This window comes from Chitinilyticum piscinae, from assembly GCF_015223195.1.
Lineage (GTDB): Bacteria > Pseudomonadota > Gammaproteobacteria > Burkholderiales > Chitinibacteraceae > Chitinilyticum > Chitinilyticum piscinae.
In genome coordinates this window covers 1-111,127 of sequence record NZ_JADFUA010000003.1, presented here as the reverse complement: position 1 = coordinate 111,127, position 111,127 = coordinate 1, and the positions used below count along the sequence as shown (strand labels likewise).

Genomic DNA, 111,127 nt, shown 5'->3' with positions numbered 1-111,127 from the left:
GATCGGCGTCCTGCAGGCTGCCCGGCAGCGCGTCCTTCATTGTGCCCAGCTTCATGGTGTTTGAGCGCGGCTCCAGCACGGCCAGAATGCGTGCCGAGCCGACCTTGGCGCGCAAGCCGGCCACGGTGGTGGCGATCGCGGTCGGGTGATGCGCGAAATCATCATAAACCGTCACGCCATTGACCGTGCCCTTGATTTCCATGCGGCGCTTCACGTTGCGGAATTCCGCAAGCGCACTGATCGCAACCTCCGGCGTCACGCCGATGTGGCGTGCGGCGGCGATGGCCGCCAGGGCATTCAGTGCATTGTGTTCGCCCAGGAGCGGCCAGACGAGGCGCCCTTGCAGCTGGCCGGCGAGCAATACCTCGAAGCCGTCGTCGAAGCGCTCGCCGATGCTCCAGCCATCTGGCACGCCAAAGTGCTCGACCTCGCTCCAGCAGCCGCGTGCCAGGACGCGCTTGAGGCTCTCCTCGCGACCGTTGACGATCACACGGCCGGATGCGGGAATGGTGCGTACCAGATGGTGGAACTGCGTTTCGATCGCCGGCAGGTCGGCAAAGATGTCGGCGTGATCGAATTCGAGGTTGTTCAGAATGGCGGTACGCGGCCGGTAGTGGACGAACTTGCTGCGCTTGTCGAAAAACGCCGTGTCGTATTCGTCGGCTTCAATCACGAAGAACGGCGAGGTGCTCGCCGCATCCTGCGCAGGCGAGCCGGGCAGTCGCGCGGAAATGCCGAAGTTCTCGGGAATCCCGCCGACCAGAAAACCGGGAGCGAGCCCGGCGTAGTCCAGTATCCACGCCAGCATCGACGAGGTAGTGGTCTTGCCATGCGTACCGGCCACGGCCAGCACCCATTTGTCGCGCAGCAGATTTTCGCCCAGCCATTGCGGGCCGGAAATATAAGGCAGGCCGCGCTCGAGAATGGCCTCCATCAGCGGGTTGCCGCGGGTGATGACGTTGCCGATCACATAGAGATCGGCGCCGAGCTCCAGCTGGCTGGCATCCCAGCCTTCGATCAGTTCGATGCCCAGCGCTTCCAGCTGGGTGGACATTGGCGGGTAGACGCCGGCATCGCAGCCGGTAACAGAATGGCCGGCGGCGCGCGCCAGCGCGGCAATGCCGCCCATGAAGGTGCCGCAGATGCCGAGAATGTGAATGTGCATTGCCTTGTTGTTCCGCAAAGTCCTGAAAATTCAGCGGCGTATGCTGCTCGCATGCGGCGATGTGCCGTGCGGTCGCCAATCCTTACGCCGTATGCGTTATATTACCGGCTTCCGTGTGAAACGACGATTCCTTCCCTTCGCAGGCCAGCCTTAGTCATGAGTAGTACCGCACCGGTCAATCCGGTTGAAATTGCCCGAATTGCGCTGAAGCGTTTGACCGAGCGCGGCCTGCCGCCGACGCCGGAAAACTACGCGCAGTTCTATAACGCCGTGCTGACAATCAAGGCGCCGCAGGACAAGAGCAACGATGAGTTGCAGCTGGCCTGGCAGGTGATCTACCAGCTCGATGAAGTGCTGGAAGGGGCGGGCAACAGTACCGGTGGCTTGCTCAACGCGCTGCATCAGGGCAGTGACAGCATGCTCCTGAGCCTTGGCTCGCTGCAGAACGCGAAGCGCGCCCATGCCGAGCAGCGTGCCACCATCGAGGAAAGTCATACGACGCTGGAAGGCCTGCTCGATGAAGTGATCGCGACCACCCGCAGCATGCACGGCACGGTGAAAAGCTCGCATTCCGACCTGCAAACCATCCGTGACAGTTTGCGCCATATCGAGGAAGACCTTGCCTTTAACCGCAAGGCCCTGGAGCAGGATGCGCTGACCGGCGCATTGAATCGTCAGGGCATGGATCACCTGCTGTCACGCGAAGTGAAGCGTGCACAGCGGCTGGGTGGCCGGCTGGCCGTGGCGATGTTCGATCTCGACGAATTCAAGCAGATCAATGATCGCTTCGGTCATGCGGTGGGCGATCAGGTTTTGGTGCATGTCACCAGCCTCGCCAAGGCCGTGCTGCGCGAGACCGATTCGCTGATCCGCTACGGTGGCGAGGAATTCCTCATCGTACTGGTCGATACGGACGTGAAGGGAGCCCAGTATGTGATCGACCGCCTGCGTATCGTTGCGGCACGAACGCCCTACCATCATGGTTCGCAGCGTATCGAGATCCATTTTTCAGCCGGCATTGCCAGTCTGCGCGGGGATGAGAACGGCCGTGCTCTGGTGCTGCGCGCCGATGAGGCACTGTATCGCGCCAAGCACAGTGGCCGAGGTCGGGTCGAGGTTGCCGACTAGCAATCGGGGTCTTTGCTGCTATGCTTGAAACCGGTTCGAGCCGTCACCACGGCACCATTGAAGCAGGGAGGAAAGCGCATGCAGGCAACAATGCAGCAAGATGGCAGCAAGGCCATCATCAAGCTCAGCGGCAGTTTTACGTTCGAGGTTCACCGCGAATTCAAGCAGGTCACCAATAGTGCACTGGAGCGCAATGACATCACTGCGCTGGAGATCGATCTGGGCGACGTGGATTACATGGATTCCGCAGCGCTGGGGATGCTGTTACTGCTTAACGAGCGCAGCGCCGGGCGCAAGATTTCGCTGGTGAACTGCAAGGGCACTGTGCGCTCCGTGCTCGATATCGCAAACTTCAGCAAGATTTTCGAAATCCACTGAGCTGCGGTCCGGGCAGTAATTAAAAAAGGAGGGGACGCCCCTCCTTTTTTATTCTGCGTGCTCCATGCCCAGCTCCTGGATCTTGCGGGTCAGCGTGTTGCGCCCCCAGCCCAGCAATTCGGCCGCTTCGATCCGCTTGCCCCCCGTGTGCGCCAGTGCCACTTCGATGGCGACACGCTCGAAATCCGGCGTAAGCACGTCCAGCACGCGCTGTTCACCCTTTTGTAGCCGGCTTTGCAGCTCATTGGCCAGATTCTGCCGCCAGTTGCCGCTCGCACCACCCTGAACGCTACCGTGGTCGCCATGGCTGTCGAGCAGTTCCGGAGGGAGATCGGGACTGTCGACGATCTGACCCGGCGCCATAACCGAAATCCAGTGGCAGATGTTTTCCAGTTGCCGCACATTGCCGGGAAAGCCGAACTCGCTCAAGCGGCTCATCGCCGCTTCGGTGAGGCGTTTCGCTTCGACGCCCAGTTCCGTGGCGGACTTGGCCAGAAAATGTCGAGCCAGCAGCGGGATATCCTCGCGCCGCTCGCGCAGGCTGGGCAGGCGCAGGCGGATCACATTCAGGCGGTGAAACAGATCCTCGCGAAACTGGCCATCTTTCACCCGGCCTTCCAGATTCTGGTGCGTGGCGGCGATGACGCGTACATTGGCCTTGATCGGCTGGTGTCCGCCCACCCGGTAAAAATAGCCATCCGACAGCACGCGCAGCAGGCGTGTCTGCAGATCGAAGGGCATGTCACCGATTTCATCGAGAAACAGCGTGCCGCCCTCGGCCTGTTCGAAGCGACCGGTGCGGCGCGCATCGGCGCCGGTAAAAGCACCGCGTTCATGCCCGAACAGTTCGGACTCGAGCAGATCCTTTGGAATGGCTGCGGTGTTCAGCGCGATAAAGGGTTTGCCCGAGCGCGGGCTGTGGCGGTGGAGCGCGCGGGCCACCAGCTCCTTGCCTGCGCCGGATTCGCCGGTGATCAGTACGGTGGCAGCCGACTGGGACAGCCGGCCGATGGCGCGGAATACGTCCTGCATTGCTGGTGCCTGGCCAAGCATTTCAGGGGTCTGCAGCGGCGCTTCCTCAACGCTTTCCTGACGCTCTCCCTCCGCCAGCGCGCGACGAATCAATGCGATCGCCGCATCGACGTCAAAAGGTTTGGGCAGGTACTCGAAGGCGCCCCCCTGAAATGCGGCCACCGCGCTGTCGAGATCCGAATGCGCGGTCATGATGATGACCGGAATCTGCGGCCAGTCACGCTTGAGCTTTTCCAGGACGCTCAGTCCTGATTCGCCCGGCATGCGGATGTCGCACACCACGGCCTGCGGGTGATCGTGCTCCAGCCTGGCCAGTGCCTCAGTGGCCGAGGGAAAGGTGGCGTGGGCGATGTGTTCGCGTGCCAAGGCTTTTTCGAACACCCAGCGGATGGAGCGATCGTCGTCAATGATCCAGACTGTTGCCATGGTATGAGATCTTCTTGGTGTAGCGTAGTTATCGGGGGTATATAGCTAGCTGCTTTTATTTATAAGGTTTGCTGAGCTATACCTTCTTAGTTGTTTGCCTCGTTGCGCCAGGCGTTCAGCGGCAGCAGGATGGTGAAGCAGGTGTAACCCGGCCGGCTGTCGAATTCGATGGTGCCGTGGTGTTGCACGACAAAGGTGTGTGCCAGGTGTAGGCCGATGCCAGTGCCGCCGGGGCGGCCGGACACCAGCGGGTAGAACAGCGTGTCCCGCAGCGCTTCCGGAATGCCGGGGCCGTTGTCGATGATTTCCACCTTGAGCGCCAGCGGAAAACGCTGGCGATTCAGCGTGACCTGGCGGGCGATGCGGGTGCGCAGCACGACTTCGCCGATGCCGCTCATGGCCTGGATGGCATTGCGCACAATATTGAGCACCGACTGGATCAGTTGCTCGCGGTCGGCGATCAGGGTTGGCAGGCTGGTGTCGTAATCGCGGCGAACCGCCAGACCGTTCGGGGTCTCCGCCAGCACCAGGCTGCGCACGCGCTCGAGCACCTCGTGGATGTTCAGCTCCTTGAGCTGCGGTAGACGGTGCGGGGTGAGCAGCCGGTCCAGCAGGCCCTGCAGGCGCTGCACTTCCTCGACGATTACTTGCGTGTATTCCTTGAGCTGCGGGTCGGGCAATTCGTGCGCCAGCAGTTGTGCCGCACCGCGGATGCCGCCGAGCGGGTTCTTGATTTCGTGTGCCAGATTGCGGATCAGTTCGCGGTTGGCCTGTTGCTGGGCCTGCACGCGCTCTTCATTGACGATGCGGCGTTGCTGGTCGATGCGCCGGATTTCCAGCAGCCAGCCGGCTGCCGGCGATTCGATGGGCAGCACATCCAGCGAGATGTACATATCACCATGGGCACTGGGTACCAGCAGCTCGTGCTCGGTGATCGACATGTGTCCTGCCTGCGCAGCGCGTACGGCCTGCACGATGGCGCTGGCCGGTCCAAAGCAAGCCTCGACGGGAAGTTCTAGCGGCTCCCGCAGGGCGAACAGGCTTTCGGCTGACGGATTGTGATACACAATGCGTGCATGCGGATCAAGCGCGAGGATGGCGGTATCGAGAAACTCCAGTCCGGCGAAGGCTGGGTGATGCATGGCAGGACTCCTGATGCTTGTCGTAACAACGACAAGGCTGAACTGACTCCGGCTAGTGCAGGAGCTTAGTCAGGTAGGCAAAAGGCGTGCCAGTGCCAGCAGGCTGATTTGATGGTGTTGCGGCGCGATACTGGTGCCTGGGGCTGGCACAGGAACAGCTCGTGCACCATTGTAGTGCAATTGGGCGATCAAGGAACGCGAGCCAGCTCTTTCTGCAGCGCGGCGATGTTTTTTTCGTGCATCACGATGTTTTCGCGCAGGCGGCCGATCCGTTCGAGGTATTTGCTCGGGTTGGCTTTCTCTTCTGCGCTCTTGGTTGTCTCGGCTTCGCTGAGCGCTTTTTTACTGTTGTTGAGCAGATTCTGCTCGTTCGCCAGCTCGTCCTGCAGAATGCGTTTGCGATTGGAGTCGCGGCTGCGCTGGGTTTCCGAATCTACCTTGGGGAAATTGGCCGGGCTCGGTGGCGAGACCTTGGTGCCACTGCTCCCGCTGCTCTCACTGCGTGGTGAAGGGCTGCTGCGTTTGCTGCTGCCCCCGCCTGTGCCGATCACATTGGGCTCCTGAATCCGGTAAACCTGCGCGGTTTTCGGGTTGGGGCAGTCGCTGCGGCTGCTGGTAATCAGTGTTTCACCATTGGCGCCTTCGCACTTGTACAGGTCGGCCAGTGCAGGTGTGCAGAGCATAAAGGTGGCTGCGGGCAGTAAGAGGCGATAGTTCGGCATGGTGGCGTTAACTTAACACAAGGCGGGCATACGTTCAGCTACTTGCGCGATCACTGTGGCCGAGTGTGCGCTCCGGAGCAATCAGATCGCGGATGCGCTGCTTGAGTTCCTTGGCCTCGGGAAAGCCTGCTTCGATTTTCCGGTCCCAGATCAGGGTGCCGTCGCAATGGATCTGGAAAATGCCACCGGTTCCCGGTTGCAGTGCCACTTCGCCCACGTCGTCGGCAAAGGTGGTGAGCACTTCCTGCGCCAGCCAGGCGGCGCGCAGCAGCCAGTTGCAGCGGGTGCAGTAGTGGATGGTGATGCGGGGCTGGCGGGTGTCACTCATGCTGCGGCTCCTGCTGCAAGGCAATCCCGCCGGCCAGCAGGTCGCGGCGGGTGTGGTGGATGCTGTGATGGTGGATGCCAACCCAGCCCAGTTTGCTGGCAGCATGCGCGTTGATCGCTGAATCATCGATGAACGCGATCTCGCCGGGGTGGATATCCGGCAGGTCGCTGGAAATATGCTGATACATGAGCTGGTATATCGCTGGGTCCGGTTTGATGATTCCTTCCCGGCCGGATACCACGATGTGCCGGAAGCGCTGTAGCAGGGGGTAATGTGCTTCGGCGTAGGGGTAGGTTTCGGCTGACCAGTTGGTCAGGCCATAAAGTGGCGTACCCAGTGCCCCCAGTTCGTCCAGTAGCGCCATCCCTTCGGGGAGCGTGCCGCGCAGGGTTTTCGGCCATTGGCCGTAGAAGGCCTCAATCAGCCTGGTGTACTCGGGAAATTCGGCGATCTTGCTGGCGGTGGCTGCGGCGAGTGAACGTCCTGCATCCTGCTGGATATTCCATGCTGGATTGCATACCTCGCGCAAAAACCATGCGCGTTCCTCGGCGTCGGGAATGAGGTCGCGGTACAGGTAGTCCGGATTCCAGTCGAACAGGACTCCACCGAAGTCGAACACCACGGCACGGATGGGCATGACAGGGGCTCCAGGTTGCAAGAGCGGCAATTCTACCTAAGCGGGGCTTGAAACAGTCAGGCATCCCCAGTGTTTTCGAGCGGCAGGTGCAGCGTGGCGCAAACCGGCCTCTTCAGAATTGGGTCGCAGGCTGTTTCAACGGCCCGTTGAGCAGAGTGAAAAAAACCCCGCCGGAGCGGGGTTTTCCATTCGCATGCTACGCCTGTGATTACAGGGAGTAGTACATGTCGAATTCGACCGGGTGAGTGGTCATGCGAACGCGGTTCACTTCCTGCATCTTCAGGTCGATGTAGGCGTCGATCCATTCGTTGCTGAACACGCCGCCACGAGTCAGGAACTCGCGGTCTGCATCCAGAGCGGCCAGGGCTTCATCCAGCGACGCGCAGACTGCCGGGATCTTGGCATCTTCTTCCGGCGGCAGATCGTACAGGTTCTTGTCGGCCGGATCGCCCGGGTGGATCTTGTTCTGGATGCCATCCAGACCGGCCATCAGCAGGGCAGCGAAACACAGGTACGGATTGGACAGCGGATCCGGGAAGCGGGTTTCGATACGGCGAGCCTTGTCGGAGGCCACGTGCGGGATGCGGATCGAGGCCGAGCGGTTGCGGGCGGAGTAGGCCAGCTTGACCGGAGCTTCGTAGTGCGGAACCAGACGCTTGTAGGAGTTGGTGCCCGGGTTGGTAATGGCGTTCAGTGCCTTGGCGTGCTTGATGATACCGCCGATGTAGTACAGTGCCATTTCGGACAGGCCGGCGTAACCGTTGCCCGCGAACAGGTTCTTGCCGTCCTTCCAGATGGACTGGTGAACGTGCATGCCCGAACCGTTGTCGCCAACGATCGGCTTCGGCATGAAGGTGGCAGTCTTGCCGTACTGGTTGGCCACGTTGTGAACCACGTACTTCAGGATCTGGGTCCAGTCAGCGCGCTTGGTCAGGGTGCTGAACTTGGTACCGATTTCGTTCTGGCCGGCATTGGCTACTTCGTGGTGGAACACTTCAACCGGAACGCCCAGTTCTTCCAGGATCAGCACCATGGTGGCGCGGATGTCTTGGTGGCTGTCAACCGGCGGAACCGGGAAGTAGCCGCCCTTGACGCGCGGACGGTGGCCGAGGTTGCCGCCTTCGAATTCTTCGGAGGTCGCCCAAGCGCCTTCTTCCGAACCGATCTTCAGGAAGCAGCCGGACATGTCAACGCCCCAGCGAACGTTGTCGAAGATGAAGAATTCGGGTTCCGGACCGAAGTAAGCGGTGTCACCAATACCGGAGGCCTTCAGATAGGCTTCAGCGCGCTTGGCGATGGAACGCGGATCGCGGTCATAGCCCTTGCCGGTATCCGGCTCGATCACGTCACACGTGATGATGACGGTCGGCTCGTCGAAGAACGGGTCGATGTTGGCAGTGTCAGCATCCGGCATCAGCAGCATGTCGGAAGCCTGGATACCCTTCCAGCCAGCGATGGAGGAGCCATCGAAAGCGTGGCCGTGGGCGAACCACTCTTCGTCAACCACGTGGGACGGCACGGTGACGTGCTGTTCCTTGCCCATGGTGTCGGTGAAACGCAGGTCAACAAACTTGATGTCGTTTTCCTGAATCAGCTTGAGAACGTCGGCTACGGCCATGTTGATCTCTCCGGTGGGGAAATAAAGGGTGGAAACTGGCAGGTCTGCTTAGGCAGCCCGATACGGGGCAAGTAGTAAGCAGGAAGCGTGCCAGCCCCTAGAATTGGGGTAGGGGCATTGTGCCACAACATTGCCGGTTTCCTGTAGTGCGTTTGTCTGAGTATTTTTGGTGCGGCGCGGTTATTTTGCGCACCAATGTGGTGCGCTTTGTCTTGTGCGTCGGACCGCGGCTACAATTGAATGCACGCGGTCCTTGAATAAGGGGTAGCCGTCCATCGATTCCACCCACCTTCCGGAGAGAAGCCCATGAGCGAGCTCAACCAGATTTTCCAGCGTGCACAAGCCCGGGCGGGCGAGGCGGGTTTGCCGTATTCCGGAGCGGTTACGCCGGCAGAGGCTTTCGCGCTCCTGCAGGGCTTGCCGAATGTGCGCATTGTCGATGTCCGCAGCAGCGCTGAGTGGCAGTGGGTTGGCGTGGTTCCGGGGGCCGAGCTGGTGGCCTGGCGCGAATGGGATCCGCTGCACGGCATGCAGCCCAATCCGCATTTCCTGCAGCAGCTGCAGACGCGGGTTGATCGCGAAAACGTGGTGCTGTTTCTGTGTCGCTCCGGTGCGCGCAGCCATGATGCTGCGGCGCTGGCGGCGCAGCATGGTTATAGCGAGGCCTACAACATTCTCGAAGGCTTCGAGGGTGACAAGGATGGCGCTCAGCATCGCGGGGCACTGAATGGCTGGCAGGCTGCCGGCTTGCCGTGGCAGCAGGGCTGAGTATTGCCGTGTAGTGAGCCATGCGTGTGGGATGTGAGGGGGCGGTGTAAAATCGCCCCTTTTCGCATCCAGCGGAGCCGCCCCATGCGCTATGCCGTGTTTGGCAACCCGATTGCCCATTCCAAATCCCCGCAGATCCATCAGGCTTTTGCCGCGCAGTTCGGGCTGGCTGACTTCAGCTACGAAAAGCTGCTGGCGCCGCTGGATGGGTTTGCTGGCTGCGTGCGTGAGTTCTTTGCCGCGGGAGGTGGTGGCGCCAATGTCACCGTTCCCTTCAAGGAAGAGGCTTTCCGGCTGGCTCATAAGCTGTCCGATCGAGCCCGGGTCGCACAAGCGGTCAACACCCTCAAGTGTTTGGATGACGGGCAGATTCTGGGTGACAACACTGATGGCGCCGGCTTGGTGGCAGATATCCTCCGACACACAAGGATAAATGGGCGGCGGGTGTTGCTGCTGGGGGCTGGTGGGGCCGCAAGAGGGGTCTTGGAGCCACTAAAGCGGCAGCATCCTGCTCAAATTGTTATTGCTAACAGGACGCAGGCAAAAGCAGAGGAACTCAGCCGAATTGTTCAGGCGGTTAAATGTGAATCCGGTGATTCCCGCAGCTTTACCGTTGGTCATTATGGCTTTGATTCTATTCAGGGGGAATTCGATCTGGTGATCAATGCGACCTCGGCAAGCCTGGCGGGTGAGGGATTGCCAATAGGACCGAGTGTTTTTGCCGCCGGAGCGCTGGCCTACGACATGATGTATGGCAAGGATGAGACGCCGTTCCTGCGGCAGGCCGCCGCTGCCGGCGTGACGCAGCGGGTCGACGGGCTGGGTATGCTGGTCGGACAGGCTGCGGAGGCGTTTGCACTGTGGACAGGCCATCACCCGGATGTTGCACCAGTTCTGGCACAGTTGCGTGCTTCGCTCTAGAAGGGTATGTGGTCGTGGGTCTTTTCTCTGCTGCTTTTGAGTTGTATAGGTTGCGGTGTATCGAGGTGTGCGCATGAGTGCTCCGGTCACGGCGCGGCGTAGCGCGGGCTGGTTCCTGCGCAGGGCGCTGCTGGCGCTTAACCTGCTTGTGCTGTGCTGGCTGCTGTGGATTTTCGGGCATGTACTGGCCTGGCGCTGGATCAACCCTGCCGAAACGGCATTTATGGAAGAGCAGCTGGAGCGCTTGCAGGATCAGAATCCGGACGCCGAACTGCGCCATCAGTGGGTGGAATATGACCGGATTTCCCCCAATATCAAGCGGGCGCTGATCGCCAGTGAGGACGCCAAATTCCTTGATCATGACGGCTTTGACTGGGAGGCAATCCAGCTGGCCTGGGAAAAGAACCGCAAGCAGGGGCGAATTGTCGCCGGGGGCTCGACGATCAGCCAGCAACTGGCCAAGAACCTCTTTCTGTCCAGCAAGCGCTCGCCATTGCGCAAGGCCGAGGAGGCCGTGATCACGGTGATGCTGGAGGCGCTGCTCGACAAACAGCGCATTTTCGAGATCTATCTGAATGTGATCGAATGGGGAAACGGGGTTTTCGGGGTTGAGGCCGCTGCACGCCACTACTACAAGACCGGCGCGTCCGGCCTGGGTGTCAGTCAGTCAGCCAGACTGGCGGCGATGGTGCCCAACCCGCGCTATTTCGACAAAAACCGCAACGATCGCAAATTGCTGCGCAAGGCAGCAATTATCCAGCGGCGAATGCCTTACGCAGACATTCCGTGAGTCATGCCGCGAGGTGGTGAAACTGCTAGGATGAGCAGTCAGCAATGGAGCCGGCTCGCCGGGTGCAACAGGATGCGAACAGGGATGGAACTGTCATGGTGAGTGGCCGCTTGACCGAACGCGGCAGCAAAGTGGCGCTGGCCGGCCTGCTGCTGCTGGTCTGGGGAGGGCTGAGCATGCCGCAGCCCGACTGGGGGCTGTATGCCGGGCTCGCCGCGTTCGTACTGGTTTTGCTGCTGCAGTTGCTGGCCCCCTTGTTCGGGCGGGGCGTACTGGCGCTGCTGCGGGTGAGTGCGCTGCTGCTGATGCTGCTTGCGGGGGGGCTGAGTGCCTTTCTGGGCCAGTTCTGGTTGCCGTGGCCTGCGCTGGCCCTGTTGCTGGGCGGGATTCTGTTGCAGCGCTCCTATGAAGCCGTCGCCGCACAGGTGACTGCGTTGACGGCTGATCCGCTGCAGGATGCGACAAGCTTGCGCGAGCAGGGGCGCTATGATGAAGCGCGCGTCCTGCTGGCCGGCCTGTCGCCCGAGCCCGGGGTGGTGGCAGAATTGCTCTTGCTGGCCAAGGGCTATGAAAGCCGCGGTGAACGGGACAAGGCCGAGCAGGTGTATCAGCAACTTGGGCGGCGCAAGACAGGTGTCGTCGCGAAACCCTTGGCGTCGCCGGCCCCCGCTCCGGGCTCCGTGCGAGGGGGGGGGGCAGATGAACCCCGCCAGCTTGGGCGCTACCGGCTGGAAGGTGAGCTGGGCAAGGGTGCCATGGGGCTGGTGTATCGCGGGCTGGATCAGGCGATAGGCCGGCCCGTGGCGATCAAGACGATGGCGCTGGCCGAGGAGTTCGATGACGATCAGCTTGCCGAAGCCCGGGAGCGCTTTTTCCGAGAGGCGGAAACCGCCGGGCGGCTGACGCACCCGAATATCGTGACGGTGTTCGACGTGGGCGAAACGGACGGACTCGCCTATATCGCCATGGAGTTGCTGGCAGGGGCGACGCTGGATGACCATGCCGGCCCGGACCGGCTGCTGCCGTTGGAGGAGACGCTGCAGATTGTGCGCCAGGTAGCGCTGGCGCTGGAATACGCGCACAAGCAACAGGTGGTGCACCGTGACATCAAGCCGGCCAATGTGATGTATGACCCGGCTAGCCGCAAAGTGAAGGTGACCGATTTCGGTATCGCCCGACTGACAGACTCCAGCCGCACCAAGACCGGCGTGGTGCTGGGGACACCGTCATTCATGTCGCCGGAGCAGCTGGCCGGCCAGCGCGTGGACGGCCGCTCTGATCTCTATTCGCTGGGCGTGCTGCTGTATCAGCTGGTGAGCGGCTATCTGCCGTTCAATGGTGGTTCACTGGCCGAGTTGATGTACGCGATTGCGAATCTGTTGCCAACAGACCCACGTCACTATCGCCCGGAGCTGCCGAACCTGCTGGTCGCCATTATCATGAGGGCTTTGCAAAAAGATCCGGCCCAGCGCTTCCAGTCCGGTGCCCAGTTCGCACTGGCGCTGGCCAGGCTGGAAGCTCAGCTCAAAGGGAAAGCCAATGTCCAGTCTCGCCCAGGTGCTTGATATGACCGGCCTGACCGATACCGGTCAGGTGCGCGAGCATAACGAGGACGCGATCGACTTCGATGCCGATGGCGGGCTGATGCTGCTGGCGGATGGCATGGGCGGCTACAACGCGGGGGAGGTTGCCAGCCTGATCGCCATCCAGGTGCTCGGCGAGATGATGCGCGCGCAGATCGCGGCAACCCCGCCACACGTGCACGCCTCGGGCAGCCGCTGGCCAGTCGCGCACGAAATGCTGGCGCTGGCGGTGGACCGGGCCAATACCATGATTTACCAGACCGCGCTGGCGCACCCGCAATGTGCGGGTATGGGAACGACCCTGCTGGCGGCGATTTTCTACGACAACCATGTCACGGTGGCCCATGTCGGTGATTCGCGCTTGTATCGCTATCGCGATGGCGTGCTGACCCAGCTGACCCGGGATCATTCTTTCCTGCAGGAGCGGATCGACGCTGGTCTGCTTACTGCTGCCGAGGCACGCACTGCCCCCCACAAAAACCTGCTGACCCGCGCGGTTGGTATCGCACCGTACGTGGACGTCGAGGTGCAGGAATTCGATGTGCTGCCCGATGACCTGTATCTGGCCTGTTCCGATGGCCTGACCGACATGCTCGACGATGACAGTATTGGGCGTTTGCTGGGGATGCTGGGCGTCGATCTTGATCTGGCTGCAAGAAACCTCATTGATCAGGCCAATGTCATGGGTGGACGCGATAATATTTCGGTTTTGCTGACCCGCGTGAAACGCGATTTTTCAATCGAGAACCCCTGGTGGCAGCGCATGGCCAACTGGTTTGGCTAGGCGTCTTCTGCCGCAGTATCAGGATAGGTAGTAATGGCAAAACTCATACTGAGTCAGGATGGCGCTGTACTCAAGGAATTCAGGCTGCACGGCCTGCGCACGAGCATCGGCCGGCGTGCCGGCAACGACATCGTGATCGACAACCGCTCGGTGTCCGGCCAGCACGCGGTCATCGAGCAGGACAGTAGCGGCTTTGTGCTTAATGATCTCAATAGCACCAACGGCACCATGATCAATGGCATCGCCGTCATGCAGCATCATCTGCGGCACGGCGATGTGGTGCGTTTTGGCAAGGCGGAGTTCATTTTCCAGGTTGACGGCACGGTCTCGACCACGCGCAATACCCGGGTGCATTCGTCGGTCAAGCCCAAGATCGATCCGGCTGCGCTGCAGGCGCGTGAAACCGACCCCGCTGTCGCGGCGATTCTGGCCAATACCGTGCGGGCCAGCCAGCCTTTGCCAGAGGCGCTGCTGGAGGTCATGACTGGCAGCAATGCCGGGCGACAGATGCCACTGGTGAAATCCGCCACGACCCTCGGCAAAGCCGGGGTGCAGGTCGCACTCATCAATCGCACGGTGCGCGGCTTTACCCTGATGCATGTCGAGGGTGAGGAGCGCCCACGGGTAAATGGCCGCGACATGGGCTTGCAATCGCATACACTGCAGGAAGGTGATGTGATTGACCTGCTTGGCGTGCAGATGCGCTTTCGCGCCAAAGCCTAGCCTGCAGGCGGCAACACGGCGGTTTCATCCGCACCAGGGTTAAACAGACTGCGGGCAGCTCGGCTAGCCCGTACAAGGAGTCCGGAATGGAACTGCGGGTACTGGGGTGCAGCGGAGGGATCGGCGGGGCGAACCGCACAACGGCCTATCTGCTGGGCGCGCACGTGCTGGTGGATGCGGGTACCGGGGTCGGTGAACTGAACTTCACCGAGTTGTGTGCGATCGACCATGTCTTTCTGAGCCATGCGCATCTGGACCACGTGGCCTGTTTGCCCATGCTGCTCGATACCGTGCTGACCGCGCGGCAACGACCGGTTACCGTACATGCCTTGCCCGAGACCCTGCACGTACTGCAGCAGCACCTCTTCAATTGGCAGCTCTGGCCGGATTTCAGCGTGATCCCCAGTGAGGCAGAGGGTATATTGCGCTATGCGCCGATTAGTGTGGGCGAATCGGTGGTACTGGATGGGGTATCTGTGACAGCCTTGCCGGCGCTGCACACCATCCCGGCCATTGGCTATCAGCTGGATAGCGGAACCAGCTCTGTAGTCTACAGTGGGGATACAGTGGGGTGTCCGGCGTTCTGGCAGGCGGTGAATGCCATCGGCAATCTTGGCGCCGTGATCATAGAAACGGCGTTTGCCAATCATGAAGCCGAGCTCGCCAGTCTGGCCCGGCATCTGTGCCCGGCTTCGCTGGCTCGCGAACTGTGCAATCTGGAGCACGATGCCGAAGTACTGATCACCCATCTTAAGCCGGCAGACAGCGGACGTACCTTGCGCGAGATCCACGAGCTCGATAGCCGCCATGCCATCCGCCCCCTGCTGCAGGGCGAAACCATCCAATTCTGACGGGCCCCGTCCCGCAACGGAGTAGACCAGCATGACCGAGCGGCTGTCCCCGAACGCCGGAATGAATTTCCTGCGCGATCTGCAGGGCCTGACGACCAGGATTCATTCGACCGCCCGCCTTGATGACATTCTCACCGAACTGGGGCAGGACATCTGTGCCGTATTCAGCGCCGAGCGCGTCACGCTGTATGTGACCAGTTCCGATGGCCGTGAGCTGATCGCCAAGATCAAGACCGGACTGGAAGGGGTGCGCGAACTGCGAGTGCCGGTGAATGACCGCAGCATTGCCGGCTTTGCCGCCAATCACAAGCAACTGCTCAACCTGGCGGATGTCTACGACGAAGCTGCGCTGAAAAAACTCTCGCCCACGCTGCAGTTCCTGCAGGCGGTCGACCAGCGTACGGGGTTTCGTACACGTGAAATGCTGGTCGCGCCGATCGTGCAGGCCGGCGATGGCGTGCTGGTCGGAGTTGTGCAGCTGATCAACAGCAGCACGGGAAGCGCTTTCGAAGGCGAGCGGGTCGAAGGTACGCGCATGCTGGCCGAAACGCTGGCGGTGGCCTTGCGCCAGCGCCAGCAGTCGGCCTTTCCCTTTATTCCCAAGCACCGCTTTGACAAGCTGATCAATGATGGCTTGCTGTCGCCGGCCGCGTTCCAGGTTGCGGTCAAGGAAGCGCAGAAGAAGCAGCGCGATGTCGAGCTGGTGCTGCAGGAAGGCTATGGCATTGCCACCAGCCAGATCGGGCAGGCGCTGGCAGCGTTCTATCAGGTGGCCTACGAGCCTTTTGCCGCCGGCCAGGATAAACCCGCCGAATTGCTGGCCCGGGTCAAGCGCGAGCAGGCGCTGGCGGAGCAATGGCTGCCACTGGATGAACTGGACGGTGTGATCCGCATCGTGACCCCCGATCCGGAAATGCTGCGCTCGACTCTGGTTGCCCAGCAGTGGTTCGCGGGCCGCAAGCTGGATTATGTCGTGACCACCCGCAGCGAGTTCCTGCAGATGCTGGCGGCCTGGTTTGGTGATAACGTCCCGAGCATGCCGCAGCTGGCTCTGGCCGATGATGTCGATTTGCCGGAAGAGCCGTCCGCGGCCGAGTCCGCCGCGTCGGACAACGAAGTCGTGCAGCTGGCCAACCAGATCATTGTCGAGGCCTACCGGTTGGGTGCATCGGACATCCACATCGAGCCCTATCCGGGGCGCGACAAGACCCAAATCCGCTTCAGGCGGGATGGCAATCTGCAGGCGTATCGCGAAATTCCGGCCAGCTATCGCAGCCCGCTGGTGACCCGGCTGAAAATCATGTGCGATCTGGATATCGCCGAGCGGCGCAAGCCGCAGGACGGGAAGATCAAGCTGAAGAAATTCGTGCCCGAGCTGGATATCGAGTTGCGCGTCGCGACCATTCCCACGGCGGGTGGCGTCGAAGATGTCGTCATGCGGATTCTTGCAGCTGGCGAGCCGCTGCCGCTGGAAAAACTGGCCTTGTCGGACAGCAATTTGGTGCAGCTCAAGACGGTAATCAGCAAACCCTATGGTTTGTTCTTTGTTTGTGGGCCGACGGGCTCGGGCAAGACGACCACCCTGCACTCGGTACTCAAGTACCTCAATACCCCCGAGACCAAGATCTGGACAGCGGAAGACCCGGTGGAAATCACCCAGAAGGGCTTGCGGCAGGTGCAGGTGAATGCCAAGGCCGGGCTAACGTTTGCCAGCGTGATGCGCGCGTTTCTGCGTGCGGATCCGGATGTGATCATGGTTGGGGAAATGCGGGATGCCGAAACGGCCGGCACCGGGATCGAGGCCTCGCTCACCGGCCACCTGGTGCTGGCAACCCTGCATACCAACAGTGCCCCGGAGTCGGTCATCAGGCTGCTTGACATGGGGATGGACCCGTTCAATTTTGCCGATGCCTTGCTGGGGATTCTGGCGCAGCGGCTTGCGCGCCGGCTCTGCAAGTGCAAGGAAGCCTACGAAGCCAGCGATGCCGACCTGCTGCAGCTGGCACGTGAGTATGCCGACGAATTGCTCAAGACACCGGCGTGGCGCAGTGATCCCGATGGTTGTCTGCGGAGCCTGCAAGCGGACTGGCGCAAGCGTTATGCCCGCGATGGCAAGATCACGCTCTATCGCCCCAAGGGCTGCCCGGAATGTGCCAATACCGGCTACAAAGGGCGTCTGGGTCTGCATGAGCTGCTGGTCGGCAGTGACCGCGTCAAACAGCTTGTGCAGGAACGTGCCCGGGTGGCCGAGATTCTGGCTGCTGCGCTCGAAGAAGGGATGACGACACTGAAACAGGACGGCATCGAGAAAGTACTGGCTGGTCTGACCGATCTTGCGCAGGTACGTGCAGTCTGCATCAAATAGGAGGCGCAATGGCCAGCAACAGTGTCTTACGCGAACGGCTTGAGCGGCTGAATGCGATTGGGATCGCCTTGTCGGGCGAGACCGATATCAATGCGCTGATGGAACATATCCTGGTGGCGGCCAAATCGCTGGTGCACGCCGATGCCGGTACGCTGTACCGCTTGCAGGATGATCAGCTGCATTTCGAGATCGTCATGACCGATCGCCTCGGTGTGGCGCTGGGAGGTACCACCGGCAAGGCGGTGCCACTGCCGCCGGTACCGCTCTATCACTCGGATGGTACGCCCAACCGCAATAATGTCGTGGCCTGCTCGGTGCTTGAGGGGCGCACCATCAATATTGCCGATGCCTACGAGGCGCAAGGCTATGATTTCTCCGGCACGCGGCGCTTCGATGCGGCCAACAGCTATCGCTCGCAATCGTTTCTTACGGTTCCGCTGAAAAATCACGAACGGGAAATCATTGGTGCCCTGCAGCTGATTAATGCCCTGGATAGTAAAGGCGAAACCCGCGAGTTCGATGCGGAGGATCAGCATCTGGTCGAATCGCTGGCGTCGCAGGCGGCGATTGCACTGACCAACCGTGCACTGATCGAGTCGCTGCAAACCCTGTTCGAATCGTTCATCAAGCTGATTAACCTGGCCATTGATGACAAGTCGCCCTATACCGGTGGACACTGCCAGCGGGTGCCTGCACTGACCATGCTGCTTGCCGATGCGGCGGCGGCTACGACCAGTGGCCCGTTGCGTGATTTTCAGCTGAATGAAACCGAGCGTTACGAATTGCAGATTGCCGGCCTGCTGCATGATTGCGGCAAAGTCACTACCCCGGTTCATGTGGTCGACAAGGCCACCAAGCTGCAGACACTGTATGACCGCATCGGCCTGATCGAAACGCGCTTCGAAGTGCTCAAGCGGGATGCCGAAATCGCCCACCTCAGGGGCGAATTGACGCACGAAGCCCATGTGCAACTGCTGGCCCAATATGCCGATGATCTGGCATTTCTGCGGCGCTGCAATGTGGGCGGTGAATTCATGCGCGATGAGGATCTGGCCAGGCTACATCACATCGCTGGTTATCGCTGGCGTACCCCGCAAGGTGTGGATGAGCCGTTTCTGAGCAATGACGAGTTGCAGAACCTCGCGATCCGCAAGGGCACGCTGACCGATAGCGAGCGACAGATCATCAATCACCACATCGAGGTGACCATCCAGATGCTGGAAAGCCTGCCCTGGCCCAAGCATTTGCGCAATGTGCCCGAATACGCCGGTGGCCATCACGAGCGCATGGATGGCAAGGGCTATCCGCGCGGGCTGACCCGCGAGCAGATGAGCATCCAGGCGCGCATCATGGGGATCGCCGACGTATTCGAAGCGCTGACTGCGCGAGACCGTCCGTACAAGCATGGCATGAAGCTGTCGCAGGCCATGACCATTATGGCCCGCATGGTGGCCGAGCAGCACATTGACCCGGATCTGTTCGAGGTATTCCTATGCGAGAAAGTCTGGCTGCGCTACGCCGAAAGCTACCTCGAGACACAGCAGATTGATGCCGTCGACGAGGAAGCATTGCGCAAGCTGGCCGGACTTGCCTGATTTGATGGGGTATGCGGCCCAAGCTTTTTCTCTGAAATAGTTTTGGGTCTATGGGGTGTTGGGTATTGTGTCAGGTGCCGGTGCTGCCAGCCGGTACGATGTGCACGCGCTCGAAATCGCAGCCCCGTTCGATAACTTTCTGCATGCGCAGCTTGTGCAGCTTGCTGCCATCCCACAGCTCGATCACGCGTCCCTGGCGGAACCAGCCTGGTGGCTGCAGCAATGAGTTGGGTTCCTTCAGTGCCGCCATGGCCGGCAGCAGCAGCACTTCCGTAAAGGCTTCCTGCCCGAGCCGCACGGCTTCAATGGTTCGTGCGGCGGCCGGACTGGGTACCCCGGGAAGCAGGCGGATGCCAATGGTGATCGAATCCGCGCAGATTTCCAGCCAGCGTACCGAACCACAGAGCAGCTGTTCACCCAGTCGCAGGGTCAGCAATTGCTGCAGCTGCAGCCGCTGTCCGCCCAGGGGCCGCTGCAGGCGCACGCCCAGTGCGGTTTCGTCCACCAGCTGCCACTCCTCACGCTCGGCTTCTGCCAGAACAGGTGCCACCAGCTTGCGGGTAGTCTGCCCGAACATCTGGATATCCAGCACATCGCGATTGCCGTAGACCGTCTGCTGCTTGATCGGTGGGGGCGCATAACGACCGCGCGCAATCCAGCGATGCTGATTGGTCAGCCCCGCGCCGGCCAGCTCGAGATGGCTTTGCTGTTCCTTGCGTGGCAGCTTGCGCTCGGCGGGCTGTTCGCACCAGTGCCGGTAGAGGTCACGCAGCAGGGATTCGCAGGCTTCGCCAGACAGGCCGTTGCCCAGTCCCAGCTGAGCCGGGGCTTCGCCCTGGCGCAGCAGCTTGATGCGCTTGCTTAGCGTCTGGGCCAGTGCCAGTGTATCGATGGCGAGAGAGCCTGCGCCCTGGGGCAGATTCGGCCGGCGTTGCGGTGCAGCTGGCTGGTCGAGGTCGATGCGCAAGGGGGCAAACTGATTCAGTCCCGGCGCGTCGCTACCCAGCCGGGTACGTGGCGCCAGCAGTTCCAGTACCGGATACAGCCACTGCTGCTGGCGCTGGCTCAGCTGCTGCGGGTTGCCGGCGCTGAAAAGCAGCGCCTGGATGAACAGGCTTTCCACGTTGCTGACCCCGCTGGTTGCCTGGCAGAGGCTGTCACGTACCCGCTCGGTGGCGTCGCCGAGCTGGCGCGCCCAGCTGTAGTGGGCAAACAGCCGCTGCCAGTAGTGCTCGGGCTGGGCCTGATAGGCCAGTGCATGGGCATGCAATATGCGAACGCCATAATATAGCGTGCGTTCAGCCAGCAAGGCGCGGTACTGCAGGACTCCGGCATCTTCCTCGATCGCGGCCAGCCAGCAGGTGGCATAGCCGTCGCTGGTCAGCTCCCACAGTTGCACCAGCTGCAGCCATTGCTGGTGTTCGACCGGATTCAGCGGCAGCGGTTTGGCCAGCAGGGCGCGCATCCAGTCATCCTGGACCAGATGAATGGTTTCACGGAACTGCTCGAGAATTTTCAGCTTTTCCAGTGCAGCTAGGCTGCTCTGGTTCATCTGCTCCAGTGCCTGGCGCAAGTCGCTGTGTGCCAGCGGTGTGTTGATCAGTGGTAGCAGTTTGAGCCATTCCCGCGCCGCACGTGCGTCGGCAAACGGCGCCGGGCTGCCGGAATCAGGCTGAATGGCGCGGGGAGACAGACTCATGGTTGCAGCTCCGCCAGCCGCTGCCGCAGTGCCGCCAGCGCAACTTCACCGGGATGGTGCACCGCCGTGCGCACCGGGGAAGCCCAGACCGGCGCCGGAAAATGCCGATCGTCGCGCCAGCGCGCAATGATGTGCCAGTGCAAGTGGGGTACGACATTGCCCAGCGCCGCCAGATTGATCTTGTCTGGCTGCAGCGTGTCGCGCACGGCGGACTCCACGGCATAGACCACACGCATCAGGCGCTCGCGGTCACTGAGTGTCAGATCGGTCATTTCGGCAAGATGCGCATTCAGCACCACACGGCAGAAGCCGGGATAGTCCGGCTCGTTCGGCAGAATGACGCGGCAGAACTCATCCTGCCAGAGGAGATCGCCGCCGGCATCAGCGCAGAGAGGGCAGTGGCTGGTCATCTACTGGTTTTCCTGTAAACGGATGCTTTCTATACCCGAGCATAGCGATAAACCCAATAAGGTGAAACCATAGCTGGCCTTATGCCGGCACAGGCGTCACGCAAAACGGGGCGACTGTCGCCGCCCCGTCGGATCACGCTGCTGCGAAATTACAACAGCACGCGCTCGATGCCACCATTGCGGGCGGCGTCGACGTATTGCGGCATCCAGTTTTCTCCGAGGATATGCTTGGCCATTTCCACGACGATGTAATCGGCGGTGGTGCCGGCATCGTCATCGTAGCGCTGCAGCCCCATCAGACAGGCCGGGCAGGAGGTCAGGATCTTCACGTCGTCCTTGCCACCGGAGGCTTCGCGGAGCGCGGCCGCACCTTTCTCCATCTCCTCCTGCTTGCGGAAACGTACTTGCGTGGCGATGTGCGGCTGGGAAACGCCAAACGAGCCCGATTCGCCGCAGCAGCGGTCGTTCAGGTCGACGCGTTGTCCCATGAGCTGGTTGGCGGCATCCACTCCCTTGATGGTCTTCATCGGTGTGTGACAGGGCTCGTGGTACATGTACTGCACGCCCTGTACGCCATTCAATTTCACGCCCTTTTCCAGCAGATACTCATGGATGTCGAGCAGGCGGCAGCCTGGGAAGATATCCTCAAACCGGTATTTCAGCAGCTGATCCATGCAGGTGCCACAGGACACGATCACTGTCTTGATGTCGAGGTAGTTCAGTGTATTGGCCAGGCGGTGGAACTGCACGCGGTTTTCCATGGTGATCTTCTCCGCCTTGTCGTCATAGCCGGAGGACGCCTGCGGGTAGCCGCAGCACAGATAGCCCGGCGGCAGTACCGTGGTGGTGCCGACGTGCCACAGCATGGCCTGGGTTGCGAGACCGACCTGGCTGAACAGGCGCTCCGAGCCGCAACCCGGGAAGTAGAACACGGCCTCGCTGTCCTCGCTGGCGCGTGGATTGCGGATGACCGGAATGATGCTGCTGTCTTCCACATCCAGCAGTGCACGCGCTGTCTTCTTCGGCAGCTTGCCCGGCATTGGTTTGTTGATGAAGTGAATGACCTGCGTCTTCACATTCGGCTTGCCGCCGGTTGTGGCTGGCGGTTGCGTGAGCACCGACTTGGTCAGCCCCAGGCGCTTGCCGATCTGATAGCCCAGACGCTGCGCCTTGTAGGCCCACTCGATGCTGACCTTGCGGATCAGCTTGATGGTGGCTGGGTCTTTGAGGGTCAGGAACCCCATGGCCATGGCGGTGGTCGGGTTGAATTTCTTCTTGCCTTCCTTGCGCAGGAAATTGCGCATTGCCACGGTGACATCGCCAAAGTCGATCTTCACGGGACAGGGGTTCACGCAGCGGTGACATACGGTGCAGTGGTCTGCCACGTCGCCCAGTTCCTCGAAGTGTTTCAGCGAGATACCCCGACGGGTCTGCTCTTCGTACAGGAAGGCTTCGGTCAAGAGACCAGTGGCCAGAATCTTGTTGCGCGGGCTGTAGAGCAGATTCGCGCGTGGCACGTGCGTGGTGCAGACCGGCTTGCACTTGCCGCAGCGCAGACAGTCCTTGACCATATTCGAGATCGAGCCGATGTCGGATTGCTCCAGAATCAGCGATTCGGCGCCCAGCAGGCTGAATGACGGCGTGTAGGCATTGCTGAGGTCCGCGCCAGGCAGCAGCTTGCCCTTGTTGAAGCGGCCGTGCGGGTCGACCTTCTGCTTGTAGGCCTCGAACGGTGCCAGCTCTTCGCGGGTAAGGAATTCGTATTTGGTGATGCCGATGCCGTGCTCGCCGGAAATGACACCATCCAGATCGCGAGCAACCTGCATGATGCGGGCTACGGCATGATGCGCACGCTGCAGCATGTCGTAATCATCGGAGTTCACCGGAATATTGGTGTGCACATTGCCGTCACCGGCATGCATATGCAGTGCCACCCAGGTACGGCCCTTGAGCACTTTCTGGTGAATCGCCAGCACGGCATCCAGGATCGGCTTGTCGGTGCGGCCGGCAAACAGTTGCTCCAGCTCACCCTGTAGCTCGCGCTTCCAGCTCATGCGCAGCACGAAATCACGCATCGCATGAAAGACGCTCTGCGGGGTATCTTCTCCTTGAATATCTTTTTCAAGGACTGCAGATGGATACGCGGCTGTGTATAGCTCGAAAGCGGCGTCCAGGTTGTCGCGGATCCAGCTCCAGTGCTGGCGGGTGCGGCCAATCAGCTGCAGCGCCGTTTCACGGCGGTCGCCGATCAGCTCTTCGTGGCTGATCGGTGCGTCGCCGGCATCGATCGGTAGCCGCCCCTGTGCAAAGAACTCGCTGAGGGTATCCAGCAGCTCCAGCTTGTTGTCGATCGACAGTTCGATATTGATGCGCTCGATTGCATCGGAATAGTCTCCCAGCCGATGCAGCGGGATCACCACGTCTTCATTGACCTTGAAGGCGTTGGTATGGCGGGCAATCGCCGCAGTACGGGCGCGATCCAGCCAGAATTTCTTGCGTGCTTCGGCGGTGACGGCAATAAAGCCCTCGCCGCTGCGGACATTCGCCATGCGCACAATGGCGCTGGCAATTTCGGAAACGGCACGTTCATCATCGCTGACCACATCGGCGATCAGTACCATCTTCGGGCGGCCCTTGGATTTGGCCTTGGTCGCGTAGCCCACAGCCCGCACGTAGCGCCAGTCGAGGTGCTCCAGGCCGGCCAGTTGTACCCCCGCGGCCAGACCGGCGCCGCCGGGCTTGAAGTAGTCGGTGATCTCCACAATGGCCGGGGTAGCCTGGGCTACGGTGCCGAAGAACTCCAGGCACACGGTGCGGGTGTGTGCGGGCAAACGGTGCAGGATGAAGCGTGCACTGGTAATCAGCCCGTCGGTGCCTTCCTTCTGGATGCCAGGCAGCCCGGCAAGGAATTTGTCGGTAACGTCCTTGCCCAGGCCTTCCTTGCGGAACTGCTGACCAGGAATCACCAGTGTTTCTTCATTCAGCACCGTCTTGCCATCGGGCTTGAGGGTGGTGATGCGGAAAGAGGCTTGTGCAGCGTCGTGGATTTTGCCCAGATTGTGATCGAGGCGTTCGATGAATTTCCAGTTACCGTCCGGATCAACCATCTTCCAGCTGACCAGGTTGTCGAGTGCCGTTCCCCACAGTACCGCCTTCTTGCCGCCAGCGTTCATGGCGACATTACCGCCGATGCAGGACGCATCGGCAGATGTCGGGTCAACGGCGAATACCAGCCCGGCGCTTTCGGCGGCTTCCATCACGCGGCGGGTGACAACGCCTGCACCACACTGGATGGTGGCCACGTCGTGATCAACGCCCGGAATGCGGCGCACTTCGACACCGTTGTGACGGTCGAGTTTTTCGGTATTGATGACTGCCGACATCGGCGTCAGCGGCACGGCGCCACCGGTATAGCCGGTACCACCGCCGCGTGGAATCACGGTCAGGCCCAGCTCGATACAGGCCGCGACCAGCGGGGCCATTTCTTCTTCGCTATCCGGGTTCAGCACCACGAAGGGGTATTCGACACGCCAGTCGGTCGCGTCGGTGACATGCGAAACGCGCGCCAGACCATCAAAGCAGATATTGTCGCTGCGCGTGTGGCGTCCCATGCGTTTCATGACCTGCTTGCGCAGGGCGGCGATATCGCGGAATTCGCGCTCGAAGGCATCCACGGCTTCGCGTGTTTTGGCGATCAGGATGCCGACGCGCTCATTATCCATGCGGCGCTTCTCGATTTCAGCCAGACGGTGGTGCATGGCATCGGCGAGCAATTGCAGGCGCTTGGGGTTGTCGAGCAGATCATCCTGCAGGTATGGATTGCGTTTGACGACCCAGATGTCGCCAAGTACTTCGAACAGCATTCGGGCTGAACGGCCGGTTTTGCGCTCCTGGCGCAGCTGGTCGAGTACCTGCCAGGTGGATTCTCCCAGCAAACGGATCACGATTTCGCGATCGGAGAACGAGGTGTAGTTGTAGGGAATCTCGCGCAGTCGGTCGTGGGTGTGCTCAAGAATGACGCTGTTTTCGGTCATGGCAGGCAGTCCGGGTGGCTTGTATTCGGGCAAACCCGGATTTTAATGGATTTTGCACTGGTAAAAGGTGCATTTTTCGTGGGGAAATGTAAGGGCTGCGCCGTGTAGAGCCATGGTCGCTGCGTGGTGGTGCACGGCCCGAACGTGTGGTTGATGGCGTGCGCTTGCGATGACTGTTGTGGGTATGAGTCTGTGGACTCTTACAGGTGCCGCTTGCGGGGCAATACACGGGTATGTATTAGCAGGCGTCGAAGCGCAACTCCATGGTGCTGAGCATGTCATCCAGGTGCGGGCGTAGTAGCGCACTGCGCAGGGCATTGCGTTGCTCGCGCAGGCTGGGCAGTGAATTCATATCCTGTGCGCGTTCATGCAGTTCGATCTGGGTGTCGAGGATGTTGAGTTGCAGATGCTGTACGCCGAGCGTGGTGGCGAGTTGGCGTGATACATCCAGCAGTTCGCGCGCATGTTGCAGGTCGCCGGCTTGCAGATAGCAGCGAGCCAGCAAATGCTGATTGGTTGCTTCGGACCAGGGCTTGAGGTGCAAGCGGTTGATCTTGAGTGCCACGAGTAATGTCATGCGCGCCTTGTCGTGTTCACCCTGCAGGAGCTGAATGTGGCCAAGATGCGTGTAAATCTCGGCCTCGTACTCGACATTGCGGTCAGCGCGGACCAGGGGTAGGGCGTCTTTCAGTACCGCTCGCGCATCCTCAAGGCGATCAAGCTGCACCAGATCGGCAGCGATATTGATCATGATGCCGCTCTGGAGGTGATAATCGTCGGAACTGGCGGCCAGCTCTTCTGCTCGCTGGTGGTAGGCCAGTGCCGTCTGGAACTGCTCGTGGGCAAAAAATAATTGTCCAAGCCCGATGAGGGCGAGAATGCGGTCTTCCGTGCGGATTGCTGCGTCAGGCATGGTCAGGCAGCGTTGCCAGAAGTCGCGTGCTTGAGGGTACTCGCCCAGGGTGTAGTGATTGCGGGCGGTGATGAGTGCCGCTTCGCCTTCGCTGTGGCCAATGTCGCTTCCGAGGGCAATGCGCTGCACTTCTGCCAGCTTCTGGCGGCTGCGATCCGTGTCGCCAAGCAGCCAGTACGCATTGGCCATGCAGCAGAGCGCCTTTGCGCGGGCGCTGGGTAGTGCCAGAGTGGTGGCGAGTTGCTCCGCCTGGGTGGCCTGGTTGAGTGCCTCGACGCAATTGCTGCGTGTCAATTGGCGAGCCTGAGCTAGCTGGTGATTTAGAGCGGCAAGGGTGGACATGCTGTTACGCTGCGTCAGGAAGTGGCGAAGCATAGCATTGCGCAGGCTGAGGGCGAATGCAATTAGTGATGGCTGTCGCGCGTGTAGCGAGCGAGTTTTTCTTCCAGTTCGGCCAGTTTGCCCTGCACATCATCCGAAACCAGTTGTTGGCTGGTTTCCTGATAGCGTTGCAGGAATACGGCGCGCTGTGCGGCGTTGCCGGTTTCGTGGTGCAGTGTGGCAATAAGCCGGAAGACCAGCTGCAGGTGATGGCGGCAATTGCTGTGTTCGACCTGGTCAAGGGTTTCGGACAGCATGGCGAGCGCGGCAGGGTGCTCATTACGCTGGCGCAGCATCTGGGCTTGGGCGATGGCATTGCTGATCTGGCTCCAGCTGCAGATGTGTTGCAAGGAGGCTGCATCGGCGGCATGGCGCTGGGCGCCGACAGGGTCGTCAAGCTGCAGGGCCAGTAGCGTGCGGTAGTAGCAGACTTCCCCGAGGTAGCTGAGATTGTTGGCTGTGCGGCAGAGGGATTCGGCTTGCGTCAGGCAGTCTTCCATCTGCTTGAGTTGTTCGAGTTGATAGTAGTCTGCTGCCAGGTTGAGCAAGGACTTGGCAGTAGTGTGGGGATTTGAGGGGGCGGCAAGGTCGAGGCTTAGCCGGTGATGGCGTAGCGCGGCGGGATAGTCACCGAGCGCATAGTAGATCTGACCAATGCCGACGTGTGCATGCAGGCGTGCTTCGTCGCTGAAAAGCGGGTTGGCATAATCGAGGCAGTCGGTCCAGTAAGCGATGGCTTCAGTGTAGTCGCCGAGGGTGTAATGGAGGCTGCCGGTCTCGGCAAGGAGTTGGCCGTGCTCGGGGTGCAGGTCATGCAATTCGGAGAGGGTGAGTGCCTTCATTAGCCATTCGCCACCTTCATGCGTCGCCCCTTTGTCGAAAAAAAGGCGGGTAATCTGCATCAATGCGTGAACCTGGCCACGCAAGTCGGCGCTAGTTTCAAATGCGCAAAGTGCGAGCTGTGCAGTGCTCAGAGAGCGATCGGGATCGAGATGAGAGAGTGCGATTGAGGTTCCGAGCAGGTCGGACTCAGAGACTTGAAGCGTATTCATGTTGAACGTTCCGAAAGTAGCTCGGACATTCCATGCTCACAAGTAGATGGTGGCCGGTCGCGGAATCGAACCACGGACACGCGGATTTTCAATCCGCTGCTCTACCAACTGAGCTAACCGGCCATAAGGGGAGTTTGGTGGCCGGTCGCGGAATCGAACCACGGACACGCGGATTTTCAATCCGCTGCTCTACCAACTGAGCTAACCGGCCAACAAGAGCTGCGCATTAAATACTATCGGCGCGCCGGCGTCAAGGCTAAAGCGTAAAAAAGATTGGGGTAGCTGGTAGGCCGGGAGTGTGAGTGGGTGAGGGTGTCACAAATATTATATACCTGGTTGCAGTTCAACTTTCTGACGTTCAGGAGTTCAGGGGATACGGCCTTTCGCCCTTGCTTGTCGGGGTCTAGTGCAGTGACGACGTTGTGGCTTGTGAAAAGTTATTTTTCCTCAGATGTTTATGTGATTTATGTGATTTTATTTGCGTGTCTGTGTTGACAGGTTTTCGGTGCTTGACCATAATGCGCATCTCTTTTGGAGGGGTTACCCAAGCGGTCAACGGGTCCGGACTGTAACTCCGGCGGCTCAGCCTTCGCAGGTTCGAATCCTGCCCCCTCCACCAGCTTCCAATGCGGTGTGAAGTTCAAAGTAGTTCGTTGTACTGGCTGTTCTTTTTAAGAAGATAAGCTGGCGCGGCGGGTGTAGCTCAATGGTAGAGCAGAAGCCTTCCAAGCTTACGACGAGGGTTCGATTCCCTTCACCCGCTCCAAAGTTATGTTGCCGTTGTAGCTCAGGGGTAGAGCACTCCCTTGGTAAGGGAGAGGTCGCGGGTTCAATTCCCGCCAACGGCTCCATTCAAGTTCTGTTGTCCAAATATCCCTTCAAGGAATACTTCGATGGCTAAGGAAAAGTTCGAACGGACGAAACCGCATGTAAACGTAGGTACTATCGGCCACGTTGACCACGGCAAGACCACTCTGACCGCTGCAATCACCACCATTCTGTCCAAGAAGTTCGGTGGCGAAGCCAAAGGTTACGACCAAATCGATTCCGCTCCGGAAGAAAAGGCTCGCGGTATTACCATTAACACCGCTCACGTTGAGTACGAGACTGAAAACCGTCACTACGCTCACGTTGACTGCCCGGGTCACGCTGACTACGTAAAGAACATGATTACCGGCGCTGCCCAGATGGATGGCGCGATTCTGGTGTGTTCCGCTGCTGATGGTCCGATGCCGCAAACCCGCGAGCACATTCTGCTGTCCCGTCAGGTTGGCGTTCCGTACATCATCGTGTTCCTGAACAAGGCTGACCTGGTTGATGATGCTGAGCTGCTCGAACTGGTTGAGATGGAAGTTCGCGAACTGCTGAGCAAGTACGACTTCCCGGGCGACGACTGCCCGATCATCACTGGTTCTGCTCGTCTGGCGCTTGAAGGCGATCAGTCTGAGTATGGCGAGCCGGCGATCTTCCGTCTGGCTGAGGCCCTGGACTCCTACATTCCGACTCCGGAGCGTGCTGTTGACGGCACCTTCCTGATGCCGGTTGAAGATGTATTCTCCATCTCCGGTCGTGGTACCGTTGTTACCGGTCGTGTTGAGCGCGGTATCATCAAGGTTGGTGAGGAAATCGAAATCGTTGGTATCCGTGCTACCACCAAGACTACCTGTACTGGCGTGGAAATGTTCCGCAAGCTGCTGGATCAAGGTCAGGCTGGTGATAACATCGGTGCGCTGCTGCGTGGCACCAAGCGTGAGGACGTAGAGCGTGGTCAGGTTCTGGCCAAGCCGGGTTCGATCACCCCGCACACCAAGTTTGCTGGCTCCGTGTACGTGCTGTCCAAGGAAGAGGGTGGTCGTCATACTCCGTTCTTCAATGGCTATCGTCCGCAATTCTACTTCCGTACCACTGACGTAACTGGTGCTGTTGAACTGCCGGCTGGTACTGAAATGGTAATGCCGGGTGATAACGTGGAAGTGACTGTTTCCCTGATCGCTCCGATCGCCATGGAACAAGGTCTGCGTTTCGCGATTCGCGAAGGTGGTCGTACCGTTGGCGCCGGTGTTGTTGCCAAGATCATCGAGTAATTAGATTATTTACACAGAAGGTCGGTGTTGCTATAATATCGGTCTTTCTGCAGGCGAGTAGCTCAATTGGCAGAGCACCGGTCTCCAAAACCGGGGGTTGGGGGTTCGAGACCCTCCTCGCCTGCCACAATTTCAGGGCCGTTCCAGTGGAACGGCTCTATTTTATCGGTGCGCCGAAAAGATTATGGAAAGCGTAGACAAAATCAAGGTTGCGGTAGCTGTGCTCCTGCTGCTTGCTGGGGCTGTGGCTTATCAGTTTGTGCCTGCCGTAAATGGTGCTGCCCGTGTTGGAATGCTTTTGGCTTCCATGCTGGCGGCTTTTGCTGTTTTCTGGGTGACTGCATTGCGTCGTGATTTTGTAGATTACGCGCGTGACGCTTGGAAAGAGGCCAAAAAGGTGGTCTGGCCCAGCAAGAAAGAAACATGGCAGACGACCTTGGTGGTCTTTGCTTTTGTGGGTGTTTTGGCGCTGTTCATGCTGATCGTGGACAAGGGTCTGACTTGGGTTTTTTACGAGCTCATTCTGGGCCGCAAATAATCGCGACTACTTGAGGTTAAGGCATGGCTATGCGCTGGTATGTGGTACATGCGTATTCTGGATTCGAGAAGAGTGTCCAGCGTGCGTTAAAGGAGCGTTTCGAGCGTGAGGGCTTGGCGGATCTGCTTGGGCAGGTTCTGGTTCCTGTTGAAGAAGTAATGGAAGTCAAGAATGGTCGCAAGTCCCTGGCGGAGCGCAAGCTCTTTCCGGGTTATGTCTATGTCGAGATGGAAATGACTGATGAGTCGTGGCACTTGGTAAAGTCCACGCCGAAAGTGACGGGTTTCCTTGGTGGTGTTGGGAATCGCCCGTTGCCGGTTTCTGCAAAAGAGATGGAGGCCGTGCTCCGTCAAGTGCAGGAGGGTGTAGAGAAGCCCAAGCCGAAGATCATGTTCGAGGTGGGTGAGACTCTCCGTGTGACGGAAGGCCCGTTTGCCGACTTCAATGCCACCGTCGAATCGATTGATTATGACAAGAGTCGTCTGAAGGTGTCGGTCTCGATCTTCGGGCGTGCAACACCAGTTGAAGTGGACTTCTCGCAGGTCGAGAAGGTCTGATTTTTGTTGGGCGGTTTTCCGCCTTGTTTGGGGAGTGCCGGATTTGCAGTCGGCACGTTTGACCCGTATTTAGGAGCTTAAAATGGCCAAGAAAATTATCGGCTACATCAAGCTGCAGGTTCCGGCTGGCAAGGCGAATCCGTCGCCCCCGATCGGCCCGGCACTTGGTCAGCGTGGTCTGAATATCATGGAATTCTGCAAGGCGTTTAACGCTGCGACTCAAGGCATCGAGCCGGGTCTGCCGATTCCGGTGGTGATCACTGCATTTGCCGACAAGTCCTTCACCTTCGTGATGAAGTCGCCCCCGGCGACCATTCTGCTGAAGAAGGCTGCGGGCATTACCAAGGGTTCCTCTAAGCCGCATACCGACAAGGTTGGCAAGGTGACCCGTGCTCAGCTGGAAGAAATCGTTAAGACCAAGCAGGCTGATCTGACTGCTGCTGACCTGGACGCTGCCGTGCGCATTATCGCCGGTTCCGCTCGCTCCATGGGTCTCGAAGTGGAGGGCGTGTAAATGGCTAAGGTTTCCAAGCGTCTTGCTGCTTTGAAGGCCACGGTTGATCGCAACAAGCTGTACGCTGTTGACGAAGCAATTGCCATGGTCAAGGGTGCTGCAACTGCCAAGTTCAACGAATCCGTTGATGTGTCGGTTAACCTCGGTGTTGATCCGCGCAAGTCGGACCAGGTTGTGCGTGGTTCCGTCGTTCTGCCGAAGGGTACTGGCAAGTCTGTCCGTGTTGCCGTATTCACCCAAGGTGCCAATGCTGAAGCCGCCAAGGCTGCCGGTGCGGATATCGTTGGTTTCGAAGATCTGGCAGAAAGCGTAAAGGCTGGCAATCTGGACTTCGACGTGGTTATTGCTTCCCCGGATGCGATGCGTATCGTTGGTCAACTGGGTACCATCCTTGGTCCGCGCGGCCTGATGCCGAACCCGAAGGTTGGCACTGTTACCCCGAACGTGGCTGAAGCCGTGAAGAATGCCAAGGCTGGTCAGGTTCAGTATCGTACCGACAAGGCTGGTATCATCCACGCCACCATCGGTCGTGCATCGTTTGATGCTGCTGATCTGAAGACCAACCTGCTCGCGCTGGTTGATGCTCTGCAAAAAGCCAAGCCGGCTGCTGCCAAGGGTGTTTACTTCAAGAAACTCGCCGTATCCAGCACTATGGGTATCGGCGTGCGCGTTGATACCGCTTCGGTTCAACAGCAGTAATTGCTATCGCCGGGGTGAGTGATCATCCCGGCAAATGACTTTGGGCCTGGCTTGCCAGGAATGTCAAAGACCGTAGGTGGCTGGAAACAGCCTTAATGTGGTGTTCCCAAACTCCGGCCTACGCAGACGGTGTGCCCAAGATGACTTTCTGTAATGCCCTGCATTTCTGCGAGTCTCCTGAACATTGGTCGCCGTTTGATCTGGGTGGTGTGACCCTGTCACACTGAACTGAAAACCAATGGAGGTAGACCTTGAGTCTCAATCTGGATGACAAGAAGGCCGTCGTAGCCGAGATCGCAGCAGAAGTTGCGAAAGCTCAGACTATCGTCGTCGCCGAGTACCGGGGAATTGAGGTTGCCAGCATGACTCAACTGCGCAAGCAAGCGCGTGAGTCCGGCGTATACCTGCGCGTTCTGAAGAACACGCTGGCACGCCGTGCGGTGCAGGATACTCCGTTTGCCGAGTTGGCTGACCAAATGGTCGGCCCGCTGGTATACGGTTTCTCCGAAGACGCCGTTGCTGCAGCCAAAGTCCTGCACAACTTTGCCAAGAAAGACGACAAGATCGTCATCAAGGCTGGTTCCTATGATGGCAAGGTGCTGAATGCCGCTGAAGTTGGCGCGCTGGCAAGCATCCCGAGCCGCGAAGAGCTGCTGTCCAAGCTGCTGTTCGTTATGCAGGCACCGGTTTCTGGCATGGCTCGTGCGCTGGGCGCCCTGGCCGAGAAAAAGCAAGCCGAAGCTGCTTAATTTCCCTTTTGCATTGATACAAGATTTCAGGAGTATTTAGAAATGGCTCTGACCAAAGATGACATCCTCGAAGCCGTAGGCGCGATGACCGTTATGGAACTGAACGACCTGGTTAAGGCGTTCGAAGAAAAGTTCGGTGTTTCCGCTGCTGCTGTTGCAGTTGCTGGCCCGGCTGGTGCTGCTGCTGCTGCCGTTGAAGAGCAAACCGAATTCAACGTTATCCTGACCAACGCTGGTGCTAACAAGGTTGGCGTGATCAAGGTTGTTCGCGAACTGACTGGCCTAGGCCTGAAGGAAGCGAAGGATCTGGTTGATGGCGCTCCGAAGGCTGTTAAGGAAGGCGCTACCAAGGCTGATGCCGAAGCTATCGTGAAGAAGCTGATCGAAGCCGGTGCACAGGCTGAGATGAAGTAATCACCCGAGGGTGATTGCTCGAGGCAGGCGGAGGAATCCGCCTGCCCTTTTGCGTTTGTATCCGGAGAACCAATTCCGGAAGCTGTATGTAATGGCCAAACCGGAAACCGCGTGCGTTGAATTCGCCGTTTGCGGTTTGTCCTTTGCGCCCCACTCCATGGAGAGTTTATGAGTATGAACTACTCGTTCACTGAGAAGAAACGCATTCGCAAGAGTTTCGCGAAGCGGGCGAGCGTGCTTGATGTGCCATTCCTGCTGGCCACGCAGATCAATTCCTACACCGAGTTCTTGCAACTGGGTGTACCGATCAGCGATCGCCGTGCCATTGGCCTGCAAGCCGCTTTCAGCTCGATCTTCCCGATCGTCTCGCATAATGAGAATGCTCGTCTTGAGTTTGTTCACTATTCGCTGGGCGAGCCCCCTTTCGATGTGATCGAGTGTCAGCAGCGCGGCATTACCTTTGCCGCCCCGCTGCGCGCGCGCGTCCGTCTCGTGATCATGGATCGCGAAGCGGCCAAGCCGACCGTCAAGGAAGTCAAGGAACAGGACGTCTATTTCGGTGAAATTCCGCTGATGACACGTAATGGTTCTTTCGTCATCAACGGCACCGAGCGTGTGATCGTTTCGCAGTTGCACCGCTCGCCGGGCGTCTTCTTCGAACATGACAAGGGCAAGACCCATTCTTCCGGCAAGCTGCTGTTCTCCGCGCGCATCATTCCGTATCGCGGCTCCTGGCTCGATTTCGAATTCGATCCGAAGGACCTGCTGTTCTTCCGGATTGACCGTCGTCGCAAGATGCCGGTTTCGATCCTGCTCAAGGCGCTGGGTTATACGGCCGAGCAAATGCTGGCTGAGTTCTACGATACTGACACCTTCTACCTGAACGAGGGCGATATTCACTGGGAAATCGTCCCGGAACGCCTGAAGGGTGAAGTTGCTAAGTTCGATATCGTGACCGACGACGGTAAGGTACTGGCCCAGAAGGACAAGCGCATCACCGCCAAGACCATCCGTGACATCAACAACGCCGGCCTGACCCGCGTTGAAGTTCCGGATGAGTATCTGCTCGGGCGCATTCTGGCGACCAACGTCGTGGATGCGGATACCGGTGAAGTCGTTGCCAAGGCCAATGACGAAGTGACCGAAGAACTGCTGGTGAAGTTCGAGCAGGCCGAGATCAAGGAAATTCGTGTTCTGTTCACCAACGACCTTGATCAGGGCGCTTTCCTGTCAATGACGCTGCGTACCGATGACATCGCCGACCAGTGGGCCGCGCGTGTTGCCATCTATCGCATGATGCGTCCGGGCGAACCGCCGACTGAAGAAGCGGTTCAGGCACTGTTCCAGGGCCTGTTCTTCGACGAGGCCCGTTACGATCTGTCCGCTGTTGGCCGTATGAAGTTCAACAGTCGCGCTTATCCGGACAAGCTGGATGAAAAGGCTCCGGGCTGGCTGCGCCGTTTCTACGAGCGTGTGGGTGCTCGTGGTCTGGAAGGCTCCGGCGTCCTGTCAACCGAAGACATCCTGGCAGTAATCGGCATTCTGCTGGAGCTGCGCAATGGTCGCGGCGATGTGGATGATATCGATCACCTGGGTAACCGTCGTGTGCGTTCCGTTGGCGAACTGGCGGAAAACCAGTTCCGTGCCGGTCTGGTGCGTGTTGAGCGCGCAGTGAAGGAGAGGCTGTCGCAGGCTGAATCCGACAACCTGATGCCGCATGATCTGATCAACGCCAAGCCGGTCAGCGCCGCCATCAAGGAATTCTTTGGTTCGTCCCAGTTGTCTCAGTTTATGGACCAGACCAACCCGCTGTCCGAAATCACGCACAAGCGTCGTGTATCAGCGCTGGGTCCGGGCGGTCTGACTCGTGAACGAGCCGGCTTTGAAGTGCGTGATGTGCATCCGACGCACTATGGTCGTGTATGTCCGATCGAAACGCCGGAAGGTCCGAACATCGGTCTGATCAACTCTCTGTCCTGCTACGCTCGCACCAACGAATACGGCTTCCTGGAAACCCCGTACCGTCGCGTAATCGATGGCAAGGTAAGCAACGAAATTGATTACCTGTCGGCGATCGACGAAGGCAAATACGTGATTGCCCAGGCCAACGCCGAAATCGGCGAAGATGGCCTGCTGATCGACGAGCTGGTTACCTGCCGTGAAGCTGGTGAAACCATCGTGGCATCGCGAGACCGTGTTCAGTACATGGACGTTGCGCCGAGCCAGATCGTTTCCGTTGCTGCGTCGCTGATCCCGTTCCTCGAGCATGACGATGCGAACCGTGCACTGATGGGCGCCAACATGCAGCGTCAGGCTGTGCCGTGTCTGCGTGCGGCATCGCCGCTGGTCGGTACCGGTATCGAGCGTACGTGTGCCGTTGACTCGGGCACTGCGGTTACTGCCATGCGTGGTGGTAAGGTCGACTACGTTGATGCAACCCGTATCGTGATCCGTGTGAACGATGAAGAGGCGCTGCCTGGTGAGACTGGTGTCGATATCTATAACCTCGTCAAGTTCACCCGTTCCAACCAGAACACCAATATCAACCAGCGTCCGATCGTTGAGCGCGGTGACCTGATCGCCAAGGGCGACGTGATTGCGGATGGCGCTTCGACCGATCTGGGCGAAATGGCGCTGGGTCAGAACATGACCATCGCCTTCATGCCTTGGAATGGCTACAACTTCGAAGATTCGATTCTGATCTCGGAGAAGGTCATTGCTGACGACCGCTATACCTCGATTCACATCGAAGAACTGTCGGTGATGGCTCGTGACACCAAGCTGGGCGCTGAAGAAATCACCCGCGATATCTCCAACCTGTCCGAGCGCATGCTGGGTCGTCTGGATGAATCCGGCGTGGTGTATATCGGTGCTGAAGTCGAGGCAGGCGATGTGCTGGTCGGCAAGGTGACCCCGAAGGGTGAAACCCAGCTGACCCCGGAAGAGAAGCTGCTGCGCGCCATCTTCGGCGAGAAGGCTTCCGATGTGAAGGATACCTCGCTGCGCGTGCCGTCCGGTATGTCTGGTACCGTGATCGACGTACAGGTCTTCACGCGTGAAGGTGTCGAGCGTGACAAGCGCGCCCAGTCGATCATCGACGAACAGCTGCGCCGTTATCGCCAGGATCTGAACGATCAGCTGCGTATTGTCGAAAACGACATGTTCGAGCGTATCGAGCGTCAGATCGTTGGCAAGACGGCTAATGGCGGTCCGAAGCGCCTCGCGAAGGGTACGGCCATTACCGCTGAATATCTGGCCGATCTGCCGAGCAAGCATGACTGGTTCGACATTCGTCTGTCCGATGAGGAAGGCGCGCGTCAACTGGAGGCGATGAAGGATCTGATCGCCCAGATGAAGGCTGAATTCGAGCAACGCTTCGAAGACAAGAAGCGCAAGCTGACCCAGGGCGATGAACTGCCGCCAGGCGTGATCAAGATGGTCAAGGTCTACGTGGCCGTGAAGCGCCGTCTGCAGCCGGGTGACAAGATGGCCGGTCGTCACGGCAACAAGGGTGTGGTTTCGAAGATCCTTCCGGTTGAAGATCTGCCGTACATGGCAGATGGCACGCCGGTAGACATTGTGCTGAACCCCTTGGGCGTTCCGTCGCGGATGAACATCGGTCAGATTCTGGAAGTGCACTTGGGCTGGGCGGCCAAGGGGATTGGCCAGCGTATCGACCGGATGATGCGCGAGCAGCGCAATCTGGGCGAGGTGCGTGAATACCTGCAGAAGATCTATGCCAGCTCCGGCAAGCGCGAAGACATCTCCAGCCTCAGCGATAACGAAGTCCTGAGCATGGCGCGTGGCCTTCGTTCCGGCATGACATTTGCCAGCCCGGTATTTGATGGCGCGAAGGAAAGCGAAATTCGTGCAATGCTGGATCTGGCTTACCCGGACGAAGATGCTCGCACCCAGTTGCTCAACTTCAACGAAAGCAAGACCCAGATGCAGCTGTTTGACGGTCGTACTGGTGAGGCGTTCGAGCGCAAGGTCACTGTCGGCGTGATGCATTACCTGAAACTGCATCACCTGGTGGATGACAAGATGCACGCCCGTTCCACCGGCCCGTACTCGCTGGTTACCCAGCAGCCGCTGGGTGGTAAGGCGCAGTTCGGTGGCCAGCGTTTCGGTGAAATGGAAGTGTGGGCACTGGAAGCATACGGTGCCGCCTACACTCTGCAGGAAATGCTGACTGTGAAGTCCGATGATGTGAACGGCCGTACCAAGGTGTACGAGAACATCGTCAAGGGTGATCATCGTATTGACGCTGGCATGCCGGAATCCTTCAATGTACTGGTGAAGGAAATCCGCTCGCTGGGTATCGATATCGATCTCGAGCGCAACTGATCCGTGTGAGGTGTGGGAGGGGGCTTAACAGCCCCTTGCGCACCTGACTCTCACCCTCACGGGTGGGGTTATACATAGTAAAGGCAGGGTATCTGCCTGTAGCCAAAGATTATGTTTGGTTCTGGCTGTATACCAGTGTGGGTGTGTAGCCCCTCTCTTTTGGAGAAGAATTGATATGAAAGGCCTTCTCGAACTCTTCAAGCAAGTCGTTCAAGACGAAGAATTCGACGCGATCAAGATCGGGCTGGCGTCGCCCGAAAAGATCCGTACCTGGTCGTTCGGCGAAGTAAAGAAGCCGGAGACCATCAACTACCGTACCTTCAAACCGGAGCGCGACGGCCTGTTCTGCGCGCGCATCTTCGGTCCGATCAAAGATTACGAATGCCTGTGCGGTAAGTACAAGCGCCTGAAACACCGTGGTGTCGTGTGTGAGAAGTGTGGCGTTGAAGTCACGCTGTCCAAAGTGCGTCGCGAGCGCATGGGCCACATCGAACTGGCTTCGCCGGTCGCCCACATCTGGTTCCTGAAATCGCTGCCGTCGCGTCTGGGTATGGTCCTGGATATTCCGCTGCGCGATATCGAACGGGTGCTGTATTTCGAAGCCTATATCGTCATCGAGCCGGGCATGACCCCGCTGAACCGCGGCCAGTTGCTGACCGAAGAAGACTACTTCAACAAGGTTGAAGAGTACGGCGACGAATTCGTGGCCATGATGGGCGCAGAAGCCGTGCGCGAGCTGCTGAAGGGCCTGAATATCGATCAGGAAATCGCCACGCTGCGCCAGGAGCTGGAAAGCACCGGCTCCGAAACCAAGATCAAGAAGATCGCCAAGCGCCTGAAAGTGCTGGAGGCGTTCGAGCGTTCCGGCATTAAGCCGGAATGGATGATCATGGAAGTGCTGCCGGTGCTGCCGCCGGAACTGCGTCCGCTGGTGCCGCTGGATGGTGGCCGCTTTGCGACTTCCGATCTGAACGATCTCTATCGTCGCGTGATCAACCGTAACAACCGTCTCAAGCGCCTGCTGGAGCTGCGTGCGCCGGAAATCATCGTGCGCAATGAAAAGCGCATGCTGCAGGAAGCGGTTGATTCGCTGCTGGATAACGGTCGTCGTGGCAAGGCCATGACCGGCGCCAACAAGCGTCCGCTGAAGTCGCTGGCTGACATGATCAAGGGCAAGGGCGGCCGTTTCCGCCAGAACTTGCTGGGCAAGCGCGTCGACTACTCCGGCCGTTCCGTAATTACCGTAGGCCCGACCCTGCGCCTGCATCAGTGCGGCCTGCCGAAACTGATGGCGCTCGAGTTGTTCAAGCCCTTCATTTTCCACCGCCTGGAAGTCATGGGGCTCGCTACCACCATCAAGGCAGCAAAGAAGATGGTCGAGTCGCAAGAGCCGGTGGTATGGGACATCCTGGAAGACGTGATCCGCGAGCATCCGGTGCTGCTGAACCGCGCGCCGACGCTGCACCGTCTGGGTATTCAGGCCTTTGAGCCGACCCTGATCGAGGGCAAGGCCATTCAGCTGCACCCGCTGGTGTGTGCGGCATTCAACGCCGACTTCGACGGTGACCAGATGGCCGTTCACGTGCCGCTGTCGCTGGAAGCGCAAATGGAAGCCCGCACCCTGATGCTGGCCTCCAACAACGTGCTGGCCCCAGCCAACGGCGACCCGATCATCGTGCCGTCGCAGGATATCGTACTGGGTCTGTACTACATGACCCGCGATGCCATCAATGGCAAGGGCGAAGCTGAGCCGGACGCCAAGAAGGCACTGCAGGACTGCAGCCTGGCGTCCTATTTCGCAGACGTGAACGAAGCCCGTCGCGCCTATGAAAACAAGGAAATTTCGCTGCACACCAAGGTGTACGTGCGTCTGAAGCAATGGTCCAAGGACGAAAACGGCGAGTGGCAATTCAAGCTGGTGCGCAAATACACCACCGTTGGTCGCGCTATCCTGTCCGAAATTCTGCCCAAGGGTTTGGACTTCAGTCACGTCGACAAGGCGCTGAAGAAGAAAGAAATCGGCAAGCTGATCAATGCTTCGTTCCGCCGTTGCGGCCTGCGCGACACAGTTATCTTCGCTGATCAGCTGATGTACACCGGCTTTGGTTTCTCGACCCGTGGTGGTATTTCCATCTGTGTCGATGACATGTTGGTTCCGGCCGCCAAGATCGAGCTGCAGCATGCCGCCCAGAAGGAAGTGAAGGAAGTTGAAGAGCAGTACAACTCCGGTCTGGTAACGCAGGGCGAGCGCTACAACAAGGTCGTCGATATCTGGGGTAAGGCCGGTGAAGACATTGCCAAGGCGATGATGGACAACCTGAAGACTGTCGATATCACCGATCGTTATGGCAACAAGGTCAAGCAAGAGTCGTTCAATTCCATCTACATGATGGCCGACTCTGGAGCCCGGGGCTCTGCCGCGCAGATCCGTCAGCTGGCGGGTATGCGGGGTCTGATGGCCAAGCCGGATGGCTCGATTATCGAGACGCCGATCAAGGCAAACTTCCGTGAAGGTCTGACCGTTCTCGACTACTTCATCTCGACTCACGGTGCACGTAAGGGTCTGGCCGATACTGCGCTGAAGACCGCCAACTCGGGTTACCTGACACGTCGTCTGGTTGACGTGACGCAGGATCTGGTTGTTATCGAAGATGATTGCGGCACCAAGAATGGTGTGAGCATGAAGGCGGTTCTGCAGGGTGGTGATGTCATCGAAGCGCTGCGCGATCGTATTCTGGGTCGTGTTGCTGTTGCTGATATTGTTGATCCGTCCAGCCAGGAAACGGTGTTCGAAGCAGGCACCCTGCTGGGTGAAGACGAGGTCGAAGAGATCGAGCGTCTGGGTATCGACGAAGTCAAGGTTCGTACCCCGCTGTCCTGCGAAACCCGCTATGGCTTGTGTGCCAAGTGTTATGGTCGTGACCTTGGTCGCGGTCATCTGGTTAACTCCGGCGAGGCGGTTGGTGTCATTGCCGCCCAGTCGATCGGTGAACCGGGTACCCAGCTGACGATGCGTACCTTCCACATCGGTGGTGCGGCATCGCGTGCTGCAGCGGCTAGCCAGGTTGAGGCGAAGTCCAAGGGTGTGGTCGAATTCTCGTCCAACATGCGCTACGTGGCGAATGTGAAGGGCGAATTGGTTGTGATCGCCCGTTCTGCCGAAGTGCTCGTTACTGATGATCATGGTCGTGAGCGTGAGCGTCACAAAGTTCCGTATGGCGCAACCCTGCTGGTCAAGGCCGGTCAGGCCATTGAAGCTGGTGCCGTACTGGGTACATGGGATCCGCACACTCGCCCGATCATTACCGAATATGCCGGTCAGGTTAAGTTCGAAAACGTCGAGGAAGGCATTACCGTCGTCAAGCAGGTTGATGAAGTAACCGGTTTGTCGACGCTGGTGGTTATTGATCCGAAGCGCAAGGCCGGTGCCGCGAAGGGCCTGCGTCCTCTGGTCAAGTTGCTCGATGAATCCGGTAACGAAGTCAAGCTGACAGGTACCGATACTGCAGTCACGATCGGCTTCCAGGTTGGCGCAATCATTACCGTGAAGGATGGTCAGCAAGTCGGTAAGGGTGATGTGCTGGCGCGTATTCCGCAGGAATCCGCGAAGACTCGCGATATTACCGGTGGTCTGCCGCGCGTTGCCGAGTTGTTCGAAGCTCGTTCGCCGAAGGATGCCGGCATGCTGGCCGAGGTGACCGGTACCGTTTCGTTCGGCAAGGACACCAAGGGCAAGCAGCGCCTGATCATCACTGATCTGGACGGTCTGGCCAACGAATACCTGATTCCGAAGGACAAGCACGTGATGGTGCACGACGGTCAGGTGGTAAACCGTGGTGAAACCATTGTGGATGGCCCGATCGATCCGCACGACATCCTGAAGCTGCAAGGTATCGAGGCTCTGAGCCGCTATATCGTGCAGGAAGTGCAGGAAGTGTATCGCTTGCAGGGTGTGAAGATTAACGACAAGCACATCGAGGTGATCGTTCGCCAGATGCTCCGTCGGGTCATCATCACTGACGCAGGTGATTCCGGCTTCATTCCGGGTGAACAGGTCGAGCGCGCCGAAGTGCTGATTGCCAATGACAAGTTGGCCTCGGAAAACAAGGAGTTGGCCAAGTTCGACAATGTGCTGCTGGGTATTACCAAAGCTTCACTGTCGACAGACTCGTTCATTTCTGCCGCGTCCTTCCAGGAAACTACGCGCGTTCTGACTGAAGCTGCGATCATGGGCAAAGTTGATGATCTGCGCGGCCTGAAGGAAAACGTGATTGTGGGTCGGTTGATTCCGGCGGGTACAGGTCTTGCCTATCACAAGAACCGCAAGCGCAGTGCCGAAGCAGCGCTAAATGACCCGATGGCGTTGTTTGCCGAGGCTGTAGCCGAAGTTGCAATGGAAGAACAGGCTCAAGGTGAGTAATTTAGCCTTGTGCATTGACTCGAGATTTGGATTCTCCATATAATTCAAGTCTTTTTTGGCGGCGGCCCTTCGGGGTCGTCGCTTGTTGCATTTTCAGAAATGGAAATGTATGGGCGCGATGGCCTCTATGGGCCACCGTGTTGTTAACCTGGTAGGAAGAAACAATGCCAACTATCAACCAGCTCGTCCGTAAAGGGCGTGTTGCGGAAGTCTCCAAGAGCAAGGTTCCTGCTCTGGCTGCCTGCCCGCAAAAGCGTGGTGTGTGCACCCGTGTGTACACCACAACTCCGAAGAAGCCGAACTCCGCGCTGCGTAAAGTATGTAAGGTTCGTCTGACCAACGGTTTCGAAGTGATTTCGTATATCGGCGGTGAAGGCCACAACCTGCAAGAGCACAGTGTTGTTCTGATTCGCGGTGGTCGTGTTAAGGATTTGCCGGGTGTTCGCTATCACTGCGTGCGCGGTTCCCTTGACCTGGCTGGCGTTAAGGATCGTAAGCAGTCTCGTTCGAAGTACGGTGCGAAGCGTCCGAAGGCTTAAGCCTTTTCCGCAAGGTCGTATCGTGTGGTCGATGGGCACGTCCGTGGCATTGCGATGCACGGTATAGCCATCGAGTAAGTGGCCTGTTTTATGGCGGGCTGTGGGGATGACCCCGACTGAATGTCACATTAAGGAAGTATAAAATGCCAAGACGCAGAGAAGTACCGAAGCGCGAGGTTCTGCCGGATCCGAAATTCGGTTCCACCGAGCTCGCCAAGTTCATGAACGTTGTAATGCTCGACGGCAAGAAGGCTGTTGCTGAGCGTATCGTTTATGGTGCCCTTGCCCAGATCGAAAAGAAGGGTGGCAAGGATGCAATCGAAGTTTTCACTACCGCTATCAATAACGTGAAGCCGATCGTGGAAGTTAAGAGCCGCCGTGTTGGTGGCGCGAACTACCAGGTTCCGGTCGAAGTACGCCCCAGCCGCCGTCTGGCATTGGCGATGCGCTGGGTCCGCGAAGCGGCTCGCAAGCGTGGTGAGAAGTCCATGGATCTGCGTCTGGCTGGTGAGTTGCTTGATGCTGCTGAAGGTCGCGGCGGTGCGATGAAGAAGCGTGACGAAGTGCACCGTATGGCTGAAGCGAACAAGGCGTTTGCTCACTACCGCTTCTAATCGCGATCATTCATTAAGGAATAAGCCGTGGCTCGTAAGACTCCCATTGAGCGTTACCGCAATATTGGTATTTCTGCTCACATTGATGCCGGCAAGACCACAACTACCGAACGTATCCTGTACTACACCGGTGTAAATCACAAGATCGGTGAAGTTCATGATGGCGCAGCCACCATGGACTGGATGGAGCAGGAGCAGGAGCGTGGTATTACCATTACTTCCGCTGCAACCACTACCTTCTGGAAGGGTATGGGCATGCAGTTCCCTGAGCATCGCTTCAATATCATTGACACCCCGGGGCACGTTGACTTCACGATTGAAGTTGAGCGTTCCATGCGTGTTCTTGATGGCGCCTGCATGGTTTACTGTGCAGTCGGTGGTGTTCAGCCGCAGTCCGAGACAGTTTGGCGTCAGGCAAACAAGTACAAGGTTCCGCGTCTGGCCTTCGTGAACAAGATGGACCGTCAGGGCGCCAACTTTTTCCGCGTTGTTGAGCAGATGAAGATCCGCCTGAAGGCGAATCCCGTGCCGGTCGTTGTGCCGATTGGTGCTGAAGACACTTTCGAGGGTGTTGTTGATCTGATCAAGATGAAGGCCATCTACTGGGATGAGGCTTCGCAGGGTATGAAGTTCGAATACCGCGACATCCCGGCCGATCTGGCTGATGTTGCTCAGGAATGGCGCGAAAAGATGGTCGAGACCGCTGCTGAAGCGTCCGAAGACCTGATGAACAAGTATCTGGAAGAGGGTGATCTTTCCGAAGAGGATATCATCACTGCTCTGCGTGCTCGCACCCTGGCGTGCGAAATCCAGCCGATGCTGTGCGGTACTGCGTTCAAGAACAAGGGTGTTCAGCGGATGCTGGATGCAGTGATCGAGTTCCTGCCTTCTCCGATCGATATTCCGCCGGTGAAGGGTACTGATGATCGTGATCAGGATGCAGAGCGTGCAGCTGATGACAATACTCCGTTCTCGGCTCTGGCATTCAAGCTGATGAATGACCCGTATGTTGGTCAGCTGACCTTCTTCCGTGTCTATTCCGGCGTGGTGAAGTCCGGTGATTCGGTGCTGAACTCCGTTAAGGACAAGAAAGAGCGTATCGGACGTATCGTTCAGATGCATGCGAATGATCGTCAGGAAATCGACGAGGTTTGTGCCGGTGATATCGCGGCAGCGATCGGTCTGAAGGATGTCACTACCGGTGAAACCCTGTGTGCCATCGATGCGCCGATTATTCTGGAGCGCATGGAGTTCCCGGATCCGGTAATTCACGTTGCTGTTGAGCCGAAGACCAAGGCCGACCAGGAAAAAATGGGTCTCGCACTGGGTCGTCTGGCCAAGGAAGATCCGTCCTTCCGCGTTCGTACTGACGAAGAGTCCGGTCAAACTATTATTTCCGGTATGGGTGAATTGCACCTGGAAATTATTGTTGACCGTATGAAGCGCGAGTTCGGCGTTGAGGCCAATGTGGGTGCGCCGCAGGTTGCCTATCGTGAAACCATTACTCAGGTTGCGAAGGATGTGCAGGGTAAGCATGCCAAGCAATCCGGTGGTAAGGGTCAGTACGGTGATTGTACGATTACACTCGAGCCGTCCGGTGAGGGTAAGGGTTACATCTTCGTTGACGAAATCAAGGGTGGTGTGATTCCGCGTGAATTCATCCCGTCGGTAGACAAGGGTATTCAGAATACTCTGAAGTCCGGCATTCTGGCTGGCTTCCCGGTGGTTGACGTTACCGTTCGCCTGACGTTCGGTTCGTACCACGATGTGGACTCCTCGCAGATTGCGTTCGAACTGGCTGGTTCGATTGCCTTCAAGGAAGCGATGCGTCGTGCTAATCCGGTGATTCTGGAGCCGATGATGGCTGTGGAAATCGAGACCCCGGAAGAGTACATGGGCGACATCATGGGTGATATCTCTTCCCGTCGCGGTATTCTGCAGGGCATGGATGATAATCCGGCTGGCGGCAAAATGATCAAGGCGGAGGTTCCGCTGTCCGAAATGTTCGGCTATTCGACTACACTGCGTTCGATGTCTCAAGGTCGTGCTACTTACTCCATGGAGTTCAAGCACTACTCCGAGGCTCCGCGCAATGTCGCTGAAGCCATCATGAGCAAGAAGTAATATTGGTTTGCAGGTGGCCGGCAGAAGCTGGCCCAACTGATCACAAAATTTGAAGGAATTTAGCAATGGCTAAGGAAAAGTTCGAACGGACGAAACCGCATGTAAACGTAGGTACTATCGGCCACGTTGACCACGGCAAGACCACTCTGACCGCTGCAATCACCACCATTCTGTCCAAGAAGTTCGGTGGCGAAGCCAAAGGTTACGACCAAATCGATTCCGCTCCGGAAGAAAAGGCTCGCGGTATTACCATTAACACCGCTCACGTTGAGTACGAGACTGAAAACCGTCACTACGCTCACGTTGACTGCCCGGGTCACGCTGACTACGTAAAGAACATGATTACCGGCGCTGCCCAGATGGATGGCGCGATTCTGGTGTGTTCCGCTGCTGATGGTCCGATGCCGCAAACCCGCGAGCACATTCTGCTGTCCCGTCAGGTTGGCGTTCCGTACATCATCGTATTCCTGAACAAGGCTGACCTGGTTGATGATGCTGAGCTGCTCGAACTGGTTGAGATGGAAGTTCGCGAACTGCTGAGCAAGTACGACTTCCCGGGTGATGACTGCCCGATCATCACTGGTTCTGCTCGTCTGGCGCTTGAAGGCGATCAGTCTGAGTATGGCGAGCCGGCGATCTTCCGTCTGGCTGAGGCCCTGGACTCCTACATTCCGACTCCGGAGCGTGCTGTTGACGGCACCTTCCTGATGCCGGTTGAAGATGTATTCTCCATCTCCGGTCGTGGTACCGTTGTTACCGGTCGTGTTGAGCGCGGTATCATCAAGGTTGGTGAGGAAATCGAAATCGTTGGTATCCGTGCTACCACCAAGACTACCTGCACTGGCGTGGAAATGTTCCGCAAGCTGCTGGATCAAGGTCAGGCTGGTGATAACATCGGTGCGCTGCTGCGTGGCACCAAGCGTGAGGACGTAGAGCGTGGTCAGGTTCTGGCCAAGCCGGGTTCGATCACCCCGCACACCAAGTTTGCTGGCTCCGTGTACGTGCTGTCCAAGGAAGAGGGTGGTCGTCATACTCCGTTCTTCAATGGCTATCGTCCGCAATTCTACTTCCGTACCACTGACGTAACTGGTGCTGTTGAGCTGCCGGCTGGTACTGAAATGGTAATGCCGGGTGACAATGTGGAAGTGACTGTTTCCCTGATCGCTCCGATTGCCATGGAGCAAGGTCTGCGTTTCGCGATTCGCGAAGGTGGCCGTACCGTTGGCGCCGGTGTTGTTGCCAAGATCATCGAGTAAGGGGTCTGGACATGCAAAGCCAGAAAATCCGCATCCGCCTGAAGGCGTTTGATTATCAACTGATTGATCGCTCCGCGCAGGAAATCGTTGAAACCGCCAAGCGCACCGGCGCAGTAGTTAAGGGCCCGGTTCCGCTGCCGACCAAGATCGAGCGTTTTGATGTGCTGCGTTCCCCGCACGTTAACAAAACATCCCGTGACCAGTTTGAAATCCGTACTCATCTGCGCCTGATGGATATTGTTGATCCGACGGACAAGACTGTAGATGCGCTGATGAAGCTGGATCTGCCGGCTGGTGTCGACGTAGAGATCAAGCTGCAGTAATTCGCTTTGCTGCAAGATTCTTCTTGCGGTTCAAGTGTTTGCTGTGCTAGTATTGCGGGCTTATCACTTTGGTGGTAAGCCCGTTTATTTTTTATTGATCATAGCCGGTCAATCGTAACCGGCCCTGTTAAAGGGAATAACTATGAGCTTAGGTCTTGTCGGTCGCAAGGTCGGTATGACCCGCATTTTTGCCGAGGATGGTGCATCCATTCCGGTGACTGTGCTGGACATGTCTGCCAATCGCGTCACGCAAATCAAGTCCGATGAAACTGATGGCTATAACGCTGTTCAGTTGTCTTTCGGTGTTAAGAAGGCTGGCCGTGTAAATAAGGCTGAAGCTGGTCACTTCCGTAAGGCTGGTATTGAGGCTGGTCGTGGTCTGGTCGAGTTTCGTCTTGATGCGGCAAAGCTTGCTGAGCTGAAGGCTGGTGATCAACTCTCCGTCGAGATTTTCTCGGTTGGTCAGATGGTTGATGTGACTGGTACTTCGCAGGGTAAGGGTTTTGCTGGTGCGATCAAGCGCCACAATTTCTCCTCGAACCGTGCCTCTCACGGTAACTCGCGTTCGCATAATGTTCCTGGTTCTATCGGTCAGGCGCAGGATCCGGGTCGCGTATTGCCGGGTAAGCGCATGCCAGGTCATCTGGGTAACGCCAAGCGTACCGTTCAGAATCTGGAAGTCGTTCGTGTCGATGCAGAGCGTCAATTGCTGCTGGTAAAGGGTGCTGTTCCCGGCTCCAAGGGCAATGATGTTGTCGTGCGTCCGAGTGTGAAGGCAGGTGCGTGATGGAACTGAAAGTCATTAATGCAAGTGGCGCCGCTCAAGCTGCGGTTGCTGCGTCCGACGCGCTGTTTGGCCGTGAATTCAATGAGGCGCTGGTTCATCAGGTTGTAACTGCCTACTTCGCCAATGCCCGTAGTGGTAATCGTGCGCAGAAGGATCGTGCTGAAGTTAAGCACACCACCAAGAAGCCTTTCCGTCAGAAAGGTACTGGTCGTGCTCGTGCCGGCATGCCGTCTTCGCCGCTTTGGCGTGGTGGTGGTCGCACCTTCCCGAATAGCCCGGACGAAAACTTCAGCCAGAAGGTAAATCGCAAGATGTACCGCGCTGGTATTGCAACTATCCTTTCGCAGCTCGTGCGCGAAGACCGCCTTGTTGTGGTGGATGGTTTTGCTGTGGATACTCCGAAAACCAAGGCTTTTGCTGAGAAGCTGGCTGCTCTGCAGCTGGATAACGTCCTGATCATTACCAAGGAACTCGACGAAAACCTGTATCTGGCGTCGCGCAACCTGCCGCATGTTCTGGTTCTCGAGCCGTCTCAGGCTGACCCGGTAAGTCTGGTTCGCTTCAAAAAGGTACTGCTGACTCGTGAAGCTCTCGCAGCCTTTGAGGAGATGTTCGCATGACACAATTTACTGAAAATCGTCTGCTGCACGTTCTGCTCGCGCCGGTGGTTTCTGAAAAGAGCACCTTCGTTGCGGACAAGAGCGAGCAAGTCGTATTCCGTGTTGCTAAGGACGCAACCAAGGCAGAAATCAAGGCTGCCGTTGAGTTGCTGTTCAAGGTGAAAGTTGAGGATGTAACCGTTCTGAATGTCAAGGGCAAGACTAAGCGCTTTAGCCGCTTCGTTGGTCGCCGCAAGGACTGGAAGAAGGCTTACGTTAGCTTGGCGAAGGGTCAGGAAATTGACCTGGCTGCTGCGCAATAAGGAGACTAAGTAATGGCATTGGTAAAAGTAAAGCCGACGTCGCCTGGTCGCCGCGCGGTTGTCAAGGTTGTCAATCCGGATCTGCACAAGGGTGCTCCGTATGCTCCGTTGCTGGAGTCGCAGAGCAAGACTGCTGGCCGTAACAATAACGGCCACATCACTACCCGTCACAAGGGTGGTGGTCACAAGCAGCATTATCGCGTGATCGACTTCAAGCGCAACAAGGATGGCATCGTCGCCAAGGTTGAGCGTCTGGAGTACGACCCGAATCGTACTGCTAATATTGCCCTGGTCTGTTATGCAGATGGCGAGCGTCGCTACATTATTGCCCCGAAGGGTCTGAAGGCTGGTGCAAGCATTGTTTCCGGTCCGGATGCTCCGATTAAGGCGGGTAACGCGCTGCCGATCCGCAATATCCCGGTGGGTTCTACTATCCACTGCGTGGAATTGCAACCAGGTAAGGGTGCGCAAATTGCGCGTTCGGCTGGTACCTCGGTTCAGTTGCTGGCTCGCGAGGGGGCTTACGCTCAGTTGCGTCTCCGCTCTGGTGAAATCCGCAAGGTGCATATTGATTGTCGCGCCACGCTGGGTGAAGTTGGTAATGAAGAGCATAGCCTGCGTTCGTATGGTAAGGCTGGTGCCAAGCGCTGGTTGGGTATTCGCCCGACCGTACGCGGCACTGCGATGAACCCTGTTGATCACCCGCATGGTGGTGGTGAGGGTCGTACTGGTGAAGGTCGTGTGCCGGTTAGCCCGTGGGGTCAGCCGACTAAGGGCTTCCGTACCCGTAGCAACAAGCGCACGGACAATATGATCGTGCGTCGCCGTCATGCGAACAAGGGGTAATTGAATATGGCACGTTCTGTTAAGAAGGGTCCATACGTTGATCTGCATCTGCTGAAAAAGGTTGATGCGGCCAAAGCGTCGAATGACAAGCGTCCGATCAAGACCTGGTCTCGTCGTTCTACTGTTCTGCCGGATTTCGTGGGTCTCACGATTGCTGTGCACAATGGTCGTCAACATGTACCTGTATATGTTAATGAAAACATGGTTGGTCATAAGTTGGGTGAGTTTGCGCTGACTCGTACTTTCAAAGGCCATGCCGCCGACAAAAAAGCCAAGCGATAAGGTGAAGAAATGCAAGTATCTGCTGTACTGAGCAACGCTCGCCTCTCTGCCCAAAAGGCTCGCCTGGTTGCTGACCTCGTGCGTGGCAAGCCGGTCGATCAGGCGTTGAACATTCTCGCTTTCAGCCCGAAAAAGGGTGCAGTTCTCATCAAAAAAGTGCTTGAGTCCGCAATTGCGAATGCTGAGCACAACGAGGGTGCCGATATTGACGCTCTCAAGGTGACGACTATTTTCGTGGATAAGGGGCCTTCCCTGAAGCGTTTCTCCGCTCGTGCCAAGGGCCGCGGTAATCGCATCGAGAAGCAGACCTGCCACATCACCCTGACTGTTGGTGATTAAGGAGCGAGTAATGGGTCAGAAAATTCATCCGACGGGTTTTCGTCTTGCCGTTACCAAGAACTGGGCTTCTCGCTGGTACGCCAGCAGCCGCAATTTTGCGGGTATGCTCAGCGAAGATCTGCAAGTTCGTGAATTCCTCAAGCAAAAGCTCGCAAATGCGTCTGTGAGCCGTGTGGTAATCGAGCGTCCTGCCAAGAATGCCAAGATCACAATCTTTACTGCTCGTCCGGGCGTGGTGATTGGCAAGAAGGGTGAGGATATCGAGCTGCTGAAGAAAGAGCTTCAGAATATCCTGAAGGTGCCCGTGCATGTGAACATCGAAGAAGTTCGCAAGCCGGAAATCGATGCGCAGATTATCGCTGACAGCATTGCTTCTCAATTGGAGAAGCGTGTGATGTTCCGTCGTGCGATGAAGCGTGCGATGCAGAATGCCATGCGTCTGGGTGCTCAAGGCATCAAGATCATGTCTTCGGGCCGTCTGAATGGCATCGAAATTGCCCGTACCGAATGGTACCGTGAAGGTCGTGTGCCTCTGCATACACTGCGTGCCGATATCGACTACGCTACTTCGGAAGCCAAGACTACCTACGGCATCATTGGTATCAAGGTTTGGGTCTACAAGGGTGATGTGAAGCCGGGCGAAAAAGCGGCTGCTGAGCCTGTAGAAACCCAGAAGAAACCGCGTAAGGGAGGCCGCAATGCTGCAGCCAACTAGACTGAAATATCGCAAGGTACAGAAGGGTCGCAATACCGGCATCGCTACGCGTGGTAATGCTGTTTCCTTTGGTACTTTTGGCCTTAAGGCTGTGGCGCGTGGTCGTCTGACTGCTCGCCAGATTGAGTCCGCTCGCCGTGCCATCACCCGTTACATCAAGCGTGGTGGTCGTGTATGGATCCGTGTATTCCCGGATAAGCCGATCTCCCGTAAGCCCGCAGAAGTTCGTATGGGTGGGGGGAAGGGTAGCCCGGATTATTACGTGGCTGAAATTCAACCTGGTAAGGTTATCTACGAACTGGATGGTGTTGCCGAGCCGATCGCTCGCGAAGCTTTCCGTCTGGCATCTGCCAAGCTGCCGTTCGCTGTGACCTTCGTTTCTCGTCAAGTGGGGCAATAATGAAAGCTAACGAACTGAACCAAAAGTCCGTGGCCGAGCTGAAGTCCGAGCTGACGGAACTGCTAAAGGCCCAGTTCAGCCTGCGCATGCAGCATGCAACTGGCCAGTTGGCTAAGACCAGTGAAATCAAGCGCGTGCGCAAGGATATCGCCCGCGTACGTACCATTCTCGGGCAAAAGGCTGCATAACCATGAGCGAAGCTAAACTGAAGCGTACGCTGACCGGTCGTGTGGTCAGCAACAAGATGGACAAGACTGTCACTGTTCTCGTCGAGCGTCTGGTTCGCCATCCGCTTTACGGCAAGATGGTACGTCAATCCAAGAAGTACCATGCTCACGATGAAGCCAATGCCTTCGAAGAAGGCGATCTGGTCGAGATCGTAGAGACCCGTCCTTACTCTAAGACCAAGAGCTGGGCGGTAAGCAAACTTATCGAGAAGGCTCGCACTGTATAAGTGTGTCAATTCTGGTAGTTGCGCGGGCATTATACCTCGGGTATAATGCCCGTTTTTCATCCTCGCCTTGCGAAATCTGGGCGAGATTTTCCCAACCGGGATCCAAAACTAGCCGCTGTAACCCGGCTTGCCGGGTAGTCCGGAGTCGGATATTGGCGGATAAAGTTGGAGGTTTATTCTCATGATCCAAATGCAATCCAAGCTGGAGGTTGCTGATAACACCGGTGCGCGTTCTGTAATGTGCATCAAGGTGTTGGGTGGCTCCAAGCGTCGCTACGCTTCTGTAGGCGATATCATCAAGGTCAGCATCAAGGATGCTGCCCCGCGTGGTCGTGTTAAGAAGGGTGACGTGTATAACGCGGTTGTTGTTCGTACTGCCAAGGGTGTTCGTCGTGCTGACGGTTCCCTGGTTAAGTTCGATGGCAATGCGGCTGTACTCCTGAACAACAAGCTTGAGCCGATTGGTACCCGTATTTTCGGGCCGGTGACTCGTGAGCTGCGCACCGAACGCTTCATGAAGATCGTTTCGCTTGCGCCTGAAGTTCTGTAAGGAGTGGCAATGAACAAGATTCGTAAAGGCGACGAAGTTATTGTGCTGACTGGCAAGGATGCTGGTAAGCGCGGTACTGTCCTGCGTGTGCTGCCGGTTGACGAGCGTGTGGTGGTTGAAGGTGTAAATGTGCAGAAGAAGCATGTTAAGCCGAACCCGATGCGTGGCGTACAGGGCGGTATCGTTGAAATCACTGCGCCTCTGCACGTGTCCAATGTTGCGATTTTCAATGCGGCAACGGGCAAGGCTGATCGTGTTGGTTTCAAGGTTCTTGAGGATGGCAAGAAGGTACGTGTCTTCAAGTCCTCTGGCGAAGTAATTGGCGCATAAGGGGATCGTGATGGCTCGTTTGCAAGATTTCTATCAAGAAAAGGTTGTTCCTGAGCTCGTTAAGCAGTTCGGTTACAAATCCATCATGGAAGTGCCGCGTATCGAAAAGATCACCATCAACATGGGTGTTGGTGAGGCGGTTGCTGACAAGAAGGTTATGGAATTCGCTGTTGGTGATCTGGAAAAGATTGCTGGTCAGAAGGTTGTTGTTACTAAGGCCAAGAAGTCCATCGCTGGTTTCAAGATTCGTGACGGTTATCCGGTTGGTTGCAAGGTTACGCTGCGTCGCGATCGTATGTTCGAATTCCTGGATCGTCTGGTGACCGTGGCTCTGCCGCGTGTTCGTGACTTCCGTGGCGTTTCTGCCAAGTCCTTTGATGGTCGTGGCAACTACAACATGGGTGTCCGTGAGCAGATCATCTTCCCGGAAATCGAGTACGACAAGATCGACGCGCTGCGTGGTATGAACATCACCATTACCACCACTGCCAAGACTGACGATGAAGCGCGTGCCCTGCTGGCCGCATTCAAATTCCCGTTCAAGAACTGAGGCGAATCATGGCTAAAGTCGCACTAATCCAACGCGAGGAAAAGCGTGCTGCTGTCGTTGCTAAGTTTGCTGCCAAGCGCCAAGCGCTTTTCGCAATCATCAACGACGCCAAAGCTAGCGATGAAGATCGCTTCCAGGCTCGCCTGAAACTGCAACAACTGCCGCGCAATGCTTCACCGGTCCGTCAGCGTAACCGCTGCCAGTTGACTGGTCGTTCGCGTGGTGTATTCCGTAAATTTGGCCTCGGTCGTGGCAAGCTGCGTGATCTCGCTTTCAAGGGCGAGATTCCTGGGCTGGTCAAGGCAAGCTGGTAATCGGGACAGGAGATAGATTATGGCAATGCATGATCCGATCGCCGATATGCTTACCCGCATCCGCAACGCGCAGCGTGCTGAGAAGACTTCCGTTGTTATGCCCTCTTCCAAGCTGAAGGTGGCAATCGCAGAAGTTCTCAAGGATGAAGGTTATATCGAATCTTTCGCAATTTCCGGCGATGTAAAGCCGGAACTGAACATCGAACTCAAGTACTATGCTGGTCGTCCGGTAATCGAACGCATCGAACGCGTTTCCAAGCCGGGTCTGCGCATCTATAAGGGTGTTGGTGAGATTCCGCAAGTAATGAATGGTCTTGGCGTGGCAATCCTGTCCACATCCAAGGGTGTAATGACCGATCGCAAAGCTCGTGCCAACGGTGTTGGTGGCGAACTGCTGTGCATCGTTGCTTAATGAGGTGTTGAAATGTCTCGTGTAGCAAAGAATCCGGTCGTTATCCCGGCAGGTGTGGAAGTCAAGGTTGAAAATGGCGTTCTGGTTGTCAAGGGTGCCAATGGCTCCCTGTCGCAGGCGGTGGGCTCTGACGTGGCTGTTGCAGTTGAAAATGGCCAGGTAACCTTCACTGCGCGCAGTGGCTCCAAACAAGCTCGTTCCATGTCTGGTACGCTGCGTGCTCTCGCAAGCAACATGGTTACAGGCGTTTCCAAGGGTTTCGAGCGCAAGCTCAACCTGGTTGGCGTAGGTTACCGTGCGCAAGCACAGGGTGACGTACTGAACCTTACCCTTGGTTTCTCGCACCCGGTCGCGCACAAGATGCCGGCTGGTGTGAAAGTTGAGACTCCTTCGCAGACTGAGATCATCCTGAAGGGTGCTGACAAGCAGGCTATCGGCCAAGTTGCCGCTGATATTCGCGCTTATCGTGCCCCTGAGCCTTATAAGGGCAAGGGTGTTCGCTATTCTGACGAAGTGGTTGTTCTGAAAGAAACCAAGAAGAAGTAATCGAGGCTGAATCATGGACAAAAATATCACTCGACTCCGCCGTGCACGTAAAACTCGTGCCAAGATTGCGGAGCTCAAGGTTGTGCGCCTGTCGGTGCATCGCACCAACAGCCATATCTATGCACAGGTTTTTGACGAAACCGGCTGCAAGGTTCTGGCTTCTGCCTCGACTCTGGAAGCAGATGTGCGTGGCCAAATCAAGAATGGTGGCAATGTTGAAGCTGCTGTTCTCGTTGGCAAGCGTATCGCTGAGAAGGCCAAGGCTGCTGGTATCTCTGCTGTTGCATTCGATCGTTCCGGGTTCCAGTATCACGGCCGCGTAAAAGCGCTTGCTGATGCTGCTCGTGAAGCCGGTCTGGCCTTCTAATTTGGTTTGGAGTTGAAAATGGCTAAGAACGAAATGGAAGATCGCCAAGACGGCCTGCGGGAGAAAATGGTCAGCGTTAATCGCGTGACCAAGGTTGTCAAGGGTGGTCGTATCCTCGGCTTCGCTGCGCTGACAGTTGTCGGTGATGGCGATGGCGGTATTGGTATGGGCAAGGGCAAGTCGAAGGAAGTTCCGGTTGCTGTGCAAAAGGCAATGGAAGAAGCCCGTCGCAAGCTCTTCAAGGCTCCGTTGAAGAACGGTACCGTTCCGCACACAGTAATCGGCAAGCATGGTGCAACAACTGTATTCATGCAGCCGGCCCCGGAAGGTACTGGTATTATTGCCGGTGGTCCGATGCGCGCTGTGTTTGAAGTGATGGGTGTTCACAACATCACTGCGAAGTGTCACGGTTCTACTAATCCGTACAACATCGTGCGCGCTACTCTGGATGGCCTGTCCAAGCTACATACAGCTGGTGACATCGCTGCCAAACGCGGCAAGACTGTTGCTGAGATTCTGGGGGTCGCAAATGACTAATGCCAAGACATTCAAGGTTACCCTGGTTAAGAGCCTGATCGGTCGCCTCGAAAGCCACAAGGCTTGTGCACGCGGTCTGGGTCTGAAGAGGCTGAATTCTTCGGCTGATGTTCTTGATACCCCGGCAAACCGCGGTATGGCAAACAAGATCAGCTATCTGCTGAAAGTAGAGGGCTAAATGGAACTCAATAACCTCAAGCCTGGTGTTGGCTCCAAGCACGCCAAGCGTCGTGTTGGTCGCGGTATCGGTTCGGGTCTGGGCAAGACTTGTGGCCGTGGTCACAAGGGGCAGAAGTCCCGTGCTGGTGGCTTCCACAAGGTTGGCTTCGAAGGCGGTCAAATGCCGCTGCAGCGTCGCTTGCCGAAGCGTGGCTTTGTCTCGCTGACCAAAGCTCGCAATGCTGAAGTTACTCTGTCCGAACTGAACAAGCTGCCGATTTCTGAAATCGACGTACTGGCGCTGGTTCAGGCTGGCATCGTTTCTCAGCGTGCGCTAGTTGTTAAGGTGGTTCAGTCTGGCAAGATTGAGCGTGCAGTTACCCTGACTGGCATTCTTGCCACCAAGGGTGCTCGTGCTGCAATTGAAGCTGCCGGCGGCAAGATTGCCGAGTAAGTACTGTTAAGGATAGGGCAGCAACGTGGCTAATCCCGTGCAAGCAGCAACTGGAAAGTTTGCTGATTTAAAGAAGCGTATTTGGTTCCTTATCGGGGCTCTGATTGTTTATCGTATCGCAGCGCATATTCCTGTGCCGGGTATTAACCCTGCTGAGTTGGCGCGAATTTTCGATAGCTCTCAGACTGGCCTGCTGAATATGTTCAACATGTTTAGCGGTGGTGCGCTCGAGCGATTTACCGTGATCGCTATCGGGATTATGCCGTACATTTCTGCGTCGATTATTTTGCAGCTCGCCGCAGAAGTGCTGCCCAATCTGAAGCAGCTGAAGAAAGAGGGTGAGCAAGGTCGGAGAAAAATCACACAATACACCCGCTATGCAACGGTCTTGCTTGCGACATTCCAGAGTCTCGGTGTTGCGTCAATGCTGTTGAAGCAGCCTGGTCTGGTTGTGATTCCTTCTGGCCTGTTCATTTTCCTTGCGGTTGTTACCTTGGTTACCGGCACAATGTTCCTGATGTGGCTTGGGGAGCAGATTACCGAGCGTGGTATTGGTAATGGTATCTCCATCATCATCTGTGCTGGTATTGCGGCTGGCGTACCTAATGCAATCATCAAGACCATGACCCTTGCGGGTCAGGGGCAGCTGCCATATCTGCTTGTCCTTGTTCTGTTTGTTGGCGTTGCATTGCTGACAGCTGGTGTGGTCTTTGTTGAGCGTGGTCAGCGCAAGGTCCCTGTTCACTATGCCAAGCGTCAGGTTGGTAATCGTGTGATGCAGGCGCAGAGTACACATCTGCCCCTCAAGGTAAATATGGCCGGTGTTATTCCGCCGATTTTTGCCTCTTCCATTATTCTGTTCCCGGCTACCGTGCTGTCTTGGACTGGGAATAGTGAAAAACTGAGTTTCCTGAAGTCTGTCGGCGACATGCTTCATCCCGGACAGCCGCTGTATGTATTTCTCTACGCTGCTGCCATCATTTTCTTCTGTTTTTTCTATACGGCTCTGGTCTTCAGTCCCAAAGAGACTGCAGATAATCTGAAGAAAAGCGGAGCAATGATCCCGGGTTACCGTCCTGGTGAGCATACTGCCAAGTACATTGAGAAGCTCATTCTTAAGTTGACCCTGATTGGTGCTATCTACATCACCGTCATTTGTCTTATTCCTGAGTTCTTGATTCTGAAGTGGAATGTACCGTTCTACTTCGGTGGAACATCGCTGCTGATCATGGTGGTGGTGACAATGGACTTCATGGCGCAGATGCAGTCCTATGTACTGTCTCATCAGTACGAGGGCTTGCTGAAGAAAGCAAACTTCAAGGGTAGCTAGGACGCTAACTGAGTCATGGCGAAAGAAGACGTCATTCAGATGCAGGGCGAGGTGTTGGAAACGTTGCCGAATGCAACGTTTCGCATCAAGCTCGAAAACGGACATGTGGTCCTTGGTCATATCTCCGGCAAGATGCGGATGCATTACATCCGCATTCTGCCAGGTGATAAGGTTACAGTGGAGTTGACCCCCTATGACCTGAGCAAGGCCCGCATCGTATTCCGGGCTAAGTAAGTCCGGAATTTCATTTTGATCGAAAAGGAAAGACGATGAGAGTTCAAGCATCGGTCAAGAAGATCTGCCGTAACTGCAAGATCATCCGCCGCAACCGTGTTGTGCGTGTGATTTGTACAGATCCGCGGCACAAGCAACGCCAGGGCTGATTGAGTCAATCTGCTTCTGGTGGTAGAATCCACCTCTTTTTCAACCTGGGGTAAGAAATATGGCCCGTATTGCTGGGGTTAATATTCCTAATCATCAGCATACTGTGATCGGCCTGCAGGCTATTTATGGTATCGGTCGCACTCGCGCTTATGCGGTTTGTGCGGCAGCTACCATTGAGCCTAGCAAAAAGGTTAAGGATCTCAGTGAAGCTGAACTCGATAAACTGCGTGACGAAGTCGGCAAGTACACCGTTGAAGGTGACCTGCGCCGCGAAGTGACCATGAGCATCAAGCGTCTTATGGACCTTGGTTGCTACCGTGGTTTCCGTCACCGCAAAGGTCTGCCGGTTCGCGGTCAACGCACTCGCACCAATGCACGTACTCGCAAGGGTCCGCGCAAGGCGATTGCCGGCAAGAAGTAATTAAGGACTGAATAATGGCTAAAGCAAACACAGTACGTGTACGTAAGAAAGTCAAGAAGAGTGTGTCCGAAGGCATCGTGCATGTGCACGCTTCCTTCAACAACACAATCATTACCATCACCGATCGCCAAGGGAATGCTTTGTCTTGGGCTACCTCGGGTGGTGCTGGTTTTAAGGGCTCTCGTAAAAGTACACCTTTTGCCGCTCAGGTAGCTGCAGAAGCCGCTGGTAAAGTTGCCCAAGAATACGGTGTTAAGAACCTCGAAGTTCGCATCAAGGGTCCGGGTCCGGGTCGTGATTCCGCTGTGCGCGCACTGAACGCACTCGGCTTCAAGATCACCAGCATCTCGGATGTGACGCCCATTCCGCACAACGGCTGCCGTCCGCCGAAGAAGCGTCGTATCTAATCCCGGAGTAAGTTATGGCACGTTATATTGGACCCAAGTGCAAACTCGCACGTCGCGAAGGTACTGATCTTTTCCTGAAGAGTGCTCGCCGTTCTCTGGACAGCAAGTGCAAGCTGGAACAAGCCCCAGGCCAGCATGGCGCAAAGACTCCGCGTCTGTCTGACTTCGGTGTGCACCTGCGTGAAAAGCAGAAGATCCGTCGCATTTATGGCGTACTGGAACGTCAGTTCCGTCGCTACTTCGAAGAAGCTGCTCGTCGCAAGGGCTCCACAGGTGAAAACCTGCTGAAGCTGCTCGAGTCGCGTCTGGACAATGTTGTCTACCGCATGGGTTTTGGCTCTACTCGCGCCGAATCCCGTCAGCTCGTATCCCACAAGGCCATTACTGTTAATGGCCAAGTTGTGAACATTCCGTCTTACTCGGTTAAGGCTGGTGATGTTGTTGCCGTTCGTGAAAAGGCCAAGAAGCAGGCTCGCGTAGCCGAAGCTCTGTCGCTGGCTGAAGGTATCGGCTTCCCTGGCTGGGTACAGGTTGACAGCAAAAAAATGGAAGGTGTGTTCAAGAGCGCACCGGAGCGTTCCGATCTGTCCAGCGATATCAATGAATCGCTGGTGGTGGAATACTATTCCAAGTAATAACCTGACCCCGGTAAGGCAAGGGATACTGACTTATGCAAACTAACACAAACGAGTTGCTCAAGCCTCGCATCATTGATGTGCAAGCTCAGGGTCCAGCTCACGCGAAAGTCGTGATGGAACCGTTTGAGCGCGGCTATGGCCACACGCTTGGTAATGCTCTGCGCCGGATTCTGCTCTCGTCGATGACGGGCTATGCCCCCACCGAAGTGAAAATCGAAGGTGTGGTGCATGAGTATTCGGCTCTGGATGGTGTTCAGGAAGATGTCGTCGACATTCTGCTGAATCTGAAGGGCGTTGTACTCAAGCTGCATGGTCGGGAATCTGTAACGCTGAACCTCGTCAAGGATGGTGAAGGTGTCGTGACGGCGGCTGATATCCAGTTGCCGCATGATGTCGAAGTCATCAACCCGGAGCACGTCATCGCGCACCTGTCTGCAGGGGGCAAGCTGGCGATGGAAATCAAGGTCGAATCCGGCCGCGGTTACCAGCCTGCTCCGGCACGTCTTGACAAGGAAGAGGGCCGAACCATTGGCAATATCGTGTTGGACGCTTCGTTCAGCCCGATCCGTCGTGTCAGCTATCAAGTTGAAAGTGCACGCGTAGAGCAGCGCACTGATCTTGACAAGCTGGTTATCGATGTGGAAACCAATGGCATCATCGAGCCTGAAGAAGCCGTTCGCCAAGCCGCACGCATGCTGATTGACCAGCTGTCGGTATTTGCTGACCTGGAAGGTACTCCGGTTGAAGAACCGGCGCCGCAAGCTCCGCAGATCGATCCGATCCTGCTGCGTCCGGTAGATGATCTTGAGCTGACAGTGCGCTCCGCGAACTGTCTGAAGGCCGAGAATATCTATTACATTGGCGACCTGATCCAGCGTACTGAAACCGAGCTGCTGAAGGCCCCGAACCTCGGTCGCAAGTCCTTGAATGAAATCAAGGAAGTGCTGGCCTCCAAGGGTCTCAGCCTGGGCATGCGTCTTGAAAATTGGCCTCCGGTCGGCTTGGAAAAGCCCTGATCGTTGGTTAAAGCTAAGGAACTGACAAATGCGTCACCGTCTTTCTAATCGCAAACTGAATCGCACGACGTCGCACCGTCTGGCGATGCTGCGCAACCTGGCTAATGCCCTGTTGCGCCACGAGATGATCAAGACCACTCTGCCGAAGGCCAAAGAACTGCGCCGCGTTGCAGAGCCTCTGATCACTCTGGGTAAGAAGCCGTCGCTGGCTAACCGCCGCCTGGCATTCTCCCGTACCCGTGATCGTGATATCGTGGTCAAGCTGTTCGACGTTCTGGGCCCGCGCTATGCGGCCCGTAACGGTGGCTACCTGCGTATCATGAAGTGCGGCTTCCGCGTTGGTGACAACGCTCCGATGGCCTACGTTGAACTCGTGGATCGTCCGGACGAAGCTGAAGTAGTAGCTGCTGCCGAGTAATCGGTGCCGCTAGAAAAAACGCCTGCAACTGCAGGCGTTTTTTTTGTCTTGTACATGGATGGCGGCATTCAGGTATCGACTGGTACCGATTGGCTGACTCGCACGTGCACGTTGGCTTGGATGTGGTTTTGGCTGCTTCAGGTATCATTTTGCGAACAGCGAAAATCAAGGCTTCTAAACATATACGGCTTGCCGTATATGGTGTGGAATGCCTGTTAAGAATAGTGCGCTTGCCGTTGGGGTGATATTATTCTGCGAGATGTTCTGCTCAGCGAGTAGTGCGCCGGAAGTCTTTCAGCTTGAATCCGAGCAGAAACAAGCTGCCTAGATAGACTATGGCACCTGTGCTCACCAACGCGGTCAGCCCTCCGGCTCGCCACCAGCGACTCATAATGGTGAAGTCCGGCAGAATTTTTTGCAGTAACACGAGCGTTGTGGCCATGCAGATACTGGCCAGTGCCAGTTTCAGCAGAAATGCTCCCCACTTCGCTTGCGGTTGATACAGGTTTTTGACTCTGAGACCGCGATATAGCAGCCATGCGTTCAGGCATTGACCGAGCGCGATGCCGAGTGTAAGTCCCGCGTGTTTGAATGGCAGCAATGTTATGAACAGGATGTTGAGCGCGAGTGTGCTGGCAAGCGCCATGCAGGCAATGCGAACAGGCGTGCGGATATCCTTGCGGGCGTAAAAGCCGGGTGCCAGTATTTTTACCAGAATCATACCCATTAGCCCGATGCTGTATCCGAGCAATGCCTGCTGGGTCATCGCTGCGTCATGCACGGTGAATTTTCCACTCTGAAAGACGGTCAGGATCAGTGGTCCGGCCAGCAGTCCGAGGCCAATGGTTGCGGGTACGCACAGCAGCAGGCATAGGCGCAGCCCCCAGTCGAGCAGGCGTGAGTATTCATCCGGATCGTCATTCGCGACGCTTTTGGAGAGGCTTGGCAGAAGGATTGTGCCTAGAGCCACCCCGAGCACTCCGACTGGGAACTCCATCAGACGGTCTGCGTAGAAGATCCACGAAATACTCCCGGACTCGAGAAATGAGGCCAGATTCGAATTGATGAGGATGCTGATCTGTGCGACCGATACCGCGAAGAGGGCGGGCAGCATGTTCGTCATCACCTGCCGTACACCGCTATCCCGCAAATCGAGCCTGGGGCGTACCAGCATGCCGCAACGTGCAAGCCAGGGTAACTGGAACGCGAGCTGAATCACGCCTCCGATAATGACCGCTGCTGCTAATGCATAAATGGGTTGCTGCAGATGTGGGGCTAGAAAAATGGCGCAAACGATAAAAGACAGGTTGAGTAGTGTGGGTACAAACGCCGGTATCGAGAATTTGTTCCAGGTGTTCAGAATACTGCCGACGAAGGATGCGAGCGAAATGAGCAGAATGTAAGGAAAGATCCAGCGTAGCAGGTCGGTGGCCAAGGCGAATTTCGCAGGGTCATGACTGAATCCAGCAGCGGACAGGTAGATGACTGCGGGGGCTGCGAGTATTCCGATGGCTGTAATGATGACCAGCGCCAGGGTGAGTGCGCCAGCGATCTTTGCGATGAACTCACGCGTGGCTTCTTCACCCTGCCGGGTTTTGTGTTCGGCCAAAATCGGGACAAACGCTTGTGAAAATGCGCCTTCGGCAAAAATGCGGCGCAGTAGGTTGGGTAGCTTGAAGGCTGTGAAAAAAACATCGGTTGCTGTGCCAGCGCCGAATGTATGGGATATGATCATCTCCCTGACCAGCCCCAGTATTCTGGAGATCATGGTCATGGAGCTAACTGCGGCGAGTGATCGGAGCAAATTCATCAGTGCCTCACAAAGTTGGCAGGATGATACGCCAAAGCGCTGTTCTTGGCGCTGGCTGCAGACATTGCTTGCATTTGCCCGAGGGAGCCGCTATCATCGCGGGTTTCCGAGTCTGTGTAGTCGGCCGCATACCGCAGGTCCGGCCGGGACACAAATTTCATATATTCAGGAGTTTTACCATGGCAAACAGCGCCCAAGCTCGCAAGCGTGCGCGTCAGGCTGAAGTAGCCCGCCAGCACAACGCCAGCCAGCGTTCCGCTTTCCGCACCGCGATCAAGAAGGTGCTGAAGGCTATCGAAGCCGGTGACCAGGCTGCCGCCAAGACCGTCTTCCAGGAATCCGTCAGCGTGATTGACCGTATCGCTGACAAGAAGATTTTCCACAAGAACAAGGCTGCTCGTCACAAGAGCCGTCTGTCTGCTGCAATCAAGGCAATGGCTGCCTGATCAGCAACGTTCTCGTGCAAATAAAAGCCCCGCGATGCGGGGCTTTTATTTTTGGCTAATCCGGCAAGCTGCTCAATGGCGAAGTGTCGGCGATCCGAGTCTGAATTTCTGCATGACCGTACGATAGTGACTCTCGTCTAGTACATAGAGCTTCCCGTCAGGCGCTTCGTGCGGAGCAAGGTCAAAACTCAGGCGGGTGAAGCGGCCAATGCCATGCCAGATCGCTGCAGCTATGCGCTCGATAAACCAATCCGGCGACTCGCCGGTATCGATGGCGGCCTCGTGCTGCAAAGACAGTAGCGCAACCAGCTCGCCGCAAAACTGGCGCTGGATAAAGCTGGGGCTCTGCCACTGTAGGCGAATGGCCTCCAGAGCACGCTCGCATTCTGTGGTACTCAGCATCGCGATGCTGAGGCGCAGGCGGTATGTGGTGGGCATGATGCGGTGCCCCTTGGCTGTTGATGGACTGAGACTACCGCAAAAACTTGGAAGATGATAGCTGGAGCATTCGGGTGTGACCGTGCGTCGGATTGTGCTAGATTGGCAAGGACGCGTACAGGAAGGCATTGAGATGACCGCAACGCAAGATCTGAACCATCGTCCTCGCATTCTCATCGTTGATGATTCGCGCATCGTGCGGGCGACGATACGCAAGCACCTGGGTGAGGCCTACGACCTGATCGAGGAGGCGGATGGCGAGGCCGGCTGGCGACGCCTGCAGTCCGATGAGGAGGTGAGTCTGCTCATTTCCGATCTGACCATGCCGGAACTCGATGGCCTGGGCTTGCTGTCGCGAATCCGTGAACAGCCGGAGGCGCGCTACCGGCACCTGCCCATCATCATCATTTCGGGCGAAGAGGACGAAGAAACCCGGCAGCGTTGTGTCGATCGCGGTGCCAATGATTTTGTGAGCAAGTCAGCGGATCGCAGCGAAATGCTGGCGCGGGTGAAGGCCAACCTGGAGTTGGCCATTACCCGCCGCGAACTCGATGCCAGTCGTGCGCTGCAGGAGCAGCAGGCGCTGACCGATCAGACCACCGGTGTAGGCTCTACCAATCTGCTGATGCTGCAACTTGAGCAATCTCTGGCGTTCGCCTTGCGGCATAACGGCGAAGTCACCCTGATCCTGCTGGAGGTCGATCATTTCCAGGGACTGCGCGACAAGATGGGTGAACGCGCCTCCCAGCAGATGCTGGCATTGCTGGCCAAGCTGCTCGAAGCCAAGCTGCGTCGGGAGGATACGCTGGCGTTTCTCGATGGTGCCAAATTTGCGGTCGTTTCGCCGGCGACTACGCTGACCGAAGCGCGTACGCTCGCGGAGCGCTTGCGTCTGGCACTTGCCAATGCCCGCATCAATTTCCGTTCCGAACAACTGCACATCAGCGGCAGTTTTTCGGTTGCCAATTCTTGGCATGATGATGCGCAATCGGCGACCGCTTTGATTGGCGTCGCAACCAGCCGTTTGCATGGCGAGAGCGGCAGTGACCGGGTCATCATGCCGGATGTCACTGCTGTACGTACGGCGACGCCGCTTGTCGCCGAGGCCCTGGTAATGCTGCATAAGGGTATGCATGCAGAGGTCCGGGATCACCTGCCTTCCTTGATGCATACCCTCCTGCCCTTGCTCGAGCTCGCCAATGAGGAAATGCAACTGGGCTGGTCGCTGGAGCGCTTGCGCGGTTAGGCGGCGATTGGCGCCTGCACGAGGCTTGCCGCCGTGCGGCAATCTGTGTGCTGGCGCCGTTCGATAAACAGCGAGCTGCCCTGTTCGCGCTTGGCCATGCTTTTCGCTGAGCTGGCGGCGCTGGCAACCTCCAGATGCGAGTGGAACAATCCACCCTGAATGGTGACCGCGCCCAATGACAGGCTGACCAGTGGGTGCCAGACCTGCTGGTTGTTGCGGTCGTGTGAAATATAGCCGCCGGCGCGCCAGTGTTCTTGCTGTACCACGGCGCGCAGCAGCTGGGCAAAATCATTCAGGCAGGCCTGGCAGCGCTCCTGCCAGTCAGCACTCTGCAATACCAGGACAAAATCGTCACCGCCAATGTGGCCGATGAAGTCGTCTTCCGTCGCTGCAAGTTGTTGCAGCAGTTCGCCGGTCATTCTGAGCAATTCATCGCCGCTGGCATAGCCATAAAGATCGTTGAACGGCTTGAAGTGATCCAGGTCTGCGTAGATGACTACAAAGCTCTGCGCGTCATCCAGCAGGCTCTGGATGTGCTCCTGAATTGGCCGGTTGCCCGGTAGTCCGGTCAGCGGATTGGCATAGCGCGCGGCCGTAATCTGCAGCTCCGTAATGGCGCGCATCAGATCCCGGCCGGTGCCCATTCCCAGGTAACGCCCCTGATCGGTCAGGATAAAACCATCGGCCAGATGCCGGTGTTCGCCCGAGCTGACGATGAGCGAGAGCTCCTGCAGACTGAGGGTGTGCTCGACTTGCAGTGGCGTCGTATCCATCAATGTTGCGCAGGGGCGCTGGCCATGCAGTTCCCGTCCGTATGGACGGGCAAACAGATTCAGCAGGTCCTGGCGCTTGAGTAGTCCGACTGGCCGGCCGCCATCGATTACCGGCAGGCCTTGCAGCTCGTCGTAGCGGGCAAACAATTCCGCCGCTATGGTGTTGCTAACTTCCGGGGTCACCGTCGGTACCTGTACCAGCAAGCTGCCCGCAGTCATGGCCGAGCGGCTGGCCAGGCGCGGCTTGGCCAGATCGTGATAACCCAGTGCGCCGGCAGGCCGGGGCTGGGGTTTGCCCAGCAGGTAACCCTGGCCGAGGCTGATGCCGATACGCCGGACTTCATCCAGTTCATGGCTGGTCTCGATGCCCTCGGCAATCACCTGGGTGCCGGTGTTCAGTGCAATATGCTGGATGGAGCGGACGAACTGGCGTTTCTGGGCATCACTATTGAGGCCCTGAATGAAGTACTTGTCGATCTTGACGAATTCGGGTTTCAGCTCCGACCAGCGCCGCAGCGAGGAAAACCCTTCACCCAGATCATCCAGCGCAATGCGGAAGCCCTGGCTGCGATACTGCCGTACGGCAGTGAGCAGTGCCTCATAGCAGGCGATCGGCTGGGTTTCGGTGAGCTCGATGACCACGCGCTGGGCGGGCAGCCCGTATTCCTGCAGCAGCGCGAGCGTTTCGCCGGGCCGGTAGGACGGCGGAATGAGGCATTGTGGGTTGATGTTGAGGAACAGCTTGCCGGGCAGGCCGGCAGTGGCAAAGGCCCGGATAATGGTGTGCCGGCACGCCCGATCCAGTTCGGGTAGCAGGGCGCAGCGCTCCGCGGCCTGAAAAAGCGCGAGCGGGCTGTGCAGATCGCTGTCGGTCGGGCCGCGGATCAGGCCTTCGTAGCCGAAAATGCGCCCCTCATGCAGTGCGGCGATCGGCTGGAACAGGGCGGACAGGCGTTGCTCGTGCAGGATGGCGAGCAGGGTGCTACGGATGGCGTCGGCGCTGGCAGTGGTGCTCATACCCTCGGAGATGTCACGGAACTGTAAGACCTTACAGTAGCAAATGCCGGTGACAGTCCGATGACATGCCGGGTGCATAGGCATCCCGGCGTGTCACTAGAGGAAAACCCTTAGGCCAGATAGTGGCTGGTGATCGGCATGCGCCAGTCCTTGCCGAAGGCCCGCTGGGTGACCTTGGGGCCGACCGGTGCCTGGCGGCGTTTATATTCGTTGATCTTCAAGAGGCGCACGACCTTCTTCACGTCGGCTTCCGGATAGCCTGCCGCGATAATGTCGGCGATGCTGCGGTTTTCCTCGACATACATGGCGAGGATGGCATCCAGCACTGCATAATCCGGCAGGCTGTCCTGGTCTTTCTGGTCCGGGCGCAGCTCGGCCGACGGCGGGCGGGTGATGATGCGTTCGGGAATCACGCTGGCCTGCTGGTAGGCGCTGGTCTGGTTGCGCCAGTTGGACAGGCGGTACACCAGCGTTTTCGCCACATCCTTCAGCACGGCAAAGCCACCGGCCATATCACCGTACAGCGTGGCGTAGCCGGTGGTCATTTCCGACTTGTTGCCCGTGGTCAGCACGAGCTTGCCGGTCTTGTTCGACAGCGCCATCAGGAGCGTGCCCCGGATGCGGCTTTGCAGGTTTTCCTCGGTCGTGTCCATCTCACGGCCGGCGAATTCATTCGCCAGCCCGGCCATGAATGCTTCATACATCGGCCAGATTTCGATTTCGGAATACTTGCAGCCAAGGCGCGCGATCATCTCGCGCGAATCGTCGACGGAAATATCGGCGGTGTAGCGCGACGGCATCATCACTGCATGCACCTTGTCGGCGCCGAGCGCGTCGCAGGCAATCGCCAGCGTCAGTGCCGAATCGATACCGCCCGACAAGCCCAGCAGCACGCCGGGGAAGCCGTTCTTGCCTATGTAATCCCGCACGCCGAGCACCAGCGCGCGATACACGGCTTCTTCGTCGGCGAGATCGTCCGCGCGGCTGGCCGCCTGCAGGTCGCCAGCCACGTAGTCGAGCAGCAGCTGCTCGCTGGCAAAGCCGGCGGCCTGCGCCACCACCTCGCCGGCCTTGTTCAGCGCGAAGGACTGGCCGTCGAATACCAGTTCGTCCTGGCTGCCGACCAGATTGCAGTAGGCGATGGCCATGCCGGTTTCCTCGACGCGCTCGCGTACCACCTGCTGGCGGGTGGCTTCCTTGGCACGGTGGAAGGGCGAGGCATTCAGCACCAGCAGCAGTTCGGCGCCTTCATCGGCAGCGGCGGCCGCCGGCTCGGTGTCCCAGATGTCCTCGCAGATTGCGACCCCGACCTTCGTGCCGCCCTGCTCGAAGACCAGCGGCGCAAAGCCGGGGGTGAAGTAGCGCACCTCATCGAACACCGCGTCGTTGGGCAGCAGCATTTTTTCATAGCGCCCCAGCACATTGCCGTCGCGAATGACGGTTGCCGCATTGAAGACCTCGTCACCGGCAGCATGCGGATGACCGACGACCAGCGTGATGCCGTCCAGCCGGTCGATGAATTCGCCGAGTTTCTGTTTGCACTCCGCCAGAAAGCTCGGGCGCAGCAGCAGGTCTTCCGGCGGGTAGCCGGTGAGCGCCAGTTCGGGCGTGACGATGATGTCGGCGCCAGCGGCGCGGGCGGCCTCAGCGGCGGCGAAAATCAGCGCGGTATTGCCGGCGAGGTCGCCGACGACGGGGTTGATCTGGGCAAGGGCGAGTTTCATCGGGCTGCTCCATGCAGTTAATGCTGCATAGTGGGTATCGGGCTGTAGGCCATTTTTTTGATGGCATACGGGTGTATATGGGCTTGGGTATTACTCGCGCGACGGCACCAGCACCGTGCGGTTGCCGTTGCTTTCCATCGGGCTCACCAGTCCGGCGGCTTCCATCTGCTCGATCAGTCGCGCGGCACGGTTGTAGCCGATCCGTAGCTGCCGCTGCACGCTGGAGATCGATGCCCGGCGGCTTTTCAGCACGAAGCCCACGGCTTCGTCATACAGCGGGTCGCTTTCATCGCTACCTTCACCACCGCCAGCCGATCCGCCCGCTGCGCTTTCGGCCTCAAAGCCGCCATTGAGGATGCCGTCGACGTAATCCGGTTCACCGAACTGCTTCAGGTATTCGACCACATGATGCACCTCGTCGTCGGCCACAAAGGCGCCGTGTACGCGCTGCGGGTAGCCGGTACCCGGCGGCAGGTAGAGCATGTCGCCCTGACCCAGCAGCGCCTCCGCGCCCATCTGGTCGAGAATCGTGCGGCTGTCCACTTTGCTCGACACCTGAAACGCGATGCGCGTTGGGATATTGGCCTTGATCAGCCCGGTGATCACGTCCACCGACGGCCGCTGGGTGGCGAGGATCAGGTGGATGCCGGCCGCGCGCGCCTTCTGCGCCAAACGGGCGATCAATTCCTCGATCTTCTTGCCGGCCACCATCATCAGGTCGGCAAACTCGTCGACTACCACCACGATGAAGGGCAGGTGCTCCAGCGGCTCCGGATTATCCGGCGTCAGTGTGAATGGGTTGGTGAGCTTCTGGCCCTGCTTTTCCGCGTCCTTGATCTTGGCGTTGTAGCCGGCCAGATTGCGCACGCCGAGATGGCTCATCAGCCGGTAGCGCTTTTCCATCTCCGCCACGCACCAGTTCAGCGCATTGGCCGCCAGTTTCATGTCGGTGACGACCGGCGCCAGCAGGTGCGGGATGTTGTCGTAGATGGACAGCTCCAGCATCTTCGGGTCGATCATGATGAAGCGCACTTCGTCCGGCGTCGCCTTATAGAGCATCGACAGGATCATCGCGTTCACGCCGACCGACTTGCCCGAGCCGGTGGTGCCGGCGACCAAGAGGTGCGGCGCCTTGGCCAGATCGGTGACGATGGGCTTGCCGGTGATGTCCTTGCCGAGCGCCAGGGTGAGTTTGGAGTGCGAGCCGGCGAACACCTCATCGCGCAGGATTTCCGAGAGGCGGATCATCTGCCGGGTCGGGTTCGGCAACTCCAGTCCCATGCAGGTCTTGCCGGGGATGGTTTCCACCACGCGGATCGACACCAGCCCCAGCGCGCGGGCCAAATCCTTCATCAGGTTGACGATCTGGCTGCCGCGCACGCCAGTGGCCGGCTCGATTTCGTAGCGGGTGACGACGGGGCCAGCGATGGCGTCGAGTACGCTGGCTTTCACCTTGAACTCGGCGAGCTTTTCTTCGATGACGATGCCACGCTCGATCAGCTCGTCATCGCTCATGCGCAGCAATTGCTGACTGGCGGCCTGCAGCAGATCCAGCGGCGGCAGGATGCTGTCGTCGTAGTAATGTCGCGGCAGCAGGCTGGTCACCGGAGGGGGGGGGGGCGACACGGCCGGTGTAGCCTGTTCGATCAGGGTGAAGACCGGTGTGTGTTCGGTGGCGGGCTTGTCAAAGGCCGGTGCCTGCGGGGTAGCGATGGCTGGCGGGGGTTGAATGGCGATGGGCTCCGGCTGGGCGATCGGCGTCGCGGCTTTGGGGGGTAGGAGTTCATCAATGGTGGGCCAGGGCGGAAGCAGCTCGGCGTCGTCTGTTGGCGGGGCCGGTTGGTGCACCTGTGGTTGTGACGGGTTCTCGCGAGCTTGTGCCAGTTCCGTTACGCCGGGGGAAGGTGGGTCGAGCGGGAGGTCATCGGGCAGGGCAGGAGGGGCGAGCTCCAGTGTCGCATGCGCCGGTGCGCTGATCAGATCGCCATACAGCGGAGGGGTGATCGGCTCTTGTGGCAGCAGGGCCAGCGGCGCAGGGAGCGGGGTGTCTACGACAGCCGTCTCTGCCTGCGAGGCCATGGCTTTGACCGATGTGATTTCCCGCTTCGGGGGTATCGGGCTGCTAGCTTTAATGGATGCCGCCGCAGACTTGACGGGGGTTGGGGTATTGGGTGTGCCCGGGCGGCGACCGTGGATTGCGTCCAGTCGCTGGCGTACCTCGCTGGGATCAATCAGTGGCAGGGTGGGCTGTGCGGCGGCGGAGGATCTGCTGGCCGGGGCGCTGCCGCGGCGGCTGCGGCTTACCTGTTCCATATTGCGGACGATCTGCTGGTGATCGATCAGCGGCAAGGGGCGACGCGGATGCGCGGGCTGTACTTCTTCCGGCTCGCCGTGCGGAGCGGGGCGTGCCAGTTCTGCCCGGGTAATCAGTGCCGGTTCGGGCTCGTTGCGCACCGCGGGTTGAGGGGGGAGTGGTGCAGGTGCGGGCGCAGCAGGTGCCAGTTGCTTGAGTGGTGGCGCTGTCGTGACGAGTGCTTGGGCCGGGGCGGCTGGCGGCAGGTCTTGAATGTGGCTAACGGGGATTTGGTTCTGCGTGCTGGGTGCGGGCGGCAGCGGGGGCTGGTCGCCGCCGGTGCCAAAGCGGGCCAGCAAGGAGTGGGTGGCGTCTTCGAATAGCAGGCCGACTGTTTCGGCGATCTGCGACCAGCTGCGCAGGCGCCAGAGCGGGATTGCGACAATCAGGGTGCCAAGCAGCAATAGCAGGCCGATGGCGCGAGTTGCCGCGCTGTGGCTGCCGGCGAGCCAGGCGGTCAGCAGTGGTTCGCCGCTGGTGCGCAGCAGGCCTTCACCGATCAGGATGCCGCAAAACAGGATCATTGCACCGCAGGCTGCGCGCCAGTCGTGGAAGCGTGCTTCCTGGTGCGGATAGGCGTGCTCGGCCAGGATGCCGGTCAGCAGCCAGCCACTCCAGCCCAGCCAGTGCTGGAGGCCCAGCCCCATGCAGACAACAAGAACCAGGCTGGCGGTCAGCCAGCCCCAGCGCGGGCGAGGGGGGCGAAGCGGTAATGGGGCGTGAGTCTCGACGGGCATGTGCGGCAGAGGCGCTTAAGCAACCCGACATTATCGCCGGCTCGGGGCTGCCTGCCAATCATCTGCCGCTACAGTAAGCTGGCAACTTGCCAGTGAGCTCACCAAGCGCCTACCATCGAAGAGAGGCTCGAGCAGGGGTTCGGGTCATCAACCTGGAAAAGAAGAGCAGCCATGATCAATTCCTATAACAAACCGATTGGCGTCATTGACGACGACGAGGCGCTCAGGATTGTCAGCAATGCCGTCTTGCGTCTCTGGGATACCGTGGACGAGCTGTCCCGTCTGCGTCCGGCGCATACTCCCGAATACCATGTCACCATTTTTGGCTCGGCGCGCATCCAGGAGGCCACGCCGGCCTATGAAGCCGTCAAGCAGCTGGCCAGCGAACTGGCGGCCATGGGCTGCCGCATCGTCACTGGCGGGGGGCCAGGGCTGATGCAGGCGGCCAATGAAGGAGCCTGCCATGGCGCGCCCGACCATCCGGAGGCGTCGGTGGGTATCCGCATTGATCTCGACTTCGAACAGGAGGTGAATGACTTTGTCGGCCACGTGTTCGAGCACAAAACCTTTTTCTCGCGGCTGCACCACTTCATCATGCGTTCCAATGCATTCATTGTGACACCGGGCGGAATCGGGACGCTGCTTGAGCTGTCGATGGTCTGGCAGCTATTGCAGGTGCGCAAGCTCTACGACACGCCACTGATCCTAGTCGGCGAAATGTGGCGCGAACTGGTCGATTGGGCCGATCTCTATATGGTCAAGAACGGCGCAGGCCTGGCCAGCCCGGTGGATATGCACATCCCGGTGGTGGTTGATACGGTAGAAGACGCGGTGGTGCTGATTCGCGAGCATCACGCCAAGTGGCTGGCAGTGGATCGCGAGCTCAAGCCCCAGCGGACTTCTCCGCCGCGCTGAAGGGCGCATGCAGGCAAAAACAAACCCCGCGCATTGCGGGGTTTGTTTTTGGGCGGCGATGCCATGCTAGTTGTTGATGACCAGCAGGGTGCCGGGCTGCAAGGTTGACTTGCGGCTGACATTGTTCCAGCGCAACAGGTCGGCGGTAGCGACATTGTAGCGTTTGGCAATCGAGCTATAGGTGTCGCCACGTTTGGCGACGTATTTTTGCGTGTCGTTGTCACCCTTGCGTTGCGGGGGGCGAGCCTGCGTGCTGCCGGCAACCTTGAGCGACTGACCGGGCTTGAGCTGGGCGGTTTTCATGCCGTTGAGCTTCTGCAGTTCCTCGACGGTCATGCCGTAACGGCGGGCGACGCTGTATGCCGTGTCCCCCTTGGTAACCCGGTAGGTGCCCGCGCTGCTCTCCGGGCGCTCGCCACGCTGGGCTAACTGGACTTTGCGCGGGGTGTCGTTGATGCCGGTGTCGACAGGTTCAGCCTGGCGATTGGCTGACAGCGCGGCGAGGGTTTGCCGGTCGGAAACATCGAGATGATCGACTTTGGGTACCAGGATCGTTTGCCCGCGGGCTAGTGTGCTCTTCTCGTTGATTTCGTTGATGTCCCGCAGTTCATCCGCGGAAATGCCAAAGCGCGAGGCCAGCGTATCGATATTTTCGCCATTCTGCGTGACGTAGGGTTGCCAGCTCAGCAAGGGCTTGTCGTAGATGCGCAGATTTTCCTGGAAGACGCCCACCTTATCCTGGGGGAGTACCAATACCCGATCATCCTTGTGCGCGATGACCGGGCGGATGAAACCCGGATTCAGCCGCAGTAGCTCGTCGACGGGGATCTGGGCCAGTTCGGCGGCTACCTTGACGTCCATGTGTTTGCCGGGGCGCACGGTGGCGAAGTAGGGCTGGTTGGGAATGCTGCGCAACGCCACGCCATATGCCGCCGGATTGGCGATGATGTTGCGGATGGCCAGCAGTTTCGGAACGTAGTTACGTGTTTCATCCGGCATGCGCAAGTCGGCAAAACCGGTGGCCAGACCGGCGGCAGCGTTGCGGTCTACCGCGCGTTTGACCGCATTTTCCCCCCAGTTGTAGGAGGCCAGTGCCAGTTGCCAGTCACCGAACATGCCGTGCAATGTTTCCAGATAGTCCAGTGCTGCACCGGTAGCAGCAACGACATCGCGGCGGCCGTCATACCACCAGGTGCGCTCCAGCCCATAATGCTTGCCGGTTTCCGGAATGAACTGCCACATGCCGGCGGCACGCGCCGGTGATTCGGCGCGCGGGTTGTAGGCGGATTCGATCATCGGCAGCAGCGCAATCTCCATCGGCATGCCGCGTTTTTCGACCTCATCGACCACGAAGTACAGATAACGGTTGCCGCGATCAACGATCCGGTTCAGGTAGTCGGGACGATCCGCGTAGTAGTTCTCCCATTTCTCGACCAGCGGGTGATCCAGTTCCGGGATCTGGAAGCCCGAACGGATGCGAGCCCAGAGGTCGTCGTAGCGCACGCTGTTATCGCTGCCGCCGAACAGGGCGTCCCGTACTGCGAGCGTGTCCGGCGTGAGCTGGGTTTGCGAATGCAGCTGGTAATCAAGCCGAATGACGCTGCTTTCGGCAAACGCGGCCAGAGGGGCGGCGGCAAGATAGGCGCCGATCAGCGGAGCTAGTAGCCGGATGCGCATGGAGTCGCTCGCAACAGAAACAAAATGTCACAGATGTTAAATAGGGCTGTCAATGGCGTCAATGCTGGAGTCTGCCGGCAATCAGGAAAAGTGGTCTTTCCATTGGCGCAGCGCAGCAAAGAGGGCGGCCGGATCACTGTCCGCGATGCCGCGCTGACGCAGTTGCTGCTGGATGGAGGGGCTTTCCAGGCGCAGAAACGGGTTGGTTGCCAGTTCGTCGGCAAGCCGTGAAGGCAGGCTGGGGCGTGCCTGAGCGCGTTGCGCACTCACCGTGGCGAGGCGAGCAAGGATGAGCGGGTTGTTGGGCTCGGCGTTACGGGCAAAGTGCAGGTTGTTCAGCGTGTATTCGTGCGCGCAATGGATGCGAGTGTTCGGGGGTAGCTGCGCCAAGCGCTGCAGTGACTGATGGAAGGCATCCGGCATGGGGCCGTCCAGCATGCGTCCGCAGCCAGCGCCGAACAGGGTATCGCCACAGAACAGCATCTCGTCACCGTAAAAGCAGAGATGCTCGCGTGTGTGGCCTGGCGTGTGGATGGCGCGCATTTCCAGTCCAAGGCAATCCAGCGCTTCGCCATCATGCAGCGCATGCGTGATGCCGGGGATACCCTGGGGGCCATGGATCGTGAGTGCCGGATAGTGCTGCTGCAACCGGGCTAGTCCGCCGATGTGATCGGCATGGCGGTGGGTAACCAGTACAGCGTTGAGGGTGAGCTGATGTTGGGTGAGCCAGTCCAGCAGCGTTTCGGCATCGCCCGGGTCGACCGCAATCGCCTGGCGGTGCTTATGCAAAACCCAGATATAATTGTCGGTGAAGGCTGGTACTGCACTGACCGTCAGCATGGATGCGTTCCCCGATGAATACAAAGCAGGCATTTGAACAGTTCGCCAGCTGGCTGACTACCCCGCTGGGGCAGTATGTATTGCAGTCGGAGAGCGCGTGGTATGACCAGCGTAGCGTGGATCTGTTTGGCTACCGGGCCGTCCAGCTGCAGTTGCCGGGGCTGGATGCCTTGCGCGCGAACCGCATCAGCTGGCGCTGTGCGGTGGCAGACCGGGGGAGTGTAGCGGTGCACTGTCTTGCGCACGCACTGCCGTTTGCCAGCCAGAGCCTGGATCTGCTGGTGTTGCCGCATGTACTAGATTTTGCCGAGGATCCGCACGGCGTGCTGCGCGAGGCGGATCGGGTGCTGGTTCCGGAGGGGCGACTGCTGCTGACCGGTTTCAATCCGTGGAGTCTCTGGGGCTTGCGCCGCCTGCAGCCAGGTGAGTCCCCGCCCTGGCAGGGGCACTTTCTGCCGTTGCCGCGACTGAAGGACTGGCTGGCGCTGCTGGGGCTGGAGGTGATGCAGGACGATTTCCTGTGTTATCGCCTGCCGGTGCAGCGAGGGCGCTGGCTTGAACGCAGCCGGTTGCTTGATGTGGCGGGGGATCGCTGGTGGCCTGGTGGCGGCGGGGTGTATTGCCTGGATGTGGTGAAACGGGTGCGGGGGATGTGCATCATCGAGCCAGCCTGGCGCCGGATCGGAGCCGCTGGTGTGACGCCGGTTCCGGTTGCAGAGGATCGCGGTGACCTTCTTTAGTTTGGGTATGTTGCTGTACTCTGTGTGAATATTGATTCTTAAGGATATACCCTTTGACTGAAGTTGAGATCTATACCGATGGTGCCTGCAAGGGCAATCCCGGGCCTGGCGGCTGGGGAGCACTGCTGCGCTGCAATGGCCAGGAAAAGGAATTGTTCGGCGGCGAGCCGCAGACGACCAATAACCGCATGGAGTTGCAGGCGGTCATTTCCGCGCTCAATGCGCTGACCCGCCCTTGCCGCATTACACTCTGGACGGACTCCCAGTATGTGAAGAACGGTATCCAGACGTGGATTCATGGCTGGAAGCGTAACGGCTGGAAAACGGCAGACCGCAAGCCGGTAAAGAATGCCGAGCTGTGGCAGGCACTTGATGCGGCTCAGGCGCGCCACGAAATAGACTGGCGCTGGGTCAAGGGGCATGCCGGGCATGAATTCAACGAGCGAGCCGACCAGTTGGCCAATCGGGGTATTCCGGGGTATTCCGCGTCCGCTTAGCAGGCTTGCAAGGACTGGCGCATTTCTTCTTCGATCAACCGGGTGATTTCCTTGCGCGATTGCGGCAGGCCACTACGCGGCGCGAGGAACTCCAGCTCGACAATGGTGCGCGGCTCGTATGCCAGTTGCCAGATGCAGGAAAGCAGGGAAACGTCGTCGATATAGGCTGCAGCCATGCTGCGTAGGCCATGCTGGTTGCGGTACTGCAGCAGGACGGGCTGGATGGCAACCCCGTGATCCAGGGCGGACTGGATTAGTCCGCCGCGGAATGGCTTGAGCTGGCTGCCGTCGCTGGTGGTGCCTTCCGGGAAAAACGCGATGCAGTCACCGCTGCACAGGTGCTGATCAAGGATTTGCTTGGTGTCGCGGGTGGCGCGCTGCCGTCCGCGTTCGATGTACAGTGTGCCTGCCCGTGTAACCAGCGTGCCGATCAGCGGCCAGTTGCGGATTTCCGATTTGGCGACAAAACGTGAGGGCCGGCAGCTATTGATGGCGAAGATGTCCAGCCACGAAATGTGGTTGGCCACAATCAGCTGGCCGCATGTCGCCATTTGCGCAGGCAGTTGGCCGCGCAGGCGTACCTCTATGCCGAGCGTGGCCAGTAGCTGGCGGGACCAGCGTTGCAACAATGCGGCTTGCTCAGCACGTTCTAGTCTGGGGTAGCGGGTGCATGTCAGCCACAGGCCTTTCAGCAGGTGCAACATCAGTGCGCAAAGCCGGCCCAGCGCAATGGTGCCCCGGTGAGGTCGAAGCATGATTCGGGTGGAGAGCAGGGTCGACATGCAGGCAAGTCTACCGGCTTTCACCATGTTGCGCATGACTGGGCTGACGGAGGGGGTCATGAGCGCAAAAAGTGGCGCGCATAGCGCGGATTGAGCCGGCTCATGGGTAGTATCATCAGGAAGTCCGCCGTATTGAAGTCTGGATCCCAGGCAGGTTCACCGCAGACCATGGCTCCGGCACGCAAATAGCCTTTGACCAGTGGCGGAACATCCAGTGACGCGAGATCCTGCCGCCCGGGTAGCAGGCTAAGCGGGTGGCGAGGAAAAACTCGCCACTCTATTGGTGCATGAGCTTTATCCAGCATGTGGTGGCGCAAGGCCGTCGCCAGCTGACCGCCATCCCGTAACGATACACTCACGCAGCCGATGAGGTATTCAAAACGGTTGCGATGCATGTATTCGGCCAGTCCGCTCCACAGCATGGCAATCGTGGCGCCGGAGCGGTAGTCGGGATGTACACAGGATCGACCCAGTTCAACCATCTGGTGACGCAGATGCTGCAGCCGGGTGAGGTCGAATTCCGTTTCACTGTAATACGAGCCGACTTTGCGTGCCTGATGGGGGGGGAGAATGCGGTAAGTGCCGACGACTTCCCCGCTGTGTTCGTCGTGCACCAGCAGGTGCTCGCAATAGCTGTCAAAAAAATCCTGATCAATTCCGGGGTGTCGCGTATTCAGGCGGGCTCCCATCTCATCGGCAAAGACCCGGTATCGCAGTTTCTGGGCCGCAAGAATATCATCAGGGTGTTCGGCAAGCCGGGTCTTGAGTTGATCAAGGTTGCGGGCCGGGCGTGATGCGTGCAGTTCCAGCATGGCAGGTTCTCCTTGTGATGCGGAGACAGTAGCTGGTACGTGTGACGGGCTGATTGCGCTGCGATGAAGCTAATGTTGCAGGGTCAAAGGTTGCAATACGCCAGTGTGAAGGGGATGTCCGCTTCAATTTGCCGCGAGCGTTCGCCGGAGGTGGATGGAACTACAAAGCGGATATTGATTGCGTAGCGATTGGCGGAGAGTTCGGGTACGGCAGGCGTGTCACCGGGCAGCATGATTTTCAGCAGCTGAACGGTTTTGCCCCCGGACATTTGCTGGAAATTGCCTTGCTTGGCAACGAAATGGGAGGTGCGCGCCGAATCGCGCAGCAGCCGCAGGACGATGTCGATGCCGTGCTTGATCGGTAGTAGCGGGCTTAGCCAGCGCTCCAGATCGGCAACGCGGCGTTCCGGTGCTTGTTCTTGCCAGTAGTGGTAGGAGGGGAGGTCGAATTCGCATGCGCCGCCCGGAATGGTAACGCGCTGCTTGATCGCCATCAGCCATTCGTTTTCGCGCAGGTACTGGCCAAACTTGCCGGTCATGTCGAGCAGTTTGGCGTGAGTACTTTCGATATCCTGCAGAACCCGTTCGAGCGCCTCTTCGGAAATCTGCGGGTTGTTCCGCAGGGCGGCAAGTGCTTGTCGCTGGCGATCGAGTTCCTGGATCAGGTCTGACTTAAGATCCGCGCGGCTGGCGACTTCCATGATTTCAAAGATACCCAGCAAGGCGGTATGGTGATCCTGAGCGTGTTCCTTGCCGGCATACAGCTGTGTGCGCTCGTAGAGCTTCTCTAGGCGCAGCAGGGTGCGGATGCGTTCGTTGACAGGGAATTCGTAGCTGATCACGGTGAGGTCACCTTGGGATGATGCGCAATTCTGCAGCAAGGTCAGCGATTTGAAAACCCATGTCAGGCTTTCCCTAGTAATAAATAGCGCTCGTGCAACGTTTCTATGGCTTTTCGCAGCGTATCAACACTCCCTTGGTTGCTGATGATATCGCTGCACAATTGGCGTTTATCCTCTGCCGGCATCTGGCTGGCAATGATGCGCTGGATTTCCTCGGTGGATAGGCCGCTACGGGCTGCTACGCGCTGTATCTGCAGTGCTTCTGGGCAGTCGATCAGCAAGCTTCGCTGTGCAAGTGCGTGAAATGATGGGATCTCCAGCAGCAAGGGTACAACAATGATGGCGTAGGGAAAGGTTTGCTCGGCCAACCAGTCTTGAATTCTGCTCAGGATGAGCGGGTGAAGTATCTGCTCGAGTCGCGCCTTTAGCTGCGGATCGGTGAAAATCTGCTGCCTGGCATAGCTTCTGTTCAGCGCCCGATGCTTGTCGAGCCAATGCTCGCCCAGTTGTTTTGCGATGGATTCGGTGGCCGGGCTTGCTTTGCCTGTCAGTTGGTGGGCGATCTGGTCTGCATCAATAACCGGAGCCCCTTGTTTGGCAAAAAGCTCGGCCGCAGTCGATTTGCCACTGCCGATGCCGCCAGTCATGCCGACGATCAGCATTTCTTATGTCGGGAAGAACAGTTGCTGCACATATTGGCCGCCAAACATGGAAATCGCGCCAGCTATGGCAAGATAAGGGCCAAAAGGAATTGGCTTGCTGAGGCTGCGTCCTCGGCTTAATGCGGTGACGATGCCAATAATCGCGCCAGACAAAGACGATAGCAGCAGAATGCCTGGCAGACTTTGCCATCCCAGCCATGCGCCAAGTGCAGCAAGTAGTTTGAAGTCCCCATAACCCATGCCCTCTTTACCGGTCGCCAGTTTGAACAACCAGTACACGGACCACAGTAGTAAATAGCCGGCTGCAGCACCGACGACAGCGGCGCCTAGGCTGCAGAATGTCCCCTGGAGATTGATCAGAAGGCCACACCACAGCAAGGGCAGGGTCAAGTCGTCCGGCAACAGATAGGTGTCAAGATCAATGAACGTGAGGGCAATCAGGAACCAGCAAAATACCAATGCACCGGCCAGAGGAATCCCGGGGCCGAGTTGCCAGGCCAGTAATCCGGAAATGATGCCCGTCAGCAATTCGACTGCCGGGTAACGCGGACTGATTGGGCTGCGACAGTTGCGGCATTTGCCCCTTAGCATGCACCAGCTGATCACCGGGATATTCTCCAGTGCGCAGATCTGGTGGCCGCACTTGGGGCAGGCTGAGCGGGGGGTGCAGAGATTGTAGCGCTCAGCGGGCGCGCTTTCCTCTGCGGGTTCCTGATCAAGCAGGCTGCATTCATGACGGAAGTTGCGCTCCATCATGATGGGGAGCCGGTGAATGACTACGTTCAGAAAGCTGCCAATGCACAGACCCAGAAGAGCAATCAGCGCCCCGAATGCGACAAGGGGGGGGGGGGCATTATCAACCACCAACGGCGGCACCCATTTTGAAGATTGGCAAGTACATTGCAATAACAAGGCCGCCGATCAGTGTGCCCAATACGACCATGATAATGGGCTCCATCAGGCTGGACATCGCTTCAACTGCGTTATCTACTTCATCTTCATAATAGTCGGCCACTTTGCCTAGCATAGCGTCGAGCGAGCCTGATTCTTCGCCGATCGAAACCATTTGCAGAACCATATTGGGGAAGACATTGCTGTTCTGCATTGCGATGGTCAGGCTGGTGCCTGAGCTGACCTCGGATTGAATCTTCTTTGTGGCGATGCGATAAACGTAGTTGCCCGAGGCGCCCCCGACCGAATCCAGTGACTCAACAAGCGGTACGCCTGCGGCGAACATGGTTGCGCAGGTTCGGGCCCAGCGTGCAATGGTGGCCTGGCGTATGATTTCTCCTACGACTGGTAGTTTCAGTAGCCATCGATCCATGGCAATTTGCATGGTTTCACTGCGTTTCCAGAGTGTCAGGAAGGCATAAATGCCCCCACCAATCCCACCAAAAATCAGGTACCAGTAATTGATAAATGCATCGGAAATATTGATGACGATTTGCGTCGGGCCAGGGAGTTCGGCGCCAAAGCCTTCAAAGAGCTCCTTGAAGGTGGGGATGACGAAAATCATGATTACCGCAGTGATGACGAAGGCGGCGACAATAACTGCGGTTGGGTAGAACATCGCCGATTTAATTTTTTTCTTTACGGCGAGAATTTTTTCTTTGTATGTGGCTAGCCGCGCGAGCAGGGCGTCCAGAATACCAGCCTGCTCGCCTGCCTGGACCAGGTTGCAATACAGGGCATCGAAGTACTTCGGGTGTTTTCTGAAGGCGGTAGTGAGAGAGGAGCCGGTTTCAATATCGGTTTTGATCTCCATCAGCAACTTGGTCACCGAGGGATTGCTGTGGCCTTTGGCGACGATGTCAAAGGCGGTGAGTAATGGTACGCCAGATTTAAGCATGGTGGCCATCTGTCGCGTGAACATGGTGATGTCCTGCTCGCTGATCGAGCGGCCTGTGCTCATGCGTTGCTTCTTGATACGCACGACATTGATGCCCTGGCGGCGCAGCGTGCTGCGTACCAAATTCTCTCCGGCGGCACGCATTTCACCGCGCACGGTTTTTCCTGTGCGGTCTTTGCCTTCCCACTGGAAGGTAAATTCCTTGATCACTGGGGCTTTTCTCGGGGTAGCCATAAATTTTCCTAGCGGTTATGCGTTGGTTTACTCGTTGGTGCAGGCCATGATTTCTTCGAGCGAGGTCATGCCTTGGCGGACTTTCCACAGGCCAGAGGTTCGCAAATCGCGAACTCCTTCGCGACGAGCCTGATCCGCGATATCGATGGCGGTGCCGTTCTTCATGATGATGCGGTTCATTTCATCCGAGATGGGCATGACCTGGTAAATGCCTACGCGGCCTTTATAGCCGGAGCCTTTGCAGATGTCGCAGCCAACAGGGCGGTATGGTGTCCAGCTGCCGTCCAGTTCTTCTTCCTTGAATCCAGCCTGTAACAGTGCTTCGCGTGGAATTTCGACCGGTGCTTTGCAGCTGCAAAGTCGTCTGGCGAGTCGCTGGGCGGTAATCAGGATAACTGAAGAGGCGATATTGAATGGTGCAACACCCATGTTCATAAGGCGGGTGAGGGTGCCTGGTGCGTCATTGGTGTGCAGGGTCGAGAAGACCATATGGCCAGTTTGTGCGGCCTTAATCGCAATGTCTGCTGTTTCCAGATCCCGGATTTCCCCCACCATGATCACGTCTGGATCTTGGCGAAGGAATGCTTTCAGTGCGGAGGAGAAGGTCAGTCCTGCTTTGTCGTTCACGTTGACTTGATTAATGCCCGCCAAATTGATTTCGGCTGGATCTTCTGCAGTCGAGATGTTGATGCCGGGTTCGTTCAGGATGTTCAGGCAAGTATAGAGTGATACCGTTTTGCCGGAACCGGTCGGGCCGGTAACCAGCACCATGCCATATGGGCGATGCACGGCGTCCAGCAGGGCTTGCTTTTGGTCCGGTTCATACCCGAGTGCATCAATCCCGAGGGTGGCGGATGACGGGTCCAGAATCCGCATACAGATTTTTTCGCCATGCAGGGTTGGCAAAGTGGATACCCGGAAGTCAATTGCGCGGTTCTTGCTCAGTACCAGCTTCATCCGGCCATCTTGCGGAATGCGCTTTTCCGAGATGTCGAGCTTGGAAATGACTTTGATGCGCGAGGCGATCTTGTCGCGAATTGCCAGGGGAGGTTGCGCTACTTCGCGCAGAATGCCGTCCTTGCGATAACGGATTCGGTAGAATTTCTCATAGGGCTCGAAGTGAATGTCGGAGGCCCCTTCCTGGATGGCATCCATCAGTACTTTCTGGATGTATTTGACGATGGGGGCGTCATCAACTTCGGCATTGGCTGCTTCTTCCTGTGGCTCGTCACCGCTCGAAATATCAAGCGATGATTCATCAACCATCAGGTCTTTGAGTTTTGCTCCGCTCGCTTCGACCAGTTGGTCCAGCAGTTTGGCCAGCTTGTCGTCTTCGACGACAATCGGTTCGACCTGCAGGCCAGTCTGGAAGCGCACTTCTTCGATTGCCTGCAGATTGGTAATGTCTGATATGCCGATAAAGAGCTTGGCATTGCCGCGCTTGTAGAGCGGAACAATCCGTTGCGCGGTCATGATCTTGTTGTCCAGCACGCCCGGCGGAACGTAGCTCGGATCAAACTGGGAGAGGTCTAGCAGGGGATAGCCAAAAGTCTGGGCGGAAAATTCTGCAACTTCTCCGGCGCTCAGTTTTTTGCTTGAACGCAGCTGTTCGACAAAACTGCTTTTTGCGGTGGTTGCGGCGGATTGCAGCGCGATAGCGTCTGCCTCGTTCAGACGGCCGTGCTGAACCAGTAATCTGGCCAGGCCAGAAAGTGGTGCTGCGCTCATGGGGGTATGCGTCTCCGCGGCAAGAAATTGCTTCAGTTGACTGCGGGCAAAATGCCGGCAAATACAATGCTTCGTTTCAGTCTAGCAGAATGATTACAGCAAGGCATAACCCGCGAGGGGCGTAATGAGTCAACTTTGCAATACTTGTGATTCTCAGCGGCGCAGGATGGCCTCGAGTACAAGACGGCTGCCAATGTAGCCAAGCAATAACAGAACTGTCCCCGTGAGTGTCAGGTTGGCGGCTTTTCTGCCGCGCCAGCCAAGGCGGTGGTGGCCGAATAGCAGGGCGGCCAGTGTGAGCCATGCGGCCAAAGAAAATAACACTTTGTGATTCAGGAGTCCGCCGCTGTGGCTTGACTGGCTGAGGTGGGCGATGCCGCTTCCCAGGGTAATGGTCAGAGTGACAAAGGTGATGGATACAATCAAGAACAGCAAGCGCTCGAGGGTTAGTACTGGAGGCAGGTTTTGCAGTGCACCAAGTCGGTGCGGGTGATGCAGGCGCCGGTCACTGAATTTGATTAACAGGGCAATTCCCGCTGCGTTGATCAGCAATGGCTGTGATAATACCGCCGTGGCAAAGTGAAGCTTGACCAGCCATTCCTGCTGAGGGTTGATCGGGTGCCCGGTAGGTAATAGCAGGCTGAGCGCCAGTGCTGATCCACTGAATGCGCACAGGGGATATTCAATACCCTTGAGTTGCAGAATGGGGCGCAGGGAAAAATAGAGAAGGATCGATAACAATCCGGTCAGGCTTAGTGCCTCGGCTGCGCCGAAGTGCCACGGGTAACTGTAGAAATTTCCCAGCTGATAGAGCGTGTGGCAGGCCATTGCCAGTCCCAGGGTCAAAGTCATGGCCTTGCTGGCGGGCGTTGCGGCAGGGGTGCGCAGGGCTGAGCTATATCGCCAGCATAAAGCGCTGTAGCTGATGAGTGCGATCAGTGCAAACCAAGTCACGGAAGCTGCTTCAAGGTAGAATGGCGGAAGTATGCATAGTAACAGAGCGTTGCCGGGCCGTGTCCTGGTGAAGTGCTCCCGTTTTTGACAGGACTTGCCCATGTTTGAAAATCTCTCCGGACGTCTTTCCGGTGTCGTGAAGAACCTGCGCGGCCATGCCCGGCTGACTGAGGACAATATTCAGGATGCCATGCGGGAGGTGCGCATGGCCTTGCTGGAGGCCGATGTGGCGCTGCCGGTGGTCAAGCAATTCGTGGCGGACGTCAAGCTGCGGGCTCAGGGGCGAGAGGTCGTCGGTAGTCTGACTCCCGGACAGGCCTTTATCGGGGTGGTGCATGAAGAGTTGACCCGTCTCATGGGGCAGCAAAATGATGCGCTCAATCTTGCTGCGCAGCCGCCCGCCATCGTACTGATGGCGGGTCTGCAGGGGGCTGGCAAGACGACGACGTCCGGCAAGCTGGCCAAGTTGCTGAAAGAGTCCCAGAAAAAGCGCGTGCTGCTGGTCTCGACAGACGTCTATCGTCCCGCGGCGATCGAGCAGCTGAAAACACTGGCAGCGCAAATCGAGGTTGAGTGGTTTCCGTCTGATGTTGCGCAAAAGCCGGTGGATATTGCGCTGGCAGCGCTGGATCATGCCAAGCGGCATTTTCATGATGTGCTGATTGTCGATACGGCGGGGCGACTGGCTATTGACGAAGCCATGATGCAGGAAATCCAGGCGCTGCACGCGGCAGTCAAGCCGGTTGAGACACTGTTCGTTGTCGATGCCATGCAGGGGCAGGATGCGGTCAATACCGCCAAGGCATTCAGTGAAGCGCTGCCGCTGACGGGGGTGGTGCTGACCAAGATGGATGGTGATGCCCGTGGTGGTGCGGCGCTTTCTGTGCGTCAGGTTACCGGCAAGCCCATCAAGTTCATCGGTGTTGCGGAAAAGCTCACCGGGTTGGAGCCTTTTTACCCCGACCGTCTGGCAAGCCGCATTCTCGGCATGGGCGATGTGCTATCGCTGATCGAGGATGTGCAGAAGACGGTTGATGAGGCCGAAGCCCTGCGCATGATGAAGAAGGTCAAATCCGGCAAGGGCTTCGACCTGGAGGATTTCAAGGCGCAGATCCAGCAGATGAAAAAGATGGGGGGGATGGGGGCTCTGCTGGATAAACTGCCCGGGCAGCTCAGTGCTGCGGCAACCGGGCAGGTGACCGACAAGGCGGTGGCGCGCATCGAGGGCATCATCAATTCAATGACCCCGCAAGAGCGCCAGAAACCCGAGCTCATCAAGGCATCCCGCAAGCGCCGGATTGCGGCGGGCGCTGGCGTGCCGGTGCAGGAAGTCAATCGTCTGCTGAATCAATTCGAGCAGACGCAGAAAATGATGAAGCAGTTCTCCAAGGGCGGCATGGCCAAGCTGATGCGTGGCATGAAGGGCATGCTGCCGGGGATGTAACCGTTTTCGGATCGGTGGGTGTGCAACAAGGCTTGCCTGCCGGATTGAATTCGCGGATAATCGCGGGTTTCGTGCAAACCTGAATACTGGATTTTCAGCTATGGTCGTTATTCGTCTTGCCCGTGGTGGCGCCAAACACAACCCGTTCTACAACATCGTTGTTGCCGATTCCCGCAACCGTCGTGACGGTCGCTTCATCGAGCGTGTTGGTTTCTACAATCCGGTTGCTCCGGAAGGTACCGAAGGTCTGCGTTTCGCAATGGACCGCGTTAGCTACTGGCAAGGCGTGGGCGCGCAAGTGTCCGACACGGTTGCCAATCTGCTGAAAGGCTACAAGGCTGCCTGAGCCTAGACTGTGCTGAAATCCCAACAGCCCCGACTGAACGCGAGCGCACCGGCACCAGATGATCTGGTGTCGATGGGCTATATCAGCGGGGCTTTTGGCGTGCATGGTTGGGTCAATGTCATGGCCGATACCGAGTACGCAGACAGTCTGTTCGGCTACCAGACCTGGTGGCTGGGGCGTGATGGCCAGTGGCAGGCGTATACCCTCGAGCAGGGACAGTCGCATGCCAAGAAACTGTCGGCCAAGCTGGAAGGTGTGGCTGAGCGTGACGCGGCGCATGCCTTGCGTGGCTGCACCATTGCGGTGCCGCGCAGTGCCATGCCGGAGCTGGATAATGATGAGTTCTACTGGACCGATCTGATCGGCATGCAGGTCGTGAACACCCGGGGCGAAGCGCTGGGTGAAGTGGTCAAGTTGCTGGCAACCGGTGCCAACGACGTACTGGTCGTGCGCGATGGCAAGACCGAGCGCCTGCTGCCTTTTGTTGCGGCGGTGGTGCTGACGGTTGATCAGCCGGCGCACTGCATTACCGTGGACTGGGGCCTTGACTACTGACGGTGGTGTTGCGCAAGTGCAACGCCGGCTGTTCGATGTCGTGACGCTGTTCCCGGAGATGTTCGATGCCGTGACCCGTTTTGGCGTGACCCGCCGAGCCGTTGAACTCGGCATTTTTGATTTGCAGGCGTGGAATCCGCGTGATTTCGCGACCAACAACTACCGCACGGTGGATGATCGTCCGTTCGGTGGAGGCCCGGGTATGCTGATGATTCCCGAGCCGCTGGAAAGTGCGCTGGAAAGCGCCAAGGCCCGCCAAGGTGAGTGTGGGGTAAAGCCGTGGACGGTTTATCTCTCCCCTCAGGGTATGCCGCTGACGCACCGGAAGGTGCTGGATTTGGCGAGTAAACCCGGCCTGGTATTGCTGTGTGGGCGTTATGAAGGCATCGATGAGCGCGTGATTGCACGGCATGTTGATGAAGAAATTTCGATCGGTGATTATGTACTGTCGGGCGGCGAACTGCCCGCGATGGTGCTGATCGATGCGATCAGCCGGCACTGGCCCGGGGTGTTGAACACCGCGGCGAGTGCGGAAGAGGATTCGTTTGCGGACGGGCTGCTGGATTGCCCGCATTACACCCGTCCCGTGGAATACCGCGGCATGGCGGTTCCGGAAGTGCTGCTTTCGGGAAATCATGCCAACATCCGACGCTGGCGGTTAAAGCAGGCGCTGGGGCGCACCTGGTTGCGACGTCCGGACTTGCTGCAACAGCGTCCACTTAGCAAAGAAGAAGCTCGTCTTCTGGCCGAATTCAAGGCGGAGCACGGTGACCAAGCCGGCTCTCCCCAGACCGCGGGGCAGAAGGAACAAGCATCGATTGGAGTAAAGCAATGAATCTGCTGCAACAACTCGAACAAGAAGAAATCGCTCGTCTGGGCAAAACCGTTCCGGAATTCGCACCTGGTGACACCGTTGTCGTCAGCGTGAAGGTAAAGGAAGGCAACCGCGAGCGTCTGCAGGCTTACGAAGGCGTAGTCATCGCCAAGCGTAACCGTGGCCTGAACAGCTCCTTCATCGTCCGCAAGATTTCTTCCGGCACCGGTGTTGAGCGTACCTTCCAGACCTACTCCCCGCTGGTTGCTGCCATCGAAGTGAAGCGCCGTGGTGATGTACGTCGCGCCAAGCTGTACTACCTCCGTGAGCGTTCGGGCAAGTCCGCGCGTATCAAGGAAAAGCTGCCGGCCCGCAAGGCTGCCGTGGCTGCCTAACACGTCGTCTGACTTGTTTGCGAAAACGCGAGCTTCGGCTCGCGTTTTTTATTGCCTGTGGCGGGTGTGCATTTTACGATCCTGCTTTGTCTTTCACTGGTGCTGACATGCAGAATCCCTGGCAACTGGATGAGTTTCAGGTGGTGCTGGCTACACCATTCGGCAAATTGGGTGTGAGCGTCGTGGCGGAGCGGATCCGGGCGCTGGAGTTTCTGCCCGAAGATATTCCCTTGCGCAGCAGTCATGATGCCTTGCTGCGCGAGTTCGCCGCGCAGTTGCGCCATTATTGTGCCGACCCGCGCTTCCAGTTCGATTTACCCTATGCATTGCAGGGTACTGCCCACCAGCTCAAGGTCTGGAAGGCAATCAGCGAGATACCCTCGGGAATGGTAAGTCGTTATGGCAAAATTGCCGAGCAGATTGGGTCATCGCCACGCGCAGTCGGGAATGCCTGCGGGCGTAATCCCTTGCCCTTGCTGATACCCTGTCATCGTGTGGTCGCCGCCGGCAGCGGACTGGGGGGCTTCAATGCCAGTCGCAATGGCGTCGACTGGCTACCGATCAAGCGCTGGTTATTGCGGCATGAAGGGGTTGCGGTACTTGGCTGAATCGTCATCCTCTCTTGGGCTCAGTCAGCGCCAACTGGAGCAGTTCCTTGATGCCGTCTGGTTGGGCGATGGCTTGGCCCAGAATACACTCGCGAGCTATCGCAATGATCTGCAAGTCTGGGCGGGTTGGCTTGCTGCGGAGCGCGACCGCAGTTTGCTGCAGGCAAGCCGCGATGATGTGCAGGCCTTTCTCGCGCGGCAGGCCCGTGATCTGAAAACGGCAACGCTGGCCCGCCGGATCGCCAGCCTGCGACGTTTCTACCGGCATCAATTGCAGTCAGGCCAGCTGGAGCTGGATCCGCTGGCTGAATTACAGGCGCCCAAACGGGTGCGGCCACTGCCGAAAGTGCTGTCCGAAGCAATGGTCAGTGCTTTACTGGATGCCCCCGATCTGAATACGGCGGCAGGGCTGCGGGATCGTGCGATGTTCGAATTGATGTATGCCTGTGGCTTGCGCGTATCGGAATTGGTCGGCTTGTCGCTGGCACAGATCCACCTGCGCGAGCAATTCGTGCAGGTATTGGCAGGCAAGGGAGGCAAGCAGCGGCTGGTGCCGATGGGGGAGCTGGCGGCCGAGGCCGTGCAGCGTTATCTCGACACGGCGCGCGCAGAATTGCTGGCGGGGCGCACGGAGGCGCTGCTGTTTGTCAATCAGCGCGGAGAGCCGCTTACCCGTCAGGGGATGTGGTTCATCATCAAGCAGTATGCGGCGCGGGTCGGGATACCCGCCCAATCATTGAGCCCGCACGTGCTGCGCCATGCCTTTGCCACGCATTTGCTGGAACATGGCGCGGATCTGCGCGCCCTGCAGATGCTGCTGGGGCATGCCGACATCAGTACCACCCAGATTTATACCCATGTTGCACAGGAGCGGCTGAAGAAGCTGCATCGCGAGCACCATCCACGTGGCTAGGCTTGCGTGAATTCGTGTTCATGCTGTTATTATCCAACAATAGGCTTTCCTATTGTGCAAACTGAATGGAGTGGTGTCATGGATGCGGCTGTTGTGAGTAAATATCAGGATTTGATCCTGGGATATGCGACCGAATTCGGCGTGAAGATTCTGGCAGCGATTGCCTTCTGGGTGATTGGTCGCTGGCTGATCGGTCTGGCTATCAGCATGGTGCAAAAGGCGCTGGAAAAGCAGAAGGTTGATCCGACCGTGCTGCGCTATGTCGGCTCGATGCTGGCGGTGACCTTGAATATCCTGCTGGTGATCGGCATTCTCGGCTATTTCGGCGTGCAGACGACGACCTTCGCGGCATTGATAGCGGCGGCCGGCGTGGCCATTGGTATGGCTTGGTCGGGCTTGCTGGCCAATTTTGCGGGTGGTGCATTCATGATCGTGCTGCGGCCCATCAAGGTGGGTGATTTTGTCACCGCCGGTGGTGTGACCGGTACGGTGAAGGAAATCGGCCTGTTTGCGACCACGATCGTGACTGCGGACAATATCGTGACCTTTGTTGGCAACAACAAGATCTTTGGCGACACGATCCAGAACTATTCGCTGAATCCGTTCCGCCGTGTGGATCTCAAGGCACAGCTTGCAGGCAGTGCTGATCATAATGCTGCGCGCGAACTGCTGAAGGCCAAGATCGCCCAGATTCCGAATGTGCTGGCCGAGCCGGCGGTGGATGTGGAAATCCTCGAGTTCAATCTGGTGGGGCCGGTACTGGCGGTGCGCCCTTATTGCAACAACGATCACTACTGGCAGGTGTATTTCGACACCAATCGCGTGATCAAGGAGGCGCTAGGCGAGGCGGGTTTCCCGGCGCCGACGCCTTCGCAGATCGTCACGGTGCAACAGGCCTCCTGAGCAAAACGGGAATGACAAACAAAAAGGGCAGCTTGGCTGCCCTTTTTGTTTGCGTTTAGCAGGGGTATCAGGCTGGAACCATTTCCTTGTCATGGATGTGAAGGCATACCTTGTCATCGTCATCCAGGTCAATGGTGACTTCGCCGCCATTGGCCAGCTTGCCGAACAGCAATTCGTCTGCAAGTGCCTTGCGGATGGTGTCCTGAATCAGGCGGGCCATCGGGCGGGCTCCCATCAGCGGATCGAAGCCTTTCTCGGCCAGCATTTCCTTCAGTCCGGCCGTGAAGTGCGCTTCCACCTTCTTCTCGTGCAGTTGTGCTTCCAGCTGCATCAGGAATTTGTCCACGACCTGCAGGATGATGTCGTGCGACAGCGGGGCAAACGGAATGACAGCATCAAGGCGGTTGCGGAATTCCGGTGTGAACAGGCGTTTGATTTCCTGCATTTCATCGCCGGTCTCCTTTTTCGCGGTGAAGCCAATGACCGGCTTGTTGAGTGCTTCGGCGCCGGCGTTGGTTGTCATTACCAATACCACATTGCGGAAGTCGCTCTTGCGGCCATTGTTGTCGGTGAGCGTGCCGTGATCCATGACCTGCAGCAGGATGTTGAAAATGTCCGGATGGGCTTTTTCGATTTCATCCAGCAGCAGCACCGAGTAGGGGTGCTTGTTGATGGCTTCGGTCAGTAGACCGCCCTGCTCGAAGCCGACATATCCCGGAGGTGCACCGATCAGGCGGCTGACCGCGTGGCGTTCCATGTATTCGGACATGTCGAATCGGATCAGCTCGATGCCCATGGTGTAAGCCAGCTGCCGGGCAACCTCGGTCTTGCCGACACCCGTCGGACCGCTGAACAGAAAGGCACCGATCGGTTTTTGCGGATTGCCCAGGCCGGCGCGCGCCATCTTGATTGCGCTCGCAAGTGCTTCGATAGCCTTGTCCTGACCGAAAACGACATTCTTCAGATCGCGATCAAGGGTTTTCAGGGTGTTCTTGTCATCGCTCGAGACGTTCTTTGGCGGGATGCGGGCGATCTTGGCTACGATTTCCTCGATTTCCAGCTTGCCGATGGTCTTTTTCTGCTTCGAGCGCGGCAGGATTTTCTGGGCGGCACCGGCTTCATCGATGACGTCGATTGCCTTGTCCGGCAGGTGCCGGTCATTGATGAATTTGGCCGAGAGCTCGGCTGCCGAGTTCAGTGCAGCCAGCGTGTATTTCACGCCATGGTGACTCTCGAACTTGTCCTTGAGGCCCTTGAGGATCTCGACGGTCTGCTCGATGGTGGGCTCGACGATATCCACCTTCTGGAAGCGCCTTGATAGGGCGTTGTCCTTTTCGAAGATGCCGCGGAACTCGGTGTAGGTGGTTGCGCCAATGCACTTCAAGGCGCCGTTCGACAGTGCGGGCTTGAGCAGGTTGGAAGCATCCAGAGTCCCGCCCGAAGCCGCCCCAGCGCCGACGAGGGTGTGGATTTCGTCGATGAACAGGATGGCGTTGCGCTCATCGGTCAGCTGCTTGATGACGGCCTTCAGGCGCTGCTCGAAATCTCCCCGGTATTTGGTGCCTGCCAGTAGTGCCCCCATGTCCAGCGCATACACGGTGGCATCGGCCAGAATATCGGGGACATTGCCTTCGACAATGCGGCGCGCCAGCCCTTCGGCAAGAGCGGTCTTGCCCACCCCGGCTTCGCCGACCAGCAGTGGATTGTTCTTGCGGCGGCGGCAGAGGATCTGGATCATGCGCTCCAGTTCGCTTTCGCGGCCGATCAGCGGGTCGATGCGGCCGGCCAGTGCGGCGTTGTTCAGATTCTGGGTGAAGCTTTCCAGTGCGCCGCCGCTACTGCTTTCGCTTTCGCTTTCTTCCTGTTGCTCGTTGCGCTGCGTCTGTTGCGCAGGCGGCGGGGTATTCTGCTTGGCGATGCCGTGCGCGATGAAATTGACGACATCCAGCCGGGTAATACCCTGCTGGTGCAGGAAATACACCGCATGGCTGTCCTTTTCGCCAAAGATGGCGACCAGCACATTGGCACCGGTAACCTCCTTCTTGCCCGAGCTCTGCACATGCAGAATGGCACGCTGGATCACGCGCTGGAAGCCGATGGTCGGCTGGGTTTCGACATCCTCGCTGCCGGAGACGACCGGGGTGTGTTCGCCGACAAATTCGGCAAGCACGCGCTTGAGTTCGTCCATGTGTGCTCCGCAAGCGCGCAGCACTTCGGTGGCAGAGGGGTTTTCCAGCAACGCCAGCAGCAGATGCTCGACAGTGATGTATTCGTGGCGTTTCTGGCGGGCCTCCATGAACGCAAGATGGAGGCTCACTTCAAGTTCCTGGGCAATCATTTTTCCACCTCCATGATGCATTGGAGCGGGTGCTGGTGCTCCCGCGCGTACTCACTGACCTGGGCCACCTTGGTGGCTGCGATATCCTTCGGATACGTTCCGCACTTGCCGCGACCTTCGGTATGAACCTGCAGCATGATGCGGGTGGCGTGCTCCTCCCGGATGTTGAAGAACTTCATCAGGACATCCACCACGAAATCCATCGGGGTGAAGTCATCGTTGAGCAGGACCACACTCCAGAACGGGGGCGGGGCCAGTTTTGCCTTGTGCTCGAGCAGTTCGGCGTGGTGTTGCTGCTGTGTTGTCATTGCTTTGCCGGCGGGTGTGCTTACCTTTCATTTTGGAGCTCACGCGGTGCATTTCAAGCGTGCAACTGAAAACAACATAATTATCGGCATGCTTGAGGTTCTGCTTGACCTGTTTTGTCAAAGTCGCGTAAAACCTTGATTCGAGTTTGCTGTACAAGTTTCATGCAGTACCGGTTTGACCTGTTTGCTGGTCTTGCACACAAACCTCATGGATGGCCCGCCTGTGCCGGGCCGGTTTGACAAGTTTCACGTGGACGACCAATCGAGATGGCTCAAGGTACTGTTAAGTGGTTCAATGATTCCAAAGGCTTCGGTTTCATCACTCCGGACGAAGGTGGCGACGATATTTTTGCTCACTTCTCCGCGATCAACATGCCGGGCTTCAAAACCCTGAAGGAAGGCCAGCGCGTGTCTTTCGAGATCACCACTGGTCCGAAGGGCAAGCAAGCCGCCAACATCCAGGCAGCTTGATCGCCCGGATGTCAGAAAACCCCGCTTCGGCGGGGTTTTTTGTTGTCTAGCGGTGCCGTGGAATCGGGCGCAGCTGTGGTGTGGGGCGCGGCTGCGGGTGTGGCCGAGGAGTAGGGCGCAGCACCGGGTAATAAATGGGCTGCCCGAACCAGTCGGTTGAGCCACTGTCGCTGACTGCATGATCATCCGCATCGTCCCGCAAACGCCGCTGATCGGGAATGCGCTGGACGGATGGCTGTTCAGTTGCGGAGTCGGATGCGTGTGGGGTGAGGGTGGGAAGCGGGACGCTGTTGACGCTGGTGTTGCCCGAGAAGGCTTCCGCCTTGCTGCCGGGTGGGCAGGCCGCGTCGGTGAAAATCAGCGCGCCATCGGCCTTGCGGCATTTGTTGACCTCGGCGCAGGCGTAGCAGCTGAACAGAAGCAGAATGACGGCAATGCCTTGGTGCATGATGGTTCCCCCCTGCAGTTGCTGCAGTGTAATAAACAAAAACCCCGCCGTGGCGGGGTTTTTGTTGGATGAAGGCGCGCAATTACATGCGGGCGATCATGGCCTTGCCGAAGTCCGAGCAGGATACTTCGTTGGCGTCGTCCATCAGGCGGGCGAAGTCATAGGTGACTTGCTTGTCGCCGATGGCTTTTTCCATCGAAGCAATGATCAGATCGGCGGCTTCCTTCCAGCCCATGTGACGCAGCATCATTTCGGCGGACAGGATCAGCGAACCCGGGTTCACCTTGTCCTGGCCTGCGTACTTCGGTGCGGTGCCGTGGGTGGCTTCGAAGCAGGCTACGTTGTCGCTCAAGTTCGCGCCCGGAGCGATGCCGATGCCGCCAACTTGCGCGGCCAGTGCGTCGGAAACGTAGTCGCCGTTCAGGTTCAGGGTAGCGATTACATCGTATTCGGCCGGACGCAGCAGGATCTGCTGCAGGAAGGCGTCAGCGATCACATCCTTGATCACGATGCCGTTCGGCAGTTGCAGCCACGGGCCGCCGTCGATTTCCACGCCACCGAATTCCTTCTTGGCCAGCTCATAGCCCCAAGTGCGGAACATGCCTTCGGTGAACTTCATGATGTTGCCCTTGTGAACCAGGGTAACGCTCTTGCGGTTGTTGTCGATGGCGTACTGGATGGCCTTGCGTACCAGACGCTCGGTGCCTTCCTTGGAAACCGGCTTGATGCCGATGGAGGAGGATTCCGGGAAGCGAATCTTCTTCACGCCCATGGTGCCTTGCAGGAAGTCGATGACTTGCTTGGCGCCATCGGTCTGGGCTTCCCACTCGATACCGGCGTAGATGTCTTCGGTGTTTTCACGGAAGATGACCATGTCGGTCAGGTCCGGGCGCTTCAGCGGCGACGGAACGCCGTTGAAGTAGCGTACCGGACGCAGGCAGACGTACAGATCCAGCTGCTGGCGCAGGGCTACGTTCAGCGAGCGGATGCCGCCACCAACCGGCGTTGCCAGCGGGCCTTTGATGGACACCACGTATTCCTTCAGCGCGTCCAGGGTTTCCTGCGGCAGGTAGGTATCGTTGCCATACAGGCGGGCAGCCTTCTCGCCGCAGTAGATTTCCATCCAGTGGATCTTGCGGGCGCCACCGTAGGCCTTGGCCACGGCTGCATCAACCACGTCGATCATCACCGGAGTGATGTCTACACCGATGCCGTCACCTTCGATAAACGGGATGATCGGGTTATCCGGAGTGGCCAGATTCGGCACAATCTTGGTGCCGCCTTGGGGTACTTTGATCAGGCTCATCGTTCTTTCCTGTTGCTGTCTGCTAGGGTGATCTGAATTCCGCTGCGGCTATTCTTGTGCAATAGTGGCCTGCTCGCGAAAAAACGCACTATTATCGCCGGTTTAGCCCCATCAGGACAAGGGAGACGGCATGGCGCGTCTGATTCTGTTGAACAAACCGTATGGCGTGATCTGCCAGTTCAGCCCCAGCCCGCCGCACCGCTGTCTTGCCGATTTGCTGGCCCAACCCGGCGTCTATCCCGCCGGCCGGCTGGATACCGATTCCGAGGGGCTGTTGCTGCTGACGGATTCTGGGCCACTGCAGGCCAAAATTGCCGACCCGCAGCACAAATTGCCCAAAACCTACTGGGTGCAGGTCGAGGGGGCGCCGAGCGATGCGGATCTGGCGCCCCTTCGGCGTGGTGTCGATCTGGGAGATTTTGTCACCAGGCCGGCCGAGGTGCGCATCATTGCCGAGCCCGCCGGCCTATGGGCGCGCACGCCGCCGGTGCGCTTTCGCGCGGCCATTCCGACCACCTGGCTGGAAATCATCATCCGCGAGGGCAAGAATCGTCAGGTGCGGCGGATGACGGCCAAGGTGGGGTATCCTACCCTGCGCCTTATTCGCTATGCGATAGGTGACTATACCCTTGATGGATTGTCACCGGAGTCCTGGCGTGAGCTGCACGTGGCCGCCCCCGCGGCAATCCGCCAGCGCGGCGATGAGGCGGCCCGTGGGCGGCCGAAACAGCGTGGCCGGCGCGGACCGAACAAGGCCCGCTGAGCGAAGCGCGGCCGGCTGGCAAAAATACCGGCGCCTTTGTGAGGCAGCCAACAAGCATGTCGCACTGGAAGGGCTAGAATTGCGGCAAATGGTGCAGCTCGCGCCACCAGCAAGGATGACCGCAATGAAAAAAGTACTGCTTCCCCTCTCCCTTATCATCGCCATGACGGGCTGTGCCAACGGCCAGCTTACCCAGACCGGGCAGGGTTCCATACTGGGTGCCGTCGGCGGGGCCATTGCCGGTGCGGCGATCGGCGGCATTACCGGCAGCAACCATGTCGGCCGGGATGCCGCAATCGGTGCCGCGGTTGGCGCGATTGGCGGTTACATCTGGTCATCGAACATGGAGAAACAGCGCCAGGAAATGGAGGAGGCAACGCAAGGCACCGGCATCGAGGTCAGCAAGACGCCGGATAACCAGCTGAAGATGGAAGTCCCCAGCGACTTCTCCTTTGATACCGGCAAGTACGCCATCAAGCCCAATATGCGCCCGGTGCTGGACAAGTTTGCCCAGACGCTACAGCAGAATCCGGTGACCAAAATCCGCATCGTGGGCCATACCGACAGTACAGGCAGCGACGCGATCAACAACCCGCTGTCGGTGAATCGTGCCGCTGCGGTGCGTGATTACCTGAGTAGCCGTGGTGTGTCCTACGACCGCATGGCCATTGATGGCCGTGGTTCGCGCGAGCCGGTGGCCGACAATGGCTCGGCGGCGGGGCGTGCGCAGAATCGCCGTGTCGAGATTTTTGTTGCCGAACAGGCGCAGCAGGCACAACCCGTCCAGTAAACCGTCTGGATGCTACTGCCCCATGGCCCGCCTGCTGGCGGGCTTTTTAGTGGGCGAAATGCAGGCTGGCTTCCAGCAGATCGAGAAAGGCGCGGGTTTTCAGTGGCATCAGCCGGCGCTCCGGAAACACCGCCCACGCCGTGACGGCCGGCAGATGCCAGTCGGGCAGCACGCGCACCAGCTCGCCCTGGCGCACAAAGGCTTCGGCATACAGGTGCGCCACTGCGGTGATGCCGAGGGCTTGCGCAGCCAGCCGGGCCAGCATATCGGGTGAGTTGACCCCGAAGCGGGAGGCTGGAGCGATCTCGCGTTTTTCGTTACCGCGTTGCAGCAGCCAGTGGGGCTCATCCCCGCCGCCCGGGGAGAGGCACAGACAGGCATGATTCAGTAGCTCATCGGGGGTATGTGGCTCACCTTCTCTGCTTATATAGGATGGAGCGGCATACAGTTGCGGGGTATAGAGCCAGATACGGCGCGTAACCAGCGAGGTTTCTACCGGCTTGCTGCCCATGCGGATCGCGAGATCGAAACCTTCCCCGATCAGGTCGACCCGGCGCGGCGACAGATCGAGCTGCAGCTGCACCTGCGGATAGCGGCGGCTGTATTCAGCCAGCACCGGCGAGATCAGCTGCGTGGCCAGATCATTGGGCATCGAGATGCGTAAAGTGCCGGCCGGCTCCAGCTGGCGCTGCCGGGCGAGCGCCAGAGCCGCCTCGGTTTCACTGTCGATCTGCCTGGCGTGCTCCAGGACGGCGGCCCCGAGTTCGGTCAGCCGTAGCGAGCGGGTGGTGCGGGTAATAAGGCGTTCGCCCAGTACCTCCTCCATGTGCGACAGCCGCCGCGACAATGTCGATTTCGGCATGTGCAGGCGTTCTGCTGCACGGGTGAAGCTGGCGGCGTCCACGATGCGGGCAAACAGCAGCAGGTCGTTAGGGTCGAGATCGTGCATGGCGAAAGGTGGGGGATTGTTGCTGTAGTGGAACAATCATATCCGTTATGGCGGATTTATCGGTGATTTAGTCGCGAGTACAGTGAGCCCATCGACTGCACGACGCAGCCAACCCGATAAGGAACACCGCTATGAACATCCTCCAAATCAATAGCAGCGCCAAGCGCGCCGGCTCGCAATCCACGACTCTGGCCAATCAGATCACTGCCCGTGTACTGGCGCAGCATCCGGCGGCCAGCCTGACTGTCCGTGATCTGGCCGTCACGCCGCACCCCATGCTCGACGAAGCCGCGCTGACTGCGCTGATGACTCCGGAAGCGGATCGCAGCCCCGAACAGGCTGCCCGCGTTGCACTGGATGATGCGCTGATTGCCGAAATCCAGGCTGCCGACGTGGTGGTGCTGGGCGTGCCGATGTACAACTTCAGCGTGACCGCGCAACTGAAGAACTGGATCGATGCCATTGCCCGGGCACGGGTGACGTTCCAGTACACCGCCAATGGCCCGGAAGGCTTGCTGACCGGCAAGAAGGTCTACGTCGCACTGACCCGTGGTGGTGTACACCGCGATCTGCCCAGTGACAATCAGGTGCCTTATCTGCGTACCGTACTCGGCTTTCTCGGCATGACCGATGTTGAATTCATCTATGCCGAAGGGCTGGCGATGGGCGATGCCGACGGCGTGCTGGCTGCGGCCAATGAGGCGATTGTGGCTGCGGTCGCGTGATGTCCGGGTATGCCCCTGGTACGGACTGAAATAAAGGTCCGCAGGGGTATACGTGGGTGCGTACCTGTGGCTCCGTGTTCCGGCCCGGCTTGCGGTAAAATCGCGCTTTGCCCTGCAAGCATAATTCCATGTGGAAACCCAATACCACTGTCGCGGCCATTGTCGAGCGTGACGGCAAATTCCTGTTCGTCGAAGAGCGTATCCTCGGCGAACTCAAGCTCAACCAGCCTGCTGGCCACGTCGAGAAAAACGAATCGATTGTGGCGGCCTGCGTGCGCGAAACGCTGGAAGAAACCGCCTACGCCTTCACGCCCACGGCGCTGGTGGGCATCTACCAGTGGACCGTTCCCGGCACTGATCTCACCTATCTGCGCTACGCGTTTACCGGCGAGCTGGGCGCCCACCATGCCGAGCGGACGCTGGACGACGGCATCGAGGCCGCCGTGTGGCTCACTCGCGATGAACTGATCGCCCGCAGCGCGCAGCATCGCAGTCCGCTGATTCTCGCCTGCGTTGATGACTATTTGGCGGGAAAGCGCTACCCGCTGGAGCTGCTGCGCGATTTCGACGCCCGCAACGAAGGAGCACTGACATGAGCAAGATCGTGGTGGGGCTTTCGGGCGGTGTTGATTCCTCGGTCACCGCGCACCTGCTGAAAGCACAGGGGCACGAAGTGCATGGCGTATTCATGCAGAACTGGGAAGACGACAACAACGACGAATATTGCTCGATCAAGGAAGACAGCATGGACGCCATCGCGGTGGCCGACCTGCTGGGCATCGACATTGAGCTGGTGAATTTTGCGTCCGAGTACAAGGATCGCGTGTTTGCCTATTTTCTGGCCGAGTACCAGGCCGGACGCACGCCGAACCCGGACATCCTGTGCAATAGCGAAATCAAGTTCAAATGCTTTCTGGACTACGCGATTGCGCTGGGCGGCGCCAAGATGGCGACCGGCCATTATTGCGGCAACCGTGTGCGGCCTGACGGGCGTACCGAGCTGATTCGCGCCAAGGACCAGAGCAAGGATCAGACCTACTTCCTCTATCGCCTGTCCCAGGCGCAGGTCAGCCAGGCGGTGTTCCCGCTCGGCGGCCTACTGAAAAGCGAAGTGCGCACGATTGCCGAGCAGATCCAGCTGCCCAACGCGAAAAAGAAGGACAGCACCGGCATCTGCTTCATCGGCGAGCGGCCGTTCCGCGAATTCCTGAACCGCTACCTGCCGACCAAGCCCGGCCGCATGGTCACGCCGGAAGGGCGCGTGATGGGCGAGCACATGGGGCTGATGTTCTACACGCTGGGCCAGCGTCAGGGGCTGGGCATCGGTGGCGACAAATCGGGCAGCGGCGAGCCGTGGTTCGTGGCGGCCAAGGACATGGCAAGCAATGAATTGATCGTCGTGCAGGGCCATGACCACCCGCTGCTGCTGAAATCAACGCTGGTCGCGCAGGATTGCTCGTGGATTCTCGGTGAAGCGCCGGCCCCGGGCCGTTACACCGCGAAAACCCGCTACCGCCAGCAAGACGCCGCCTGCGAGCTGGTTGATCTGGGCGAGGGGCGCTGCGAGCTGAAGTTCACTGATCCGCAATGGGCGGTGACACCGGGGCAGTCGATGGTGCTCTACGACGGCGAGGCGTGTCTGGGCGGTGGGATTATCCTGTAAAGAGGGGCTGGTATGGCGCTAGGAACAAGCAAGCAGGCTTGGTTCAAGGTTGTTCAACTGGCAGTCACGGCCAGCCGTTCATTGGCCTGGCAAGGCCAGCGCGCACAAAGTGAGGAAGAGCGCCTCTATTGTCTCGAGCAAATTGCTGATCTACAGGATGCCATTCACGTCATCGTCGAGTTACTCCCCGAATGGGAACGTTGTGACGAAAAGGCTTTGCGGGCGACTTTTCTGGAGGCGTATGACCAGCGCTGGGGGCATGTTCCTCCCGGCAGTCTATGCGAAGAGCTTGACCGGCATTCGCCACCAAAATGAGCAATATCTCAACGGTCAGGAATTAACCACTGACTCACATTTAGTTCAAGTCCGGCGCTGTGCAGGATGCTTATGACAACTTTGTTTGATGCTTCCCTTTTTGCTGATCTCTGTGCTCGCGCCGCAGCAGCGCCGCGCCTGCGCGTGCACCACAATCTGCATACGCAGAACGAGGACCCGTGCCATCGGCTGCTGGTCGCGATCGCACCTGGCAGTTATGTGCCGCCACACCGCCATCTGGATGAGAAAAAGGGCGAGCTGCTGGTGGTGCTGCAGGGCGAGCTGGGGGTGTTGCTGTTTGCTGACGATGGTTCGGTGCAACAGGCGCTAACCCTGCGCGCCGGAACGGCCGCTTGCGGCATCGACATTACGCCGGGAAACTGGCACGCGGTGGTGGCGTTGCAGCCTCAGACGGTGTTTCTCGAGTGCAAGGCCGGCCCTTATGTTCCTTTGCTGGCGGAAGAGCGGGCGGTTTGGGCGCCAGGCGAGGGGGAGCAGGGTGTTGCTTCCTATCTGGATGGGCTGGTGCGCCAGTTCGCTTAGACTGCCGTCGTACCACACTGGCGTGTGACTGCGTTTCCTTTCCCGGTGCTGCGGTGCAGAATATTGTCATGTTCTGACACGGCAAGTCATGGAGGGCGTATGAGACACTGGCTGGTGGCGGTGATGCTGGCCTGGCTGGCGATTCCGGCTTGGGCGGCCGAAAAGCTCACGCTCTGTCATGAGGACGTGGACGTGTTTCCCTGGGTATTCGGTGAAAAGGACGGTCTGGATCGCTACGTGATGCAGACCGTGGCCCGGCATCTGCAGCTGGAGGTGACGTATCGCGCACTGCCGTGGAAGCGCTGCCAGTATGAGGTGCGGGAAGGGCTGAGCGATGGCATGTTTTCGGCAGCCTTCAGCGCCGAACGCACGCTGTATGCCGCGTATCCGATGGCCGCGGATGGCCAGCCCGATGCCGCTCTGCGCATGGGGCGGGATCGTTATCTGGTGTTCCGCAAGCTGGGGCATGCCGCCAGCTGGCAGGGCGGGCGCTTTGTCCACGCCGAACGCGCGGGGATCCAGGCCGGTTACAGCATCGGTGCCGAGCTGCGTACGCAGGGGCTGCTGCTGGACGAACGCTCGGCCACCGCTGAAGACGTGCTGCGCAAGCTGGATGCGGGCAGTGTTGATGTTGCGGTGTTGCTGGAGGGGCCGGCGCTGCGTGCCATGCAGCAGTTTCCGCGCTGGTCTTCGCGGCTGGAGGCCTTGCCGGAAAGCTATCGCGAAAATGATATGTTCCTCGCTCTGGGGCGTGGCGTGTGCCAGAAACGCCCCGGACTGTGCCACAAGCTGTGGCAGGAAATCCGCGTGGTGCGGGAAAGCGCCGAATACCGCCAGCTGCAGCGCAAATACGGCCTGTAACCCTATTTGCGCCTGGCGCGCGGGTGTGCCGCGTCGTACACCTTCGCCAGATGCTGGAAATCCAGATGGGTGTAGACCTGCGTGGTGCTGATGCTGGCATGCCCCAGCAGCTCCTGCACCGCCCGCAGATCACCGGAAGATTGCAGGAGGTGGGTGGCGCAGCTGTGGCGCAGCTTGTGCGGATAAAGCGGCTCGGCCAGCCCCAGTACGGTTTGCCAGTGTTTCAGCCGCAACTGGATCGCGCGCGATGTGAGCGCACCGCCCTTGTTGCTGACAAAGACGCTGATCACTCCGCTGTGTGCCAGTTGCGGGCGCAGCAGCAGCCAGCGGCGCAGCGCCTCCACGGCTGCATGGCCGACCGGCACCAGCCGTGTCTTGCTGCCCTTGCCCAGTACGCGGGCTTCGCCTTGCGCCAGATCGAGATCGGCGAGTTTCAGTCCGGCGAGTTCGGACACGCGCAGTCCCGATGAATATGCCAGCTCGAAAATGGCCTTGTCGCGGCAGGCCAGTACCTCATCGTCAGGCAGGGCATCGAGAAAGCCGCTGGCGCTGTCCGTGGTCAGGGTTTCCGGCAGCGGTTTTCTGGCCTTGGGCGGACGCACACCATCCACCGGATTGAGCGGCCAGTGAAAATCGCGGCACATCAGGCGGTAGAACGCCCGCCAGGCCGACAGGATGCGCGCGATGCTGCGCCCGGACAGGCCGCGACTGGCCAGCTGTCTGACCATTCCACGAATAGCCATTGGGGTAATGCTTTGCAGCTCTTGATTCTGGCTGAGCTCCGCCAGATACCCTAGGTCACGCTGGTAGGCGGCCAGCGTGTGCGGGCTGACCATGCGCTCACCCTGCAGGTGGCGGAAGAAATGCTCGAAACCGGTCAGACTGGCTGGCGAGGGGCTGGCCTGCGTTTCATCGGAAGAGGCAGGCAGCCCCGTTGCCGTTGAGGCTGGCGTTGGCTCAGGCATCCGCCGGGGCTTCTTCTTCCAGGACCGGCACATCATCGTGGCGTGCTTCCTCGGCGATGTCCTGGCACACCGCATTGCCGCTGACGCGACGGATGGCGGCAGACACCAGCTCGGACAGGCGCTGCAGATACAGCGTGCCCATATCGGGATAGAAGCGCTGCGGGTCTTCGCTGGCCATGACCAGAATGCCGAAGGGCTCACCGGCCGTTTTCAGCGCGAACTGCGCGAACGATTGCAGCGTGCCGGCCTCGTCGGCAAACCAGCCACGAACTTCGTCGGTGGCGTAGGGGCCGCAGTAGGGAGAAACCAGATTCTGCGCCAGCTTGTGCACGGCGTCGCCGACCGGGGCGAATTCGCGCAGATTGCTGTCGACCTCGGGCAGCCACAGCCGCATGGCGACCTGCGGCACGGCAAAGCGCTGCTGCAGGTGAAATTCCAGCGTGCCGATGATTCCCGGCAGATCACGCGCCTGCATCAGGTCGACGCTCAGACGATGCAGCTTGTCGGAGATCTGGTCGTTTTCCTCGCCGAAGGCCAGCAGCTCGTGCAGCTTGCCCTCCAGCGCGCGGTTGCGCTCGCGCAGGGTTTGCAGCTGGCGCTCGGTCAGCGAGACGGCTTGCCCGCCGTGGCTGTGCGCGACGTAGATGTCGGCAATCTCGTGGGCGAAATGATCGAAAAACTCGGGATGCTGGCGCAGCCAGTCGAGCATGTCCTGTTCTTGCATGATGACTCCGTACGGCAATGACAAGGCCAAAGCCAGAGCCTAGCGCAGACACGCGCCGGTTGCAGCGAAAACCGCCGGGCGCCGGCAGGTGTCGCGCTCAGGCGACACACTGATCAGGCCGCGAGCTCGCCGCTGAAGACGGTGACGGCCGGGCCGGTCATGAAGACCGGCTGGCCGCTGCCGGCCCAGGCGATGGTCAGGTCACCGCCGCGGGTATGCACCAGCACGCGTTCATCGAGCAGGCCGCGGCGGATGCCGGCGACTACGGCGGCGCAGGCGCCGGTGCCGCAGGCCAGCGTTTCGCCGGCGCCGCGCTCGAACACGCGCAGGCGGATTTCAATGCGGCTGACGATTTCCATGAAGCCGGCATTCACGCGGGCCGGAAAGCGCGGATGATTTTCGATCAGCGGGCCCTGCTCGGCCACCGGCGCCGTGACGACCGAATCCACCACCTGCACGGCATGCGGATTACCCATCGAGACCACTGAAATGTCCACGACCCGTTCGCCGACGATCAGCGGATCGATCAGTGCCTCGTTCGGCGCCTCGAAGGGAATTTCTTCCGGGGCGAAACGCGGTACGCCCATGTTCACGGTGACATTGCCATCGGCTTCCAGCTTCGGGTAGATGATGCCCTTGGCGGTTTCGACCGTGATCTCGTCCTTGTCGGTCAGTCCCTGGTCGCGCACGAAGCGCGCAAAGCAGCGCGCGCCGTTGCCGCATTGCTCGACTTCGTCGCCATCGCAGTTGAAGATGCGGTAGCGGAAATCAACACCAGCCTGCGTGCTCTGTTCAACCAGCAGCAGCTGATCGAAGCCGATGCCGAAATGCCGGTCGCCCCATTGCTGGATGAGTTCCGGGCTGAGCGTCACGCTCTGGCGCACGCCGTCGATGACCATGAAGTCATTACCCAGGCCGTGCATCTTGGAAAAACGCAGTGTCATGGCAGAAATCCGCAAATCGATGATGTGCGGATTAGACCGCAGCCCCGGCAGCCCGTACAGCAATCTTTTCTGATCGGCCTTTAGGCGCGGTGATGCGGTGTGCGGCGCACGCGCGAGCGGGCCAGTGAAAAATCGGGGTCGGCTTCGGCAAACTCCACCCGGCCGGCACGGCCCAGCAGCGCCATGCGCCAGCTGCCCAGCCAGTCGCTGCGGAAGAACCCCTGCGAGTTGCCCATCCATTCGCCAACGGCCTGAAACGCCGGCTCCCAGCGGCTGCCGGTGCACAGCCACAGCTCATCATCCAGGCTGTCGATCGACGCGCAGTGGAACGTGCCATTCACCCAGCTGCGCAGGCCATCGCTTTGCCTTAGTGTTTCCCACTCGGCAGCCAGAACCCCGAGCGCCTGCGCGCTCAACACTTCACCCAGCCCGGCGGCTGCCTGCAACTGCGCAGGTTCGCACATGCCCAGCGCAAACATGCCCTCGGGAAACACCGATTCGATCTGCGGCACGCGGATCAGCGTGAAGGGTTTGCCCTGCCGCCACCAGGCCACACGGCGCAGCATCAGTTCTTCGCCGCTGGAGTTGCCGATCCACACGGTCAGCGCGTCGGGCAGGCTGGCGAGCAGCGCGCGTTCTTCGGCGAGCTTGTCGGCAAAGCGGTAGGGGAAAAACGGGTTTACTTCGCTCCAGAATGCCGCGCGCTGGACGCCGTCGCTATCCACGTCGGCCAGCGGACCCACGGGCAGGTCGTCGCGAGCCACCAGAACGGTCGCATCCGGCAATGCCGCGCGCAGGCAACCGGCTGCGCAATCGCCAAGAATCAGGTGCGGGCCCTTATTCACTGCACAAGCGTCCGTAGTCGACCATCAGGCAGCGATCCATGATCACCGTCATTCCCGCGTCCTGTGCCCGCTGCGCCGCCGCTTCGTTGATGACGTCGAGCTGCAGCCACAGTGCCGGCGCACCGATGGCCAGTGCATCATCGACGATGGCGTCGACTTCAGCCGGCCGGCGGAACACATTCACCAGATCGACCGGCTCGGGGATGGCCAGCAGATTGGGGTAGCACTTTTCGCCCAGTACTTCGTCCAGCAGGGGATTGACCGGAATGATGGTGAAGCCCCAGCGCTGCATCAGCTTGCTCACGCCATGGCTGGCGCGGCCAGGCTTGTCGGAAATCCCGACCACGGCAATGCGGCGGGTGTGCTCCAGTAGCGTACGGATTTCATCATCACCGGGGTTGGCGAAGCTCATCGGGTCTTCCTGATGGGTATGTGGCTGTAGTTTTTTCTGAATATGGCTTGGAGGTGGATACCTTACTCGGTAATCACCATGACCGCATCCGCTTCCACCAGCGCGCCCTTGGGCAGTGCGGCGGCCTGCACAGCGGCGCGGGCCGGGAAGGGGGCGCTGAAGTACTGGCCCATGATTTCGTTCAGCTTGGCGAAGTTGGCCAGGTCAACGACAAACACGCCCAGCTTCACGATGTCCTTCAGATCACCACCTGCGGCCTGGCACACGGCGCGCAGGTTCTGGAACACGCGATGGGTCTGGGCTTCGAAGCCGTCATCGAGCGCCCCGCTGGCCGGATCCAGCCCGATCTGGCCGGACAGGTAGACGGTATTGCCGACCTTGACGGCTTGCGAATAGGTGCCAACGGCGGCGGGGGCGTTGTCGCTGTGAATGATGGTCTTGCTCATGGCGCAGATGATCCGTAGCAGAAAAGAAAGGCCTTATTAAACCACAGACGTTTGGCACTGCCGCGTTGCGGCATGAATAAATGCAGGTGTCTGCCCTACATCCCGTAATGCGGCAGCAGCTTGCGGATGTCTCCGCGCGCGCCGGCCGCACGCAAGGCGGCGTCCAGCGCCTGCCGGAAACGCAGCCCCGCTGGCGTTTCGGCTTGCCGGCCGAAACCGATGTGGGCCGGATTGCTGGCGAGCTCGGTGACTTCCACCAGCAGCTGCTCATCGCGGAGCTCCGCCGGCAGGCTCTCGCTGCGCAGTTTCTGCAGGGCAAAGCGGATCGCAAGCCGGTCATTGGCATAACAGGCAATGCGCGCACTGGCGAGCTTGCGCAGATTGGCGCTGGTGCTTTGTGCCTCCTCGAGGCGGATCTGGCCGGAGTGGCTGGCCTGTTGCAGCTGGTCACTCAGCAGGAAGCCGCTATTTACGCCGATGACCAGCCCGGTGAAATCATCCGGGAAGCGCTGCCTGGGGCGTGACAGGTACTGGCGGTGGCACAGCAGCACCACGGTTTCGCGAAACAGCGGCTCGGAATACCCCACGATGTAATCACGCCCGCTCAGGCGGTAGGGTGGAAACAGCCCGAAGATCTCGCCGCTTTGCAGCTGTGCCAGCCCGCGTTTCCAGGGCACCGGCTTGAGCTCCAGCTGGTAGCCCGGCAGCTCGGCGGCGAGCTGGCGCAGAAAGTCGACGTAGATCCCTTTGAACTGGCCGTCCTCGAGGTAGGAATACGGCGGGTAATTGGCATCGCCATACAGCGTGATGGTGTCGATGGCCGTGGCGGGCTGCCACGGCAGCAGGGCAAACAGGATCGACAACAGGCACTTGCGCATGGCGTTCTCCGGGCAGGTGCGGCCTGTCCGGCAACGACCCTGCTGTAACCGTGATAGTGCAGGGCAGCCCTGCCGGCAAGTGCGGGGCGCCTAGCGCCGTGGTGCGTCGAAGCGTTCGCCGATGCTGGCGTAATCCATCCCGCCCAGCCGCATCAGCGGATTGAAGGGATCGGGGTGGATGCGCCCGTCCTGCAGGATGCTGTCGGCGGCAAAGGCGTGCACGATTTCGATCAGGCAGTGATCGGCAATGACCTGTCCGGGCTGCCCTGGCGCCTCGATCGGGATGTGCCGCCACAGGCGGCCTTCCAGCGCCAGCACGGCGTCGGCCAGACGTGGCGGTGTCACGCTTTGTGCCGGGGCAAGCGCCAGCCCCAGCAACTCGGCCTCGCTTTCGTGGGGGGCGAAATTGCGTCCGGAGGCCGCGACCTGGGCGACATCGCTGCGGCTGGGCAGATGGATCACGCATTCACCTTGCTCCAGCAGATTGCGGGCGGTGTCCTTGGCCTGTCCGTCGCGGCCCCGGTTGATGCTGATGGCGACCAGCGGCGGGTCATCCGTCACCATGTTGAACCAGGAAAACGGCGCCACATTGACCACGCCGGTGGTGCTGACGGTGCTGACCCAGGCGATCGGGCGCGGCACGACCGCGTCGCTGAGCAGGGTGTATTTCTCGTTCGGCGTCAGCGCCGCCATGGTCCATTCCATAATTGCCACTATCTGAGGTTGCTTGGCTCGCCGGCTTGCGCCGCGAAGCGGGGATTGATTTGTCGTGTGCGCGCCAGCAGGCGGCTAGGGAGGTGCCGGCCTGCGGGTGGCGCGCTTGGCGTTGTACATCGCGTGGTCGGCGCTGGCAAGCAGCAAATCGGCTTGCCGCAGTTCGTCCGGCGAATAGTGCGCGCGACCGATGCTCAGCGACACGCCAAATTCCGACTCCAATGGTTGCACGCGCAGTTTCAGGCGCTGTTCCTGCCGGCTGGCCTCTGCGTCGTCAGCTCCGGTGAGCAGTGCGGCAAATTCATCGCCGCCCAGCCGGAATACAGCACCGGGCAAATCACTCAGTGCTGCCGCGCAGGCCTGCAGCACCTTGTCGCCGGTTTCATGGCCGAGCCGGTCGTTGACCTGCTTGAACTGATTGACGTCGATATACAGCAAGATACCGGTTTCGCCGGCGCGGGCTGCCTGGCTGAAGGCCTCGAACAGGGCCCTGCGGTTGCCCAGCCCCGTCAGCTCGTCCCGGAACGCCCAGTCATGCAGGGTCTGTTCCAGTGTCTGCCGTCGGGCAATTTCTTCATGCAGCGAAGCAATCAGCGCTTCGCGGTCCTGGTTGACTCGCACATACGCTAGCCCGATCAGGAAAAAGGCGACAGCAAAGAGTGGGTCATCCAGCGTATCGGCCAGCTTGCCCAGCGGATGCGAGATGGGTAGTGCGCCGTCCAGCCAGTCCAGAATCCCGGCCAGCAGATACAGCAGCAGCCCGCTGCGATAGGCCAGCCATTGGCTGTGGGCGGTTCTGGCCAGCCAGGCCAGCGAGCAGACCAGCAGACTAAGCAGCAGGCCGTACAGATCGTGTGCGCCGGGTATGCCCGGAATGCGCAGCAGCAGATAGAGCAGCGCAAGCAGCAGCAGCCAGTGCCGGGTGGGCTGGCGGATCAGCCGGTCGATCAGGGACATGCGGCACGCTCCGGAGAAATGGGCCTGGCTGCACATCGGGCAGCCGGGGGCAGTAGCCCTATGAATCTAGTTTCCCCGGTGTCGGCCTGCCAGTTCCCGTTTACGGATTGGCGGGGGCAATCCGCTCGACGCGGTAACCGCGCTGGCGCAGCAGGTTCACCAGCCCGGCCTTGCCGACCAGATGCAGTGCGCCGACGGCCACAAACAGCGATTTGCCATCCTGGTGCCACTGGTCGATTTTCGGCGCCATGCGGCGGTTGCGCTCGTCCAGCAGTTGCTGCATGAACTGCTTTTCGGCACGAGTGTTCACACAGTTGCACCAGCGCTCGTAGCTGGCCAGATCCTGCTCGTTGCCACTGGCCCAGGCGCGGCTGAGGCGCTCCAGCTGGCGGCGGGCGCTGCCGTTGTCCAGCTGGCGCAAGCCTTCAGGCAGCATCTGCAGGGCCTGCTCGCGCGGGATGCCTTCGAAAATGGCGAACTGCTCGCGCGCGGTTTCCAGTGCCAGCAAGGGCTTGCCGCTGTCGCGTGCCTGCTGCAGCCACATCATTTCGCTGCCGTAGGCGGCATCCAGCCCGATGCGCCGGGCATCGAGCACGCTCAGCGTCATCTGCAGCATCGCGGGCGACACCTGAGTGGTCAGCGCCTCCGGCAGGCAGGCGCGTTGCAGCTGGCGGCGGAATTCCGCCTGCAAAGCAGGAGGCAGTTCGTCAAAGCGCAAGCCCCAGCGCGAACGATCCTGCATTTCGTTTTGCACCTCGGCGGCGGTCGGGTCCAGCTCCATCACCAGCACGTCGCTGGCGGCAAAGGCGGCGCGCAGTTGCGGGCCGGGAAAATACCACTGCGGCTTGCCGACATGCAGCGTGCCGTAGAGCCAGGAGCTGCGGCCATCCTTGCTGATTTTCCACAGCAGGCCATGATCGCCGGCCTTGGCTGGCAGCGCCTGCCATTCGGCGGCGCTGACCCGGTCGGCCACCGGGCAGTCGCTGCGGGCGTGCGCCAGCCCCGTGAACAGGAAAAAAAACAAAGCAATGCTGTGCAGAAAGTGGCGCACGTGCTGAACCTGGATGAGTGATGGCAAGGTTGCTCATGATTATGCCACGCTTGGCACAGCGAACCTTGCTCATGAGGAAAGGCGTGCAGGCTGGTTTGCCCCATCCGGGGGATAGTTTCGCCTCAACGTGCGCGTCCCGCGCTCGAAATGCCGGCCGGGAACCGGTACATTGGCCGAACCGCATTCCTGGGCATGCCGTTTCCCGTCATCATGCACATCACCCGCATTCCCGAGCACGAGCTCGAGTTCACCGCCATCCGCGCCCAAGGCGCCGGCGGGCAGAACGTCAACAAAGTCTCCAGCGCCGTGCACCTGCGCTTCGTGATTGCGGCATCCTCGCTGCCGGATTTCATCAAGGAGCGGCTGCTGGCGCTCAAGGACCAGCGCATCAGCAAAGATGGCGTGGTGATCATCAAGGAGCAGACCTCGCGCAGCCAGGAAGCCAACCGGCAGGACGCCATCGCGCGGTTGCTGGTGCTGATCAACAGCGTCGCGCACACGCCGAAAGCGCGCCGCGCCACCAAACCCACGCGCGGCTCGCAAACCCGGCGTCTGGATGGCAAGCAGCTGCGCGGCCGCGTGAAGGCGCTGCGCGGCAAGGTCACCGAATAAGTGCCTGGCGGGCCGATTTGCAACACGGCCTGCCATCCTGCCTGCCCAGGTCGGGCGCCCGGCTTATGATGGGGCTTTGCCCGGCAACGGAACACTCGGCATGCGCACAATGATGGGGTTGATGTGGATGGGGAGCGTGCTGCTGGCCAGTCCTGCCCGGGCCGATCTGATTCCGCCGCAGCAGGTCAAAGCCGAAGCGCGCATGGCGCAGAATCCGACTCTGTATGATCGCAGCGACCAGTACTGCCTGAACAAAAGGGTGGGGGCCGCCTGCCGCATCGACGCGCACCCCGTGCTCGGCGGCGGGCCCGGCCGCTGCGAGCGCTTTATCGACAGGAACACATGGACGATTGATCTGCAGTGCCAGATCGATGACCTTGTCCTGCCAGAGGGGCCGGAAAACGCGCCGTTTTATCCGCCGCATGATTTCTGCAGCAACGGCAAGGTACCGCCGGCGTTCGAATCATATATGGCGTGCCCGCCACAGCGCACGATCCCGGCAGATCGATTCTGTCAGGGCCGCCAGATCGGGCAGGCCTGCACGCTCGAATATCGTGACAGCAAGGGCAAACCGGGCAGTGTCGCCTGGCAGTGCCAGCGCATTCAGGAATTCGACGATTTCTACTTCGCCGGCTGGCATCAGGCTCAGCGCACCGTCATCGTCTGCCGCCCGCCCGGCTCCGCCCCCGTGCGGCAGTGGACCGAGCGCAGCCTGCTGAAGAAGCTGCTGAACTGATGTTGTCGGGTATATGCCTGTAGGCTATTGAATGATTTATCTCTGTGCTTATAGGTTCGTGGGTATTGTTCGGGCTGTTCCGCCGTGTTGCTGACAGCAAACCCCGCCACACTGCTGACCCTGGCCATCGAAGTTGCCGTAGTCAGTGCCTGGCGCTGGGCACAGCCCGTGCCGTTTCGCGCTGTCTCCTGGCCGCACTGGCTGGGCCTGTGCGTGCTGGCCAACCTGCTCACCCACCCGCTGGCCTGGCGGCTGGCGGTGCTGCTGGTGCCGGCAGATTACCGGGCGGGATTCTGGCTGATCGAGCTGGGGGTATGGCTGGTCGAAACGGGGGCTTACTGGACGGTGTGGCGCAGCCGCGTTGGATTGCTGCGCGCCGCAGCTGTATCCCTGCTGGCGAATCTGGTGTCGATGCTGGCGGGTTTTGTGCTGGCCACGTGATTGCCATATTGGAGGGGGGCATCTGTCCTCAGTAGCGGCTGACCGGCCAAAGCGGACATTTCTGCTTTAATCTTGGTATTGTCTAGCTGTCTGGTCTCGGATCATAATTTACCCATCCGCAGTTGGCGACTCTATCTGGCACGTTCGGTTTTGGGTACGCTCTGCATGTCGATCTCCAGGTCAGGCCAATGAATCTCCGTTTGCACGGGCGCGCCCGTACCACCCCGGCTGTTCGTGCCGAAATCCAGGCCGCGCCGGCCGCCATCACCGATGCCGAACTGGCACGCCGCTATGGTGTCAGCAAGCCCACCATTGCCAAATGGCGCCGACGCAGCTCGGTGCACGATGAATCACACACCGCGCATCATCTGCAAACCACACTGACACCCGCCCAAGAGTGCGTCGCCGTCGAACTCCGCAAACTGCTGCGTCTGGCTCTGGATGACTTGCTGGTTGTCGTGCGCGAATTCCTTAATCCCTCGGTCTCGCGAGCCGGCCTTGGCCGTTGCCTGGCCCGCCATGGCGTCAGTCGTCTGCTGGACCTTGAGCCACCGGCATGCCCGGACAAGGGGAAGCCGTTCAAAGCTTATGAACCCGGGTTTGTGCATGTGGATGTGAAGTACCTGCCGCAAATGCCGGATGAAACGGCGCGACGCTATCTGTTTGT

The 111,127-nt window shown here is 58.8% G+C and carries 121 protein-coding genes and 6 tRNA genes (1 of these 127 cut by a window edge); 83 read left to right on the top strand and 44 right to left on the bottom strand.

What is annotated here, in order from left to right:
• Positions 1-1,165 carry the 5' portion of a UDP-N-acetylmuramate:L-alanyl-gamma-D-glutamyl-meso-diaminopimelate ligase gene (mpl, locus tag INR99_RS06510; protein WP_194115512.1) on the bottom strand. It extends 206 nt beyond the left edge of the window, so only the first 1,165 of its 1,371 coding nucleotides appear in the window; its start codon is at positions 1,163-1,165; the stop codon falls past the left edge of the window.
• 156 nt (positions 1,166-1,321) lie between these two features.
• On the opposite strand from mpl, the gene INR99_RS06505 reads away from it, so the two are divergent.
• Entirely contained in the window at positions 1,322-2,293 is a 972-nt protein-coding gene (locus tag INR99_RS06505; RefSeq protein WP_194115511.1) for a GGDEF domain-containing protein, read from the top strand.
• A 78-nt stretch (positions 2,294-2,371) separates the two neighbouring features.
• Positions 2,372-2,671: an STAS domain-containing protein gene (locus tag INR99_RS06500; RefSeq protein ID WP_194115510.1), complete on the top strand. Its 300-nt coding sequence runs from the start codon at positions 2,372-2,374 to the stop codon at positions 2,669-2,671.
• A 48-nt stretch (positions 2,672-2,719) separates the two neighbouring features.
• On the opposite strand, the gene ntrC is transcribed toward INR99_RS06500, so the two are convergent.
• The 6 genes from ntrC to glnA all read right to left on the bottom strand — a co-directional run bounded on the left by ntrC (position 2,720) and on the right by glnA (position 8,576).
• Positions 2,720-4,129, bottom strand: coding sequence for a nitrogen regulation protein NR(I) (gene ntrC, locus INR99_RS06495; RefSeq protein ID WP_194115509.1), 1,410 nt, complete (start codon positions 4,127-4,129; stop codon positions 2,720-2,722).
• An 86-nt stretch (positions 4,130-4,215) separates the two neighbouring features.
• On the bottom strand, positions 4,216-5,271 hold the full coding sequence (glnL, locus tag INR99_RS06490) for a nitrogen regulation protein NR(II) (RefSeq protein ID WP_194115508.1): 1,056 nt from the start codon (positions 5,269-5,271) through the stop codon (positions 4,216-4,218).
• Positions 5,272-5,459: 188 nt separating this feature from the next.
• Entirely contained in the window at positions 5,460-5,993 is a 534-nt protein-coding gene (locus tag INR99_RS06485) for a hypothetical protein (RefSeq protein ID WP_194115507.1), read from the bottom strand.
• Between the two features lie 34 nt (positions 5,994-6,027).
• A complete protein-coding gene (locus INR99_RS06480) occupies positions 6,028-6,321 on the bottom strand; it encodes an Rdx family protein (protein WP_194115506.1) in 294 nt (97 codons plus the stop codon).
• The gene (locus INR99_RS06475; RefSeq protein WP_194115505.1) at positions 6,314-6,958 is read right to left on the bottom strand and encodes an HAD family hydrolase; all 645 of its coding nucleotides are present in this window, start codon (positions 6,956-6,958) and stop codon (positions 6,314-6,316) included. Before INR99_RS06475 ends, INR99_RS06480 begins: the two co-directional genes overlap by 8 nt.
• A gap of 208 nt (positions 6,959-7,166) precedes the next feature.
• A complete protein-coding gene (gene glnA / locus INR99_RS06470) occupies positions 7,167-8,576 on the bottom strand; it encodes a glutamate--ammonia ligase (protein WP_228098125.1) in 1,410 nt (469 codons plus the stop codon).
• Between the two features lie 306 nt (positions 8,577-8,882).
• Here glnA and INR99_RS06465 point away from each other — a divergent pair, with 306 nt between their 5' ends.
• From INR99_RS06465 to INR99_RS06425, 9 genes are all read left to right on the top strand, one after another.
• The gene (locus tag INR99_RS06465) at positions 8,883-9,344 is read left to right on the top strand and encodes a rhodanese-like domain-containing protein (protein WP_194115504.1); all 462 of its coding nucleotides are present in this window, start codon (positions 8,883-8,885) and stop codon (positions 9,342-9,344) included.
• A gap of 84 nt (positions 9,345-9,428) precedes the next feature.
• Complete coding sequence (gene aroE, locus INR99_RS06460) at positions 9,429-10,265, top strand: shikimate dehydrogenase (RefSeq protein WP_194115503.1); 837 nt, start codon at positions 9,429-9,431, stop codon at positions 10,263-10,265.
• Positions 10,266-10,338: 73 nt separating this feature from the next.
• Positions 10,339-11,055 (top strand): monofunctional biosynthetic peptidoglycan transglycosylase, encoded by a 717-nt coding sequence (gene mtgA, locus INR99_RS06455; protein ID WP_194115502.1) that lies wholly within the window; start codon positions 10,339-10,341, stop codon positions 11,053-11,055.
• A gap of 95 nt (positions 11,056-11,150) precedes the next feature.
• Positions 11,151-12,620, top strand: a complete 1,470-nt coding sequence (locus tag INR99_RS06450; RefSeq protein ID WP_194115501.1) for a serine/threonine-protein kinase — start codon at positions 11,151-11,153, stop codon at positions 12,618-12,620.
• Positions 12,595-13,422, top strand: coding sequence for a Stp1/IreP family PP2C-type Ser/Thr phosphatase (locus INR99_RS06445; RefSeq protein ID WP_194115500.1), 828 nt, complete (start codon positions 12,595-12,597; stop codon positions 13,420-13,422). Before INR99_RS06450 ends, INR99_RS06445 begins: the two co-directional genes overlap by 26 nt.
• A 33-nt stretch (positions 13,423-13,455) precedes the next feature.
• Complete coding sequence (locus tag INR99_RS06440) at positions 13,456-14,145, top strand: FHA domain-containing protein (protein WP_194115499.1); 690 nt, start codon at positions 13,456-13,458, stop codon at positions 14,143-14,145.
• 86 nt (positions 14,146-14,231) lie between these two features.
• Positions 14,232-14,996 carry a 3',5'-cyclic-nucleotide phosphodiesterase gene (locus tag INR99_RS06435; RefSeq protein ID WP_194115498.1) on the top strand — a complete coding sequence of 255 codons (765 nt, stop codon included), beginning with the start codon at positions 14,232-14,234 and terminating at the stop codon, positions 14,994-14,996.
• Positions 14,997-15,027: 31 nt separating this feature from the next.
• A complete protein-coding gene (locus INR99_RS06430) occupies positions 15,028-17,361 on the top strand; it encodes a GspE/PulE family protein (RefSeq protein WP_194115497.1) in 2,334 nt (777 codons plus the stop codon).
• A gap of 8 nt (positions 17,362-17,369) precedes the next feature.
• Entirely contained in the window at positions 17,370-18,956 is a 1,587-nt protein-coding gene (locus INR99_RS06425) for an HD family phosphohydrolase (protein ID WP_194115496.1), read from the top strand.
• Positions 18,957-19,026: 70 nt separating this feature from the next.
• On the opposite strand, the gene INR99_RS06420 is transcribed toward INR99_RS06425, so the two are convergent.
• The 7 genes from INR99_RS06420 to INR99_RS06390 form a co-directional block, all read right to left on the bottom strand.
• Positions 19,027-20,655 (bottom strand): cyclic-di-GMP receptor FimW-related protein, encoded by a 1,629-nt coding sequence (locus tag INR99_RS06420; RefSeq protein ID WP_194115495.1) that lies wholly within the window; start codon positions 20,653-20,655, stop codon positions 19,027-19,029.
• Positions 20,652-21,065 carry an HIT family protein gene (locus INR99_RS06415; protein ID WP_194115494.1) on the bottom strand — a complete coding sequence of 138 codons (414 nt, stop codon included), beginning with the start codon at positions 21,063-21,065 and terminating at the stop codon, positions 20,652-20,654. The genes INR99_RS06420 and INR99_RS06415 overlap by 4 nt, the downstream gene beginning before the upstream one ends.
• 149 nt (positions 21,066-21,214) lie before the next feature.
• Positions 21,215-25,099 (bottom strand): DUF3683 domain-containing protein, encoded by a 3,885-nt coding sequence (locus INR99_RS06410; protein WP_194115493.1) that lies wholly within the window; start codon positions 25,097-25,099, stop codon positions 21,215-21,217.
• A gap of 238 nt (positions 25,100-25,337) precedes the next feature.
• Positions 25,338-26,354 carry a tetratricopeptide repeat protein gene (locus tag INR99_RS06405; RefSeq protein ID WP_194115492.1) on the bottom strand — a complete coding sequence of 339 codons (1,017 nt, stop codon included), beginning with the start codon at positions 26,352-26,354 and terminating at the stop codon, positions 25,338-25,340.
• Between the two features lie 62 nt (positions 26,355-26,416).
• The gene (locus INR99_RS06400) at positions 26,417-27,445 is read right to left on the bottom strand and encodes a tetratricopeptide repeat protein (protein WP_194115491.1); all 1,029 of its coding nucleotides are present in this window, start codon (positions 27,443-27,445) and stop codon (positions 26,417-26,419) included.
• Between the two features lie 47 nt (positions 27,446-27,492).
• Positions 27,493-27,568 (bottom strand) — tRNA-Phe (locus INR99_RS06395).
• 12 nt (positions 27,569-27,580) lie between these two features.
• Positions 27,581-27,656 (bottom strand) — tRNA-Phe (locus tag INR99_RS06390).
• Positions 27,657-27,978: 322 nt separating this feature from the next.
• On the opposite strand from INR99_RS06390, the gene INR99_RS06385 reads away from it, so the two are divergent.
• The 46 genes from INR99_RS06385 (at position 27,979) to rplQ (ending at position 60,201) form a co-directional block, all read left to right on the top strand.
• A tRNA-Tyr gene (locus tag INR99_RS06385) sits at positions 27,979-28,064 on the top strand.
• Positions 28,065-28,137: 73 nt separating this feature from the next.
• Positions 28,138-28,211 (top strand) — tRNA-Gly (locus INR99_RS06380).
• Between the two features lie 10 nt (positions 28,212-28,221).
• Positions 28,222-28,296 (top strand) — tRNA-Thr (locus INR99_RS06375).
• A 42-nt stretch (positions 28,297-28,338) separates the two neighbouring features.
• The gene (gene tuf / locus INR99_RS06370; protein ID WP_194115483.1) at positions 28,339-29,529 is read left to right on the top strand and encodes an elongation factor Tu; all 1,191 of its coding nucleotides are present in this window, start codon (positions 28,339-28,341) and stop codon (positions 29,527-29,529) included.
• A gap of 51 nt (positions 29,530-29,580) precedes the next feature.
• Positions 29,581-29,656 (top strand) — tRNA-Trp (locus INR99_RS06365).
• A gap of 57 nt (positions 29,657-29,713) precedes the next feature.
• A complete protein-coding gene (gene secE / locus INR99_RS06360) occupies positions 29,714-30,067 on the top strand; it encodes a preprotein translocase subunit SecE (RefSeq protein ID WP_194115490.1) in 354 nt (117 codons plus the stop codon).
• 23 nt (positions 30,068-30,090) lie between these two features.
• Positions 30,091-30,624 carry a transcription termination/antitermination protein NusG gene (gene nusG, locus INR99_RS06355; RefSeq protein WP_194115489.1) on the top strand — a complete coding sequence of 178 codons (534 nt, stop codon included), beginning with the start codon at positions 30,091-30,093 and terminating at the stop codon, positions 30,622-30,624.
• 82 nt (positions 30,625-30,706) lie between these two features.
• Positions 30,707-31,138 (top strand): 50S ribosomal protein L11, encoded by a 432-nt coding sequence (gene rplK, locus INR99_RS06350; RefSeq protein WP_028456282.1) that lies wholly within the window; start codon positions 30,707-30,709, stop codon positions 31,136-31,138.
• Positions 31,139-31,837, top strand: a complete 699-nt coding sequence (rplA, locus tag INR99_RS06345) for a 50S ribosomal protein L1 (protein ID WP_194115488.1) — start codon at positions 31,139-31,141, stop codon at positions 31,835-31,837.
• Between the two features lie 251 nt (positions 31,838-32,088).
• Positions 32,089-32,586, top strand: coding sequence for a 50S ribosomal protein L10 (gene rplJ / locus INR99_RS06340; protein ID WP_194115487.1), 498 nt, complete (start codon positions 32,089-32,091; stop codon positions 32,584-32,586).
• Positions 32,587-32,628: 42 nt separating this feature from the next.
• Positions 32,629-33,000, top strand: a complete 372-nt coding sequence (rplL, locus tag INR99_RS06335; protein ID WP_194115486.1) for a 50S ribosomal protein L7/L12 — start codon at positions 32,629-32,631, stop codon at positions 32,998-33,000.
• A gap of 174 nt (positions 33,001-33,174) precedes the next feature.
• Entirely contained in the window at positions 33,175-37,347 is a 4,173-nt protein-coding gene (gene rpoB / locus INR99_RS06330; RefSeq protein ID WP_194115800.1) for a DNA-directed RNA polymerase subunit beta, read from the top strand.
• Positions 37,348-37,522: 175 nt separating this feature from the next.
• Positions 37,523-41,767, top strand: a complete 4,245-nt coding sequence (rpoC, locus tag INR99_RS06325; protein WP_194115485.1) for a DNA-directed RNA polymerase subunit beta' — start codon at positions 37,523-37,525, stop codon at positions 41,765-41,767.
• 164 nt (positions 41,768-41,931) lie between these two features.
• Positions 41,932-42,306, top strand: a complete 375-nt coding sequence (gene rpsL, locus INR99_RS06320) for a 30S ribosomal protein S12 (protein ID WP_028453032.1) — start codon at positions 41,932-41,934, stop codon at positions 42,304-42,306.
• 143 nt (positions 42,307-42,449) lie between these two features.
• Positions 42,450-42,920, top strand: a complete 471-nt coding sequence (gene rpsG, locus INR99_RS06315) for a 30S ribosomal protein S7 (RefSeq protein ID WP_028453031.1) — start codon at positions 42,450-42,452, stop codon at positions 42,918-42,920.
• A 27-nt stretch (positions 42,921-42,947) separates the two neighbouring features.
• Entirely contained in the window at positions 42,948-45,044 is a 2,097-nt protein-coding gene (gene fusA / locus INR99_RS06310) for an elongation factor G (RefSeq protein ID WP_194115484.1), read from the top strand.
• Positions 45,045-45,109: 65 nt separating this feature from the next.
• Entirely contained in the window at positions 45,110-46,300 is a 1,191-nt protein-coding gene (tuf, locus tag INR99_RS06305) for an elongation factor Tu (protein WP_194115483.1), read from the top strand.
• A gap of 11 nt (positions 46,301-46,311) precedes the next feature.
• Positions 46,312-46,623: a 30S ribosomal protein S10 gene (gene rpsJ / locus INR99_RS06300; RefSeq protein WP_028452705.1), complete on the top strand. Its 312-nt coding sequence runs from the start codon at positions 46,312-46,314 to the stop codon at positions 46,621-46,623.
• A 142-nt stretch (positions 46,624-46,765) separates the two neighbouring features.
• Positions 46,766-47,410 carry a 50S ribosomal protein L3 gene (gene rplC, locus INR99_RS06295; protein WP_194115482.1) on the top strand — a complete coding sequence of 215 codons (645 nt, stop codon included), beginning with the start codon at positions 46,766-46,768 and terminating at the stop codon, positions 47,408-47,410.
• Positions 47,410-48,030, top strand: coding sequence for a 50S ribosomal protein L4 (gene rplD / locus INR99_RS06290; protein WP_194115481.1), 621 nt, complete (start codon positions 47,410-47,412; stop codon positions 48,028-48,030). The genes rplC and rplD overlap by 1 nt, the downstream gene beginning before the upstream one ends.
• Positions 48,027-48,332 (top strand): 50S ribosomal protein L23, encoded by a 306-nt coding sequence (gene rplW / locus INR99_RS06285; RefSeq protein WP_194115480.1) that lies wholly within the window; start codon positions 48,027-48,029, stop codon positions 48,330-48,332. Before rplD ends, rplW begins: the two co-directional genes overlap by 4 nt.
• 12 nt (positions 48,333-48,344) lie before the next feature.
• Positions 48,345-49,178, top strand: a complete 834-nt coding sequence (rplB, locus tag INR99_RS06280) for a 50S ribosomal protein L2 (RefSeq protein ID WP_194115479.1) — start codon at positions 48,345-48,347, stop codon at positions 49,176-49,178.
• A 6-nt stretch (positions 49,179-49,184) separates the two neighbouring features.
• On the top strand, positions 49,185-49,460 hold the full coding sequence (gene rpsS / locus INR99_RS06275; RefSeq protein ID WP_194115478.1) for a 30S ribosomal protein S19: 276 nt from the start codon (positions 49,185-49,187) through the stop codon (positions 49,458-49,460).
• Between the two features lie 9 nt (positions 49,461-49,469).
• Positions 49,470-49,799 (top strand): 50S ribosomal protein L22, encoded by a 330-nt coding sequence (gene rplV, locus INR99_RS06270; RefSeq protein WP_028454326.1) that lies wholly within the window; start codon positions 49,470-49,472, stop codon positions 49,797-49,799.
• Between the two features lie 10 nt (positions 49,800-49,809).
• On the top strand, positions 49,810-50,514 hold the full coding sequence (rpsC, locus tag INR99_RS06265) for a 30S ribosomal protein S3 (protein ID WP_194115477.1): 705 nt from the start codon (positions 49,810-49,812) through the stop codon (positions 50,512-50,514).
• Positions 50,498-50,914 (top strand): 50S ribosomal protein L16, encoded by a 417-nt coding sequence (gene rplP, locus INR99_RS06260; protein WP_028454324.1) that lies wholly within the window; start codon positions 50,498-50,500, stop codon positions 50,912-50,914. Before rpsC ends, rplP begins: the two co-directional genes overlap by 17 nt.
• On the top strand, positions 50,914-51,102 hold the full coding sequence (gene rpmC, locus INR99_RS06255) for a 50S ribosomal protein L29 (protein ID WP_194115476.1): 189 nt from the start codon (positions 50,914-50,916) through the stop codon (positions 51,100-51,102). The genes rplP and rpmC overlap by 1 nt, the downstream gene beginning before the upstream one ends.
• Positions 51,103-51,104: 2 nt before the next feature.
• Positions 51,105-51,368 carry a 30S ribosomal protein S17 gene (rpsQ, locus tag INR99_RS06250; protein ID WP_194115475.1) on the top strand — a complete coding sequence of 88 codons (264 nt, stop codon included), beginning with the start codon at positions 51,105-51,107 and terminating at the stop codon, positions 51,366-51,368.
• Between the two features lie 181 nt (positions 51,369-51,549).
• Positions 51,550-51,918, top strand: coding sequence for a 50S ribosomal protein L14 (rplN, locus tag INR99_RS06245; RefSeq protein ID WP_028452716.1), 369 nt, complete (start codon positions 51,550-51,552; stop codon positions 51,916-51,918).
• Positions 51,919-51,927: 9 nt separating this feature from the next.
• Positions 51,928-52,248: a 50S ribosomal protein L24 gene (gene rplX / locus INR99_RS06240; protein WP_194115474.1), complete on the top strand. Its 321-nt coding sequence runs from the start codon at positions 51,928-51,930 to the stop codon at positions 52,246-52,248.
• A gap of 10 nt (positions 52,249-52,258) precedes the next feature.
• Positions 52,259-52,798 carry a 50S ribosomal protein L5 gene (gene rplE, locus INR99_RS06235; protein ID WP_194115473.1) on the top strand — a complete coding sequence of 180 codons (540 nt, stop codon included), beginning with the start codon at positions 52,259-52,261 and terminating at the stop codon, positions 52,796-52,798.
• An 8-nt stretch (positions 52,799-52,806) separates the two neighbouring features.
• Entirely contained in the window at positions 52,807-53,112 is a 306-nt protein-coding gene (gene rpsN, locus INR99_RS06230) for a 30S ribosomal protein S14 (protein ID WP_194115472.1), read from the top strand.
• 19 nt (positions 53,113-53,131) lie between these two features.
• A complete protein-coding gene (gene rpsH, locus INR99_RS06225; RefSeq protein ID WP_194115471.1) occupies positions 53,132-53,524 on the top strand; it encodes a 30S ribosomal protein S8 in 393 nt (130 codons plus the stop codon).
• A 12-nt stretch (positions 53,525-53,536) separates the two neighbouring features.
• On the top strand, positions 53,537-54,070 hold the full coding sequence (gene rplF / locus INR99_RS06220) for a 50S ribosomal protein L6 (protein WP_194115470.1): 534 nt from the start codon (positions 53,537-53,539) through the stop codon (positions 54,068-54,070).
• Positions 54,071-54,083: 13 nt separating this feature from the next.
• Positions 54,084-54,437 carry a 50S ribosomal protein L18 gene (gene rplR / locus INR99_RS06215; protein WP_194115469.1) on the top strand — a complete coding sequence of 118 codons (354 nt, stop codon included), beginning with the start codon at positions 54,084-54,086 and terminating at the stop codon, positions 54,435-54,437.
• A gap of 18 nt (positions 54,438-54,455) precedes the next feature.
• On the top strand, positions 54,456-54,974 hold the full coding sequence (gene rpsE / locus INR99_RS06210; protein ID WP_194115468.1) for a 30S ribosomal protein S5: 519 nt from the start codon (positions 54,456-54,458) through the stop codon (positions 54,972-54,974).
• Positions 54,967-55,152: a 50S ribosomal protein L30 gene (rpmD, locus tag INR99_RS06205; protein WP_194115467.1), complete on the top strand. Its 186-nt coding sequence runs from the start codon at positions 54,967-54,969 to the stop codon at positions 55,150-55,152. The genes rpsE and rpmD overlap by 8 nt, the downstream gene beginning before the upstream one ends.
• A complete protein-coding gene (gene rplO, locus INR99_RS06200; RefSeq protein ID WP_194115466.1) occupies positions 55,153-55,587 on the top strand; it encodes a 50S ribosomal protein L15 in 435 nt (144 codons plus the stop codon).
• Between the two features lie 25 nt (positions 55,588-55,612).
• Entirely contained in the window at positions 55,613-56,917 is a 1,305-nt protein-coding gene (secY, locus tag INR99_RS06195; RefSeq protein ID WP_308431455.1) for a preprotein translocase subunit SecY, read from the top strand.
• A gap of 15 nt (positions 56,918-56,932) precedes the next feature.
• A complete protein-coding gene (infA, locus tag INR99_RS06190; RefSeq protein WP_194115465.1) occupies positions 56,933-57,151 on the top strand; it encodes a translation initiation factor IF-1 in 219 nt (72 codons plus the stop codon).
• A 35-nt stretch (positions 57,152-57,186) separates the two neighbouring features.
• Positions 57,187-57,300 (top strand): 50S ribosomal protein L36, encoded by a 114-nt coding sequence (rpmJ, locus tag INR99_RS06185; RefSeq protein WP_018748524.1) that lies wholly within the window; start codon positions 57,187-57,189, stop codon positions 57,298-57,300.
• Positions 57,301-57,359: 59 nt separating this feature from the next.
• Entirely contained in the window at positions 57,360-57,722 is a 363-nt protein-coding gene (gene rpsM, locus INR99_RS06180; protein ID WP_194115464.1) for a 30S ribosomal protein S13, read from the top strand.
• 14 nt (positions 57,723-57,736) lie between these two features.
• Positions 57,737-58,129, top strand: coding sequence for a 30S ribosomal protein S11 (rpsK, locus tag INR99_RS06175; protein ID WP_028452728.1), 393 nt, complete (start codon positions 57,737-57,739; stop codon positions 58,127-58,129).
• A gap of 14 nt (positions 58,130-58,143) precedes the next feature.
• The gene (gene rpsD, locus INR99_RS06170; RefSeq protein ID WP_194115463.1) at positions 58,144-58,764 is read left to right on the top strand and encodes a 30S ribosomal protein S4; all 621 of its coding nucleotides are present in this window, start codon (positions 58,144-58,146) and stop codon (positions 58,762-58,764) included.
• 35 nt (positions 58,765-58,799) lie between these two features.
• Positions 58,800-59,783 (top strand): DNA-directed RNA polymerase subunit alpha, encoded by a 984-nt coding sequence (locus INR99_RS06165; RefSeq protein WP_194115462.1) that lies wholly within the window; start codon positions 58,800-58,802, stop codon positions 59,781-59,783.
• A 28-nt stretch (positions 59,784-59,811) separates the two neighbouring features.
• A complete protein-coding gene (rplQ, locus tag INR99_RS06160; protein ID WP_194115461.1) occupies positions 59,812-60,201 on the top strand; it encodes a 50S ribosomal protein L17 in 390 nt (129 codons plus the stop codon).
• Between the two features lie 268 nt (positions 60,202-60,469).
• Here the strand turns inward: rplQ and murJ are convergent, their stop codons facing one another.
• Positions 60,470-62,011, bottom strand: a complete 1,542-nt coding sequence (murJ, locus tag INR99_RS06155) for a murein biosynthesis integral membrane protein MurJ (protein ID WP_194115460.1) — start codon at positions 62,009-62,011, stop codon at positions 60,470-60,472.
• Positions 62,012-62,190: 179 nt separating this feature from the next.
• Between murJ and rpsT the strand changes: the two genes are divergently transcribed.
• Positions 62,191-62,457 carry a 30S ribosomal protein S20 gene (gene rpsT, locus INR99_RS06150; protein WP_194115459.1) on the top strand — a complete coding sequence of 89 codons (267 nt, stop codon included), beginning with the start codon at positions 62,191-62,193 and terminating at the stop codon, positions 62,455-62,457.
• Between the two features lie 72 nt (positions 62,458-62,529).
• Here rpsT and INR99_RS06145 read toward each other — a convergent pair whose 3' ends face one another.
• Positions 62,530-62,895 (bottom strand): hypothetical protein, encoded by a 366-nt coding sequence (locus INR99_RS06145; RefSeq protein WP_194115458.1) that lies wholly within the window; start codon positions 62,893-62,895, stop codon positions 62,530-62,532.
• Positions 62,896-63,028: 133 nt separating this feature from the next.
• Between INR99_RS06145 and INR99_RS06140 the strand changes: the two genes are divergently transcribed.
• Positions 63,029-64,141 (top strand): response regulator, encoded by a 1,113-nt coding sequence (locus INR99_RS06140; RefSeq protein WP_194115457.1) that lies wholly within the window; start codon positions 63,029-63,031, stop codon positions 64,139-64,141.
• Here INR99_RS06140 and INR99_RS06135 read toward each other — a convergent pair.
• From INR99_RS06135 to INR99_RS06125, 3 genes are all read right to left on the bottom strand, one after another.
• Positions 64,138-65,931 carry a GGDEF domain-containing protein gene (locus tag INR99_RS06135; RefSeq protein ID WP_194115456.1) on the bottom strand — a complete coding sequence of 598 codons (1,794 nt, stop codon included), beginning with the start codon at positions 65,929-65,931 and terminating at the stop codon, positions 64,138-64,140. The genes INR99_RS06140 and INR99_RS06135 overlap by 4 nt on opposite strands.
• A 110-nt stretch (positions 65,932-66,041) precedes the next feature.
• A complete protein-coding gene (locus INR99_RS06130) occupies positions 66,042-67,655 on the bottom strand; it encodes an NAD+ synthase (protein ID WP_194115455.1) in 1,614 nt (537 codons plus the stop codon).
• A gap of 90 nt (positions 67,656-67,745) precedes the next feature.
• A complete protein-coding gene (locus INR99_RS06125; RefSeq protein ID WP_228098124.1) occupies positions 67,746-70,745 on the bottom strand; it encodes a DNA translocase FtsK in 3,000 nt (999 codons plus the stop codon).
• Between the two features lie 171 nt (positions 70,746-70,916).
• Between INR99_RS06125 and INR99_RS06120 the strand changes: the two genes are divergently transcribed.
• A complete protein-coding gene (locus INR99_RS06120) occupies positions 70,917-71,660 on the top strand; it encodes an LOG family protein (protein ID WP_194115454.1) in 744 nt (247 codons plus the stop codon).
• 66 nt (positions 71,661-71,726) lie between these two features.
• On the opposite strand, the gene INR99_RS06115 is transcribed toward INR99_RS06120, so the two are convergent.
• Positions 71,727-73,337 carry a LysM peptidoglycan-binding domain-containing protein gene (locus INR99_RS06115; RefSeq protein ID WP_194115453.1) on the bottom strand — a complete coding sequence of 537 codons (1,611 nt, stop codon included), beginning with the start codon at positions 73,335-73,337 and terminating at the stop codon, positions 71,727-71,729.
• An 81-nt stretch (positions 73,338-73,418) separates the two neighbouring features.
• A complete protein-coding gene (gene gloB / locus INR99_RS06110; RefSeq protein WP_194115452.1) occupies positions 73,419-74,177 on the bottom strand; it encodes a hydroxyacylglutathione hydrolase in 759 nt (252 codons plus the stop codon).
• 14 nt (positions 74,178-74,191) lie between these two features.
• On the opposite strand from gloB, the gene INR99_RS06105 reads away from it, so the two are divergent.
• Together INR99_RS06105 and rnhA are read left to right on the top strand one after the other, a co-directional pair.
• Positions 74,192-74,917 carry a class I SAM-dependent methyltransferase gene (locus INR99_RS06105; RefSeq protein ID WP_228098123.1) on the top strand — a complete coding sequence of 242 codons (726 nt, stop codon included), beginning with the start codon at positions 74,192-74,194 and terminating at the stop codon, positions 74,915-74,917.
• Positions 74,918-74,970: 53 nt separating this feature from the next.
• Positions 74,971-75,414: a ribonuclease HI gene (rnhA, locus tag INR99_RS06100; protein ID WP_194115450.1), complete on the top strand. Its 444-nt coding sequence runs from the start codon at positions 74,971-74,973 to the stop codon at positions 75,412-75,414.
• Here the strand turns inward: rnhA and INR99_RS06095 are convergent.
• From INR99_RS06095 to INR99_RS06060, 8 genes are all read right to left on the bottom strand, one after another.
• Positions 75,411-76,169, bottom strand: coding sequence for a lysophospholipid acyltransferase family protein (locus INR99_RS06095; protein WP_194115449.1), 759 nt, complete (start codon positions 76,167-76,169; stop codon positions 75,411-75,413). The two genes, rnhA and INR99_RS06095, sit on opposite strands and share 4 nt — an antisense overlap.
• 83 nt (positions 76,170-76,252) lie before the next feature.
• Complete coding sequence (locus INR99_RS06090; RefSeq protein ID WP_194115448.1) at positions 76,253-77,008, bottom strand: GNAT family N-acetyltransferase; 756 nt, start codon at positions 77,006-77,008, stop codon at positions 76,253-76,255.
• Between the two features lie 83 nt (positions 77,009-77,091).
• Positions 77,092-77,850, bottom strand: coding sequence for a cell division protein ZapD (zapD, locus tag INR99_RS06085; protein WP_194115447.1), 759 nt, complete (start codon positions 77,848-77,850; stop codon positions 77,092-77,094).
• A gap of 62 nt (positions 77,851-77,912) precedes the next feature.
• On the bottom strand, positions 77,913-78,512 hold the full coding sequence (gene coaE, locus INR99_RS06080) for a dephospho-CoA kinase (RefSeq protein WP_228098121.1): 600 nt from the start codon (positions 78,510-78,512) through the stop codon (positions 77,913-77,915).
• A 3-nt stretch (positions 78,513-78,515) separates the two neighbouring features.
• Positions 78,516-79,268 carry a prepilin peptidase gene (locus INR99_RS06075; protein ID WP_308431453.1) on the bottom strand — a complete coding sequence of 251 codons (753 nt, stop codon included), beginning with the start codon at positions 79,266-79,268 and terminating at the stop codon, positions 78,516-78,518.
• Positions 79,269-79,368: 100 nt separating this feature from the next.
• Positions 79,369-80,595 (bottom strand): type II secretion system F family protein, encoded by a 1,227-nt coding sequence (locus INR99_RS06070; RefSeq protein WP_194115446.1) that lies wholly within the window; start codon positions 80,593-80,595, stop codon positions 79,369-79,371.
• Between the two features lie 27 nt (positions 80,596-80,622).
• Complete coding sequence (pilB, locus tag INR99_RS06065; RefSeq protein ID WP_194115445.1) at positions 80,623-82,323, bottom strand: type IV-A pilus assembly ATPase PilB; 1,701 nt, start codon at positions 82,321-82,323, stop codon at positions 80,623-80,625.
• Between the two features lie 153 nt (positions 82,324-82,476).
• Positions 82,477-83,379: a cytochrome C assembly family protein gene (locus INR99_RS06060; RefSeq protein WP_228098120.1), complete on the bottom strand. Its 903-nt coding sequence runs from the start codon at positions 83,377-83,379 to the stop codon at positions 82,477-82,479.
• Between INR99_RS06060 and ffh the strand changes: the two genes are divergently transcribed.
• The 8 genes from ffh to INR99_RS06020 all read left to right on the top strand — a co-directional run bounded on the left by ffh (position 83,378) and on the right by INR99_RS06020 (position 89,255).
• Positions 83,378-84,721, top strand: a complete 1,344-nt coding sequence (gene ffh / locus INR99_RS06055) for a signal recognition particle protein (protein ID WP_194115443.1) — start codon at positions 83,378-83,380, stop codon at positions 84,719-84,721. The genes INR99_RS06060 and ffh overlap by 2 nt on opposite strands.
• A 100-nt stretch (positions 84,722-84,821) precedes the next feature.
• Entirely contained in the window at positions 84,822-85,067 is a 246-nt protein-coding gene (rpsP, locus tag INR99_RS06050) for a 30S ribosomal protein S16 (RefSeq protein ID WP_194115442.1), read from the top strand.
• Between the two features lie 9 nt (positions 85,068-85,076).
• Entirely contained in the window at positions 85,077-85,622 is a 546-nt protein-coding gene (gene rimM / locus INR99_RS06045; RefSeq protein WP_308431451.1) for a ribosome maturation factor RimM, read from the top strand.
• Positions 85,623-85,650: 28 nt separating this feature from the next.
• Entirely contained in the window at positions 85,651-86,457 is an 807-nt protein-coding gene (trmD, locus tag INR99_RS06040; protein ID WP_265588316.1) for a tRNA (guanosine(37)-N1)-methyltransferase TrmD, read from the top strand.
• Positions 86,454-86,831, top strand: a complete 378-nt coding sequence (rplS, locus tag INR99_RS06035; protein ID WP_194115441.1) for a 50S ribosomal protein L19 — start codon at positions 86,454-86,456, stop codon at positions 86,829-86,831. Before trmD ends, rplS begins: the two co-directional genes overlap by 4 nt.
• Positions 86,832-86,938: 107 nt before the next feature.
• Entirely contained in the window at positions 86,939-87,439 is a 501-nt protein-coding gene (locus INR99_RS06030) for a methylated-DNA--[protein]-cysteine S-methyltransferase (protein ID WP_194115440.1), read from the top strand.
• The gene (gene xerD, locus INR99_RS06025) at positions 87,432-88,352 is read left to right on the top strand and encodes a site-specific tyrosine recombinase XerD (protein ID WP_228098118.1); all 921 of its coding nucleotides are present in this window, start codon (positions 87,432-87,434) and stop codon (positions 88,350-88,352) included. The genes INR99_RS06030 and xerD overlap by 8 nt, the downstream gene beginning before the upstream one ends.
• 78 nt (positions 88,353-88,430) lie before the next feature.
• Positions 88,431-89,255, top strand: coding sequence for a mechanosensitive ion channel family protein (locus INR99_RS06020; RefSeq protein ID WP_194115438.1), 825 nt, complete (start codon positions 88,431-88,433; stop codon positions 89,253-89,255).
• Positions 89,256-89,322: 67 nt separating this feature from the next.
• Here INR99_RS06020 and clpA read toward each other — a convergent pair whose 3' ends face one another.
• Together clpA and clpS are read right to left on the bottom strand one after the other, a co-directional pair.
• A complete protein-coding gene (clpA, locus tag INR99_RS06015; RefSeq protein ID WP_194115437.1) occupies positions 89,323-91,593 on the bottom strand; it encodes an ATP-dependent Clp protease ATP-binding subunit ClpA in 2,271 nt (756 codons plus the stop codon).
• A complete protein-coding gene (gene clpS, locus INR99_RS06010; protein WP_194115436.1) occupies positions 91,590-91,901 on the bottom strand; it encodes an ATP-dependent Clp protease adapter ClpS in 312 nt (103 codons plus the stop codon). Before clpS ends, clpA begins: the two co-directional genes overlap by 4 nt.
• Positions 91,902-92,168: 267 nt before the next feature.
• Here clpS and INR99_RS06005 point away from each other — a divergent pair, with 267 nt between their 5' ends.
• Entirely contained in the window at positions 92,169-92,372 is a 204-nt protein-coding gene (locus INR99_RS06005; RefSeq protein ID WP_028454283.1) for a cold-shock protein, read from the top strand.
• Positions 92,373-92,418: 46 nt separating this feature from the next.
• Here the strand turns inward: INR99_RS06005 and INR99_RS06000 are convergent, their stop codons facing one another.
• Positions 92,419-92,820 (bottom strand): DUF4124 domain-containing protein, encoded by a 402-nt coding sequence (locus tag INR99_RS06000; RefSeq protein ID WP_194115435.1) that lies wholly within the window; start codon positions 92,818-92,820, stop codon positions 92,419-92,421.
• Positions 92,821-92,902: 82 nt separating this feature from the next.
• On the bottom strand, positions 92,903-94,126 hold the full coding sequence (icd, locus tag INR99_RS05995) for an NADP-dependent isocitrate dehydrogenase (protein ID WP_194115434.1): 1,224 nt from the start codon (positions 94,124-94,126) through the stop codon (positions 92,903-92,905).
• A gap of 130 nt (positions 94,127-94,256) precedes the next feature.
• On the opposite strand from icd, the gene INR99_RS05990 reads away from it, so the two are divergent.
• Both INR99_RS05990 and INR99_RS05985 read left to right on the top strand, forming a co-directional pair.
• A complete protein-coding gene (locus tag INR99_RS05990; RefSeq protein ID WP_194115433.1) occupies positions 94,257-94,889 on the top strand; it encodes a pseudouridine synthase in 633 nt (210 codons plus the stop codon).
• Positions 94,890-95,013: 124 nt separating this feature from the next.
• Entirely contained in the window at positions 95,014-95,679 is a 666-nt protein-coding gene (locus tag INR99_RS05985) for a YiaD family glycine zipper/OmpA-like lipoprotein (protein ID WP_194115432.1), read from the top strand.
• Positions 95,680-95,725: 46 nt separating this feature from the next.
• On the opposite strand, the gene INR99_RS05980 is transcribed toward INR99_RS05985, so the two are convergent.
• Positions 95,726-96,628 carry a LysR family transcriptional regulator gene (locus INR99_RS05980; protein ID WP_194115431.1) on the bottom strand — a complete coding sequence of 301 codons (903 nt, stop codon included), beginning with the start codon at positions 96,626-96,628 and terminating at the stop codon, positions 95,726-95,728.
• Between the two features lie 131 nt (positions 96,629-96,759).
• Here INR99_RS05980 and INR99_RS05975 point away from each other — a divergent pair, with 131 nt between their 5' ends.
• The 6 genes from INR99_RS05975 (at position 96,760) to INR99_RS05950 (ending at position 100,735) form a co-directional block, all read left to right on the top strand.
• Entirely contained in the window at positions 96,760-97,353 is a 594-nt protein-coding gene (locus INR99_RS05975; protein ID WP_194115430.1) for an FMN-dependent NADH-azoreductase, read from the top strand.
• Between the two features lie 128 nt (positions 97,354-97,481).
• A complete protein-coding gene (locus tag INR99_RS05970; protein WP_194115429.1) occupies positions 97,482-97,949 on the top strand; it encodes an NUDIX hydrolase in 468 nt (155 codons plus the stop codon).
• Positions 97,946-99,016 carry a tRNA 2-thiouridine(34) synthase MnmA gene (mnmA, locus tag INR99_RS05965; RefSeq protein WP_194115428.1) on the top strand — a complete coding sequence of 357 codons (1,071 nt, stop codon included), beginning with the start codon at positions 97,946-97,948 and terminating at the stop codon, positions 99,014-99,016. The genes INR99_RS05970 and mnmA overlap by 4 nt, the downstream gene beginning before the upstream one ends.
• Positions 99,017-99,028: 12 nt before the next feature.
• Complete coding sequence (locus INR99_RS05960; protein ID WP_194115427.1) at positions 99,029-99,331, top strand: hypothetical protein; 303 nt, start codon at positions 99,029-99,031, stop codon at positions 99,329-99,331.
• Positions 99,332-99,403: 72 nt separating this feature from the next.
• Positions 99,404-99,874, top strand: a complete 471-nt coding sequence (locus INR99_RS05955; RefSeq protein WP_194115426.1) for a WbuC family cupin fold metalloprotein — start codon at positions 99,404-99,406, stop codon at positions 99,872-99,874.
• A 99-nt stretch (positions 99,875-99,973) separates the two neighbouring features.
• A complete protein-coding gene (locus tag INR99_RS05950; RefSeq protein WP_194115425.1) occupies positions 99,974-100,735 on the top strand; it encodes a substrate-binding periplasmic protein in 762 nt (253 codons plus the stop codon).
• A gap of 2 nt (positions 100,736-100,737) precedes the next feature.
• Here INR99_RS05950 and INR99_RS05945 read toward each other — a convergent pair whose 3' ends face one another.
• From INR99_RS05945 to INR99_RS05900, 10 genes are all read right to left on the bottom strand, one after another.
• The gene (locus tag INR99_RS05945; protein ID WP_194115424.1) at positions 100,738-101,700 is read right to left on the bottom strand and encodes a tyrosine recombinase XerC; all 963 of its coding nucleotides are present in this window, start codon (positions 101,698-101,700) and stop codon (positions 100,738-100,740) included.
• On the bottom strand, positions 101,693-102,424 hold the full coding sequence (locus tag INR99_RS05940; protein WP_194115423.1) for a DUF484 family protein: 732 nt from the start codon (positions 102,422-102,424) through the stop codon (positions 101,693-101,695). The genes INR99_RS05945 and INR99_RS05940 overlap by 8 nt, the downstream gene beginning before the upstream one ends.
• A 113-nt stretch (positions 102,425-102,537) precedes the next feature.
• Entirely contained in the window at positions 102,538-103,368 is an 831-nt protein-coding gene (gene dapF / locus INR99_RS05935; RefSeq protein WP_194115422.1) for a diaminopimelate epimerase, read from the bottom strand.
• Between the two features lie 80 nt (positions 103,369-103,448).
• Positions 103,449-104,213 (bottom strand): DUF1835 domain-containing protein, encoded by a 765-nt coding sequence (locus tag INR99_RS05930; protein ID WP_194115421.1) that lies wholly within the window; start codon positions 104,211-104,213, stop codon positions 103,449-103,451.
• Complete coding sequence (locus INR99_RS05925) at positions 104,206-104,625, bottom strand: CoA-binding protein (protein ID WP_194115420.1); 420 nt, start codon at positions 104,623-104,625, stop codon at positions 104,206-104,208. The genes INR99_RS05930 and INR99_RS05925 overlap by 8 nt, the downstream gene beginning before the upstream one ends.
• A 62-nt stretch (positions 104,626-104,687) precedes the next feature.
• The gene (locus tag INR99_RS05920) at positions 104,688-105,071 is read right to left on the bottom strand and encodes a Rid family detoxifying hydrolase (protein ID WP_194115419.1); all 384 of its coding nucleotides are present in this window, start codon (positions 105,069-105,071) and stop codon (positions 104,688-104,690) included.
• A 95-nt stretch (positions 105,072-105,166) separates the two neighbouring features.
• Positions 105,167-105,949, bottom strand: a complete 783-nt coding sequence (locus INR99_RS05915) for a substrate-binding periplasmic protein (RefSeq protein WP_194115418.1) — start codon at positions 105,947-105,949, stop codon at positions 105,167-105,169.
• A gap of 90 nt (positions 105,950-106,039) precedes the next feature.
• On the bottom strand, positions 106,040-106,642 hold the full coding sequence (locus tag INR99_RS05910; protein WP_194115417.1) for a flavin reductase family protein: 603 nt from the start codon (positions 106,640-106,642) through the stop codon (positions 106,040-106,042).
• Positions 106,643-106,738: 96 nt separating this feature from the next.
• Positions 106,739-107,620, bottom strand: coding sequence for a GGDEF domain-containing protein (locus tag INR99_RS05905; protein ID WP_194115416.1), 882 nt, complete (start codon positions 107,618-107,620; stop codon positions 106,739-106,741).
• Between the two features lie 100 nt (positions 107,621-107,720).
• Positions 107,721-108,671, bottom strand: coding sequence for a TraB/GumN family protein (locus INR99_RS05900; RefSeq protein ID WP_194115415.1), 951 nt, complete (start codon positions 108,669-108,671; stop codon positions 107,721-107,723).
• A 192-nt stretch (positions 108,672-108,863) separates the two neighbouring features.
• Between INR99_RS05900 and arfB the strand changes: the two genes are divergently transcribed.
• The 4 genes from arfB to INR99_RS05880 all read left to right on the top strand — a co-directional run.
• Entirely contained in the window at positions 108,864-109,283 is a 420-nt protein-coding gene (gene arfB / locus INR99_RS05895) for an alternative ribosome rescue aminoacyl-tRNA hydrolase ArfB (RefSeq protein ID WP_228098117.1), read from the top strand.
• Between the two features lie 100 nt (positions 109,284-109,383).
• Entirely contained in the window at positions 109,384-110,019 is a 636-nt protein-coding gene (locus INR99_RS05890) for a hypothetical protein (RefSeq protein WP_194115414.1), read from the top strand.
• Positions 110,020-110,103: 84 nt separating this feature from the next.
• The gene (locus INR99_RS05885; RefSeq protein ID WP_194115413.1) at positions 110,104-110,460 is read left to right on the top strand and encodes a hypothetical protein; all 357 of its coding nucleotides are present in this window, start codon (positions 110,104-110,106) and stop codon (positions 110,458-110,460) included.
• Between the two features lie 188 nt (positions 110,461-110,648).
• Positions 110,649-111,127: transposase family protein (locus INR99_RS05880; RefSeq protein ID WP_505661157.1), on the top strand; the 479-nt coding region annotated here is incomplete at its 3' end.

Bases quoted from the DNA above. Each gene is read 5' to 3' on its own strand.
- INR99_RS06505 (WP_194115511.1), top strand. From the start codon at position 1,322: ATGAGTAGTACCGCACCGGTCAATCCGGTTGAAATTGCCCGAATTGCG.
- INR99_RS06500 (WP_194115510.1), top strand. From the start codon at position 2,372: ATGCAGGCAACAATGCAGCAAGATGGCAGCAAGGCCATCATCAAGCTC.
- ntrC (WP_194115509.1), bottom strand. From the start codon at position 4,129: ATGGCAACAGTCTGGATCATTGACGACGATCGCTCCATCCGCTGGGTG.
- glnL (WP_194115508.1), bottom strand. From the start codon at position 5,271: ATGCATCACCCAGCCTTCGCCGGACTGGAGTTTCTCGATACCGCCATC.
- INR99_RS06485 (WP_194115507.1), bottom strand. From the start codon at position 5,993: ATGCCGAACTATCGCCTCTTACTGCCCGCAGCCACCTTTATGCTCTGC.
- INR99_RS06480 (WP_194115506.1), bottom strand. From the start codon at position 6,321: ATGAGTGACACCCGCCAGCCCCGCATCACCATCCACTACTGCACCCGC.
- INR99_RS06475 (WP_194115505.1), bottom strand. From the start codon at position 6,958: ATGCCCATCCGTGCCGTGGTGTTCGACTTCGGTGGAGTCCTGTTCGAC.
- glnA (WP_228098125.1), bottom strand. From the start codon at position 8,576: ATGGCCGTAGCCGACGTTCTCAAGCTGATTCAGGAAAACGACATCAAG.
- INR99_RS06465 (WP_194115504.1), top strand. From the start codon at position 8,883: ATGAGCGAGCTCAACCAGATTTTCCAGCGTGCACAAGCCCGGGCGGGC.
- aroE (WP_194115503.1), top strand. From the start codon at position 9,429: ATGCGCTATGCCGTGTTTGGCAACCCGATTGCCCATTCCAAATCCCCG.
- mtgA (WP_194115502.1), top strand. From the start codon at position 10,339: ATGAGTGCTCCGGTCACGGCGCGGCGTAGCGCGGGCTGGTTCCTGCGC.
- INR99_RS06450 (WP_194115501.1), top strand. From the start codon at position 11,151: ATGGTGAGTGGCCGCTTGACCGAACGCGGCAGCAAAGTGGCGCTGGCC.
- INR99_RS06445 (WP_194115500.1), top strand. From the start codon at position 12,595: ATGTCCAGTCTCGCCCAGGTGCTTGATATGACCGGCCTGACCGATACC.
- INR99_RS06440 (WP_194115499.1), top strand. From the start codon at position 13,456: ATGGCAAAACTCATACTGAGTCAGGATGGCGCTGTACTCAAGGAATTC.
- INR99_RS06435 (WP_194115498.1), top strand. From the start codon at position 14,232: ATGGAACTGCGGGTACTGGGGTGCAGCGGAGGGATCGGCGGGGCGAAC.
- INR99_RS06430 (WP_194115497.1), top strand. From the start codon at position 15,028: ATGACCGAGCGGCTGTCCCCGAACGCCGGAATGAATTTCCTGCGCGAT.
- INR99_RS06425 (WP_194115496.1), top strand. From the start codon at position 17,370: ATGGCCAGCAACAGTGTCTTACGCGAACGGCTTGAGCGGCTGAATGCG.
- INR99_RS06420 (WP_194115495.1), bottom strand. From the start codon at position 20,655: ATGAGTCTGTCTCCCCGCGCCATTCAGCCTGATTCCGGCAGCCCGGCG.
- INR99_RS06415 (WP_194115494.1), bottom strand. From the start codon at position 21,065: ATGACCAGCCACTGCCCTCTCTGCGCTGATGCCGGCGGCGATCTCCTC.
- INR99_RS06410 (WP_194115493.1), bottom strand. From the start codon at position 25,099: ATGACCGAAAACAGCGTCATTCTTGAGCACACCCACGACCGACTGCGC.
- INR99_RS06405 (WP_194115492.1), bottom strand. From the start codon at position 26,354: ATGTCCACCCTTGCCGCTCTAAATCACCAGCTAGCTCAGGCTCGCCAA.
- INR99_RS06400 (WP_194115491.1), bottom strand. From the start codon at position 27,445: ATGAATACGCTTCAAGTCTCTGAGTCCGACCTGCTCGGAACCTCAATC.
- tuf (WP_194115483.1), top strand. From the start codon at position 28,339: ATGGCTAAGGAAAAGTTCGAACGGACGAAACCGCATGTAAACGTAGGT.
- secE (WP_194115490.1), top strand. From the start codon at position 29,714: ATGGAAAGCGTAGACAAAATCAAGGTTGCGGTAGCTGTGCTCCTGCTG.
- nusG (WP_194115489.1), top strand. From the start codon at position 30,091: ATGGCTATGCGCTGGTATGTGGTACATGCGTATTCTGGATTCGAGAAG.
- rplK (WP_028456282.1), top strand. From the start codon at position 30,707: ATGGCCAAGAAAATTATCGGCTACATCAAGCTGCAGGTTCCGGCTGGC.
- rplA (WP_194115488.1), top strand. From the start codon at position 31,139: ATGGCTAAGGTTTCCAAGCGTCTTGCTGCTTTGAAGGCCACGGTTGAT.
- rplL (WP_194115486.1), top strand. From the start codon at position 32,629: ATGGCTCTGACCAAAGATGACATCCTCGAAGCCGTAGGCGCGATGACC.
- rpoB (WP_194115800.1), top strand. From the start codon at position 33,175: ATGAACTACTCGTTCACTGAGAAGAAACGCATTCGCAAGAGTTTCGCG.
- rpoC (WP_194115485.1), top strand. From the start codon at position 37,523: ATGAAAGGCCTTCTCGAACTCTTCAAGCAAGTCGTTCAAGACGAAGAA.
- rpsL (WP_028453032.1), top strand. From the start codon at position 41,932: ATGCCAACTATCAACCAGCTCGTCCGTAAAGGGCGTGTTGCGGAAGTC.
- rpsG (WP_028453031.1), top strand. From the start codon at position 42,450: ATGCCAAGACGCAGAGAAGTACCGAAGCGCGAGGTTCTGCCGGATCCG.
- tuf (WP_194115483.1), top strand. From the start codon at position 45,110: ATGGCTAAGGAAAAGTTCGAACGGACGAAACCGCATGTAAACGTAGGT.
- rpsJ (WP_028452705.1), top strand. From the start codon at position 46,312: ATGCAAAGCCAGAAAATCCGCATCCGCCTGAAGGCGTTTGATTATCAA.
- rplC (WP_194115482.1), top strand. From the start codon at position 46,766: ATGAGCTTAGGTCTTGTCGGTCGCAAGGTCGGTATGACCCGCATTTTT.
- rplD (WP_194115481.1), top strand. From the start codon at position 47,410: ATGGAACTGAAAGTCATTAATGCAAGTGGCGCCGCTCAAGCTGCGGTT.
- rplW (WP_194115480.1), top strand. From the start codon at position 48,027: ATGACACAATTTACTGAAAATCGTCTGCTGCACGTTCTGCTCGCGCCG.
- rplB (WP_194115479.1), top strand. From the start codon at position 48,345: ATGGCATTGGTAAAAGTAAAGCCGACGTCGCCTGGTCGCCGCGCGGTT.
- rpsS (WP_194115478.1), top strand. From the start codon at position 49,185: ATGGCACGTTCTGTTAAGAAGGGTCCATACGTTGATCTGCATCTGCTG.
- rplV (WP_028454326.1), top strand. From the start codon at position 49,470: ATGCAAGTATCTGCTGTACTGAGCAACGCTCGCCTCTCTGCCCAAAAG.
- rpsC (WP_194115477.1), top strand. From the start codon at position 49,810: ATGGGTCAGAAAATTCATCCGACGGGTTTTCGTCTTGCCGTTACCAAG.
- rplP (WP_028454324.1), top strand. From the start codon at position 50,498: ATGCTGCAGCCAACTAGACTGAAATATCGCAAGGTACAGAAGGGTCGC.
- rpmC (WP_194115476.1), top strand. From the start codon at position 50,914: ATGAAAGCTAACGAACTGAACCAAAAGTCCGTGGCCGAGCTGAAGTCC.
- rpsQ (WP_194115475.1), top strand. From the start codon at position 51,105: ATGAGCGAAGCTAAACTGAAGCGTACGCTGACCGGTCGTGTGGTCAGC.
- rplN (WP_028452716.1), top strand. From the start codon at position 51,550: ATGATCCAAATGCAATCCAAGCTGGAGGTTGCTGATAACACCGGTGCG.
- rplX (WP_194115474.1), top strand. From the start codon at position 51,928: ATGAACAAGATTCGTAAAGGCGACGAAGTTATTGTGCTGACTGGCAAG.
- rplE (WP_194115473.1), top strand. From the start codon at position 52,259: ATGGCTCGTTTGCAAGATTTCTATCAAGAAAAGGTTGTTCCTGAGCTC.
- rpsN (WP_194115472.1), top strand. From the start codon at position 52,807: ATGGCTAAAGTCGCACTAATCCAACGCGAGGAAAAGCGTGCTGCTGTC.
- rpsH (WP_194115471.1), top strand. From the start codon at position 53,132: ATGGCAATGCATGATCCGATCGCCGATATGCTTACCCGCATCCGCAAC.
- rplF (WP_194115470.1), top strand. From the start codon at position 53,537: ATGTCTCGTGTAGCAAAGAATCCGGTCGTTATCCCGGCAGGTGTGGAA.
- rplR (WP_194115469.1), top strand. From the start codon at position 54,084: ATGGACAAAAATATCACTCGACTCCGCCGTGCACGTAAAACTCGTGCC.
- rpsE (WP_194115468.1), top strand. From the start codon at position 54,456: ATGGCTAAGAACGAAATGGAAGATCGCCAAGACGGCCTGCGGGAGAAA.
- rpmD (WP_194115467.1), top strand. From the start codon at position 54,967: ATGACTAATGCCAAGACATTCAAGGTTACCCTGGTTAAGAGCCTGATC.
- rplO (WP_194115466.1), top strand. From the start codon at position 55,153: ATGGAACTCAATAACCTCAAGCCTGGTGTTGGCTCCAAGCACGCCAAG.
- infA (WP_194115465.1), top strand. From the start codon at position 56,933: ATGGCGAAAGAAGACGTCATTCAGATGCAGGGCGAGGTGTTGGAAACG.
- rpmJ (WP_018748524.1), top strand. From the start codon at position 57,187: ATGAGAGTTCAAGCATCGGTCAAGAAGATCTGCCGTAACTGCAAGATC.
- rpsM (WP_194115464.1), top strand. From the start codon at position 57,360: ATGGCCCGTATTGCTGGGGTTAATATTCCTAATCATCAGCATACTGTG.
- rpsK (WP_028452728.1), top strand. From the start codon at position 57,737: ATGGCTAAAGCAAACACAGTACGTGTACGTAAGAAAGTCAAGAAGAGT.
- rpsD (WP_194115463.1), top strand. From the start codon at position 58,144: ATGGCACGTTATATTGGACCCAAGTGCAAACTCGCACGTCGCGAAGGT.
- INR99_RS06165 (WP_194115462.1), top strand. From the start codon at position 58,800: ATGCAAACTAACACAAACGAGTTGCTCAAGCCTCGCATCATTGATGTG.
- rplQ (WP_194115461.1), top strand. From the start codon at position 59,812: ATGCGTCACCGTCTTTCTAATCGCAAACTGAATCGCACGACGTCGCAC.
- murJ (WP_194115460.1), bottom strand. From the start codon at position 62,011: ATGAATTTGCTCCGATCACTCGCCGCAGTTAGCTCCATGACCATGATC.
- rpsT (WP_194115459.1), top strand. From the start codon at position 62,191: ATGGCAAACAGCGCCCAAGCTCGCAAGCGTGCGCGTCAGGCTGAAGTA.
- INR99_RS06145 (WP_194115458.1), bottom strand. From the start codon at position 62,895: ATGCCCACCACATACCGCCTGCGCCTCAGCATCGCGATGCTGAGTACC.
- INR99_RS06140 (WP_194115457.1), top strand. From the start codon at position 63,029: ATGACCGCAACGCAAGATCTGAACCATCGTCCTCGCATTCTCATCGTT.
- INR99_RS06135 (WP_194115456.1), bottom strand. From the start codon at position 65,931: ATGAGCACCACTGCCAGCGCCGACGCCATCCGTAGCACCCTGCTCGCC.
- INR99_RS06130 (WP_194115455.1), bottom strand. From the start codon at position 67,655: ATGAAACTCGCCCTTGCCCAGATCAACCCCGTCGTCGGCGACCTCGCC.
- INR99_RS06125 (WP_228098124.1), bottom strand. From the start codon at position 70,745: ATGCCCGTCGAGACTCACGCCCCATTACCGCTTCGCCCCCCTCGCCCG.
- INR99_RS06120 (WP_194115454.1), top strand. From the start codon at position 70,917: ATGATCAATTCCTATAACAAACCGATTGGCGTCATTGACGACGACGAG.
- INR99_RS06115 (WP_194115453.1), bottom strand. From the start codon at position 73,337: ATGCGCATCCGGCTACTAGCTCCGCTGATCGGCGCCTATCTTGCCGCC.
- gloB (WP_194115452.1), bottom strand. From the start codon at position 74,177: ATGCTGACGGTCAGTGCAGTACCAGCCTTCACCGACAATTATATCTGG.
- INR99_RS06105 (WP_228098123.1), top strand. From the start codon at position 74,192: ATGAATACAAAGCAGGCATTTGAACAGTTCGCCAGCTGGCTGACTACC.
- INR99_RS06095 (WP_194115449.1), bottom strand. From the start codon at position 76,169: ATGCTTCGACCTCACCGGGGCACCATTGCGCTGGGCCGGCTTTGCGCA.
- INR99_RS06090 (WP_194115448.1), bottom strand. From the start codon at position 77,008: ATGCTGGAACTGCACGCATCACGCCCGGCCCGCAACCTTGATCAACTC.
- coaE (WP_228098121.1), bottom strand. From the start codon at position 78,512: ATGCTGATCGTCGGCATGACTGGCGGCATCGGCAGTGGCAAATCGACT.
- INR99_RS06075 (WP_308431453.1), bottom strand. From the start codon at position 79,268: ATGATGGAGCGCAACTTCCGTCATGAATGCAGCCTGCTTGATCAGGAA.
- INR99_RS06070 (WP_194115446.1), bottom strand. From the start codon at position 80,595: ATGGCTACCCCGAGAAAAGCCCCAGTGATCAAGGAATTTACCTTCCAG.
- pilB (WP_194115445.1), bottom strand. From the start codon at position 82,323: ATGAGCGCAGCACCACTTTCTGGCCTGGCCAGATTACTGGTTCAGCAC.
- ffh (WP_194115443.1), top strand. From the start codon at position 83,378: ATGTTTGAAAATCTCTCCGGACGTCTTTCCGGTGTCGTGAAGAACCTG.
- INR99_RS06060 (WP_228098120.1), bottom strand. From the start codon at position 83,379: ATGGGCAAGTCCTGTCAAAAACGGGAGCACTTCACCAGGACACGGCCC.
- rpsP (WP_194115442.1), top strand. From the start codon at position 84,822: ATGGTCGTTATTCGTCTTGCCCGTGGTGGCGCCAAACACAACCCGTTC.
- rplS (WP_194115441.1), top strand. From the start codon at position 86,454: ATGAATCTGCTGCAACAACTCGAACAAGAAGAAATCGCTCGTCTGGGC.
- INR99_RS06030 (WP_194115440.1), top strand. From the start codon at position 86,939: ATGCAGAATCCCTGGCAACTGGATGAGTTTCAGGTGGTGCTGGCTACA.
- INR99_RS06020 (WP_194115438.1), top strand. From the start codon at position 88,431: ATGGATGCGGCTGTTGTGAGTAAATATCAGGATTTGATCCTGGGATAT.
- clpA (WP_194115437.1), bottom strand. From the start codon at position 91,593: ATGATTGCCCAGGAACTTGAAGTGAGCCTCCATCTTGCGTTCATGGAG.
- clpS (WP_194115436.1), bottom strand. From the start codon at position 91,901: ATGACAACACAGCAGCAACACCACGCCGAACTGCTCGAGCACAAGGCA.
- INR99_RS06005 (WP_028454283.1), top strand. From the start codon at position 92,169: ATGGCTCAAGGTACTGTTAAGTGGTTCAATGATTCCAAAGGCTTCGGT.
- INR99_RS06000 (WP_194115435.1), bottom strand. From the start codon at position 92,820: ATGCACCAAGGCATTGCCGTCATTCTGCTTCTGTTCAGCTGCTACGCC.
- icd (WP_194115434.1), bottom strand. From the start codon at position 94,126: ATGAGCCTGATCAAAGTACCCCAAGGCGGCACCAAGATTGTGCCGAAT.
- INR99_RS05990 (WP_194115433.1), top strand. From the start codon at position 94,257: ATGGCGCGTCTGATTCTGTTGAACAAACCGTATGGCGTGATCTGCCAG.
- INR99_RS05985 (WP_194115432.1), top strand. From the start codon at position 95,014: ATGAAAAAAGTACTGCTTCCCCTCTCCCTTATCATCGCCATGACGGGC.
- INR99_RS05980 (WP_194115431.1), bottom strand. From the start codon at position 96,628: ATGCACGATCTCGACCCTAACGACCTGCTGCTGTTTGCCCGCATCGTG.
- INR99_RS05975 (WP_194115430.1), top strand. From the start codon at position 96,760: ATGAACATCCTCCAAATCAATAGCAGCGCCAAGCGCGCCGGCTCGCAA.
- INR99_RS05970 (WP_194115429.1), top strand. From the start codon at position 97,482: ATGTGGAAACCCAATACCACTGTCGCGGCCATTGTCGAGCGTGACGGC.
- mnmA (WP_194115428.1), top strand. From the start codon at position 97,946: ATGAGCAAGATCGTGGTGGGGCTTTCGGGCGGTGTTGATTCCTCGGTC.
- INR99_RS05960 (WP_194115427.1), top strand. From the start codon at position 99,029: ATGGCGCTAGGAACAAGCAAGCAGGCTTGGTTCAAGGTTGTTCAACTG.
- INR99_RS05955 (WP_194115426.1), top strand. From the start codon at position 99,404: ATGACAACTTTGTTTGATGCTTCCCTTTTTGCTGATCTCTGTGCTCGC.
- INR99_RS05950 (WP_194115425.1), top strand. From the start codon at position 99,974: ATGAGACACTGGCTGGTGGCGGTGATGCTGGCCTGGCTGGCGATTCCG.
- INR99_RS05945 (WP_194115424.1), bottom strand. From the start codon at position 101,700: ATGCCTGAGCCAACGCCAGCCTCAACGGCAACGGGGCTGCCTGCCTCT.
- INR99_RS05940 (WP_194115423.1), bottom strand. From the start codon at position 102,424: ATGCAAGAACAGGACATGCTCGACTGGCTGCGCCAGCATCCCGAGTTT.
- dapF (WP_194115422.1), bottom strand. From the start codon at position 103,368: ATGACACTGCGTTTTTCCAAGATGCACGGCCTGGGTAATGACTTCATG.
- INR99_RS05925 (WP_194115420.1), bottom strand. From the start codon at position 104,625: ATGAGCTTCGCCAACCCCGGTGATGATGAAATCCGTACGCTACTGGAG.
- INR99_RS05920 (WP_194115419.1), bottom strand. From the start codon at position 105,071: ATGAGCAAGACCATCATTCACAGCGACAACGCCCCCGCCGCCGTTGGC.
- INR99_RS05915 (WP_194115418.1), bottom strand. From the start codon at position 105,949: ATGCGCAAGTGCCTGTTGTCGATCCTGTTTGCCCTGCTGCCGTGGCAG.
- INR99_RS05910 (WP_194115417.1), bottom strand. From the start codon at position 106,642: ATGGCGGCGCTGACGCCGAACGAGAAATACACCCTGCTCAGCGACGCG.
- INR99_RS05905 (WP_194115416.1), bottom strand. From the start codon at position 107,620: ATGTCCCTGATCGACCGGCTGATCCGCCAGCCCACCCGGCACTGGCTG.
- arfB (WP_228098117.1), top strand. From the start codon at position 108,864: ATGCCGTTTCCCGTCATCATGCACATCACCCGCATTCCCGAGCACGAG.
- INR99_RS05890 (WP_194115414.1), top strand. From the start codon at position 109,384: ATGCGCACAATGATGGGGTTGATGTGGATGGGGAGCGTGCTGCTGGCC.